Source organism: Sphingobium sp. (genome assembly GCA_023266575.1).
Classification (GTDB): Bacteria; Pseudomonadota; Alphaproteobacteria; order Sphingomonadales; family Sphingomonadaceae; genus Sphingobium.
The window spans coordinates 1-115,343 of the sequence record JAHFPV010000006.1 but is presented as its reverse complement, the minus strand read 5'-3'; the positions used below and the strand labels follow the sequence as shown (position 1 = coordinate 115,343).

95 protein-coding genes and 1 pseudogene (1 of these 96 running past the window's edge) are annotated in these 115,343 nt (G+C 61.5%); 58 read left to right on the top strand and 38 right to left on the bottom strand.

What is annotated here, in order from left to right; translation table 11 throughout:
• A protein-coding gene (locus tag Q0D44_RS08340) for a TonB-dependent receptor (protein ID WP_294135274.1) crosses the window boundary here: on the top strand, positions 1-459 show its end. It extends 1,917 nt beyond the left edge of the window; the window shows 459 of its 2,376 coding nt (coding positions 1,918-2,376); its start codon lies beyond the left edge, outside the window; the stop codon is at positions 457-459.
• A 36-nt stretch (positions 460-495) separates the two neighbouring features.
• Here the strand turns inward: Q0D44_RS08340 and Q0D44_RS08335 are convergent, their stop codons facing one another.
• From Q0D44_RS08335 to Q0D44_RS08315, 5 genes are all read right to left on the bottom strand, one after another.
• Positions 496-2,061: a tetratricopeptide repeat-containing sulfotransferase family protein gene (locus Q0D44_RS08335; protein ID WP_294135272.1), complete on the bottom strand. Its 1,566-nt coding sequence runs from the start codon at positions 2,059-2,061 to the stop codon at positions 496-498.
• A complete protein-coding gene (locus tag Q0D44_RS08330; protein ID WP_294135270.1) occupies positions 2,058-3,059 on the bottom strand; it encodes a HupE/UreJ family protein in 1,002 nt (333 codons plus the stop codon). Before Q0D44_RS08330 ends, Q0D44_RS08335 begins: the two co-directional genes overlap by 4 nt.
• Before the next feature lies 1 nt (position 3,060).
• A complete protein-coding gene (locus Q0D44_RS08325; RefSeq protein WP_294135268.1) occupies positions 3,061-3,864 on the bottom strand; it encodes a peptidylprolyl isomerase in 804 nt (267 codons plus the stop codon).
• A 453-nt stretch (positions 3,865-4,317) separates the two neighbouring features.
• The gene (locus Q0D44_RS08320; protein WP_294135267.1) at positions 4,318-6,501 is read right to left on the bottom strand and encodes a molybdopterin cofactor-binding domain-containing protein; all 2,184 of its coding nucleotides are present in this window, start codon (positions 6,499-6,501) and stop codon (positions 4,318-4,320) included.
• Entirely contained in the window at positions 6,498-6,950 is a 453-nt protein-coding gene (locus tag Q0D44_RS08315; RefSeq protein WP_294135265.1) for a (2Fe-2S)-binding protein, read from the bottom strand. Before Q0D44_RS08315 ends, Q0D44_RS08320 begins: the two co-directional genes overlap by 4 nt.
• Before the next feature lie 169 nt (positions 6,951-7,119).
• Between Q0D44_RS08315 and Q0D44_RS08310 the strand changes: the two genes are divergently transcribed.
• The 10 genes from Q0D44_RS08310 (at position 7,120) to Q0D44_RS08265 (ending at position 18,296) form a co-directional block, all read left to right on the top strand.
• Positions 7,120-8,619 (top strand): agmatinase family protein, encoded by a 1,500-nt coding sequence (locus tag Q0D44_RS08310; protein WP_294135263.1) that lies wholly within the window; start codon positions 7,120-7,122, stop codon positions 8,617-8,619.
• 139 nt (positions 8,620-8,758) lie between these two features.
• Positions 8,759-9,607 (top strand): urease accessory protein UreD, encoded by an 849-nt coding sequence (locus Q0D44_RS08305; RefSeq protein ID WP_294135260.1) that lies wholly within the window; start codon positions 8,759-8,761, stop codon positions 9,605-9,607.
• A gap of 4 nt (positions 9,608-9,611) precedes the next feature.
• Entirely contained in the window at positions 9,612-9,914 is a 303-nt protein-coding gene (locus tag Q0D44_RS08300; protein WP_294135257.1) for an urease subunit gamma, read from the top strand.
• Positions 9,915-9,956: 42 nt separating this feature from the next.
• Positions 9,957-10,262, top strand: a complete 306-nt coding sequence (locus Q0D44_RS08295) for an urease subunit beta (protein ID WP_294135254.1) — start codon at positions 9,957-9,959, stop codon at positions 10,260-10,262.
• A 127-nt stretch (positions 10,263-10,389) separates the two neighbouring features.
• On the top strand, positions 10,390-12,102 hold the full coding sequence (gene ureC, locus Q0D44_RS08290) for an urease subunit alpha (RefSeq protein ID WP_294135251.1): 1,713 nt from the start codon (positions 10,390-10,392) through the stop codon (positions 12,100-12,102).
• A gap of 139 nt (positions 12,103-12,241) precedes the next feature.
• Positions 12,242-12,712: an urease accessory protein UreE gene (gene ureE / locus Q0D44_RS08285; protein ID WP_294135248.1), complete on the top strand. Its 471-nt coding sequence runs from the start codon at positions 12,242-12,244 to the stop codon at positions 12,710-12,712.
• Positions 12,657-13,382, top strand: a complete 726-nt coding sequence (locus Q0D44_RS08280; protein ID WP_294135245.1) for an urease accessory protein UreF — start codon at positions 12,657-12,659, stop codon at positions 13,380-13,382. Before ureE ends, Q0D44_RS08280 begins: the two co-directional genes overlap by 56 nt.
• Positions 13,379-14,023, top strand: coding sequence for an urease accessory protein UreG (ureG, locus tag Q0D44_RS08275; RefSeq protein WP_294135240.1), 645 nt, complete (start codon positions 13,379-13,381; stop codon positions 14,021-14,023). Before Q0D44_RS08280 ends, ureG begins: the two co-directional genes overlap by 4 nt.
• Complete coding sequence (locus tag Q0D44_RS08270; protein WP_294135236.1) at positions 14,023-17,382, top strand: ATP-binding protein; 3,360 nt, start codon at positions 14,023-14,025, stop codon at positions 17,380-17,382. Before ureG ends, Q0D44_RS08270 begins: the two co-directional genes overlap by 1 nt.
• Positions 17,379-18,296 carry a DNA-binding response regulator gene (locus Q0D44_RS08265; protein WP_294135230.1) on the top strand — a complete coding sequence of 306 codons (918 nt, stop codon included), beginning with the start codon at positions 17,379-17,381 and terminating at the stop codon, positions 18,294-18,296. The genes Q0D44_RS08270 and Q0D44_RS08265 overlap by 4 nt, the downstream gene beginning before the upstream one ends.
• Before the next feature lie 7 nt (positions 18,297-18,303).
• Here Q0D44_RS08265 and Q0D44_RS08260 read toward each other — a convergent pair whose 3' ends face one another.
• The 6 genes from Q0D44_RS08260 to Q0D44_RS08235 form a co-directional block, all read right to left on the bottom strand.
• Positions 18,304-18,591, bottom strand: coding sequence for a hypothetical protein (locus Q0D44_RS08260; RefSeq protein WP_294135228.1), 288 nt, complete (start codon positions 18,589-18,591; stop codon positions 18,304-18,306).
• Positions 18,588-20,171 carry a PepSY-associated TM helix domain-containing protein gene (locus Q0D44_RS08255; protein ID WP_294135226.1) on the bottom strand — a complete coding sequence of 528 codons (1,584 nt, stop codon included), beginning with the start codon at positions 20,169-20,171 and terminating at the stop codon, positions 18,588-18,590. Before Q0D44_RS08255 ends, Q0D44_RS08260 begins: the two co-directional genes overlap by 4 nt.
• Entirely contained in the window at positions 20,168-20,473 is a 306-nt protein-coding gene (locus Q0D44_RS08250) for a hypothetical protein (RefSeq protein WP_294135223.1), read from the bottom strand. Before Q0D44_RS08250 ends, Q0D44_RS08255 begins: the two co-directional genes overlap by 4 nt.
• A 111-nt stretch (positions 20,474-20,584) precedes the next feature.
• A complete protein-coding gene (rsgA, locus tag Q0D44_RS08245; protein WP_294135220.1) occupies positions 20,585-21,619 on the bottom strand; it encodes a ribosome small subunit-dependent GTPase A in 1,035 nt (344 codons plus the stop codon).
• A 53-nt stretch (positions 21,620-21,672) separates the two neighbouring features.
• Positions 21,673-23,172 (bottom strand): altronate dehydratase family protein, encoded by a 1,500-nt coding sequence (locus tag Q0D44_RS08240; RefSeq protein WP_294135217.1) that lies wholly within the window; start codon positions 23,170-23,172, stop codon positions 21,673-21,675.
• A 70-nt stretch (positions 23,173-23,242) separates the two neighbouring features.
• Positions 23,243-24,022 carry an N-formylglutamate amidohydrolase gene (locus tag Q0D44_RS08235; protein ID WP_294135212.1) on the bottom strand — a complete coding sequence of 260 codons (780 nt, stop codon included), beginning with the start codon at positions 24,020-24,022 and terminating at the stop codon, positions 23,243-23,245.
• A 14-nt stretch (positions 24,023-24,036) separates the two neighbouring features.
• Here Q0D44_RS08235 and Q0D44_RS08230 point away from each other — a divergent pair, with 14 nt between their 5' ends.
• The 4 genes from Q0D44_RS08230 to Q0D44_RS08215 all read left to right on the top strand — a co-directional run bounded on the left by Q0D44_RS08230 (position 24,037) and on the right by Q0D44_RS08215 (position 27,013).
• A complete protein-coding gene (locus Q0D44_RS08230) occupies positions 24,037-24,159 on the top strand; it encodes a hypothetical protein (protein ID WP_294135209.1) in 123 nt (40 codons plus the stop codon).
• Between the two features lie 76 nt (positions 24,160-24,235).
• Entirely contained in the window at positions 24,236-25,063 is an 828-nt protein-coding gene (locus Q0D44_RS08225) for a transglutaminase family protein (RefSeq protein ID WP_294135206.1), read from the top strand.
• A gap of 112 nt (positions 25,064-25,175) precedes the next feature.
• Positions 25,176-25,628, top strand: a complete 453-nt coding sequence (locus Q0D44_RS08220) for a PA2169 family four-helix-bundle protein (protein WP_294135202.1) — start codon at positions 25,176-25,178, stop codon at positions 25,626-25,628.
• Positions 25,629-25,864: 236 nt separating this feature from the next.
• The gene (locus Q0D44_RS08215) at positions 25,865-27,013 is read left to right on the top strand and encodes a PHB depolymerase family esterase (protein WP_294135197.1); all 1,149 of its coding nucleotides are present in this window, start codon (positions 25,865-25,867) and stop codon (positions 27,011-27,013) included.
• Positions 27,014-27,115: 102 nt separating this feature from the next.
• Here the strand turns inward: Q0D44_RS08215 and Q0D44_RS08210 are convergent, their stop codons facing one another.
• Positions 27,116-27,412 carry a hypothetical protein gene (locus tag Q0D44_RS08210; protein ID WP_294135194.1) on the bottom strand — a complete coding sequence of 99 codons (297 nt, stop codon included), beginning with the start codon at positions 27,410-27,412 and terminating at the stop codon, positions 27,116-27,118.
• 181 nt (positions 27,413-27,593) lie between these two features.
• Here Q0D44_RS08210 and Q0D44_RS08205 point away from each other — a divergent pair, with 181 nt between their 5' ends.
• Positions 27,594-29,672 (top strand): TonB-dependent siderophore receptor, encoded by a 2,079-nt coding sequence (locus Q0D44_RS08205; protein WP_294135191.1) that lies wholly within the window; start codon positions 27,594-27,596, stop codon positions 29,670-29,672.
• Here the strand turns inward: Q0D44_RS08205 and Q0D44_RS08200 are convergent.
• Positions 29,660-30,724: a LacI family DNA-binding transcriptional regulator gene (locus tag Q0D44_RS08200; protein ID WP_294135186.1), complete on the bottom strand. Its 1,065-nt coding sequence runs from the start codon at positions 30,722-30,724 to the stop codon at positions 29,660-29,662. The genes Q0D44_RS08205 and Q0D44_RS08200 overlap by 13 nt on opposite strands.
• Positions 30,725-30,979: 255 nt before the next feature.
• On the opposite strand from Q0D44_RS08200, the gene Q0D44_RS08195 reads away from it, so the two are divergent.
• The 6 genes from Q0D44_RS08195 to Q0D44_RS08170 all read left to right on the top strand — a co-directional run bounded on the left by Q0D44_RS08195 (position 30,980) and on the right by Q0D44_RS08170 (position 40,909).
• The gene (locus Q0D44_RS08195) at positions 30,980-33,355 is read left to right on the top strand and encodes a TonB-dependent receptor (RefSeq protein WP_294135184.1); all 2,376 of its coding nucleotides are present in this window, start codon (positions 30,980-30,982) and stop codon (positions 33,353-33,355) included.
• Positions 33,356-33,491: 136 nt separating this feature from the next.
• The gene (locus Q0D44_RS08190; RefSeq protein ID WP_294135377.1) at positions 33,492-35,126 is read left to right on the top strand and encodes a glycoside hydrolase family 3 N-terminal domain-containing protein; all 1,635 of its coding nucleotides are present in this window, start codon (positions 33,492-33,494) and stop codon (positions 35,124-35,126) included.
• Positions 35,120-37,054, top strand: coding sequence for a glycoside hydrolase family 3 N-terminal domain-containing protein (locus Q0D44_RS08185; protein WP_294135179.1), 1,935 nt, complete (start codon positions 35,120-35,122; stop codon positions 37,052-37,054). Before Q0D44_RS08190 ends, Q0D44_RS08185 begins: the two co-directional genes overlap by 7 nt.
• Before the next feature lie 4 nt (positions 37,055-37,058).
• Complete coding sequence (locus Q0D44_RS08180; protein WP_294135375.1) at positions 37,059-37,991, top strand: formylglycine-generating enzyme family protein; 933 nt, start codon at positions 37,059-37,061, stop codon at positions 37,989-37,991.
• Complete coding sequence (locus Q0D44_RS08175; RefSeq protein WP_294135177.1) at positions 37,988-39,628, top strand: sulfatase; 1,641 nt, start codon at positions 37,988-37,990, stop codon at positions 39,626-39,628. The genes Q0D44_RS08180 and Q0D44_RS08175 overlap by 4 nt, the downstream gene beginning before the upstream one ends.
• A 24-nt stretch (positions 39,629-39,652) precedes the next feature.
• A complete protein-coding gene (locus Q0D44_RS08170) occupies positions 39,653-40,909 on the top strand; it encodes an MFS transporter (protein ID WP_294135174.1) in 1,257 nt (418 codons plus the stop codon).
• Positions 40,910-41,039: 130 nt separating this feature from the next.
• Here Q0D44_RS08170 and Q0D44_RS08165 read toward each other — a convergent pair whose 3' ends face one another.
• A complete protein-coding gene (locus Q0D44_RS08165; protein WP_294135171.1) occupies positions 41,040-42,041 on the bottom strand; it encodes a GlxA family transcriptional regulator in 1,002 nt (333 codons plus the stop codon).
• Between the two features lie 124 nt (positions 42,042-42,165).
• Between Q0D44_RS08165 and Q0D44_RS08160 the strand changes: the two genes are divergently transcribed.
• Positions 42,166-42,945 (top strand): SDR family oxidoreductase, encoded by a 780-nt coding sequence (locus tag Q0D44_RS08160; RefSeq protein ID WP_294135168.1) that lies wholly within the window; start codon positions 42,166-42,168, stop codon positions 42,943-42,945.
• A 99-nt stretch (positions 42,946-43,044) separates the two neighbouring features.
• Here the strand turns inward: Q0D44_RS08160 and Q0D44_RS08155 are convergent, their stop codons facing one another.
• The 3 genes from Q0D44_RS08155 to Q0D44_RS08145 are packed head-to-tail and all read right to left on the bottom strand — an operon-like array spanning position 43,045 to position 46,572.
• Positions 43,045-44,514: an NAD-dependent succinate-semialdehyde dehydrogenase gene (locus Q0D44_RS08155; RefSeq protein WP_294135165.1), complete on the bottom strand. Its 1,470-nt coding sequence runs from the start codon at positions 44,512-44,514 to the stop codon at positions 43,045-43,047.
• Between the two features lie 11 nt (positions 44,515-44,525).
• Positions 44,526-45,536, bottom strand: coding sequence for a dihydrodipicolinate synthase family protein (locus Q0D44_RS08150; protein WP_294135162.1), 1,011 nt, complete (start codon positions 45,534-45,536; stop codon positions 44,526-44,528).
• 28 nt (positions 45,537-45,564) lie between these two features.
• On the bottom strand, positions 45,565-46,572 hold the full coding sequence (locus Q0D44_RS08145) for an ornithine cyclodeaminase family protein (RefSeq protein ID WP_294135160.1): 1,008 nt from the start codon (positions 46,570-46,572) through the stop codon (positions 45,565-45,567).
• A gap of 142 nt (positions 46,573-46,714) precedes the next feature.
• On the opposite strand from Q0D44_RS08145, the gene Q0D44_RS08140 reads away from it, so the two are divergent.
• Positions 46,715-47,371: an FCD domain-containing protein gene (locus Q0D44_RS08140; protein WP_294135158.1), complete on the top strand. Its 657-nt coding sequence runs from the start codon at positions 46,715-46,717 to the stop codon at positions 47,369-47,371.
• Here the strand turns inward: Q0D44_RS08140 and Q0D44_RS08135 are convergent.
• From Q0D44_RS08135 to Q0D44_RS08090, 10 genes are all read right to left on the bottom strand, one after another.
• Entirely contained in the window at positions 47,354-47,494 is a 141-nt protein-coding gene (locus tag Q0D44_RS08135; RefSeq protein ID WP_294135154.1) for a hypothetical protein, read from the bottom strand. The genes Q0D44_RS08140 and Q0D44_RS08135 overlap by 18 nt on opposite strands.
• Complete coding sequence (locus tag Q0D44_RS08130) at positions 47,434-48,120, bottom strand: hypothetical protein (protein ID WP_294135152.1); 687 nt, start codon at positions 48,118-48,120, stop codon at positions 47,434-47,436. The genes Q0D44_RS08135 and Q0D44_RS08130 overlap by 61 nt, the downstream gene beginning before the upstream one ends.
• Positions 48,121-48,191: 71 nt before the next feature.
• Positions 48,192-50,666 carry a TonB-dependent receptor gene (locus Q0D44_RS08125; protein WP_294135149.1) on the bottom strand — a complete coding sequence of 825 codons (2,475 nt, stop codon included), beginning with the start codon at positions 50,664-50,666 and terminating at the stop codon, positions 48,192-48,194.
• Between the two features lie 352 nt (positions 50,667-51,018).
• Positions 51,019-51,771 carry a FadR/GntR family transcriptional regulator gene (locus tag Q0D44_RS08120; RefSeq protein ID WP_294135146.1) on the bottom strand — a complete coding sequence of 251 codons (753 nt, stop codon included), beginning with the start codon at positions 51,769-51,771 and terminating at the stop codon, positions 51,019-51,021.
• 64 nt (positions 51,772-51,835) lie between these two features.
• Positions 51,836-53,044 (bottom strand): D-mannonate dehydratase ManD, encoded by a 1,209-nt coding sequence (gene manD, locus Q0D44_RS08115; protein WP_294135143.1) that lies wholly within the window; start codon positions 53,042-53,044, stop codon positions 51,836-51,838.
• A gap of 96 nt (positions 53,045-53,140) precedes the next feature.
• Positions 53,141-54,406, bottom strand: coding sequence for an MFS transporter (locus Q0D44_RS08110; protein WP_294135140.1), 1,266 nt, complete (start codon positions 54,404-54,406; stop codon positions 53,141-53,143).
• The gene (locus tag Q0D44_RS08105; RefSeq protein ID WP_294135138.1) at positions 54,403-57,099 is read right to left on the bottom strand and encodes a glycoside hydrolase family 2 TIM barrel-domain containing protein; all 2,697 of its coding nucleotides are present in this window, start codon (positions 57,097-57,099) and stop codon (positions 54,403-54,405) included. The genes Q0D44_RS08110 and Q0D44_RS08105 overlap by 4 nt, the downstream gene beginning before the upstream one ends.
• Before the next feature lie 200 nt (positions 57,100-57,299).
• A complete protein-coding gene (locus Q0D44_RS08100; RefSeq protein WP_294135135.1) occupies positions 57,300-58,895 on the bottom strand; it encodes a carboxylesterase family protein in 1,596 nt (531 codons plus the stop codon).
• Positions 58,896-59,013: 118 nt separating this feature from the next.
• Positions 59,014-61,983, bottom strand: coding sequence for a TonB-dependent receptor (locus Q0D44_RS08095; protein WP_294135132.1), 2,970 nt, complete (start codon positions 61,981-61,983; stop codon positions 59,014-59,016).
• Positions 61,984-62,210: 227 nt separating this feature from the next.
• Entirely contained in the window at positions 62,211-63,116 is a 906-nt protein-coding gene (locus tag Q0D44_RS08090; protein ID WP_294135129.1) for a LysR family transcriptional regulator, read from the bottom strand.
• Between the two features lie 112 nt (positions 63,117-63,228).
• Between Q0D44_RS08090 and Q0D44_RS08085 the strand changes: the two genes are divergently transcribed.
• The 9 genes and pseudogenes from Q0D44_RS08085 to Q0D44_RS08050 all read left to right on the top strand — a co-directional run.
• Complete coding sequence (locus Q0D44_RS08085; protein WP_294135127.1) at positions 63,229-65,520, top strand: TonB-dependent receptor; 2,292 nt, start codon at positions 63,229-63,231, stop codon at positions 65,518-65,520.
• A complete protein-coding gene (locus Q0D44_RS08080) occupies positions 65,517-66,497 on the top strand; it encodes an MBL fold metallo-hydrolase (RefSeq protein WP_294135123.1) in 981 nt (326 codons plus the stop codon). The genes Q0D44_RS08085 and Q0D44_RS08080 overlap by 4 nt, the downstream gene beginning before the upstream one ends.
• 43 nt (positions 66,498-66,540) lie before the next feature.
• On the top strand, positions 66,541-67,656 hold the full coding sequence (locus Q0D44_RS08075; protein ID WP_294135120.1) for an FAD-dependent oxidoreductase: 1,116 nt from the start codon (positions 66,541-66,543) through the stop codon (positions 67,654-67,656).
• Between the two features lie 11 nt (positions 67,657-67,667).
• Complete coding sequence (locus Q0D44_RS08070) at positions 67,668-68,570, top strand: VOC family protein (protein WP_294135117.1); 903 nt, start codon at positions 67,668-67,670, stop codon at positions 68,568-68,570.
• A gap of 3 nt (positions 68,571-68,573) precedes the next feature.
• Positions 68,574-69,731: an alpha/beta fold hydrolase gene (locus Q0D44_RS08065; RefSeq protein ID WP_294135115.1), complete on the top strand. Its 1,158-nt coding sequence runs from the start codon at positions 68,574-68,576 to the stop codon at positions 69,729-69,731.
• 487 nt (positions 69,732-70,218) lie between these two features.
• Complete coding sequence (locus Q0D44_RS08060) at positions 70,219-70,788, top strand: cupin domain-containing protein (RefSeq protein WP_294135113.1); 570 nt, start codon at positions 70,219-70,221, stop codon at positions 70,786-70,788.
• Between the two features lie 64 nt (positions 70,789-70,852).
• The gene (locus Q0D44_RS17475) at positions 70,853-71,188 is read left to right on the top strand and encodes a hypothetical protein (protein WP_366009203.1); all 336 of its coding nucleotides are present in this window, start codon (positions 70,853-70,855) and stop codon (positions 71,186-71,188) included.
• Entirely contained in the window at positions 71,173-71,832 is a 660-nt protein-coding gene (locus tag Q0D44_RS08055; RefSeq protein ID WP_366009201.1) for a fumarylacetoacetate hydrolase family protein, read from the top strand. The genes Q0D44_RS17475 and Q0D44_RS08055 overlap by 16 nt, the downstream gene beginning before the upstream one ends.
• A 166-nt stretch (positions 71,833-71,998) precedes the next feature.
• A pseudogene (locus Q0D44_RS08050) lies at positions 71,999-72,140 on the top strand (IS5/IS1182 family transposase); the annotation flags it as partial.
• 70 nt (positions 72,141-72,210) lie between these two features.
• Here the strand turns inward: Q0D44_RS08050 and Q0D44_RS08045 are convergent.
• From Q0D44_RS08045 to Q0D44_RS08035, 3 genes are read right to left on the bottom strand one after another with little or no spacing between them, the layout of a single operon-like run.
• Positions 72,211-72,720, bottom strand: a complete 510-nt coding sequence (locus Q0D44_RS08045; protein WP_294135111.1) for a flavin reductase family protein — start codon at positions 72,718-72,720, stop codon at positions 72,211-72,213.
• A 46-nt stretch (positions 72,721-72,766) separates the two neighbouring features.
• Positions 72,767-73,480, bottom strand: coding sequence for a 3,4-dihydroxy-2-butanone-4-phosphate synthase (locus Q0D44_RS08040; RefSeq protein WP_294135107.1), 714 nt, complete (start codon positions 73,478-73,480; stop codon positions 72,767-72,769).
• Entirely contained in the window at positions 73,458-74,237 is a 780-nt protein-coding gene (locus tag Q0D44_RS08035; RefSeq protein WP_294135105.1) for a hypothetical protein, read from the bottom strand. Before Q0D44_RS08035 ends, Q0D44_RS08040 begins: the two co-directional genes overlap by 23 nt.
• Before the next feature lie 642 nt (positions 74,238-74,879).
• Here Q0D44_RS08035 and Q0D44_RS08030 point away from each other — a divergent pair.
• Genes Q0D44_RS08030 through Q0D44_RS08015 form a run of 4 tightly spaced genes read left to right on the top strand, consistent with a single transcriptional unit; the run spans position 74,880 to position 81,796 of the window.
• A complete protein-coding gene (locus Q0D44_RS08030; protein ID WP_294135103.1) occupies positions 74,880-77,399 on the top strand; it encodes a TonB-dependent receptor in 2,520 nt (839 codons plus the stop codon).
• 37 nt (positions 77,400-77,436) lie between these two features.
• Positions 77,437-78,663: a YdcF family protein gene (locus tag Q0D44_RS08025; protein ID WP_294135100.1), complete on the top strand. Its 1,227-nt coding sequence runs from the start codon at positions 77,437-77,439 to the stop codon at positions 78,661-78,663.
• Positions 78,664-78,683: 20 nt separating this feature from the next.
• A complete protein-coding gene (locus tag Q0D44_RS08020) occupies positions 78,684-80,594 on the top strand; it encodes a glycoside hydrolase domain-containing protein (protein ID WP_294135095.1) in 1,911 nt (636 codons plus the stop codon).
• A 53-nt stretch (positions 80,595-80,647) separates the two neighbouring features.
• The gene (locus Q0D44_RS08015; protein ID WP_294135093.1) at positions 80,648-81,796 is read left to right on the top strand and encodes a Ca2+-dependent phosphoinositide-specific phospholipase C; all 1,149 of its coding nucleotides are present in this window, start codon (positions 80,648-80,650) and stop codon (positions 81,794-81,796) included.
• Positions 81,797-81,954: 158 nt separating this feature from the next.
• On the opposite strand, the gene Q0D44_RS08010 is transcribed toward Q0D44_RS08015, so the two are convergent.
• Positions 81,955-83,016, bottom strand: a complete 1,062-nt coding sequence (locus tag Q0D44_RS08010; protein WP_294135090.1) for a tyrosine-protein phosphatase — start codon at positions 83,014-83,016, stop codon at positions 81,955-81,957.
• Positions 83,017-83,030: 14 nt separating this feature from the next.
• On the bottom strand, positions 83,031-85,595 hold the full coding sequence (locus Q0D44_RS08005) for a TonB-dependent receptor (protein WP_294135088.1): 2,565 nt from the start codon (positions 85,593-85,595) through the stop codon (positions 83,031-83,033).
• 167 nt (positions 85,596-85,762) lie between these two features.
• Here Q0D44_RS08005 and Q0D44_RS08000 point away from each other — a divergent pair, with 167 nt between their 5' ends.
• The 7 genes from Q0D44_RS08000 (at position 85,763) to Q0D44_RS07970 (ending at position 93,682) form a co-directional block, all read left to right on the top strand.
• The gene (locus tag Q0D44_RS08000; protein WP_294135085.1) at positions 85,763-86,953 is read left to right on the top strand and encodes a TetR/AcrR family transcriptional regulator; all 1,191 of its coding nucleotides are present in this window, start codon (positions 85,763-85,765) and stop codon (positions 86,951-86,953) included.
• An 82-nt stretch (positions 86,954-87,035) separates the two neighbouring features.
• Positions 87,036-88,349, top strand: a complete 1,314-nt coding sequence (locus Q0D44_RS07995; protein ID WP_294135082.1) for an MFS transporter — start codon at positions 87,036-87,038, stop codon at positions 88,347-88,349.
• Between the two features lie 363 nt (positions 88,350-88,712).
• Positions 88,713-88,844 carry a hypothetical protein gene (locus Q0D44_RS07990; protein ID WP_294135079.1) on the top strand — a complete coding sequence of 44 codons (132 nt, stop codon included), beginning with the start codon at positions 88,713-88,715 and terminating at the stop codon, positions 88,842-88,844.
• An 18-nt stretch (positions 88,845-88,862) separates the two neighbouring features.
• Complete coding sequence (locus Q0D44_RS07985) at positions 88,863-89,012, top strand: recombinase family protein (protein ID WP_294135076.1); 150 nt, start codon at positions 88,863-88,865, stop codon at positions 89,010-89,012.
• Between the two features lie 204 nt (positions 89,013-89,216).
• Positions 89,217-90,482 (top strand): recombinase family protein, encoded by a 1,266-nt coding sequence (locus Q0D44_RS07980; protein ID WP_294135073.1) that lies wholly within the window; start codon positions 89,217-89,219, stop codon positions 90,480-90,482.
• Between the two features lie 556 nt (positions 90,483-91,038).
• On the top strand, positions 91,039-92,427 hold the full coding sequence (locus Q0D44_RS07975) for an ISNCY family transposase (protein WP_294135071.1): 1,389 nt from the start codon (positions 91,039-91,041) through the stop codon (positions 92,425-92,427).
• 352 nt (positions 92,428-92,779) lie between these two features.
• On the top strand, positions 92,780-93,682 hold the full coding sequence (locus tag Q0D44_RS07970; protein WP_366009239.1) for a DUF3616 domain-containing protein: 903 nt from the start codon (positions 92,780-92,782) through the stop codon (positions 93,680-93,682).
• A 46-nt stretch (positions 93,683-93,728) separates the two neighbouring features.
• Here the strand turns inward: Q0D44_RS07970 and Q0D44_RS07965 are convergent, their stop codons facing one another.
• Positions 93,729-94,244 carry a DUF892 family protein gene (locus tag Q0D44_RS07965; RefSeq protein ID WP_294135069.1) on the bottom strand — a complete coding sequence of 172 codons (516 nt, stop codon included), beginning with the start codon at positions 94,242-94,244 and terminating at the stop codon, positions 93,729-93,731.
• Between the two features lie 97 nt (positions 94,245-94,341).
• Positions 94,342-94,881 carry a hypothetical protein gene (locus Q0D44_RS07960; RefSeq protein ID WP_294135065.1) on the bottom strand — a complete coding sequence of 180 codons (540 nt, stop codon included), beginning with the start codon at positions 94,879-94,881 and terminating at the stop codon, positions 94,342-94,344.
• 395 nt (positions 94,882-95,276) lie between these two features.
• Here Q0D44_RS07960 and Q0D44_RS07955 point away from each other — a divergent pair, with 395 nt between their 5' ends.
• Positions 95,277-96,089 (top strand): IS5 family transposase, encoded by an 813-nt coding sequence (locus Q0D44_RS07955; RefSeq protein ID WP_294135371.1) that lies wholly within the window; start codon positions 95,277-95,279, stop codon positions 96,087-96,089.
• Positions 96,090-96,673: 584 nt separating this feature from the next.
• The gene (locus Q0D44_RS07950) at positions 96,674-97,168 is read left to right on the top strand and encodes a nucleoside deaminase (RefSeq protein ID WP_294135063.1); all 495 of its coding nucleotides are present in this window, start codon (positions 96,674-96,676) and stop codon (positions 97,166-97,168) included.
• A gap of 208 nt (positions 97,169-97,376) precedes the next feature.
• Here Q0D44_RS07950 and Q0D44_RS07945 read toward each other — a convergent pair whose 3' ends face one another.
• Positions 97,377-97,568 carry a hypothetical protein gene (locus Q0D44_RS07945; protein WP_294135060.1) on the bottom strand — a complete coding sequence of 64 codons (192 nt, stop codon included), beginning with the start codon at positions 97,566-97,568 and terminating at the stop codon, positions 97,377-97,379.
• The gene (locus Q0D44_RS07940) at positions 97,565-98,311 is read right to left on the bottom strand and encodes a Crp/Fnr family transcriptional regulator (RefSeq protein WP_294135057.1); all 747 of its coding nucleotides are present in this window, start codon (positions 98,309-98,311) and stop codon (positions 97,565-97,567) included. The genes Q0D44_RS07945 and Q0D44_RS07940 overlap by 4 nt, the downstream gene beginning before the upstream one ends.
• A gap of 262 nt (positions 98,312-98,573) precedes the next feature.
• On the opposite strand from Q0D44_RS07940, the gene Q0D44_RS07935 reads away from it, so the two are divergent.
• The 8 genes from Q0D44_RS07935 (at position 98,574) to Q0D44_RS07900 (ending at position 107,171) form a co-directional block, all read left to right on the top strand.
• Entirely contained in the window at positions 98,574-100,751 is a 2,178-nt protein-coding gene (locus Q0D44_RS07935; RefSeq protein WP_294135055.1) for a catalase, read from the top strand.
• A 76-nt stretch (positions 100,752-100,827) separates the two neighbouring features.
• Entirely contained in the window at positions 100,828-101,982 is a 1,155-nt protein-coding gene (locus tag Q0D44_RS07930) for a glycosyltransferase family 4 protein (RefSeq protein ID WP_294135053.1), read from the top strand.
• Positions 101,975-102,910, top strand: coding sequence for a glycosyltransferase (locus Q0D44_RS07925; protein ID WP_294135051.1), 936 nt, complete (start codon positions 101,975-101,977; stop codon positions 102,908-102,910). Before Q0D44_RS07930 ends, Q0D44_RS07925 begins: the two co-directional genes overlap by 8 nt.
• Positions 102,907-103,950: a glycosyltransferase gene (locus Q0D44_RS07920; RefSeq protein WP_294135048.1), complete on the top strand. Its 1,044-nt coding sequence runs from the start codon at positions 102,907-102,909 to the stop codon at positions 103,948-103,950. The genes Q0D44_RS07925 and Q0D44_RS07920 overlap by 4 nt, the downstream gene beginning before the upstream one ends.
• Positions 103,947-105,062 (top strand): acyl-CoA dehydrogenase family protein, encoded by a 1,116-nt coding sequence (locus Q0D44_RS07915; RefSeq protein ID WP_294135046.1) that lies wholly within the window; start codon positions 103,947-103,949, stop codon positions 105,060-105,062. The genes Q0D44_RS07920 and Q0D44_RS07915 overlap by 4 nt, the downstream gene beginning before the upstream one ends.
• Before the next feature lie 44 nt (positions 105,063-105,106).
• Positions 105,107-105,736, top strand: a complete 630-nt coding sequence (locus Q0D44_RS07910; RefSeq protein ID WP_294135044.1) for a PIG-L family deacetylase — start codon at positions 105,107-105,109, stop codon at positions 105,734-105,736.
• On the top strand, positions 105,733-106,323 hold the full coding sequence (locus tag Q0D44_RS07905; protein WP_294135042.1) for an SAM-dependent methyltransferase: 591 nt from the start codon (positions 105,733-105,735) through the stop codon (positions 106,321-106,323). Before Q0D44_RS07910 ends, Q0D44_RS07905 begins: the two co-directional genes overlap by 4 nt.
• Positions 106,320-107,171 carry a glycosyltransferase gene (locus Q0D44_RS07900; RefSeq protein WP_294135039.1) on the top strand — a complete coding sequence of 284 codons (852 nt, stop codon included), beginning with the start codon at positions 106,320-106,322 and terminating at the stop codon, positions 107,169-107,171. The genes Q0D44_RS07905 and Q0D44_RS07900 overlap by 4 nt, the downstream gene beginning before the upstream one ends.
• Positions 107,172-107,369: 198 nt before the next feature.
• Here the strand turns inward: Q0D44_RS07900 and Q0D44_RS07895 are convergent, their stop codons facing one another.
• Positions 107,370-107,726 (bottom strand): sigma factor-like helix-turn-helix DNA-binding protein, encoded by a 357-nt coding sequence (locus tag Q0D44_RS07895; protein ID WP_294135036.1) that lies wholly within the window; start codon positions 107,724-107,726, stop codon positions 107,370-107,372.
• A gap of 550 nt (positions 107,727-108,276) precedes the next feature.
• On the opposite strand from Q0D44_RS07895, the gene Q0D44_RS07890 reads away from it, so the two are divergent.
• From Q0D44_RS07890 to Q0D44_RS07875, 4 genes are all read left to right on the top strand, one after another.
• Complete coding sequence (locus Q0D44_RS07890) at positions 108,277-108,843, top strand: RNA polymerase sigma factor (RefSeq protein WP_294135033.1); 567 nt, start codon at positions 108,277-108,279, stop codon at positions 108,841-108,843.
• The gene (locus tag Q0D44_RS07885) at positions 108,833-109,879 is read left to right on the top strand and encodes a FecR domain-containing protein (protein ID WP_294135031.1); all 1,047 of its coding nucleotides are present in this window, start codon (positions 108,833-108,835) and stop codon (positions 109,877-109,879) included. Before Q0D44_RS07890 ends, Q0D44_RS07885 begins: the two co-directional genes overlap by 11 nt.
• Before the next feature lie 87 nt (positions 109,880-109,966).
• Positions 109,967-112,540, top strand: coding sequence for a TonB-dependent receptor (locus Q0D44_RS07880; protein WP_294135027.1), 2,574 nt, complete (start codon positions 109,967-109,969; stop codon positions 112,538-112,540).
• A complete protein-coding gene (locus tag Q0D44_RS07875) occupies positions 112,540-114,609 on the top strand; it encodes an Atxe2 family lasso peptide isopeptidase (RefSeq protein WP_294135022.1) in 2,070 nt (689 codons plus the stop codon). Before Q0D44_RS07880 ends, Q0D44_RS07875 begins: the two co-directional genes overlap by 1 nt.
• A gap of 28 nt (positions 114,610-114,637) precedes the next feature.
• Here Q0D44_RS07875 and Q0D44_RS07870 read toward each other — a convergent pair whose 3' ends face one another.
• A complete protein-coding gene (locus Q0D44_RS07870; RefSeq protein ID WP_294135019.1) occupies positions 114,638-115,159 on the bottom strand; it encodes an asparagine synthase-related protein in 522 nt (173 codons plus the stop codon).
• Positions 115,160-115,343 lie beyond the last annotated feature (184 nt).

The following is a 115,343-nucleotide window of genomic DNA, read 5'->3' as shown; positions in this document are numbered from 1 at the left end:
TACAGCTATCTGGACGCCAAGCTGACCGAAGATGTGCCTGCGCTCCTTTCGGTCCAGGGCGGTGATCTGGTCGATGTGTTTGCCGGTGATCGCCTGCCCGGTTCGACCAAGAATAGCGGCGCAATTGGCGTGACCTATGAATTGCCGATGGGTGACAATGCGCTGGTTCTGGGGTGGACGACCACCTATTCGGGCGGCATCTACAGTCGTCCGGGTCTGCGCGGCGGCGGCGAGCGTATTCCCTCCTACACGATGAGCCGGGCGAACATCACGTACAAGACCGACGTTTATGAAATCGGCCTGTTCGCGAACAACATCTTCGACAAATATGCCATCACCGGGATCGGCAACGACCTGACCCGTTATGGCTTCGTCAATGACGGGGTGATCTATCGCGGCTATGCGCAATCTGTCGCGCAACCCCGCGTGGTTGGCATCGAAAGCCGGGTCAGGTTCTGATCGATCTAGGGGCGGCCTTCCGACGGCAGGTCGCCCCTATTCCACCTCTATCCCTTGGTTTCCCAGCCAGTCCCGCACCGGGGCCAGCGCCGCCTCATGCGCTTTCCAGCGGGCCACGGCATCGGCGTTGATCGGTCTGCGGACCTGCGCGGCACTTGGGGTTGCAACAGCCGCGCGGTTTTCGTGGAAGGACAGGCAGGCCGCGTCCCATGCCAGCCCGCAATGGGCGAGCAGGCGCCGCGTCTGCCCTTCCTGATCGGCGACCAGCGCTTCATAGGACAGTTGCAACACCCGGCCGGGAAACAGCCGCTCCCAAAGCGCCATAAGCCGGTCAAAGCGCAAATAGTAACGGGCGATATCCATAGGATCGTAGCTATAGGCGTAATAGGCTGACTGGCTGGCGAAGAGATTTTTATAATTGCTCCATAGCGTGTCCATCGGGTGGCGGCGCAGGCAGACGATCCGCGCCCGCGGCAAGGCGTGCAATATATGGCCGATATAGAGGAAATTGGCGGGCAGCTTGTCGATGAAGCGGGCTTTGCCCGGCGGACGATGATGGCTGGCGCGGGCCATATAGGCCTGGCCGATCGCCGCCGGATCGGCCGCAGCGCTCGCCGCGATCGTTTCCGGGTCGATCACCAGTCGCGACCTTGTGCCAGCCAGTTGCTTCACCGCCAAAGGCATCGCCTGCAATTCACCCGCTGACCCGAGGTCTGGATGGGATGACAATATCCGGTCCACCAATGTCGTGCCGGTGCGCGGCATCCCGACGATGAAGAGCGGCGCGTCCTCTGCCAGCCCCTCGCCCCAGCCGCGCGGTGGCCGATCGCCAAACAGCCGTTCGATCGCATCGAAAATCGCGGCGTCCTGCGCAAAATCATAGCCGATGGCGCGTTTATGCGCGGCATTGGCCTGGCTCAGATGGGCAAAGGCGGCGGGTGCATCGCCCAAATCCTCCGCCTCCTTGGCCAGCGCATAGCGGATACGCAGCGCATCGTCTGGGCGGGTCGCGGCCTTCAACGTTGCCTTCAGCCGGGGGACATGGTTGGCCGCTTTCGTCTGGCGCGACAGGATGGCGAGCGCATAATGGGCGCGGGCATGGCCGGGATCAGCGGACAGGATCGCCTCATATTGGTCCCGCGCTGCCTCTACACGCCCGGTAAAGCCGCAGGCAGCCGCCAGATTGTAGCGATAGTCGAGATTGTCTGGTTCGCCCGCGACTGCGGCCTCGAACGGCGGCACCGATGCCTCATGGTCGCCCAGCCGCGCCAGCACGCAGCCGATCGTGTCGGACGTCAGCGCATCCCCCCCGCCCAGCGCCAGCGCCTGCCGCGCCGCCTGCCCCGCTTCGCCATCGCGGCGCAGCAGGATCAGCAGCCTTGCATATTGGGCGAGATGTTCCGCCACCGGCCCCCGCGCCACGGCCTGCTCCAGCATCGGCAGCGCCTTGGCCACCTGCCCCGCTTCCGCTGCCGCCAGCCCCAGCAGGAAGAAACCGGCGGGTTGGTCGGGATGCGTCATGGCCAGTTGCTGCGCCGCCTGTGCCGCCTGCGCCAGATCGCCCCGCTCCAGCGCCGCGCGCGCCCGCGCCTCCAGGCTCATGCCGCCCCCATGGTGAAGCCCACCACCCGCTCGATCATCCAGAAACAGCCGACAATTCCGGCGCCATAGAGCGCCGCCTGCCGCACCATCTGCTGCCGGTCGAAAATTGCGGCAAGCTTCATGACGCCCAGCACGCAGCCGACGAAGAATAGCTGCCCCAGTTCCACCCCGCCATTGAAGAAGAGAAGCCCCGGCAGCCGCTCCTGCGGCGCTACGCCCAGTTCGCGCAAAACGGTCGCAAAGCCAAGGCCGTGAAGCAGGCCGAAACTCGCCACCACCGCCAGTTGGCGGCGTTGTTTACCGGGATCGGGAAGCGCATCGTCGCGGGTGCGGATCGCCTCGCGCGCCATGAAGGCGATGGAGAGCGCGATCACCGCCTCGACCGGCGGCACTGGCACCGTGACGACATCGAAAAAGGCCAGCGCCAGGCTGAGCGAATGGCCGATGGTGAAGGTGGTGACGAGCAAAAGCAGGAAGCGCCCGCACGCCAACAGGCAGAGGCACAGCACGAAGGCGAGATGGTCCCAGCCACCCAGAATGTGGACGATCCCCTCCCATGTATAATCGACCGCAATCTCTGGCAGCGCCCGTTCGCGCGCCGCGACCGCGCCGATTGGCAGCGACAGGCTGTCGCCGTCGGGCTGGAGCGCCTGCTGGACGCGGGTGCCGGTCGCGGTGGAGAGGAACGTGCCGCCATCGACTGCCCAAGGGGTGACAATGACGTCATCGGGGGCAATGGCGCGGTCGCAGGCGATGGTGATGGCATAGCGGGTGACGGTCGCCTCATTGAGCCGTTCGCGCGCCGTTTCCCGGCACCCGTCGGGCAGACCGAGCGGTGCATTGCTGGCCAGCACGGAGGGGATGGAGGCGCTGAGGTCAAAGCTGCCGGGGTCGATGCCCGGTTGGATGCTATAGTCGCCGACCCGGAATATATCCGCCTGTGCCGGGGCGGCCAGACCCAGCAGCGCAATGGCCAGCCAGAACGCGCGAACCAGCATATTATGGCTCCACCCGGATATGATAGCGATCCTCCAGCCGGGCGACTTCCTTGTCCACCCGCGTGCCGGTTTCCGCCGCCAGATAATCCTGCTTCACCTGATCGCGCACCGCCGGATAGGGGAGCATCGCTGCGGCGCCCCGGTCCCGCACCCGCGCGAAATGCCAGCCGCGGGTCGAGCGGAGCGGGCCGATCCATGCGCCGGTCGGCGCCTTGTTCACCGCGTCAAGGAAGGGCGCACCGAACATGCCGCGCAGCATTGAGACGCCATAATCGGGCAGGTCATGCCCCATCCAGAAATCATCGCCCTTGACCGTCCCGCCCGATTGCAGCCGTGCCAGCAGCGCCGGGGCATTGGCAGGCGCCTTCTCGAAAAACACATGGGTAAGCGACAGGCGCGGTTCGGCGCGATAGAGGTCGCGATGGGTGGCATAATAGCCGATCAGTTGATCTTCGCTCGGTTCGGGTGGCGCACCGGCGATGAGGAAGCGGACGCGGTCGATCAGCCGCTGCTTGGTGGTCTTGTCGGTCATGTGCATCCCACGATCCACCGCTTCACGGAACAGCAGTTCGTCGGCGATATAATCGTGAATAAGTTTGGCTTTGGCGGCCGCGTCGGGTGCCTTGCCCGCCATCATCGCATAATCGTCGGACAGGCTTTGCTGCACCGATCGCGGCACCTCTATCGTGTCGCGCCGGGCGGTGACCGCCCAGTAGAGCAGGAAGATCGCCCCCGCCACGGCCAGAAAGACGATGAACGGATCGCGGGCGGCGATCCCGCGCAACATGGCAACCAGTCGGCGCATCAGCGCAACACCCTTTCACATGCACCCGACAGGCAGGCGTCGATGCCGGTTATGACGAGGCGATGGATGCGTCCCTCTACGTCAAATGACGCATGGGTTGGGGGCAGAGCTATGCGGCGGCGGCACGACAGGTGAGTTACGGCTGGCGAGGCGGAGGATGGCTGGTCCATCCGATCAAGTAGAACAGAGGAAATCCTGCATTGGAAGGGTGATGATGGGAGGCAAGGTCGGAACTTATTCCCCTCCTGCTATCGGGACCGGGATCAAGGTTCGCTTCTGATCGCCATCCGCCAATTATCGACGCCGTCATCCTGACGGAAGTCAGGATCCATTGGCTCTACCTCTGCGCAAAATGCGCAAAGGTTGCGTGAATGGATCCCGGATCAAGTCCGAGATGACGGGAGTTAAAAACGCCACGCTATCTTCCATGCTTCCCGCTCAAAGGATGTCGCGTTACGCCAGCATCTCCGCCGTGACCGGGAGCGATCTTATGCGTTTGCCCGTCGCAGCGTGGATGGCGTTGACCAAAGCGGGGATGACCGGGGGCAGCGCGGGTTCGCCAAGGCCGGTGGGCGGGTAATCGGTCTTGACGAATTCGACGTGGATGGTGGGCGTGTCGGGGATGCGCTGGAGCGGGTGGGTGTCGAAATTGGCCTGCTCGATCGCGCCTGCGACCTGAGTGATGACCTGTCCAGCGAGCGCCTGTCCCAACCCTTCGATCACCGATCCCTGCACCTGATGCAGCGCATTGATCGGGTTGATGATATGGCTGCCGACATCGCCCGCGACCCAGACATTTTTGACCTTCGGCACGCCGTCGGCGACCGCCACCTCCAGCACCTCAGCGAAATAGCCGGCATGGCTGTAATAGAAGGCAAAGCCCTTGCCCTGCCCTTTTGGCAGCGCCTTGCGGTTCGCCCAGCCGCTCATGGCCAGCGCCTTTTCGATCACGCCCTTGGCGCGCGCGGTGACGAAGGGGGGGCGATTGGCACCCTGGCTGACCTGCGCAGTTTTGGACAGGAGTTCGAGCATGAGCGTTGGCAGATCCTTGCCCGCCGCCACCGCGACCTCATCCATGAAGGCCTGATAGACGAAGGCCAGCGCATTGGAGCCGGGCGCGCGCAGCCAGCCTGTGGGCATGTTGGTCGCCAGGAAGCTTTGTTCCAGCAGCACATTGTCCAGAAGGCCCGCGGGCAATTCGCCGGGCGACAATTCGGCCGACCGCACCGGCTTGCCATCCTTGCCGAAGGTGATGAAATGATCGTGGAAGGCAGTCAGCGCGCCGCTCTTGTCCAGCGCCGCGCGGAAGCCGTGCCACCCCGCCGGGCGATAGAAATCGCGGCGCATGTCGTCGGCGCGGGAGAAGAGCAGTTTGACCGGCACGCCCGGCACCTGCGCGGCGACAAGCGCCGCCTGCACCATATAATCGTTCATCAGCCGCCGCCCGAACCCGCCCCCGATGCGCGTGAAATTGATGCGGATTTTCTCCGGCGGCAGATTGAGCGCCTTGGCCACAAGCCCGCGCCCGCTTTCCGGGTTCTGGGTCGGCGCCCAAATCTCGATGGAACCATCCTTGAAAAGGGCGGTGCAATTTTGCGGTTCCAGCGTGGCGTGGGCGAGGAAGGGATAGCTGTAATCGGCAGTCACGACCTTGCCCGCCGACGCGAATACCGTATCGATATTGCCGGTACGCACAATGTCGCCATCCGATTTGCCCTTCGCGCGGGTGGCCGCCTGCGCGGCATAGTCCTGCGTCGAAAAACCGGTGACCGCGCTATCGTCCCATTCGACTTTCAGCGTCTCGCGCGCCTGATTGGCGGTCCACCAGCTCTTGGCGAGGATGGCGACCCCGTCAAAGCCCGATTCGGGCGTGCCATCGCCCTTGATCGTCAGCACATGGGCGATGCCGGGCAGCGCGCGGACCGAGTCCAGATTGGCCGATTTGAAGGTGCCGCCGAACGCCGGGCAGGTTTCCAGCACGGCATAGAGCATGTCCGGCAGCTTGAAATCGATGCCGAACAGCGGCTTGCCCGAGACGATGGCGGGAGTATCGACGCCGCCGATTGACTGGCCGATGATGCGGAAGCCGGCCGGGTCTTTCAGGGTGAGCGTCGCAGGATCGGGCGGGGTGAGCTTTGCGGCGGCGGTGGCGAGCGCGGCGTAGGGGATTGACTTGCCCGTCTTGGGATCGGTCACCTTGCCGCTGTCCGTCGTCAGCGTGTCTGCGGCAACGCCCCATTGCGCCGCTGCGGCGGCGACCAGCATCGCCCGCGCCGCTGCGCCCGCCTGCCGCGTGGGCAGCCATTCGCGCGGGGTCGTGCGGCTGCCGCCTGCGCTCTGGCCGCCGAAAATCTTGACGTCGGCATGGGTCTGTTCGATGCTGACCTGCGCCCAGTCGACGTCCAGTTCCTCGGCGATCAGCATCGGCAGCATCGTCTTGGCACCCTGGCCAATCTCGGCATTTTTCGCGCCGATGATGACGCGATTATCGGGCAGGATGCGGATGAAGGCGTTGAGGATGACCGGGCTGCCGTCCGCCGCCAGCGCCATCGGCACGGTGAGGTCGAACAGCAAACCGCCGCCAGCGATCAGCGAGGCGGAGATGAAGGCCCGGCGGGAGAGGGTCGCGGCGCTCATGCGACGGCTGCCTTGATCGCGGCGCGGATGCGGACATAGGTGGAGCAGCGGCACAGATTGCCGATCATCGCGGCGTCAATATCCTCGTCGGTCGGTCTGGGCGTCTGGCTGAGCAAAGCGGTGGCGCTCATGATCTGCCCAGCCTGGCAATAGCCGCATTGCGGCACGTCCTGCGCGATCCAGCTGGCAGCAATGCGCTTGCCGACATCGGTGGCGGCCGCGCCCTCGATCGTGGTGATCGCCGCGCCCTTCACATCGCCCAGCAGGGTCTGGCAGGATCGCACCGCCTGCCCGTCGACATGGACGGTGCAGGCCCCGCACAGGCCCGCGCCGCAGCCGAACTTGGTGCCGACCAGGTCGAGATCCTCGCGCAATACCCACAGCAACGGCTTGGCCGAATCGACCTCCACCTGCCGCTTGGCTCCATTTACCGTCAGACTGATCGCCATCTCGCCCACCTTAGACTGTATCACCCGCATTAGAGGCTGATCGGCAGGCATCTGTCCAGTCGGTTCAGTGCTACGGCGTCCCGCGCAAAGCTACGTCAATCGCCCCATTGGTCGCGCATGAATCGCGCTCTAGCCTTTGGCGCGACACAGGCATCGGGGGCAGGACTGTATGACGTTCAAACGCATGGCACTGGGCGCGCTGCTGGCTGCGACGGTGATTTCATCAGCGGCGGTGATCGCCCAATCGGACAAGCCCGCAATCCCCGCCGCGCTGGAAGCCAAGATCAAGGGACTGTCCAAGGCCAAGCGCGATTTCCTGATTTCCGACCCGGCCGAAATGTTTGCCGGTTCCTACGACAAATTGTTCGAGCGGCTGCAGACCAAGACTCCGCAGGAAATCGACGCCTATATCGAAGGGATGATGGCGGCGGTCGAGGCGTCCAAGTTCAACGCCAAGACCGATATGGCCGCGATCCCGCTCGACACCGACAATGAGGATTTCAACGGCTGGAAGCTGCGCCGCCCCGACGGGCTGGACCCCAAGCGCGAGGCCGGGCCATTTTCTCTAAGCTATTATGCCCACAGCATGGGCGGTGGCGGCGTCTATGGCGGCGGCATCGCGACCTTTGCCGGTGCGCCGGTCGCGATCTTCCCCGAAGATCTGGTTGCGGGCAAGGTGGACGTGGCGATCGTCGGCGCGCCGCTGGACATGGGATCGGGCTATCGCGGGGCGAAGGGCGGGCCGTCGGCGATGCGGACCCAATATGGCGCGGGCGGCATCGACATGTTCACCATGGTCGATCCGTCGAAGGAGCTGAAGATCGTCGATTATGGCGACATCGCGATCGACAATATGTCGACCGAACGCTCCGTCGCTCATGTCCGCGAGCGGGTGGCGGAAATTGCCCGCACCGGCGCGCTGCCTTTCATCGTCGGGGGCGACCATAGCCTGGAATATAGCGATGTGGCGGGGCTGGCCGACGTCCATGGCAAGGGCAGTTTTGGCGTGGTTCATTTTGATTCCCACTATGACGCAGGCAAGGGCGGGGTCCATTTCATCACCCATGGCGCCCCGGTCTATCGCGCGGTCAAGGAAGGCCATGTCCAGGGCAAAAACTATATCCAGGTCGGGCTGCGTGGGCCGTGGCCGGAAAAGGAAGGCTTTGAATGGATGCGCGACAATGGCGTACGTTATCACGCGATGCCGGAAATCGAGAAAGATGGCTGGGCCGCCACCATGGAGCGGGCGCTGAAGGAAGCGCGGGAAAGCGGCAAGAAAATCTTTATCTCGTTCGACGTCGATGTGCTGGACCCGGCCTTCATTCCCGGCACCGGCACGCCGGTTCCGGGCGGACTGACCATGCGCGAAGCGATCCCGATCGTGCGACGGCTGTGCGCGGAAAATGAGCTGGTGGGCTTCGAGATCGTCGAACTCGCCCCCGTGCTGGACCCGACCTATCGCAGCGCCTTGAACGCCAATTTCATCATGCACGCCTGCCTGACCGGGGTAGCGATGCGCAAGAAGGGGATCAAACAGGTGGGCTATCTGTCCGACCTGACGACCGAACATGGCCAGCCGGGCTATGGCGAGAAAGCCGCGAAGGAGGGCAAGACCGAGAAGGTCGATCCGGGTTACGGGCGGGGCGGGCGGCGGCGTCCAACGACCTGAGTCTTGGCGCAGCGTGTTCCCACGCAGACGGGAACACTTCGCTCAATGAGACCGGTTGATGGCGGGCCAGAGCCGCCCTTTCGTTCCATACGTCATATGCCCCATGTCGTGACCTGCCGCGCCTGATCAGATGGAGTCCATGACCCTGCAACGCGCCATCACCGTGCCGCCCAAGTCCCGGCACCAGCGCGTCGATGGCCGCGCCATGGTGGCGTTCGGGGCGCGCGGTATTCGCGACATGATGCAGGTCGCACCGGCCCGGCTGCTGTTTCCGCAAGGGCGGGAGGGTGATTTTCCGCTGGCCGTCACTGTGACTACCTGCGGCGGTCTGACCGGGGGGGACCGGCTGGCGCTCGACATCATCGTCGATCCGGGGGTGGGCGCGACGATCGTGCCGCAGGCGGCGGAGAAACTCTACCGCGCGCTGGACGAGGACGAACCCACCCGCATCGAAACCCGCATCAGTATCGGCGCGGGCGCGACCTGCGAATGGCTGGCGCAGGAAGCGATCCTGTTCGACCGCAGCAAGATGCGCCGCACACTGGAGGCCGACATGGCCCCCGACGCGCGCATGTTGGCAATGGAGATGCTGGTGCTGGGGCGCAGCGCCATGGGGGAAAGTTATCAAAGCGGGCTGATCCACGACAGCTGGCGCATCCGCCGGGGCGGGCGGCTGGTCTGGGCGGATGCACTGCATGTCGAGGGCGATTTTGCGTCACAAGGTCGCGCGCCCTTTGGGTTTGGCGATGCGACCGCGATTGCCACATTGGTCTATGCCGGGCCGGATGCCGCCGACTATCTCGATCTGGCCCGCACTTTGGTCGACGCACCGACCGGTGGCGCGACCAGCTTTGACGGCTTGCTGATCCTGCGGCTGACCCGCAACGACGCGCAAGCGCTGCGCAAGGATGTGATGCGTGCGGCAGGCGTGTTGCGCGCGGCGATATTCGGACTGTCGCCCTCCATGCCCACAATCTGCTATTGTTAAGCCCATGAACCTGACGCCGCGCGAAAAGGATAAATTGCTGGTCGCGATGGCCGCCATGGTTGCGCGGCAGAGGCTGGCGCGCGGGGTGAAGCTGAACCATCCCGAAGCGATCGCCCTGATCACCGACCATGTGGTGGAGGGCGCACGCGACGGCCAGTCGGTCGCGACGCTGATGGCCAGCGGCGGCCATGTCCTGACTCGCGATCAGGTGATGGAGGGTATCGCCGAGATGATCCACGACATTCAGGTGGAGGCGACCTTCCCGGATGGGACCAAGCTCGTCACCGTGCATCGGCCGATCCGGTGAGCGGCGTTCATAAACCTCCGTTCGGTTGTGGGCGTTGAACGCATGATCCCCGGCGAAATCATCCCCGCCGCTGGCGACATCGTCCTGAACGCAGGGCGGGTGCCGATCAGCCTGACCGTCGCCAATAGCGGCGACCGGCCGATCCAGGTCGGCAGCCATTATCATTTCGCCGAGACGAACCCTGCCCTCCTGTTCGATCGCGACGCAGCGCGCGGCTATCGGCTGGATATTGCGTCCGGCACCGCCGTCCGTTTCGAGCCGGGGCAGAGCCGGGACGTCCAACTCATCCCTTATGCGGGGGACAGGATCGTCATCGGTTTTCGCGGTGATGTGATGGGGGAATTGTGAGAACGTCTCTCTCTCCGTTCGCCTTGAGCGAAGTCGAAGGGGTCGGCAGCGCGAAGCGAAGCCACTTCGCTCCGCTCAGTAGAAGGCTTCGACTTCGCTCAGCCCGAACGGGGAAGAAGGAAGCATTATGCCCGTAATCATCCCTCGCCGCGCCTATGCCGGGATGTTCGGCCCGACCACCGGCGACCGGGTGCGGCTGGGCGACTCCTCCCTCCTCATCCGGGTCGAGGACGACCTGACTGTCTATGGCGAGGAGGTGAAGTTTGGGGGCGGCAAGGTGATCCGCGACGGCATGGGGCAAAGCCAGATGAGCCGCGCGGACGGCGCGCCCGACACAGTCATCACCAACGCGCTGATCCTCGACCATTGGGGGATTATCAAGGCGGACGTATCGATCCGCGATGGCCGCATCGCCGCGATCGGCAAGGCGGGCAACCCGGACGTCCAGCCCGGCGTCACCATTCCCATCGGTCCCGGTACGGAGATTGTCGCAGGCGAAGGCCGTATCCTGACCGCCGGTGGCATCGACGCGCATATCCATTTCATCTGCCCGCAACAGGTGGAGGAAGCGCTCAACGCAGGCATCACCACCATGCTGGGTGGCGGCACCGGCCCGGCGCATGGCACGCTGGCGACGACCTGCACGCCGGGCGGCTGGCATATCGGACGCATGTTGCAAGCGTTGGAAACCATGCCGATGAATTTCGGGCTGATGGGCAAGGGCAATGCCAGCCAGCCTGCCGCGCTGGTCGAAATGATCCACGCGGGGGCGTGTGGCCTGAAGCTGCACGAGGATTGGGGGACCACCCCTGCCGCGATCGACTGCTGCCTGTCGGTCGCGGACGAGTTTGATATTCAGGTCGCGATCCATACCGATACGCTGAACGAAGCCGGCTTCGTCGAAAGCACGATCGGCGCGTTCAAGGGGCGTACCATCCACGCCTTCCACACCGAGGGTGCGGGCGGCGGTCATGCGCCCGACATCATCAAGCTGGCGGGCCTGCCCAACGTCCTGCCCTCCTCCACCAACCCGACCCGGCCCTATACCGTCAACACGATCGAGGAACATCTCGACATGCTGATGGTCTGTCACCATCTCGACCCCCGCATCGCCGAGGACGTCGCCTTCGCCGACAGCCGCATCCGCAAGGAGACGATCGCGGCGGAGGATATTCTCCACGACCTTGGTGCCTTCTCGATGATGTCGTCGGACAGCCAGGCGATGGGGCGGGTGGGGGAGACGATCATCCGCTGCTGGCAGAGTGCCGACAAGATGAAGCAGCAGCGCGGGTCGTTGGGATCGGACGACGCCGACAGCGACAATTTCCGCGCCAAACGCTATATTGCCAAATATACGATTAACCCGGCCATCGCCCATGGCATCAGCCATATCGTCGGCTCGATCGCGGTGGGGAAGCTGGCCGATCTGGTGCTGTGGTCCCCTGCCTTTTTCGCGGTAAAGCCCGATCTGGTGATCAAGGGCGGCAGCATCGCGACCGCACCGATGGGCGATCCCAATGCCAGCATCCCGACGCCCCAGCCGGTCCATTACCGCCCGATGTTCGGCAGCATGGGCCGAGCGGGCGCAATGTCGGCGGTGCATTTCGTATCGGCGGCGGGGATAGCGGACGGGATCGGTGAACGGCTGCAACTGGCGCGGCCATTGGAGGCGGTACGCAACACGCGCGGGGGGATCGGCAAGGCGTCGATGGTTTTGAACGACGCGATGCCCGACATTCAGGTCGATCCCGAAACCTATGAGGTGCGGGCCGATGGCGAGTTACTGACATGCGAACCGGCGACTGTATTGCCGTTTGCTCAGAGATATTTCCTGTTTTGATGGCTCAGAACCTTCTCCTTACCATCGTCATTCCCGCGCAGGCGGGAACCCATCTCCCAACCTCTCATCTAGGGCAAGGGCCGGAGATGGATCCCCGCCTGCGCGGGGATGACGAGATTGGTTACGAAAGAAACGTAACATGCTGACCGCCCATGACGTCATCCCCCACGGCCACTGGTCCGGCCCTGCCGCCGACCATATCATGCTGGATCATGACGCGCGCCACCGCCGCCGCTGGGTCTACACCGCCGACCATGGTACGCTGTTCCTGCTCGACCTGGCTCGTGCGACGGTGCTGAATCATGGCGATGCGGTGCAACTGTCCGACGGGCGGCTGGTCGAAATCCTCGCCGCGCCCGAAGCGCTGGTCGAGGTCACCGCCGCAGACCCGTCCGCGATGATCCGCCTTGCCTGGCATATCGGCAACCGGCATCTGCCCGCCGAACTGCACCCCCATGCCATCCGTCTGCGCGACGACCATGTCATCAACGCCATGCTGGAGGGGCTGGGCGCGACCGTCACGAAAATCCACGCCCCCTTCACGCCGGAGGGCGGTGCTTATTCTGGCGGCGGCCATCATCATCACGCGCACGACCACCATGCTGGCTGACGCCGCGCTTCACCGCCTGCTGGCCTGGACCTCGCCCTCCTATCCGGTGGGCAGTTTCACCTACAGCCATGGACTGGAAACCGCAGTCGAGGATGGCCGCATCACTACCGCTGGCCATGTCACCGCCTATGTCGAGGCGGTGCTGGCGCGGGGCGGCGGCTGGATCGATGCCGTGCTGTTCGTTCACGCCCACCGCGCTGCGCAGGATGACGCTGCGTTCGATGCCTTGTCCGAACTCGCCGCCGCTTTTCGCGGCAGCAGCGAAACCGCGCTCGAAAGCCGCCAGCAGGGTGGCTCCTTCCTGTCGGTCACGCGGCGGGCATGGCCGCACCCCGCACTCGACTCTTTCGCGGCACGCAACGGCGATGACCCCATCGCCCATGCCACCGTCATGGCGCTGGCCTGCGCCGTACACAACATACCGCTGGAACCGGCGCTGCACGGCTGGCTGCACGCGACCGCCGCCAATCTCGTCTCGGCGGGCGTGCGGCTCGTGCCATTGGGCCAGACCGATGGCCAGTTGGCGCTCGCCGCGCTATCCCATGCCATTCCCGCCATTGTAGAGAAGGCGCTCCACACGCCGCTCGACGATCTCGGCACCGCCGCACCAGACCTTGAACTCGCCAGCCTTTCCCACGAAACACTTTATACAAGGTTGTTCCGATCATGAATCCGGTTTCTTCTGGTCATAACGGTCCCCTGCGCATCGGCATTGGCGGCCCGGTCGGCTCCGGCAAGACCGCGCTGACCGACCGGCTGTGCAAGGCGATGCGCGACCATTATAATATCGCGGCCATCACCAATGACATTTACACCCGCGAGGATGCGGAGTTTCTCACCCGATCCGGCGCGCTGGTGCCTGAACGGATCATGGGCGTGGAAACCGGCGGCTGCCCGCACACCGCGATCCGCGAGGATGCCAGCATCAATCTGGCCGCCGTCGATACGATGCACCGCAAATTTCCCGGCCTGGAACTCATCTTCATCGAAAGCGGCGGCGACAATCTGGCCGCGACATTCTCGCCCGAACTGGCCGACATCACCATCTATGTCATCGACGTGTCGGCGGGCGACAAGATTCCGCGCAAGGGCGGCCCCGGCATCACCCGGTCCGACCTGCTGCTGATCAACAAGATCGACCTGGCTCCGCTGGTCGGCGCGGATCTGGGCGTGATGGACCGTGACGCGAAGAAGATGCGCGGGGAGCGCCCCTTCCTGTTCACCAACCTCAAGGACAATATCGGGCTGCAAGCGGTCATCGACTTCATCGTGGCGACCGGCGGCCTGCGCCCCTTCCCTGCCGCGATCTGATGGATCGCGCCGCCTATGTCCTGCGCGAAAAGCGGCTCTACAATAAATGGGTCGCCAGCCAGACATTGGAGGATTATGCCCTGCGCTACACCGCCGACAGCGCCCGGCGCTGGTCGGCGGGGCAGGTCGCCAATACCGCTATCGGCGCGACTGCCTTTCTGGCCTGCGAAGCGATCGGCGCGTCGATTACGCTCACCTATGGCTTTGCCAACAGCGTCGCGGCCATCGCTGCCGCCGTCGCGCTTATGTTCATCATCGGCCTGCCAATCGCCTATCATGCTGCAAAGCATGGGCTGGACATCGACCTGCTGACACGCGGCGCGGGGTTCGGCTATCTTGGCTCCACCCTCACCTCCTTGATCTACGCCAGCTTCACCTTCCTGCTCTTCTCGGTCGAAGCGACGATCATGGCGGTCGCGCTGACCGCGATGACAGGCATGGCGATGAGCATCGCCTATCTGGTAAGCGCGCTGGTGGTGATCCCCATTGCCCTCTACGGCATGAGCGCCATCACACGGTTCCAGAACGCGACGCAGGGCATCTGGATCGCGCTGCAAATCGCGCCCATTGCCTATATCATCTGGTCCGGCCCGACGGCGCTTGCGGAATGGTCCCGCTTCACCGGCCAGTTGGGCGCGAAAGATGGCAGCGTCAGCCTGCTTTGTTTCGGCTTCGCGCTTTCCACCCTCCTCTCGCTTCTCCCCCAGATCGGCGAGCAGGCGGATTATCTGCGCTTCCTCCCCAGCGCCAAAAAGATCGGCAAGGGCAAATGGTGGGCGGCGATGCTGGCGGGCGGACCGGGCTGGACACTGATCGGCGGCATGAAGCTGCTGCTTGGCTCCTGGCTCGCCCATTATCTGATCGGCGGCGCGGCTTTGGCCAGTGACGCCTCCAACCCGACGGCCATGTTCCACGCGATCTTCACCGCCATGTCGGGCCATGCAGGACTGTCGCTCGTCATCACCGGGCTGTTCGTGATCGTCTGCCAATTGAAGATCAATGTCACCAACGCCTATGCCGGCTCGATCGCCTGGTCCAATTTCTTCGCTCGCCTGACCCACAGCCATCCCGGCCGCGTCGTATGGCTGATCTTCAACGTATTGCTCGCACTATTGCTGATGGAAGTCGGCATTTTCGACGCGATCGAGGCGATATTGATCCTCTACGCCACCGCTGCGGCAGGCTGGATCGGGGCGCTAGCCGCCGATCTCATGATCTCCAAGCCGCTCGGCCTTTCCCCCGCCGGAATCGAATTCAAGCGCGCACACCTCTATGACATCAATCCGGTTGGCATCGGCGCGATGCTCTTGTCGATCCTGATATCGGGCAGCGCGCATCTGGGCCTGCTGGGCGATGTGGCGCAGGCCTTCGCGCCCGTCGTTGGTATGGCGGTCGCCTTCATGGCGGCACCACTGATCGCTCTGCTCACCCATGGCCGCTATTATATCGCCCGCCGTGCCGAGGTGACGGAGGGGGACGACATCAAGACCTGCATCATCTGCGAAAACAGCTTCCAGCCGGTCGATATGGCGCATTGCCCCATGTTTGCCGCGCCGATCTGCTCGCTCTGCTGCACGCTGGAGGCGCGGTGCCACGACCGCTGCAAAAGCGACAGCCGCGCCACGCAGCAGGCCGCGCGCTGGCTCGAACGGCTGCTCCCGCAACGCATAGCCCGTTACGTCCATACGCCGGTCGGCCATTTCATCGCCGTCATGGCCGCGATCACCATTGCCAATGCCGCCCTGCTCGGCGGCATCAACTGGCAGATCGGCCGCCGGATGCCGGACATTGCGGCGGAAATGTCCGGCCTGATGCTGGGGCTGTTCCTGCTTTTTTCGCTGTTCGGCGGGGTCATCGCCTGGATGATCGTGCTGGCCCATCAAAGCCGCCGCTCCGCTATGCAGGAAAGCGAGCATCATGTGCAGAAGCTGATGGAAGAGGTGATCGCCCATGACGTGACTGGCACGCAGTTGCAAAAAGCGAAGGAAGCCGCCGAATCCGCCAATGCCGCCAAGAGCCGCTATCTCGTCAGCGTCAGCCATGAAATCCGATCGCCGCTCAACTCCATCTATGGCTATGCCCAGTTGATGGAACGCGGCCATGACATCGCCCCGGTCGAAGCCGCCAAGATCATCCGCCGCAGCGCCGAACATCTCACCAATCTGGTCGAAGGGCTGCTGGACATCAGCCAGGTCGAAAGCGGTGTGCTGCGCATCAGCAGCGAAACCGTGCGCCTGGCCCCCTTTGTCGACCAGATCGCCAACATGTTCCGACCGCAGGCGCAGTCGAAGGGCATCGAATTTCTCTTCGAGCGCCCCGACCAGCTGCCCGATTTCGTGCGCACCGACCAGAAACGCCTACGCCAAATCCTGATCAACCTGCTGTCCAACGCGATCAAGTTCACCCGCACCGGCTCCGTCACCTTCCGCGTCGCCTATCGCAGCCAGATGGCGACCTTCGACATTATCGACACCGGCATCGGTATCGCGCCCGATGATTTGAAGCGCGTGTTCGACCCGTTCGATCGCGGCAGCAACCCGGATGCGCAGCGTCAGAAAGGGATCGGCCTTGGCCTGTCGATCACCCAGGCGCTGGTGCAGATATTGGGCGGCGACCTGTCCGTCGTCAGTGAATCCGGTCGCGGAACGCAGTTCACAGTCCGCCTGATGCTGGGTCATGTCGCCAACCCGGTCGAGGATGCGCCGCCGGTGGACCGGATTTCGGGCTATGTCGGCGACCGGCGCAAGATATTGCTGATCGACGATGATCCGGCGCAGGTCGCGGTGCTGCGCGGGCTGCTCGAACCGCTCGACTTCACCGTCATGGAGGCGCTGAGCGGCCGCGCGGGGCTGGAGATTGCCGCCCGCGATGCGCCCGACATCATCCTGCTCGATATCTCCATGCCCGGCGAATCCGGCTGGGACATCAGCCGGGCGCTACGCGCGAAACTGGGTGGGACGGTGCGGATCATCATGGTGTCGGCCAATGCCCATGAATATCATCGCGGCGGGGACGGGCAGGCGGCGCATGACATGTTCCTGATGAAACCGGTCGATCTCGACGCGCTGCTGGACGCGATCGCCGATCAGTTGCACATCCGCTGGACCGGCGACGCCCCGCCGCCGCCTGCGCCAGCGCCCGACGAGTTTGACGTGCCTGTCTTGCCAGACGACGCGCTGCCCATCCTGGCCGATATCGAGCAGAAGGCGATCATCGGCCATGTGCGCGGTATCGAATCGAGCATCCGCGCGCTCGAAGCGGCCGTGCCGGAGGCCCAGCCGCTCGTCGCCCGGATGCTTGCCCATCTCGACCGTTTCGACCTTAAGGGGCTGATAAAAATCATAAGGGCCGTCAAATGACCACACCCCATGCCGACACCGTCCTCGTCGTCGACGATACGCCGGAATCGCTCCGTTTCCTGACCGACACGCTGGAGGCCGCGAATATCTCCGTCCTCATCGCCACCAGCGGCGAAGCGGCGCTCGAACTGCTGGCCCATGTAACGCCCGACCTGATCCTGATGGATGCGGTGATGCCCGGCCTTGACGGCTTTGAAACCACCCGCGCGATCAAGCAGATGCCGCGCGGCGCGCCGGTGCCCATCATCTTCATGACCGGCCTTACCGAAAGCGAGCATGTCGTCCATGCGCTGGAGGCGGGCGGCGTCGATTATGTGCGCAAGCCGATCGTGGTCGAGGAATTACTTGCCCGCGTCCGCGTCCATATGGCCAATGCGCGCCAGACGCAGGGTGGGCATTATGCGCTCGACGCGACCGGCCGCAACCTGATCGCGGTCGGCAGCGACGGCGCGCTGTCGTGGCGCACGCCCGGCGCGGACAAACTCATGGAAGCGCTCGAACCCGGCTGGTCGCGCACCGACGTCGCACTGCCCGCGATGCTGCGGACGCCGGTCGGACGCCTGCTGCCCGACGATCTGCCCGCAGGCACCACGGTCAAGACCGACAGTCCCGGTGGCGACACGGTGGAACTGATCATCGTCGGTCGCCCCCGTGCAGGCGAAACCCTCATCCGCCTCAATCATCTGGACCCTCAGGCCGACATTGCCCGGCTGCAAAGCCATTTCGCCCTGACCCAGCGCGAAGCCGAAGTGCTGCTATGGATCAGCTATGGCAAACCCAACCGCGTGATCAGCGAGATATTGGTGATCAGCCCGCGCACCGTGAACAAGCATCTGGAGCAGATTTTCGAGAAATTGGGCGTGGAGACACGGGCGGCGGCGGCAGCCTTCGCAGTCAGGATCATCGCGCAATAGGCACGCCTTATTGGCGGCTAGCCTCAATGCGTTTCGTCCATGCCGAAAAGGCGAGGGTGACGAGCCAGCCGACCACAGCATAGCCGCCGAGCCACAGCAGAAACGCCGCAGCATCGCCCATCAGGACAAAAACAGCCCCTGGCAACAGGCTGGCGGCCGTGAGCAGTCGGCGCGCCGTCGTCCCCTGCACCCCGCCGGGCAATTTGATGCTCCGCCGCCGCTTGGGATCGCCCAGGCACAGGAGCGCCAGAAGTCCCGCGGAAATGGCGATCGAGGCGATCAGCATGGCCATCATTCCGCGGCCTGCAAGACGCGATGCCCAGCGCCCTGGCGGCTCTGGCTGGTCCGAAGAACCGACCATAGCAACATGCCGCCGGTCAGCAGGAAAGCCAGATCCAGCGCTACGATGACCGGCTGCCCCGCTGCCATTGCGCTCGCCCAGCCGGGGCCACCGGTCAGCAGGCGCAGCGGCAGCAGGATCAGCATGATGGCCGCCATCGCCCCTTGCAGCACACGCGCGAAGGCGGTGCTGGTCGGCCACAGGAAACCGGCCAGGATGATAGCGGCAGAGGCGATCAGGAAACTCGCAGGCGTCCAGTAGGTCGCGCTACCCATCGGCATGGCGACAAGGAAGGCAGCGGTAGAGGCCAGCAACGCAACCGGCAAGCCAAGCCCGACGATCACCAGCGCGCGGTCGAGCCAGCCGAGCGATCGCGCGCCCTCCTCCCGCCGCACCAGCCACAGGCGGATGCCGGTATAGGTGACGTAGCACATGGCAAAACCCAGGCCGAACCAGATCGCCTTGGACAGCATCCCGGCGAAATTGCCGAAGTGCAGCGGCGACATGATCGCGGCCAGCGTGCCGCCCGCGGATGGCGCGGGGCCGATCAGCGGCTTGACCTGATTGAACTGCGCCGTTGCCCCGTCATAGAGCAGGGAAATGGGGGCAAGGCCGCCGCTTTTGGGCGGATGATAGGTCGTCACCTTGGCATCGGCCCGCCCGTAATTCTCGACCGCGACGAAGGTCGGAACAGCGCCCGCCCGCACGATCGCATCGCTCGTGATACGGTCGAAATTGCCGATAGCGGCAGGGCGCGGATCGGGCTTGCCGGGGGTGCCATAGACCGCTTCGGTCAGGGCCACGACGTCGCCACCAAAGGCCGCCATTGCGACGATCGGCACGCCGATCGTGCCGAAGAAGGAGAAGAAGCTGCCCGTAAAGGCCAGGATGAAGGCGAAGGGCAGGCTCCATGTGCCAGCCACGCTGTGCCGGTCGCGATTGACCAGCACCGGGTTCGCCTTGCGCCGCAGCGTGAAGATATCCTTGAGCAGGTGTCGGTGGATCAGCAGGCCGGATACCGCCGCGACCAGCATCGACAGGCCGACGATCCCGGTCAGCAACAGCCCCCAGGGATTGGGGACATGCAGTCGCACATGGGTATCGACCAGAAAGCTGCTCAGCGCATTGTCGTTGCGCGGGCCGTACACATCCTCGTCAGTCCCCTGCTGGCTGTGCGTGACACGGCCATCCTTGCCGACAACATAGAAGATGCCCCGGCTGATTAGTTCGCCCTTGTCCATCTCGTGCCGGTGGAAGAAAGCGCCCAGATCATGGTCACCCACCTCGAACAGGTCGACCGCCTCATGATATTGCTTGGGCGTGCGGTCGCCCAGCGCGCGCATCGTGTCCGCCATCGGCCGCTCGAACGCCGATTGCGACGTGATATGGCCCGCCGACCAAGTGCCGATCTCCTCGGCGAACACTGCCGCCGTGCCAGTCAGTACCACCGCATAGAGCAGCAAGCCGAGCAAGATGCCCGACCAGCCATGCACCGCGACCATCGCTTTGGTTTCATCCTTGGGCAGGTGGATCATCGATGGCTCTCCGTTGCGGCGGGTTGTGTTGCGCCAAATTTCTGCGCGATCAGCCCGCCATGGATCGCTAACAATACCCCGGCCACGATCGCGATCCGGCCGAGCCGCCGGTCAAGACAGGCGTGAAAGAACAGCCCGGCCCAGATCAGCGGCACCAATATCAGCGGGAGCACAAGATTATCGATCCCTGCCGCCCCGCCCGGCAGCCACAGCGCCATGCCCGCCATCATGACGAGCGCCACGATCACCGCCCCCGGTCCGGCGAGCGCTATGCGTATCCAGCGGCGTGATCGGGGCGACATGGCAAAACCTCAATGGAACATCGCCAATTCCATATCGCCGTTATTGCATATTGCAAGTCATTATCATCAGTAGCGACGGACAATATGTCGCTCAACGCAGCGGATCGCATCTCATTTCCGCTTGGCTGCCGCCGCCGCTGCGGTACGGTCCAATGCGCGGCGTTCAGCGGGGCTGGCGCTGTTATAGGTTTCTTCCGCCACCAGTGCGCGCCAGCGGTCCAGACGCGCGGGTGTCAGCGTGCCACTCGCGATCGCCGCCAGAACCGCGCACCCCGGCTCTCCCTTGTGGGCGCAGTCCGAAAAGCGGCACTGCTCCGCTGCCTCGACTATGTCGGCGAACACGACGGCAAGGCCCGACGCCACGTCGGTCAGTTGCAATTCGCGCATCCCCGGCGTGTCGAGCAACCAGCCGCCATGGTCCAGCCTGTGCATCTCCCGCACGGTCGTGGTATGCCGCCCCGTGCCGTCGGCCTTGCGGATATCCTGGGTCGCGATGCTGTCCGATCCGCGCAGGGTGTTGACCAGCGTGGATTTGCCAACGCCGGACGACCCGACCAGCGCGACGGTTTGCCCCTTGCCACACCAGTCGGAGAGGCGCGCCGCACTGGCGGGGTCTTTGCCATTGATGGTTTCCACCTGCAATCCCGGCTGCAAGTCACGCGCAGCAGCCGCGAAAGCCTCTGGCGTATCGGTCAGATCGGTCTTGGTCAGAACGATCACGGGATGTACGCCCACCTCGCGCGCCAGGATCAAATAGCGTTCCAGCCGGGGGATGCTGAAATCCTGGTTGCAGGACGCGACGATGAAGAGCGTGTCGACATTGGCGGCGATCAGCTGAGTTTTCTGGTCACCGCCGGGCGCACGCCGCTTGAACAGGTTGGCGCGCTTAAGAATCTGCGTGATCTGGAGCGTGACAGGATCGACCAGCACCCAGTCGCCAACGGTGGGATGATCCTCCGCTGCCAGGCCATCGCCAAAGCCGGGCTGGATATCGAGCGCCCCGCCCTCCCCTGCCACCGCGATCTTCCCGCGATGCACCGCCATCACACGATATGGCTTGGCCCCGCTCTCGTCAGCCTGCGGGACTTGTGCGCTGAAAAAGGCGCGCCAGCCAAGCTCGTCCAACGTCTGATGAGGTGATTCCATACATTCTGCCATGCCGCTCAAATGGCCGTTTGTATAGGGAGCGTTGCGCGCGCCTAAAGGGTAACACCGCGTTTCCAGATGCCGATGGAGCGTTCGTCATTGCGCTCATTACAGGCCTGCGCGCCACTGGCGACCGCGACGATGCGATCCAGCAAAGCGTCCGCGGCGGCATCCATGCCATCGGTCAGGACCATCCCGGCGTCAAAGTCGATCCAGCCCGGCTTGGCCGCTGCCAGCGCAGTGTTGGACGCGATCTTCATCGTCGGCACCGGACTGCCCAGCGGCGTGCCGCGACCCGTGGAAAACAATGTCAGCGTCACGCCCGCTGCCGCCAGCGCAGTCGTCGATACCGCGTCATTGCCCGGCGCCTCCAATATCGTCAGCCCGTGCCGGGTCGCGATATGACCATAATCGATGACATCCACGACGCGCGCCAGACCGCCCTTTTGCACCGCACCGAGCGATTTCTCCTCCAGCGTAGTGATGCCGCCTGCGATATTGCCGGGGCTGGGATTTTCCGACACCGGCTCACCATGGTCCAGAAAATAGCGTTTGAAGCGATTGACCACTTGCGTCAGCCGATCGAACACCGCCTGGCTCTCCGCCCGCGCCAGCAGCAATTGCTCCGCGCCGAACATTTCGGGGATTTCGGTCAGGACCGCCGTTCCGCCCGCCTGGGTAACCGCGTCCGCCATCCGGCCGATCAGCGGATTGGCGGTCAGGCCGCTCATCGCGTCGGAGCCACCGCATTTGACCCCCAGCCGCAGAGCCGACAGCGGCACAGACTGGCGCACATCCTGCGCCATCAGATCGGCCAGCGCTTCCAGCGCCGCCTTGCCCGCAGCAAATTCATCCTGCTCGCTCTGCGCCCGCACAGTGCGGACCCGTTCCAGTTTTTCTGGTGGGATCTGCGCCAATATCAGGTCAAGCTGGTTGGATTCGCAGCCCAGCCCGACAATCAGCACGCCGCCTGCATTGGGGTTTTGCGCCAGCGAAGCAAGGATCGCAGTCGTGCCTTCCAGATCATGGCCCAGTTGCGAGCAGCCAAAGGGATGGTTGAACGCATGGACGCCGTCGACATGGTCGCCGACCAGACCTTCGCCCCAGCGCGCCAGCCTTTCGCCAAGTCGGCCGACGCAGCCGACCGAGGGCAATATCCAGATTTCATTGCGGATACCGACGCTGCCGTCCTGCCGGACATAGCCCATGAAACCGGGACGGTCATCGCCCGGCACTTCGGCCGGTTCCACAGGCTTGGCCACATAGTCATAGGTCAGTTCACCACGCAGGGCTGTCTGCACATTATGACTATGCACATGCTCACCGACGCCGATCGACTGCGTCGCCGTGCCGATCGACGCGCGATAACGACGCACGGCACTACCGACAGATATGTCATGGACCGCGAATTTGTGGCCCGGCGCGATCGCATCGACAATGGTCACTTGGCGATCGCCGATGGCAACCACATGCCCCGGCACGAGCGGCATCAACGCAACGGCTACATCGTCGTCCCGCGCGACTTGCAGCGCCATGATTTCTGGGTCTGGCATGGCATTGGAATAGATCGTTGCCAGCGCTAGCACAAGCCATATCGGCCAGACACATGATGCGGATTCGCTATCAACTGATGCGTTGCAAAGCCTCTTCCGCGGCGTGCGCCAAATGATCGGCCCAGAGCATCTGTCCCTCGACACTGTCGATCAAGTCCTGCCGTACCTCTATCTCCGCATAGGCAATGTCGCGGGGGAAGGCATGGAAAGGCACGGTAAAGTCGGTCGCATCCATGGCATAAGGAACATTGTCGCCCACGGTGAGAGCCGCTGTGTCGCGCAACGCCGCCAACATGGCATGGGCAAAATCGGTGCGGCCGCGCCAGTGCAGGACACCCACCTCCCACGGCCGGGCAATCCCGCCCATAACCGGCGTAAAACTGTGGAGCGATAGCAGGATCGTATCACGCCCAGCGGCACTTCGCGCGTCGACCATGTCACTGATTGCCTGATGATAAGGCATGTGGATCGCCGCAACCCGTGAAGCGCGCGCAGCTTCGTCCAGCGCTTCATTCCCGCTGATCCGGCTGCTGTCGGACACCGCAGGAATCGCGTCATTCCGCGCAGGATCGCGGTTGCAATCAATAACCAGACGCGAATAAATCTGGTGCAGAAAGGGCGCATCAAGCCGCTTGGCCAGCGCATGGCCCAGACCATGGACACCAATGTCGATGGCGATGTGGCGGCCGCGGTCGGCTACGCTCAGGCCCAGATCACCCAGCGCCTCCGGTATCGCCGCCCCGGCATGATCGCCGATAAGCAGGAACGGGGACGCGCCTGCTGCGTTGAACAGCCCGAACGGTGCCGGATCGTTCAGACCCAATAGCTCATTTCCCACGCCTTTGGCCATCAGGATCCTCCCCCATGACCATGCTGACGATCCTTCCTGTCATCCGCACTCGCGATCGACATTGGGCTTTCCTGTGCGAACATGCCACCTTGATGCACTTGCCAGAGACATTTGGCCAGCACCCCGGTCTGCACTGATCCCAGGCCTGCGTCGTCCTGCCCTACCTAAAGCCAATAACGGCCGCCCTGTCGGCACTTCAGGAAAGTCCCCTCCATGCTGATCCGCTGCGGATATGAAATAAGATTTGAAACCCAGAACAAGACAGCGATGATGGCGATGCTCAGCCTGCATCCCTCCCGCCATCTCGACCTGCGCACGCCCCAGCGGCTGATGGCCAGCCCGGACGTGCCGCTCTATCATTTCGAGGATGACTTCGGGAATGTCGCAACGCGCCTCACCATTCCGGCGGGCGGCGTTACCCTGTCATGCGATTTCGTGATCGAGGATAGTGGGCAAGTGGACCTGCCCGCCCCGGATGGTCCGCACACGCCGGTCGAGGAATTGCCCGATGCGGTGATGCCCTTCCTGCTGGGCAGCCGCTATTGCGAGACAGACCGGTTGATGGCGTTCGCCTGGGGCAATTTCGCCCACTACTCGACAGCCAAGGCGCGGGTCGATGCCATAGTCGATTTCGCCCACAACCATATCGAATTTGGCTATCATCATGCCCGCTCGGACATGACCGCCTGGAACGCTTTTCAGGAAAAGCGCGGCGTGTGCCGCGATTTTGCGCATCTGGCCGTCACCCTGTGCCGCTGCATGAATATCCCGGCGCGCTATTGCACCGGCTATCTGGGCGACATTGGCGTGCCCCCGGTCGATGCGCCGATGGATTTCAGCGCCTGGTTCGACGTCTATATCGATGGCAACTGGTACACGCGCGACGCGCGCCATAACCGGCCCCGCATCGGCCGCGTCCTGATGGCGCGCGGTCGCGACGCGACCGATGTCGCGCTGACGACGGCATTTGGCCCGACAAATCTCGTCCGGTTCGACGTCCACACCGACGAGGTGCAGTCGATCGACGAAAAATCATACTGATGGAGGTTAAGCGGGGCGCAATCGATGCGACTTTCACGCTGGATCGTCGTTGATGGACCACGCAGTCGCCAACCGCCGCGGTGACTGCCACCCCCTATAAGAGGAAATTCCTATGTCCGATAACAGCCACGATATTTCGACCCTTAACGGCCTGATCGCCACGACCATCGACAGCGCCGACGGCTATACCGAAGCGGCCAAGGACAGCGAGAATAGCCGCTTTACCGCCCTGTTCACCAGCCGGGCCAGCGAGAGGCGCGCCATCGCCACCCGCTTGCAGCAGCAGGTGACTGCACTGGGCGGCAACCCGGAAGATGACGGCACGCTGCTCGCCGGGGCGCATCGCATGTTCCTCAACCTCAAGTCCGTTGTCACGGGCCATGATGACAAGGCGATCATCAACGAGGTCGAGGCTGGCGAAGATCATATCAAGGCCAAGTTTGAGGATGCGCTGGAGGACAACAAGTTAAGCCCGGCTGTGCGCGGGGTGATTGAAACCAGCTATGCATCAGTGAAGGCCGGGCATGACGAAATGCGCGACATCAAACATTCGATGCAGCATTGATACAGAAATGGCGGGGGTGACCCCGCCATTTTTCTTTCCGGGCAACCATATCGCGACAAAGCCGCGCGCCGCACCAGGCTGCGGCAACGCCCCGCCCTTACTCAGCGGCATTACCGATAAATTTTGAACTCTCACCTTGTCGCATCGGCGCGGATAGCCATATTGTGCAGTGCAGCATAATCCGCCGCCGATTATCATGGCCAATATGGCCGCTCTTCAAGGCCGGAGGTCATGTCATGAGAAAATTATCTGCCAATATTGCCGAGTTGATGGCCATGCGGACAGCCGCGGCTTCGCCCGTGGACCGGAACGAACCGGGCCGGTTGCAGGATTTCGGGCCGTTCGGCAGCAATCCGGGCGCGTTGAAGGCGAAATGTCACATACCTGCGCAGGTCGCCAGCAAGCCAGCTTTGGTCGTTGTCCTGCATGGCTGCACCCAGACCGCGGACGGCTATGATCGTGGTGCAGGCTGGTCGCAGCTGGCGGACGAGCATGGCTTCATCCTCCTGTTCCCCGAACAGCAGCGGGCCAATAATCCCAACCTCTGTTTCAACTGGTTCTTGCCCGCTGACAATGGACGTGATCGTGGCGAAGCCCTCTCGATCCGCCAGATGATCGAGACCATGATCGACACCCATAGCATAGACCGGTCGCGCATTTTCGTGACCGGCCTGTCCGCCGGGGGTGCCATGACATCGATATTGCTGGCCAGCTATCCTGAGCTGTTTGCTGGCGGCGCGATCATTGCCGGGTTGCCCTTTGGTGCTGCGTCCAATGTTCCGCAAGCGCTGGAGGCGATGCGCACGCCGGGTCCATCCAGTGGCGCTCAGCTTGGCGATCGCGTGCGGGGCGCGACTGACCATGCCGGTCCCTGGCCGCGTGTGTCTGTCTGGCACGGCGCGGCTGACCCCACCGTCAACAGCAGCAATGCCGATGCGATCCTCGCCCAATGGTTGTCGGTTCATGGGCTGGATGACATGCCGAGCGCGACGCAAAATGTCGCCGATCACCGCCACCGCATCTGGAAGGACGCCAAAGGCCGCGCCTTGGTAGAGGATTACCGCATTGCAAATATGGGCCATGGCACGCCGCTCGCCACCACCGGGGATGATGCGTGCGGAATGCCAATGCCCCATATGCTGGAGGCGGGCATTTCATCGACCCGCAGGATCGCCGCATCCTGGGATCTTCTGGGTGGCCGCAAAGCTAAACCGCAATCCCAAACCGCTGGCACGATGAAAGCTGAAACGCCCAATCTGCCGATGTTGAAAAGGGCGAAACTTGAACCGCTGTCGGCTATTCAGCCTCCGCCGACCGCGGCTGCCAAAAGCAGCGTCCAGAAGATTATCGAGGACGCCCTGCGCACCGCCGGGCTGATGCGATAAGCTGCGCCGACCAGGCGAACGCAGCCATCGCCGCACGACTGAACATGGGCGTAATACCGACCGACACGCAACGCGGCATGTCGGTCGGCATTGTGCCGGACATCAATTGCCGTTGATGACTTTCGCCCGCTCGGCAGGCGTCAGCGCGGCAGCATTGATGTCGGATTCATCGATCGCCTCTTCGCGGGCATCGCCCGCTTCGCGCGTTGCGTCCGCCTTGGCCTGCATCAGATCCTCAGCGGTGCCGCTCATATTATCGGCCATGGCGTCCATCTTGTCGGCCTTGTTTTCAGCCGCTTCCTGGGCCTGTTCGCCCAGCTTGTCGTCGCCCTTGCCGCCACATGCGGCCAGCGCCAAACTCAAACCGACGATCGCTGCCAGGGTGGATGTACGCGTCATAGTCTCTCTCCCAATGTGGAGCGGGTATAACGGCCAGGTGCGTGGTTGGGTCCACATACATCACATCGAGATCGTGTCCCGCGAGAAAGTCGCGGCCTCCCAATTATATATTGCGAATGAATACTAATAGCGTTAATCGCTTTCTCTGCTGAGAATCAATTGCAACAGGGAAACTCAATCCATGTCCGCCACCCGCTCCTTCGCGCTTTGCGGCGCCGCGCTTATCGCCCTTTGCGGCACAGCCGCTCATGCGGCAGAACAGGCTCCCGACGCTGCCCAACCCCCTTTTGATGATAGTGAAAGCCAGATCATCGTCACCGCCGCCAATGCCGGGACGAAAACCGAAACGCCGCTGATCCAGCTGCCCCAGCCGATCAAGGTCATTACGTCCGACCAATATCTGTCGCAGGGCGCGATCAGCATCAGCGACACGGTGAAATATGCCGCAGGCGTGCTGGCCAATCCCTATGGCCGCGACACCCGTGTCGATGGCTTCAATGTGCGCGGCCTTGATGCGCTGCAATTCCGCGACGGGATGCGCGACATATTCTCTTATTATGCCAGCATCACATCCGACCCCTATAATTTCGACCGCGTCGAAATCGTGCGCGGCCCGGCGTCGGTGCTGTTCGGCCAGGGATCGATCGGCGGGCTGGTCAATCTGGTGTCCAAGACGCCGGGGTTTGAGACGCGGGGCGAAGCCAGCCTGGTCTATGGCAGCTTCGACCGCAAGGAAGCGCTGGCCGACGTCAACCTTGCCCTGGCCGACAATTTCGCCATCCGCGCCGTCGGCCGCGTCCGCGATGCCGACACCTATGTCGATCATGTCCCCGACGATCGCGTGATGTTCGCGCCGTCGATCCGGTGGCAGCCGACGCCCGATACCGACATCGTGCTGACCGGCCTCTATCAGGAGGATGACACCGGATCGACATCCCAATTCCTGCCGATCGTCGGCACCTTCCTGCCGAACAATGCCTATCCGGCGGGCAAGCTCGATCAATATGCGTTCGTCGGCAAGCCGGGCTGGGACCGCTATAATGGCCGGTCGCTTCAGGGCGGCGGCGCCATCACCCATAATTTCTCCGACTATGTTCGGCTCAGTGTCAAGGCACGCTATATCGACAGTGACCTGGAATATAAGACCCACTACGCCAACAGCTACTCCAACCCCACCAATCCCTTCGCGGCCGACGGCCGCACCATCGGTCTCTACGCAGAAGCCAGCGACGCGCGGATGAATGTCTTTTCGACCGACAATAATATCCAGTTCAGCTTCAACACTAGCGCCAATATCGAACATAAGCTGCTGGTCGGTCTTGATTATAGCTGGAACAAGGTCGGCAAGCGCGGTGCCTTCGGGGTCGAGACGATCGACCTTTACGATATCGATCAGGACGCGCTCCAAACCTATGATCCGACTGGCCCCTTCACCTATGAATCGCAAAAGCAGCTGGGCGTCTATCTGCAGGACCAGATCCGCTTTTTCGATCGTGTCTCCGTCGTGCTGGGCGCGCGGCGGGACCGGGTGACAGGCTCGTCCGGTCAGAAGGACAATGCCACCACCTTCCGCGCCGGTATCATCGGCGAGATTGGCGCGGGCCTCTCACCCTTCTTCAGCTATACTGAAAGCTTCCTGCCGATCGCCGGCTCCCTTACCGGTCCGGGCGGTGTCATCGGCGATCCGTACAAGCCGCAGACCGGCACCCAGTTCGAGGCGGGCGTGAAGTGGCAGCCAGCCCCCAATAGTCTGGTCACTGTCACCGCCTTCCACATCAAGGAGCGCAACCGCGTCCTCTATCTGGCCAATGGTGCCACGACCCAGTCTGGCGAGCTGACCACCAAGGGCTTTGAGATTGAGGCCAGTCACACCCTGCCCGGCCAGTTCGAACTGCTCGCCAATTATGGCTACAGCAAGCTGCGTTCGGAAGTGAACAGCAGCCTCGACTATATGCCGCGCCATACCGCCTCGCTCTGGTCGACCAAGAGCTTTGGCGTCGCCGACGGCGCGCAACTGCGCCTGGGTGCGGGCGTGGTTTATAGCGGCAAGAGCATCTCCACCAATGCGCTCTGGTCGATCGTCACCCCGGCGCGCACCACGGTCGATGGTCTGGCGGAGATCAACTGGCAAAGCTGGCGCTTCGCACTCAACGCCACCAATCTGCTGAACAACCGCTATTATGCGTCCTGCCTTGCCCGTGGCGACTGTTTCATGGGAGCGCCCCGCAATATCATGGGGACGGTCGGCTATCGTTTCTGATCGGCTTGCCCTGGCATTGCGGTGGATTCGCGAACGACCAGACGGTGTTCGAGATATTGCTCCGTCGGCGCGGCTATGCCTTCCTGGTCTCCTCTGGCGAGCGAGACGGCGAGCATGGCCGCTTGCGCCGATATGTCCTTGCCCGGATGTTTGACCGTGGTCAGCGATGGCCAGATTTTGACCGCAATCGGCGTGTCATCGAAACCTGCCACCGACAGGTCACGCGGCACATCCAGCCCGCGCCTGTGGGCGAGCGAGATGATCGCAGCAGCCATGTCATCATTGCTGGCGAAGATGGCGGTAGGTCGATCCGGCAGGTCCAGCAGCTGCGCGCCGACCGCTAGACCCGATTCAAAGCTCATGTCGCCGGTCACGATCAGGTCCGGCCGGATCGGCAGCCCTGCGTCGCGCAGCGCCGCCTGATAGCCTTCGCACCGGGTCCGGTGGATCATGTGGCCGGCGCCGCCGCGAATGAATCCGATATCACGATGCCCCAGGCCGATGAGATAGGCGGTCATGTCCCGCGCAGCGCCGAAATCGTCGATCCGCACCATATGGTCGCCCGGCAATATGTCGCCCGGTGACATCGCCACGACCGGCACGGGGAAGTCGCGCGTCAGGCCATGGCGATTGGCGACCTCGCAATAGGGCGGGACGATCAAAATCGCGTGGGCGCCGCTTTCAACCAGCCCCTGCATCTGTTGGGCAATTTCTTTGGGATCGCCACTTTCCAGCGGCCGTAGCAGCAATTGCGCACCAAGCCGGCTGGTCGCATCCAGCGCTCCGACCAATATGGAACTGAGGAACGCATTTTCGATGTTGCGATAGAGCAAGCCGATCCGCGTCGCGCTGGCGCTGGCCAGCGCCCGCGCCGCCATGTTGGGAACATAGTTGAGTTCCCGCACCGCCGCCATCACCGTGTCCCGCGTCGCCTGACGCACGCGCGGGCTGTTGTTGAGGACGTTGGATACGGTCATGGCCGACACGCCGGCGCGTTCCGCAACGGTCTGGATGGTGATAGCCTGGCTGGTACGACGCCCCAAACGGGCCATGGCTGGAAACTCCCTGAACGGACGCGGACATGCCTTATATGCTGTTTAACGCTATATTCCTGACGGTTGCAAATGGATGACACGCGCGCTGTTGCAGGAAATCCGCAATTCGCAAAAAAGTGTAGCGCTAAAATAATCATATTGACTCTGGCTCTACAGAGGAAGATTTAGCGCTACAGCCGAGCGGATATCCGTTGGTCGGACTCATAGTTGCAAGACCGCGCGTCGATACAGGCGCCGGACAGGGGAGGATATATGCGTTTTTCCAAAGCCATGACCATGTGCCGCGCCGCGGTGTCGCTTTTCAGTCTGAGCATCGCGATGATGCCTGCCGCCGCGATGGCGCAGGATACAGCGCCCCAGGAGCCGCTGGATGGCACCGACATCGTCGTCACCGCGCAGAAGCGCGCCGAACGCCTGCAGGACGTGCCGCTGGCCGTGACTGCGGTCAGCGCCGACACGCTGGCCAATCGCCAAATCAATGACAGCAGTTCACTGGTTCAGGCTGTCCCCTCGCTAACCTTCCAGCAGGGCGCGACCCCCACCAACAGCAGCTTCCGCATCCGCGGGATCGGCACTGCGCTGTTCGGCCAGGGCGTTGAATCCTCGGTATCGACCGTGGTCGATGGCGTGGTCGCCGTGCGCCAGACCCAGGGCTTTACCGATCTGGCCGACATTGAGCGCGTCGAAGTGCTGCGCGGCCCACAGGGGACATTGTTCGGCAAGAATGCGACCGCCGGTGTCATCAGCGTCACGACCGCCCGCCCCTCGCGCGAATTTGAAGGGCGCGGTGAAGCGACCATCGCCGAACATGGCGAATATCGCGCCCGTGGCACCGTGTCCGGCCCGATCAGCGACACGCTGCGCGCCCGCCTCACCGGTTTTTACAATGACGTGCGCGGCGTTGCCCGCAACATCGCCACCGACAGCTGGGACAATGGCTCCAAAAGCTGGGGGGTGCGTGGCAAGCTGGAATGGGATGCGACCGAAAATCTGAACCTGCTGTTCACTGGCGAATATCGCAAGACCGAGGCGGATTGCTGCGCATCGACCTGGATCGCGATCACCAACCCCAATCTCCAGGCGCTGGTCGGCCCGATCACCGCTACCCGCAACAACCGCACGCTCAATGACGAGACGGTCACCTATTCCAACAGTGACCAGCAGACCTATTCGTTGCAGGCGGACTGGGATCTGGGTGCTGCGACGGTCACGTCCATCTCCGCCTATCAATCCTATAATCTGGACGTGAACCAGCCGATCGAACGGATCAACAGCAATGTGCCGCTTTTCGTCGGCGCTTCTGCCGCTTATGCCGACTGGAGCCAGAACCATGGGCAGTTGGACCTGAGCGCTTTCAGCCAGGAATTGCGCATCGCCAATAATGGTGGCGGCGATCTCAACTATGTCGCGGGCGTGTTCTACATGCATTCCGACATCAAGCGACCGTTCGATCGCCGCCGCGCACGTTGCACCGCCGGCACATTTGGCCAGCCCTGCGCGCCTGCCAACACCATCTATCAGTCGTCGGCCAGCAATGTCCGACTGAAGCAAGACAGCGTCGCCGTCTTTGGCCAGGTCGATTATCGTATCGTCGGCGGTCTGAAGGCGATTGGCGGGCTGCGCCTGCAATATGAAAAGGGCACCAATAGCGGCAGCCGCATTTCGCCGCTGGTGCCGGGTGACGCGGTGCTGCCGGGCAATGCGCCGGTCAGCGGATCGATCACGGCCAGCGATACGGCCGTGACAGGCAAGGCAGGCCTGCAATATGAGTTCAGCCGCAATGCGCAGGTCTATGCCAGCTATACGCGCGGTTATAAGGGGCTTGGCTATGACATGGAGATCGGCACGGACCTGGCCAACCAGACCGTGCTGGAGCCGGAACATGTCAACGCCTATGAAATCGGGTTCAAGGGTCGCACCGCCGACGGTGTCTTGAGCTTCAACACTGCGCTGTTCCTGGCCGACTATACCAACCTTCAGGTGCAGGCGAACCGGTCCGATCTCGCCGCGGGCGTGGTCCAGTTCGTGTCGACCAACGCAGGCAAGTCGCGCACCAAGGGTTTTGAAATCGAAGCGACCGTCCGTCCCGACGATCATTTCAGCCTGACCGGCGCAGTGACCTATTCGGATGCGCGGATTGACATTGATGGTCTCAACTGTCCACAGCAGCTCAACGCGGCGGCTCCGATACTGTCGGGCAAGCCGACGAACATCTGCTACCGCTCCGCCGCTGGCGTCACCCCTACGCAAAACCTGCGCGATGCGGCCCAGCCGGTCAGCCCGAAGTGGAAGATCACCGTCGCCCCGCGTTACGAGGCGGACATTCCCGGCACCGACTTTGCTGGTTTCGCTCAGGTCGGCGTCAACTTCCAGAGCGCAATGAATTTCTCGGTCGAGCAAGACCCGCTGCTCGAACAGCCCGCCTACACGCTCGTCGACGCCAGCATCGGCATCAAGCAGATTGACGGCCGCTACAGCCTGACCTTGTTCGTCAAAAATCTGTTCGACGAAAATTACCTGACGAGCATCGGCCACTCGTCCTTCCTGGGTGGCACCACCGATCTGGTCGGCACCTTCAACAAGGATGCGGATCGCTATTTCGGCGCGACGCTGGGCTTCAAATTCTGATCAAAGGGCGCGGCGGCCAAAACCGCCGCGCCCGCCACGACGACGCCTCCACTGATCAGAAATGAGTTCCGTCATTCCTACCGCCTATTCTTCGCTTTCGCCCAGCGCCGGTCCTCTTGCCCTCTCCCCGGAGGACATGGCCTGGGTGGAACGCACACGCGACGCAATGAGCGTCGAGGCACAGATTGCGCAACTGTTCGTCCTGTCCGCGCGCCATGACAGCGTAGAGGAAAATCGCGAGCTGCTCGCCCATGCGCCGGGTGGCCTCCATCGCTTCCCGACGCGTGATCTCGACGCTGCCTGGGCCGCGACACGCGATGCGCTGGAACGTTCGGAGATCCCCCTGATCCTGTCGGGCGATATTGAAGGGGGCACGATCAGCTATCCCTTTACCACCGCCATTCCCAACCAGATGGGCATCGCCGCTTGCGACGACCTCACCCTCTGCGCCGATCTGGCCGCGATCGTCGGGCGCGAAAGCCGGGCGCTGGGCTATAACTGGTCCTTCACGCCGGTGGTGGACATCAACCGCGCTTTCCGCAACGCCGTGGTCGGCACGCGGTCCTACGGGTCCGACCCTGACCGCATCCTGGCCCAGGCGCGCGCCTATGTCCGCGCGTTGCAGGCGCAGGGCGTCGCGGCTTGCGCCAAGCACTGGCCCGGAGACGGGCTGGACGATCGCGACCAGCATCTCGTCACCAGCGTCAATGACATGGACATGGCGGAGTGGCGGGCAACCTTTGGCCGCATCTTCGGCAGTTTGGTCGATGATGGCGTTATGACAATCATGTCCGCGCATATCGCGTTGCCCGCTTATATTCGCGAAAAACTGCCGCAGGCGGGCGCGCAGGCGTTCGAACCGGCCTCCGTCTCCCGCCTGCTGAACCAGCAGTTACTGCGCGAGGAACTGGGCTTTGCGGGTCTGATCATATCCGACGCCACTGTCATGGGCGGCCTGACCAGCTGGATGGCGCGCGCCGAGGCGGTGCCTGCGGTGATCGAAAATGGCTGCGATGTGTTCCTGTTCAGCCGCGATCCGGCGCAGGATATGTCCTTCATGCTGCAAGGGCTGCGCGAGGGCCGCTTGTCGGAACAGCGGCTGCACGAAGCCGTCACCCGGTTCCTGTCATTGAAGGCAAAGCTCGGCCTGCACCGCATGACACTGGACGAGCGGATCGGCCCGATGAGCCAAGTGCGCGATACGCTGCGCCGACCTGAACATCTGGACCAGGCAGTGCGCGCTTGTGCGACCAGCATCACGCTGGTCAAGGATCGCGACGCGCGGCTGCCCATCACCCCTGACCAGCACAAGCGCATCGTCATCATTGCTGATGAAGGCTCCAGCTTCTTTTCCGGCGCGCCGGACCGCGACTTTACGCCGCTGCGCGCAGCGCTGGAAAGCCGGGGTTTCACCCTCCGCGATTTCGACCCTCAAGCTATGCCGACGCCGGACGATGCCGACCTCATCCTCTATCTGATCGGCCAGGAAGCAACGCCATCGCTCAGCCACATCTTCCTCGATTTCGCCAGGCTGCACGCCAGTCCGCGCAACGGCATGATCCAGTTCAACCGCGAAATCCCGACCCTGCTGGTCTCGTTCGGCCAACCCTATTATCTATATGACGCGCCCAATTTCGCGACCTATATCAACGCCTATGCCTCGCTGCCCAATGTCCAGACGGCATTAGTGGAGCGGCTGGCGGGCGATGCGCCCTTCACCGGGGTCAGCCCCGTCGACGCCTTTTGCGGGAGGGAACAATTGATATGGTAAAGGTGCGCAGGATCGTCGCGACATCGCTTTTCCTGCTGGCGCTGAGCGGCGCGGCGTCGCCGCCCAAGGACTGGCGCGACCTCAATCATAATGGTCGGCTCGATCGTTACGAAGACAGTCGCGCGCCGATCGACGCGCGGATCGAAAATCTGCTGGGCCAGATGACGCTGGCGGAAAAGGCGGGGATGCTGCTGCACGGCACCCTACCGACGCCGGGTTCCTCAATCGGCTTTGCAGGCACGATCTATGATGCTGACGCGACCGCCAAACTGCTGAACGATCGCCATATCAGCAGCTTCATCACCCGCCTCGTTGTGTCGCCGTCGGAGCTTGCGGCACAGAATAATGCTGTGCAGAAACTGGCGGAGGTCGGACGGCTGGGCATCCCCGCCACGATCAGCACCGACCCACGCCATCATTTTCAGGCGACCCTGGGTGCCAGCACGACCGGCGGCGGCTTTTCGCTGTGGTCCGACACGCTGGGCTTCGCGGCGCTGGGGGATGCCGATACGGTCCGACGGTTTGGCGACATTGCGCGGCAGGAATATCGCGCGGTCGGCATCCATATGGCGCTGTCGCCGCAGGCCGACCTTGCAACCGAACCGCGCTGGCCGCGCTTTGCCGCCACCTTCGGGTCCGATCCGGCGGAGGTATCGCGACTCGCGGGCGCCTATGTCGAAGGGTTCCAGCATGGCCGCAGCGGCGTGAAGCCCGATGGCGTGGCCACGGTGGTCAAACATTGGGTCGGCTATGGCGCGCAGCCGGAGGGGTTTGACGGGCATAACTATTATGGCCGCAACGCGACGCTGAGCGACGCATCCTTTGCCCAGCATATCCGCGCCTTTGACGACAGCCTGGCCGCCCGCAGCGCCGGGGTGATGCCCACCTATGTCATTGTCCATGGGCCGAAAATTGCAGGCCAGCCGATTGAGCCGGTCGCGGCGGGCTTCAACAAGCAGATGCTGACCGGGCTGTTGCGGGGACAGAAGAAGTATCGCGGCCTGATCGTATCGGACTGGTCGATCACCCGCGATTGCCCGCAAGCCTGCATGGCCCCCGACGCCACCAACCCGCAGACGCCCGCGTCGATTGGCACGCCCTGGGGCATGGAGGCGGCCGACAAGACGACCCGCTTTGCCAAGGGGATAGAGGCGGGCATCGACCAATTTGGCGGTGCGGACGATCCCGCGCCCATTCTGGATGCCGTGGCTAAGGGACATGTCAGCGAAAAGCGGATCGACGAATCCGCGCGCCGCGTGCTGCGCCTGAAGTTCGAGCTGGGCTTGTTCGACAATCCCTATGTTGACGAGGCCACCGCCGCCCGGATTGTCGGGAGCCGCGAGGCGCAGGCTGAGGGCGACGCCGTCCAGCGCGCCAGTCAGGTGCTATTGCGCAACGACAAGGCGACCTTGCCGGTCGCGCCGGGCAAGCGGATATGGCTCTATGGCGTCGATGCAGCGGCGGCGCGGGCGGCAGGTTTCACAGTGGTGGACGATCCGGCGCAGGCGGACGTTGCGCTGGTGCGCACCGCGACCCCGTTCGAGACGCTGCATCCGCATCATTTCTTTGGCGCGCGCCAGCATGAAGGGCGGCTCGATTTCCGCGCGGCTGACAAGGATGTGCAGGCGATCGCCCGCGCCTCTGCCCATGTCCCCACGATCGTCGCTGTAGAGATGGACCGTCCCGCCATCCTGACCGCGATCGAGCCGATGGCCGGCGCCCTGATCGTCACCTTCGGCGCGAGCAACGCGGCGGTGCTGGACGTTGTGACAGGTCGCGCCGTGGCGAAGGGACGCCTGCCTTTCTCGCTGCCCCGCTCCATGGCCGATGTCGAGGCGCAAAACCCCGACCTGCCCGACGACGGCCCGCCGCCCGCCTATCCGCGCGGTGCGGGCATATTGCTGAAGGCTGCCGCCAGCCGTGACTGATGGTATGATCCACCTGCCCGGCGGCGCTTTCTTGATGGGATCGGATCGATTCTATCCCGAAGAAGCGCCAGTGCGCCGGGTGCAGGTGGATGGGTTCTGGATTGACGAAACCCCTGTCACGAACCGGGATTTTGTCCGCTTCGTTGAAGCCACTGGCCACATCACGCTGGCCGAAATCGCGCCCGATCCAAAGGACTATCCCGGCATGGACCCGGCGATGGCGCAGGCGGGATCGCTGCTGTTCCAGCGCACCAGCGGCCCGGTGCCGCTTGACGATGCCAGCCAGTGGTGGCGCTTTAGCATCGGTACAAATTGGCGGCACCCCCATGGACCCGACACTGACCTGGACATATTGGCGGATCATCCCGTCGTCCATATCGCCTATGCCGATGCGGAGGCCTATGCCGCATGGGCGAGCAAGGCGCTGCCGACCGAAGCGGAATGGGAATATGCCGCGCGGGGCGGGCTGGATGGTGCGGACTATGCCTGGGGTGACGAGCTGGCACCCGGCGGTGTTTGCCAGGCCAATTACTGGCAAGGCGCCTTCCCCTTCGCCAATATATTATCAGATGGTTATGAATTAACTTCGCCCGTCCGCACCTATCCCGCCAATGGCTATGGCCTGTTCGACATGATCGGCAATGTCTGGGAATGGACGAGCGACTGGTTCGCCCGGCCCCGGATCGAGCGCAAGGCCAAAGGAAGCTGCTGTGTCCCCGCCAATCCGCGCGGCGGCACGAAGCGCGAAAGTATGGACCCGGCGACGCCCGACATCGCCATTCCGCGCAAGGTGCTGAAAGGCGGATCGCATCTGTGCGCGCCTAATTATTGCCAGCGCTATCGCCCCGCCGCGCGCCATCCGCAAGCGGTGGATAGTTCGACCAGCCATATCGGTTTTCGCTGCATCATCCGGGACAAAAAGGGACCGCGCCCATGAACACTGCCCGCCGCGCGCTGAACGCCGCCATGATCGCCGCCTGCACTCTGCTGGGTCCGGGCGTGCTGGCCAAACCGGTGAACGCGCCGACAAAGCCGACCAACATGATCTTCGTGCTGGTGGATGATCTGCGCTATGACGCGATGGGATTCCTGACGCCGGGCCTTCAGACCCCCAATATCGACGCGCTGGCAAAAAATGGCGTCTATTTCCCCAATGCCGTCGTCACCTCGTCGCTCTGCTCGCCCAGCCGCGCCACCATCCTGACTGGCCAAACTGCGCGCAACCATGGCGTCGTGGACAATAATAATAGTTCGGAGGAAGGGCTGACCTTCTTCCCAAAATATCTTCAAGCGGCGGGTTACCAGACCGGTTTCTTCGGCAAATGGCATATGGGTTTTGATACCGATGCCCCGCGCGACGGCTTCGACAAATGGGTCAGCTTCAAGGGGCAAGGCACCTATTTCCCGACCGAACAGCTTTCGCCGGCGCGGATCGCGGCGGGTGATCGGCAGATGCTCAATGTCGATGGCACGCCCGTCAAACGCACCGGTTACATCACCGACGAGCTGACCGATTATGCGATGAACTGGCTGGAAAAGGGCCGCGATCCGTCCAAGCCTTTCTTTCTGTATCTCAGCCACAAGGCCGTCCATAGCGACCCGCTGCCGCCCGACCGATACAAGACGCAATATAGCAAGCTGGACATCAAGCTGCCCGCCAGCATGGCAAACACGCCCGAAAATAACGCGGGCAAGCCGCTATGGGTGCGCAACCAGCGCAACAGCTGGCATGGCGCGGACTTCCCCTATCATACCAATAACCCGATGACGGAACAGGTGCGGGACTATTATCGCACCCTCTCCCCCGTCGATGAGAGCCTGGGCCGGATCATGGCCTATCTGAAGAAGAACAAGCTCGACCGGAACACGATGGTTGTCTTTTATTCCGACAATGGTTTCCTGATCGGCGAACATGGGCTGATCGACAAGCGCAATGCCTATGAACCGTCGGTGCGCGTGCCGATGATCGTTTGGGCACCCGGCATGGTGCCCAAGGGGGTGACCAACCCGGCGGTGGTGCGCAATCTCGACTTGGCGCCCACTTTTCTGGACATCGCCCATGTCGCCAAGCCAGCGCAGATGGAGGGCAAGAGCTTCCTGCCCGTGGCGGAGGGCAAGATTGATGAAAAGACCTGGAATCCGGGCGATTTCGTCTATGAATATTATTGGGAATGGAGCTTCCCGCAGACCCCGACCACCTTCGCGATCGAGCGCGACCGGGTGAAATATATCCAATATCATGGCGTCTGGGATCTGGAGGAATTATACGACCTCAAGAGCGATCCCGACGAGATGCACAATCTGATCGACGATCCCAAATGGCTGGATAGCAAGATCACCCTGCGCAAGGCGCTGTTCGAGCAGCTTGGCAATAATAAGGGCCAACATGTTGTTCCCTATACGCGCAAGACCAGTTCGGGTCTGGTGAACCGCAATATCGACGGGCCGCACGCCGCCGACTTCCCGGCCGACTGGTATGTAAGGCCCAACCTGCCGACCAAGATGAACGACCTGTTCGCCGACAGCCCGGCCAAGGCGAAGGCCGATGCGGAAGGCAAAAGCTATCACCCCTGATCGCCCGTTTGAAAGGTCGCTTCGATGACCCCTTCGCCATCGCCGCAAGCTATCCGTCCGCCGGTGTCGCTTGGCTTCGTTGCCGTCTATGTGCTGGCGCAGTTCGGCATATGGGTGGCGCTGCTGACGCCGGTGGTGCTGACGCTGGCGCTGCGGGTCGGCGACATTGCGAGCGAGGCGGAAAAGGGGCGCTGGCTGGGCATCATATTGGCGATTGGCGGCTTCGTCGCGCTGGTCGCGACGCCGATTTGCGGCGCGCTGTCGGACCGGACGCGCAGCCGCTTCGGGCGGCGGCGGCCATGGCTGGTCGGCGGTCTGGTGGTTGCGGGTTCGGGCCTGCTGATCCTTGGCCTGGCGCCCAACCTGCTGTTGCTGGGGCTGGGCTGGGTCATTTGCCAGGCCGGGTTCAACGCGATGCAGGCGGGCTGTCTGCCGATCCTGCCCGATGTCATTCCCGTGCGCTGGCAGGGCCGGGTTGCCGGGATGCTGGGCATGACATCGACTATGGGGACGTTCGCTGGCAGCTGGATCACCCAATATACGCAGGGGTCGTCGCTGCTGATGTTCCTCGCGCCCTTCGCCATCACGGTGGCGGGTATCGGCGCGCTGTGCCTGATCCTGCCCGATCGCCCGGCGCAGGGTGGCGATCTTCGCCGGCTTGGCCCCTTCGCCATGCTGCGCGCGATTGGTGCGCCGTTCCGTGACTGGGACTTCAGTTGGGCGTTCGGCAGCCGTTTCCTGATCATGATGGCCTGGTCGTTCCTGCTGACTTATCAGCTCTTTTTCCTGACCGATCAGCTATCGTTGCCGCGTGGCGAAGCGACGCAGGTGATGGTGAAATCCATGGCGATCATCGCGACCGCGACCATCGCCATCTCGCTGGTGGGCGGTTTCATCACCGACTGGACCGGGCGTCGCAAGCCGCTGGTGTTCCTGGCTGCGACGCTGGAGGCCGCCGGTTTCCTGACCATCGCGCTGGCCCCGTCCGTCCCGCAATTTCTGGTCGGCGTAGCGATGGCGGGTATCGGCAAGGGGCTATATTTTGCGGTCGATCTCGCCCTGCTCGCCGCCATCCTGCCCCGCCCGGAGGACAGCGCCAAGGATATGGGCGTGTTCCAGATCGCCAACAGCCTGCCCCAGTCGCTCGCCCCCGCCATCGCGCCGATCATCCTGGCGATCGGCAGCGCGCAGGGCGACGATTACGCCATCCTCTATGTCGTCGGCTGCGGCTTTGCCCTGCTGGGGGCCATCACCATCTGTCCGGTACGCCGGTCACGGTGAACTGGCAAACCCCAACCTCCGTTCGTTTCGAGCGAAGTCGAGAAACATGCGCGCGACGTTTCTCGACTTCGCTCGAAACGAACGGGCCGGAGTACCGTCATCTCACCCCATCCGCTTGCAAGAACCAACCTCAGGCAGCGACGGGCAACTCCGCGCCGCTGGAAAAGCGGTTGCGATAGTCGCCCGGTGACAGGCCCATAATGCGGTGGAATATCCGGCGAAAGGCGGTCGCATCCTCATAGCCCACGGCCCAGGCGATCTGGTCGATCGATCGCTTGGTGAACTCCAGCAATTCGCGCGCCTTGCCCACACGCAGATTCTGGACATATTCGATTGGCTTCATGCCTGTCGCCCCCTTGAACCGGCGCAGGAAGGTGCGTTCCTCCAGCCCCGCTTTCCCCGCCATGTCGCCCACGCTCACAGCTCGCCCGGCCCTTTCCTGCAACCAGTGCTGAACTTTCAGCACGGCTTCGTCGCCATGGGTCAGGCGGGGCGCGAAGCTGCTATAATGGCGCTGTTCCCGGCCCGATGCGTCGATCAGAAGGAATTTGCCCGTTTCGATCATCACGGTCGGGCCAAGCAGGCGATCGACGATCCGCATCCCAAGATCCGTCCACGCCATCAGCCCGCCCGCGGTGATGATGTCCCCATCCTCGATCACCATCTTGTCGATATCGAGCCGCACATCGGGAAAGCGGTCGCGAAACTGGTCGGCAAACAGCCAGTGGGTCGTTGCTGGCCGTCCCGCGAGCAAGCCGGTCTCCGCCAGCAGGAATGCGCCGCCGCAGGTCGAAACCAGCACCACACCCTGCGCGTGGCGATCGAGCAACCAGCGCGCATAGGGGGCCGCTTCCTGCGCGTCGGGCGGGCCGGTCAGGCGGCCTGGGCTGATCAGCATGGCGGGCAAGGTCGCTGCATCCGGGTGCGTATCGAACGCGCGGGCGAAACATCCCTGATCGTCCATCGCCCAATGGCTGACCCGCAGCACCCCGCCGCCCCGATCGACTGAAAAATGCGAGGCTATGGCAAACAGGTCGGTGATGCCGTGGACCATCGCCAGCTGGCAACCGGGATAGAGGACCAGTCCCACTTCGGCGATCACACCGGCAGCCGTCCGCGCCGCATTTGCCATGCTGAACTCCCGTTTGTCAGTTTTGGCCTGCTTATTGTCGGAACTGCCGATCCTGCCGCTCCACAGATGATAGTATCTCCTGGATTACAGGGCGCAACCGCCCGATCAACGAAGGGATCACACCATGACCAAAGGCACTTTCCTCATCACCGGCGCGTCCGATGGCATTGGCGCGGTCTATGCAGACCGGCTGGCCCGGCGCGGCCATGACCTGATCCTGGTCGCCCGGCGGGCCGACAAGCTGGTGGCGCTTGCACAGAAGCTGGAGGCTGAGACCGGCGTTACGGTCGAGACACTGAGCGCCGATCTCTCGACGCCAGACGGGCTGGCGAGCGTCGAGGCGCGGTTGCGTAGCGATGAAGCGATCATCGGCCTGGTCAACAATGCCGGGATCGCGGGCGAGACAAGCCTAGTCGATGCAGACACTGCCTATCTGACCGGGATGATCAACCTTAACATATTGGCGGTGACGCGGTTGACGGCGGCCATCGCGCCGCGACTGACCGCACTGGGCGGCGGCACGATTATCAACATGACGTCGGTAACCGCGCTGATGCCCGACGGCTTCACCGCCGTCTATCCCGCCAGCAAGGCGTTCGTCCTGGCCTTTACCGAAGCGTTGCAGGTCGAGCTGGGCGCAAAGGGCGTGCGCGTGCAGGCGGTGCTGCCCGGCATCACCCGCACCGCCATCTGGGAAGCAGAGCAGCTGGCCAACATCCCGGCGGAGATGGTGATGGAGGTGAACGCCATGGTCGATGCCGCCTTTGCCGGGCTGGACCTGGGCGAGACGATCACTATCCCATCGCTGCCGGACATCGCCGACCTGGACGCCTATCTGGCCGCCCGCGCCGCGCTGCACCCGAACCTGTCGCGGGCCAGCCCCGCCGCCCGCTACGGTTCCTGATCGACAGACTCTATGCGGGATTTCTGCGCTATCGCCCGACGATCCAGAGGCTGTTTGCATGAATGATACCATGACAGGCGCGCTGGCACCGCTAGCCGTTCATATGCCGCCGAGCGCGACATATTTGGTCTCCAGATATTCCTCGATTCCGTAGGATGAACCTTCCCGGCCCAGACCGGATGCCTTCACGCCGCCGAAAGGCGCAACCTCAGTGGAGATCATGCCTTCATTCACACCGACCATGCCAAATTCCAGCCCCTCGACGACGCGGAATATGCGTCCGACATCGCGGGCGCAGACATAGGCGGCCAGGCCAAAGGGCGTATCATTGGCCAGGGCGATGGCTTCCTGCTCCGTGTCGAAGCGGAATAGCGGCGCGACGGGTCCGAATGTTTCTTCGCCAAAGATCGCCGCGGTGCGCGGGACATCGACCAGAACGGTCGGTTCAAAGAAATTGCCGCCCCGCGCATGACGTTTGCCACCACTGGCGATATGTGCCCCCTTGGCGACGGCATCGGCGACATGCTCTTCCACCTTCGCCACCGCGGCGGCATCTATGAGCGGGCCGATCGCCACATCGGGATCCAGACCATCGGATACCTTCAGCTTGGCCGTTTCCTCCGCCAGCCTTGCGGCAAAGGCGTCATGGATTCCGGCCTGCACCAGGAACCGGTTGGCACCGATGCAGGATTGTCCACTGTTACGATATTTGGCGACCAACGCCGCCTTGACCGCCGTTTCCAGATCAGCGTCGTCAAAAATGATGAACGGTGCATTGCCACCCAATTCCATGCTCGTCCGCTTGATCGTCGGGGCGCATTGCTCCAGCAGCAGCGCGCCGATTTCGGTGGAGCCGGTGAAGGACAGCTTGCGCACTACAGGGCTTTTCGTGAGTTCAGCGCCAATCGCACGCGCCGAACCTGTGACGATATTGCAAACGCCCGCAGGCAACCCCGCCCGCTCCGCCAACACGCCCAGCGCCAATGCAGTCAGCGGCGTCTGACTTGCGGGCTTGATGACGCCCGTGCAGCCAGCCGCCCATCCGGGACCGGCCTTGCGCGTGATCATGGCGGCGGGGAAATTCCACGGCGTGATGGCCGCGAACACGCCTACAGGCGCCTTTTGCACCAGGATGCGTCGACCCTGCACATTTTGCGGCACGATCTCCCCATTGATACGCTTGGCTTCTTCGGCAAACCATTCGATGAAGCTGGACGCATAGGCAATTTCCCCCCGTGCCTCTGCCAATGGCTTGCCCTGCTCAGCGGTGATGAGGAGCGCGAGATCATCACTATGCTGGACCATCAGATCAAAAAGGCGGCGTAACAGGACGGCCCGCTCCTTGGCGAGTGTGGCTCGCCAGCCCACCAACGCCCGCTCTGCGGCAGCGATCGCCCGGCGCGTCTCTGCTTCGCCTGCATCGGGCACGCGCGCGATCAGCGCGCCAGTGGCGGGATTGCGCACCGCGATAGTGCGGCCGCTATCGGCCTGAACCCATTGCCCGTCGATCAGCATCGCTTCTCGCAACAGGCCTTGATCTTTCAGCGCCAGAGTCTGGACATCGGTCATGACTGGGCCTTTCAGGCTGGGTTACGGCCAAGGAAGAACAGGTCGTCGGCGTCCTGTGTCGGGTTCAGCCCCGCAGCCTCCTGCCCGCGCCGCAGCGCCACCATATCGCGTTGATATACACGCGCTGTCGGGTGCCGCAGTGGCCCGCCATTATAGCCCTGAAGCCAGCCTTCATATTTCCACATCATCCGGTTGATCAGACCGTTGCCCGCCTGCGGGACGCTGGCGAACGCCTTGCGCGCGGGATCGATACGATGAAACGCCGCTGTCGCTTCGTCAAAGCGTCCGTGGCGGATCATTGTGAAGATCTGCGGCAGGACCGGTCCGAAAAAGGCGGAAAAATTGGTGCCGCAAAAGGGCACGTCGATCAGTTGGGCCAGCGGTATAAATTCATGTTCCATCGGAAAGGAGATGACGACCTCTTCATGGAAGGCGCGCTGCACCTCTATCGGACCCATGATATGCGGCATCCCGCCTTCCGCCTTGATCGCGACGACATTGGGGCAATCGTCGACCAGTCGGCGCAACAGATCGACCGGCATGTCGATGGGACTGAACCGGCCAAAACCCCAGGTCGGGATAGGGAATAGCATCACGGCGAGGTCGGTCGCGTCGCAAAATGCCCTAGTATAGGCATAAACTTCTTCCAGCGATTTGGGATAGAAATAGGGCGGATAACCAAGCAGCACCAGTTCCGCGCCAGCTTCGGAAGCCAGACGCGCAGCCGCGATATTGTCCTCCAGCGTGTTGAACACGGCGTGATGGACAACGAAGATGCGCCCCGCCGCCTGCTCCACCATCACCTCGATGAAGCGGCGATATTCCTCCATGGAGATCACGACTTCGGAACAGGCAAGCGCGCCGACAAAACCATGATTGATGGTCGTTTCGACGTCATGTCGCGCTGCAGCTTCGTTAAGCGCGGTAAAGTCCCCCGTCATGGTCGGGATCACCACATTGGCGACGCCGAGCATCTTTTCGCGTGCCCATGACCGGGCTTCGGATAGGGTATAACTGGGCATGTCGGACACTCCGAAGTGAGACTATGGATTATTTGCCCTTGTTCACGGGCAGGATGGGGGCAGCGATGACGGTGCCGATGTCGGCGGCGCGTGCGCGTTCGACACACAGATGCGCGACGGCAAGATCCTGCATGGCCGCACCTACCGACTTGTAGAGGATGATCTGTCCGGCATCGGTGCGCCCCGGATGCCGACCCGACACAATGTCGGTCAGGGAAACCAGCCGGTCCGCGAATATGACCCCGGCATCCTTTGCCGCGATCATGTCGCCCGTATCGTGCGCGACTTCCTCCACCATGTCCGCGACGATCAGGTCGGGGCGCGCAATCGCTTCGGGGTCCAGTTCGCGCTGTTCCGGCAATGTGGAGCCGATGGAAATGACGGTCATGCCGGGCCGGAGCCAGCGCCCCAGGATCGTCGGCGTTTCGTCGCGGGACCGGGCGGCGCAGATGATGAGATCGCTGACCTCAACCGCAGCCTGCGCGCTATCCGCCGCCGTCACGACGATGCCCTCGGCCGCCATCGCTTCGCAAAAGGCAGTCCTGCTCGTCTCACGAGGGCTGTAAACGCTGATCGCACCCAGCGGGCCGGAACGGGCCATCGCCTCCAGATGCGCGCGCGCTTCGAACCCCGAGCCAATCACGGCGACGTTGGGCGCATCGACGGAGGAAAGCTGACGTGCCGCCAGTGCGGATGTCGCAGCGGTGCGGAAGCCGGTGATGGCATTGCCGTCCAGCAGCGCAAGGAGCGCCATGGTTTGACCGTCGAACAGCGAGATCAGGTAGGACGCCGCCTGCGCCCTGGGCGATGCGGCGATCAGCTTGGCACCCAGAACGGCCTGTCCCGGCATGATGCCGGACAAAGCGCGAAGCCATAATCCATCGCCGCGCGCCATGGTGCGCGGCGGGAACTGGGCGTCAGACACATCCCCCGCATAGGCCAGTCGCAAGGCCTCCACGGCTGCCTGCCAGTCGAAGGCGGTGCGGACGTCGGCGTCGGAGAGAAGAATTGTCGTGGGAATCTGTGGATCGGGCAACGCTCATGCTCCTGTCGCGCCGACATGGAATCGGCCTGCGCCCATCTGATTAATATTCGTATTAATATGTGTCAATTATATTATTGATTAGTTTACCCGACACAAAATGCGATGATATAGGCTGGTGCGGCAGGAGGATGATTTGACGGATAGCGACCTTGGACGGCTTCGAGCGCTGCTGGACCACACGATCGAACGGGGCGAGGCGCGCCTGCCGCCCGAACCCCGGCTGAGCGAGACACTTGGCGTGTCGCGCGGGCGGTTGCGCACGCTCCTGAAAAAGCTGGAGGATGAGGGCGCGATCTGGCGGCATGTCGGGAAAGGCACGTTCGTCGGTCCCCGGCAAATGATCGAAACGCCGCAGCTTTCTGCGTCCTTCAGCGTCGACGATATTCTTCAGGCGCGCACCCTGTTGGAACCGCAACTCGCGGCGCAGGCGGCGATCCACGCCACACCGGAGGATCTGGCGCTGATGCAGGCGTGCCTGAAAGATATGGACCAATCGGAATCGTTGCTAAGCTGGAAAAGGCTGGATGAGCGGCTGCACCGCATCATCGCCCAGGCAAGCCATAATATGCTTCTGCTGCTGCTCTATGACACGTTGCGAGCGCAGATCAGGATGACGCTGGATCGGCGGATCGAACAGGTTTTCGGCGGTGAAGTCGGCCCGAAGGAGGACACGGATGAGCAGCACCGGGCCGTCGTCGACGCCATCGAGCGCCACGATCCGGTCGCTGCGGAAACCTGTATGCGCACGCATCTGGTTTCGTTGAGGGGAAAATTATTCGGCTTGAGATGACACAAAACGCATCAATTTGGAAATTGATGCGTTACCATCTGACGACCAGCACGCCTCTGGCGTCACGCTCTTGCCCTGCCAACCGTCATCGATCGTGACATAACGATAGCCAGCGTCGCGCAAGCCGCTGGATACCAGCGCATCCGCCATGGCGCGCACCGCCTTGTCATCACGGCCTCGCGAAACACATTCCAGCTGTTCCAGCCCATGGGAGGGGTCGGTGCCAGATTTTTGACGCCGACATGTTGCAATGGCGGCAAGGCCAGTTTGGTCATATTGTCAGGCCGTGGTGCAGTATGTTCGACAGCCGCCAGTTCCCTGGCCGTCACGCGCCTCGCCAGGAATGGCGCAACGCCGACGACGTCGTCGCCAATCCAGACGTCAAGATATCTGCCATCCTCAGACAGCTTTGCCCGCATTTTCGTAAAGGGCGGCTTGCCCTCCAGATCGAAGGCAAAGCCGTCGGGGCGGGCCACCATGTTGGTGATCGGATAGACCCAACCATTGAAACGGAACTCGCCCGTTACAGCCGAACCGTCCTTCGAAAGGATGAAGGAGCGAGGAATGCCACCAATGGCGATCGATTCCGGTGTGCGGCGCGGGACCACCAGCCAGTGTCCTGCAAGCCCTGCCATCGGCTTGGTCGCCTGACCTTCCTTCAGCCGGGCGTTGAGGGGCGACAGGGCCGATGGCAGGGCAAGGCAGGCCAGAGCGATGCCGATCGTTCCCCAGGCGGTGCGCAAAGCCATGGCTCTTACTCCTTTCAAAATAGGCTGCGCGTCCCGGCCAAGCTGACTGGGACGCGCAGCCTATATTATCGTCAGAACTGGAAGCTAACCGTTGCACTGATGTTGCGGCCAGGGAAGGCGCGCGCCGTATTGATCCCGTTTGCCGGGAGGGTGTCGGTCGACATGCCCAGCTCGGTGATCGCCAGAACGTTGAAGATGTTTTGCGCATTCACCGATACGCGCAGGTCCGGCGTGATCGAATAGGATGCAAAGGCACCGGTCAGCACATAGCCCGGTATCTTGAGTTGATTCGCATCCGAAGCATAGGATGAAGTGGTGCCGATGATGTTCGCGCCAAGGGAAAAGCGATCCAGCACGATGGACGGGCTGGCCTGGAAAATGAGCGCGGCCTGCCGATAAGGGGTATTGCCGTTGAGCGCGGGCGACACCTCACTCTCGGTGATCCGGGCATGGGTGTAGGTTGCCCCACCGGTCAGGTGGAATATGCCATAGTCAAAACCGGCTTCCAGTTCGACGCCATAAGAGCGATATTTGTTGTTGATCACCTGCTGCTGCGGGATGATGATCTCGTTTGCTTCGGCGGTCGTCGCGCGGAATGCCGTAACGTTGGCAAAGATACCGCCGGAACGGAACTTCACGCCTGCTTCCTGCTGGTTCACAAAATTGACCGCAATCTTGTCGGCAATGCTGCCATCGTCACGGACGCCACCGCCGAACAGAACACGGTCGGCATTGAAACGCGCACCACGGCTGACCCGTGCAAAGAGCGCAAGATCGTTCTGGATCTCGAAATTCGCGCCGACTGACCATGTGAAATAATTTTTGCGATAATTTACCGATTTGGCGGCGGGCAGATTGACCACCGGGACGGACAGCTCCGGCGTCTGGATCACACCATCCTGATTGACGTCGATCGTGCTGACGCCCGTATTTGTGGCGTAAGTGCCGTCGGCCTTGGAACTGTTGAAGCGCACACTGCCGTCGATGTTGAGACGGCCAGTCTTCCAGGTTGCGGCGATATAGGGGGCATCGATCGTGTAATCGACATCATATTTGCGCACGCAGCAATTGCCCCAGAGCGGCTCGCCATAGGCGACCAGGCCGTTCTGGGTGACCGGCTGGCCACCGGCATTATAGACATCGAGCAGGGCGGGCTTGTTGCCGCTGACTTCCTGGAGATAGCTGTTCCAGTGCCAATCCATCTCGACGGCCTGATAGGATTTGAAATAGCCAAGAGTCACCGACCCCGTGCCCAGACCGCCGCCGTCAAAATTGCGGGAAAGGGTCAGGATGTTGGTCGCGTTGGTGAAATCATCGAGCGTCACGTTGAACAGATGAACCGTGGTTGCCAGGCCATTGCCGTTGAGCGCGGCAGGATTTGCAATCACCTGCCCTGCATTTGGACCATTGGCGTAGCGCAACGTGCCGCCGACGCCGCCAAGCGACGTGACAAAGGAACCGGCCGGCGCGACATTGGCCGCATAAGGCGTGGTGAAGCCGCCGAAATTCTTGGCGACGTTGAACTTGTCCTCAACCTTCCAGCCGTCGCCCAGATCGAACGAGGCTTCGCCACCGATGCCGCGCACTTTGGTCCGGTATCCGTCCGCAACGTCGGTGCGGATGCGGTTGCCATCAGCCCCGATCGCCAGATCCGAACGAAGATAAGGGGACTGGATCGGATCCTTTTTGGGATCGAAATTCGGGAAGCCGCTGAATTTGGGATTGCTGTTGGTGCCGGTATTGCGGATCGGCACGGGAATATAGGCAGGCGCCCTGTCATCCAGATATTTGAAGTTGAGGCGCAGAAAGCCATTGGAGAAATTGCGGGTGATGTTCGCCTTGATCTGGCCGCCATTCTCGGCGTTGTAGCCGATCTTCTTCACGCCATCGCCGATGCGGTAGAAGCCGCCGATATGGAAACTCCAGTTTTCACCCAGCGGCGCGCCATAATCCGCGTCGATGCGGGTACGATCAAAATCGATACCTTTGGTCAGCGAAATGCTGCCGCCTTCGGTCTTGCCCGTCTTGCTGATGAAGTTGATGATCGCGCCTGGCGCATTGCTGGTGAAGGTGGATGCGGAACCGCCACGGACGACTTCGACCCGCTGCACATTATTGTCAGGCCGCACAAAAGCGTCAGCGGTCGCAAAGGCGATATCGCCGAAGTTCAGAACCGGAAGGCCATCTTCCTGAAACTGGACGAATTTCGCGCCACCACTCGCGACCGGCAAACCGCGCACAGCGATATTGGCATTGCCCTCACCACCCGACGATTCAGACCGAAGGCCCGGCACGTTGCGAACAAGGTCCGCACTGCCAAGCGGCGCAGCGCGCGAAATCTGGGTAGCGTCCAGCGCGCTGACCGAGATGCTGGTCGTCAGACGACGTTCGGGGCGCGAGGTCCCGGTGACGATGATGTCACTGCTGCTGTTGCCGGTCGGTGCGTCAGCAGCCGGCGCTTCCGCCGCGACGTCCTGGGCCGATGCCGAAACCGACGAAATCGCCACCAACGCAACGGTAGCCAGCAGATATGATGCTCTTTTCATACAACCCCTCCTGAAATGGTCGACCGTTTGCGGTGACCTATTACCAGAGGCTCTATGCGCCATTCCGCAAACGATTGCAACAATCGATTGCGGAATGGCGCAGACTTACAGATTCTCTTTTCAAAAGGTGCAAACACCCTCCGTTTCGAACACTCCCGCAGCAATGCCGGATCACATCGACAACAGTGGCGCCAATAATCGTCCATTCTCGCCGTCCACAGCACCATGTGAAATGATGCCTCCGGAGCAACGTGATCTGGTGGCTCAGAGGCTATGATAGTCTCTGGGCCACTAAGCAGGAGCAGATCATTATTGGCGAACGACTCTCAGTTTTAACGCGAGATATCACCAGCTATCGACCCAGCCTGCCGTTAGCCAAGCGCTGCCGCTTGCTACCAATCTCTTTCCTGGCGTTCTCGATCATCTCAAGCTCGGTGACAGCCAAAAGATCTTCGGACACCCGCGTCAAATGGTCCCGCATTGCTAATCGCGCCAAATCGCTGTCGCGCGCCACCAGCGCGTCGTAGATGCGGCTATGTTCATCGGGCCTGGGATTGATGCCGCCTTGCCTCGCCTGCTCAAACATATGGCGACAGAGCGGCGATGATTCGCGCAAATCCCATAGATGCTCGACGGCCTGCTCGATCAGGCTGTTCTTCGTGCCCTGCGCGATCATCAGATGGAAGGAACGGTCCAACGCCAGTTCGATCGCCGATGCCGGGTCCGCTGCTTCCATGCGGCTCAAAATGGCTTTGAGCTCAGCCAATTCGGCTTCGGTCATGACGGCAGCCGCCAATGCCGCCGCCTCCCCTTCAAACATCAGGCGTGCTTCGATCAGCTCGAAGGCGCCGACGTTCAGCTCTGCGGCAGCATGAACATTGGGCGGCGCGACGACGACATAGACACCAGAACCATGCCGCACTTCGACAAGCTGGCGGATTTCCAACGCGATGATCGCTTCCCGGATCGTCGGGCGGCTGACGCTGAACTGTTCGGCCAGATCGCGTTCGGGCGGCAGTCGGGATCCCGGCTGATGCACGCCCTCCCGAATGCCGCGCTCGATTTCAAGCGCGACGCGCTGATAGAGTTTCAAACGTTCTGCCATACCATCGGCATGTCACAAGGTAGGACCGTCCGCAAGTCATCTTACCAATCGACCGCGCCCGCCGTCACCAGTTCCACATCGTGCCGTCTTCCAGCCGGGCGACCGGCAGATAGGCGGGCTTGTAGGGATATTTGGCGGCCAGTGCCTCGTCGATATCCACGCCATGACCGGCCGCTTCGCCGCAGAACAGTTCACCCGCATCGAAGTGATAGTCGTGCGGGAATACGGCGTCGGTCTCTTCGGTATGGCGCATATATTCCTGGATGCCGAAATTGGGCACCCAGGTGTCGAAATGCAGCGCGGTTCCCATGGTGACCGGCGACAGGTCGGTCGCGCCATGGCTGCCGGTGCGAATCTGATAGAGGGCAGCCAGGTCGGCGATGCGACGCAGATGCGTGACCCCGCCCGCGCTGACGATAGTGCAGCGGATATAGTCGATCAGCTGATTCTGGATCAGATCCTTCGCGTCCCAGATCGTGTTGAAAATCTCGCCCACGGCCAGCGGCGTCACGCTATGCTGGCGAACCAACTTGAAGGCTTCCTGATTTTCCGCCGGGGTAACATCTTCCAGCCAAAAGAGCTGATAGGGTTCCAGCATCTTGGCCAGATTGGCGGCCTCCTGCGGGGTGTAGCGATGATGGCCGTCGTGCAGCAGATGCGGGCCAAAGCCATAGGTGTCGCGCAGCGTCTCGAACAGCTTGGGCACATAATTCAGCGCCTTGCGCGTATCCCATCCGGTGACCGACGGCAAAGCGGCGTCGGCGGGTTCGTAGAACAGCTTGCCCCGGCCCACGCCATAGGCGTCCTTAATGCCGGGCACGCCCGTTTGCGCGCGAATGGCCTTGTAACCCAGATCGATATATTGACCCACCGCGTCCACGGTTTCGGCAATATCGCTGCCATTGGCATGACCATAGACCATGATGCCGTCGCGGCTGCGACCGCCCAGCAACTGGTATAGCGGCATATTGGCCATCTTCGCCTTAATGTCCCAGAGCGCCACATCGACTGCCGCGATCGCACGCATTGTCACCGGGCCGCGACGCCAATAGGCGCCACGATAGAGATATTGCCAGATATCCTCGATCCGGCGCGGGTCCATGCCGATCAGACAGGGAACGACATGATCCTCCAGATAGGCGACGACCGCCTTTTCCCGGCCGTTCATGGTCGCATCGCCAATGCCATAAACGCCTTGGTCGGTCATGATCTTGAGCGTGACGAAATTACGCCCCGGACAGGTAACAATGACCTTGGCCGATATGATCTTCACTGACGATCTCCCCAAACTGATGCAGGCGTTGCGCCCGATCCCATCTTAATCCCACCATATTGGACTTACCTCTTTTTTACAAGAGATCAGATCACTCTAAGAAACGCCTGGGCGATTGCGCAACAATAGCCAAAGCGTCGCCATCCCGATGATATCCAGCGCGCCTAGCATCACGAACAGCGGGGAATAGCCAAACACGTCCGCGCTCTGGCCGATCAGCAGGGTGAAGAGCATCCCGCCGATCCATGCGATCGTGCCCGCCATGCCGCTCGCCGTGCCGACCATGCGGCTGTCGAACACATCGGAACATAAAGTAATGAGCGCGCCGTTCAGCATCTGGTGCGCGAACCCGCCGACGCAGAAAAGCGCGATGGCCAGTCCCGGCGAACCGGCAAGGCCTATGCAGGCCGGGCCGATCATGCACACCGCGCCGATCGACATGGTGATCTTGCGCGATGCCAGTACGCTCGCCCCGCGGCGCATGAGCCACGGCGGGAGCAATCCAGCCGCCAGCGAACCAAGATCGGCGGCTACGAACGGCATCCATGCCCAAAGTGCGATGCTTTTCAGGTCCAGGTTCCACACCGCGACCAAATAAAGCGGGATGAAGAAGTTGAAGGTCTGCCAAGCTGGTTCGGCGAAAAAACGCGGAATGGCGATGGCCCAGAAACCCCGTGACCGGATCACCTCCGAACGGGTGGATGGGCGCGTCGCATCACTCGCGTCGCTTTGCCCCGCCTTGATCAGCGCGCGCTCTTCCTGGCTCAGGCGGCGATGGCGATCGGGCGTTTCATAACCGAACCACCACAACACAGCCCAGACCAGACTAAGCGCGCCAGTGACGATGAAGGCGGACTCCCACCCCCAGGTCAGGATACAGAATATGACGATCGGCGGGGCCGCGATCGCGCCTACGCTGGTCCCCATCTGGAACGCGCTGGTCGCCAGCGGACGTTCGCGTGCGGGGAACCATTCCGACACCGATTTGGCCCCCGCGGGAATCGCCGCGGCTTCGGTCGCGCCGAGCATTCCGCGGAATATGGCAAGCCCCTGCCAAGTGGTCGCGAAACCATGCGCCATATTGGCGAGCGCCCAGCCAACCGCGAACAGGAAGAAACCGAGCCGGGTGCCGAGCAGGTCGAGCACTGCGCCCGCCACCGTTTGCATGATCGTATAGGCCAGCTGGAACGACAGAACCACATAGCTGTAGCTTTCGGTCGTCATCCCCATCTCTTGCTTGAGCGTGGGGGCGGCGACTGACAGGGTCGATCGGGCGAGATAGTTGAGAATCGTCCCGATCGTCACGAGGCTGATGATCCACCAGCGCAGATGGCGGATCGGCTTTCTGCCGGGCGCACTCATGGCCGGGCGGCGCTGACCGGAACGACTTCCAGCGCGGAGACGATCGCTTCTCCGACCTTGGGCTTGAAGCTGATCAGGATGCCGTCCCTGCCCGCCGTCGCAGGCAGGCTGCGCGTGATCGCCTTGAGCGTGCCGCCAGCCGCCGCCGCAATGTCGAAGCCGGGCAGCGCGACCTTGCCATTGATCGCCACGTCGAACAGGCGCTTACCCTGCTCCGCCGAAGGTTCGACGAAGTGGAGGCGCACGGTATAGCGGCCGGGCTTGGCCGGGATATGATAAGTGAAGTCGCCCGATCGATAGGTTGCTGCCTGATCCCGGTTCGCCGCTCCGCTGATCGCGGCGGCCTGGATGGGGGCGTAACGATTCTTGCGCGTGTCGGCGGTGCTGGACGCGCCGCCCTTGAAAAAGGCGTCGGAACCGAAGCGATGCCCGGGATCCGCCGCTGCCAGAATCGCGCCGCTGTCAATGCGGAACGCCGTCGCAGCATCGCTGCCTACCGTCCAGTCCACGCTGTCGTTCTGTATGCCATTGGCAAAAAGCGCGCGCGCCTCGATCCGGTTCTGTCCTTCGGCCAATCGCACGCCGGGCCAGACGCAGGTGGCAAAGGCGCAGGTCCGCATCGTCCCCATCGACTTGCCATTGACCAGCAATTCGGTTTCGGGCGCATTGCTGTAAATCTTGATATCGGTCACGCCATAAGCGCGGTCGACATAGCGTTTCCCTGCGATCTGCACTGCCGGCGCGGCCGACCAGTTGACGCGATAATACCACCAGGCGTCCTTGCGGATCGCACCGTCATAGGTGACCAGCCCCTTGGTATTGATGTCGACTGAATCCCCTTCCTTGCGCACCTTGGTCGCAAAGTCGAAGCTGTTCCACAGCCAGCTGCCCCACAGATAAGGCTTGGCCTTCACCTGCGGCCAGACGCGTTCGTGCAGCCACGCCTGATATTCTTCGGGCTGGTCGCGACCCGACGCATTGATCGGCCCGCCCTGCGGATCGTCGCCATGCTGCGACGTCGCGCCGCCCGCGCCATATTCGGTCAGCGCCAGCGGCTGCCCGGCATGTTTCTTGTGCAGGCCGTCGAGCACGGACGAGAAATCGTCCGCCTTGCCATAATACCAGCCCATATAGCGGTTGACGCCCAGCCCGTCGGTTATGCCGGACACATCGGGCACGCCCGGCATCCCGTTATTCTCGCAGCAATTGGCGAGCACGGTCGGGCGGATCGGGTCTTCGGCCTTGGCCAGCGCGTTGAGATCGGTCAGTAGCCCGCGCGGATCGGGAACCTCGCTCACCGCCTTGCCGATGAAGTCGGGCCGGTTGGGGCCGAAATCCACTTCGTTGGCGATCCCCCACACCGCTACGGACGGGTGATTGTAATTTTGCCGGATCATCTCGACCAGTTGCTGGCGGGCGTTATCGGCCACCGCCTTGGGCGCTTCCTTTTCGTCGGGTGACAATGTCCAGGCGGTTACCAGTGGAATCTCGTCCCACAGGATCAGGCCAAGCTTGTCCGCCAGGGCGTGGACCACCGATCCATGCTGATAATGGGTCAGGCGGATCGTGTTCGCGCCCATTTCGCGGATGGTGGACACCATCTTCTCAATGTCGCTCTCGCTCAGCGCCCACCCGTCCTGACCACTATCCTGATGCAGCCCCACGCCATAAAGAGGCGTGATTTTGCCATTCAGCAGGAAACCGCGATCGGGATCGAGCGCCATGGTCCGGATGCCGAAGGGCTGGCTGACGCTGTCAAGCAATGCGCCCTTGGCGTCGCGAAACTCCGCGACCATCGTGTAGAGATAGGGATCAACCGTGCCCTGCCACAGGCGGGCATTGTCGATCGTCAGGTCGATGCGGGCTTCGCCGTCAGCCCGCGCGGCCAACTGCACCTGGCTGGCCTGCCGGGCGACCTCTTGGCCGCTATGATCCACGAAGCGGACCACCAACTGCCCCCGCAGCGCGCGGCTGGCGTCGTTGCGGACGCGCGACAGGATGGAGATCGCCGCCTTGCCATTGTCGATGCTCCGCGTCTGCGCATAGACGCCGCTGCCGCCATGATCGAGCATCGCGAAATGCGCCGCCTGCGTCACGATCATCTTTACCGGGCGATAGAGACCGCCATGGACGAAGAAGTCGCCCGCCAGCGGCAAGGTCGGCTGTACGCCCGGCGTATCGGGCGCGCGATTGTCGACCTTCACCAGCAGGATATTCTCGCCGCTCTGGCGATAGGCCGATGTCGCGTCAAAGCGGAAGGCGGAAAAGCCGCCCGCATGGCTGCCCAGTCTTTGCCCGTTCAACCACACGTCCGCCGCCCGGCTCGCCGCTTGGAACTCCAGCCACAGCCGCTGCGAACCAGACAGGCGCGCATCGGGCAGGGTCAGCTTGTACCAGCCGATGCCCTGGGTCTGATCGATCGGCCGGTTGAGCGTCGCAGCCGCCGGGCTGCCCGGCAGATAGGAGCCGATGCGGTTCCAGCTATGGGGCACTTCTACCGGTTGCCATGGCGTGCCGCTGGCGGGCGGCGCGGCGGCATCACCCATTTGGAAGCCCCAGCCGGTGGTCAGCGCCACGCTCTGCCGGATTTCAGGTACAGCCGATATGGCCGCGGATTGTGCCAGTACGACAGTGGGCGTTGCGACCGCACAAAGCAGCACCGCCGACAACGCGCATAACCGATGGGGGATCAAGGCTCTCTCCTGAACGGGACTGGTCTATAAACTGGTATGACCACGCTGCATTGATTGGCTTTAGTTGTCAATCCAATTGGCCAGCCTATTTGCCCCCGCCGGACCAACGACTGGATGGAAACGCTGGTCCAGCACTGGACTGATACCGACGGCCGGACCAGTTTGATGCGAAGGTGCAGCTCCGCATCTAACCTTATCACCTAGTCGCGGACGGCGCCCCCGGTTACGGTGGGCGCCATCACGGCGCGAAAGAAATCCAGTTTGCGGGCGTCGGGCCACTGGCCGGAACCGGCCGCCTGGCCCAGTTCCAGCAATGTCCGGCTGGCCGGGTCATATTGCGGCCAGCGCAAATCGGCGCTGTTGGGATCGCCAGTACGGGCGAACGCGACGAGCGAACGCGTCATCGCCCGACTAAATGCCCGATCTGCGCTGGTCCAGGCGCGCGTGGGCCGAAACTGGTCGAAACTGTCCAGCGTGCCGAGCCAGAAGGGTACTTCTGATGTATGATAAGCCCCTGCCGTGGCGGGATCGAGATCGGTCAGTACGACACCGGGCGCAAAGCTGTGCGCGCGCGAAAATTCATAGCTGAAAATTCTGGACCGGCCATGCGCCGCCTGCGCCCGCGCCCAGCTATCCATCCCGACAGCCATCGTGCCGTCACGATCCGCCGCCCGTGCCTGCGCGCGCGCCTGCTCGTCATTCGACGCCGGATAGAAATCGAGGAAAGCCGATACCCGTTCGCCGAATTTGGCCTTCGCTTTGGCGCGATAGTCTTCCAGCCCGTTGACCGGGCCGAGGCCGCCGAAGGATTCATCATGGGTGAAGCCGAGCAAGAGCGGCACGTCATTCTGCGCGGATCGCGCGAAAATCTGCTCGACGCCCTGGGGCAAGAGATAGCCGTCCTGGACCGGGCCGATTTTTGGGCCATCTGCGATGCGCGGCACCACGATCTTGTCGGCGGGCAGCGCGCGCAACTCCGCCAGGCTTTTCACCCGGAGATAGGTTTGCAGCTTGACGCCCTCCTTCTCCGCATCCGGCAACGTCGCCATCGCGCTCGGACCATCGAGCAGCGCGCCGCTCATGCCGACGGCGCGGCGGAACAGCCCGCGCGCGAGGGGAGAGGCCTGTAACGCGGCCACTGACATGGAGCCGGCGGACTGGCCCACTATCGTCACATTGTCGGGATCGCCGCCAAACCGCGCGATATTGCGTCGGACCCATTGCAGCGCCGCAATCTGATCGAGGAAGGCGTAATTGCCCGATGTCTTGTGCGGCGATTCCGCCGACAGGTCGGGATGGGCGAGGAAACCCAGCGCGCCCAGCCGATAGTTGAAATTGACGAAGACCGCGCCTTCGCGGCTGACCGCTTCCCCGCCATAGAGCGCCATACTGGACGATCCGACATAGAAGCCGCCGCCGTGGATAAAGACGATGACCGGCGCTTTCTTGCGCGCGGCCGCCGTCCAGACGTTGAGGTAGAGACAGTCCTCGCTGGTGATTTCCGCGCCGGAATATTGATTGGTCATCACCCCGCGCTGCGGCTGCATACACTGCGGGGCATAATGGTCCGCATGATAGGTGCCGGACCAACGTGCGACCGGTTGCGGATCACGCCAGCGCAGGTCACGCACCGGCGGCGCGGCGTAGGGAATGCCGAGATAGGCCTGCCCGCCCGACGACAGCGCGACCCCTTCGACCGCACCCTGATCGAGGATGACGTGCGGGGTCTGCATGGCGGCAGGCGTAGCGCTGGCCGGCGCGAGCTGCGCCGCCAGGCTGAGGCCGATAGCTGTCAAAGAGGTCAGAATGCGGATGATTTCCTCCTGTCGCCATCGACCATGCGCAACGCTCGATCCGATGGATAGGGCGCCCGACGTCAGAACCGCAACGGCTCCGACGCCAGGCGCCATCGCGTTAGAATTTGAAGCGCACGCCGCCCTTGTAGGTCCGGCCCATCAGGTCATAATAGGCGCTGCCGTTCGCGGGCAATGGCGGGTCTTTGTCGAACACATTGTCGACATTGAAATAGACCGTGAACTGCTTGTCCGCGCCGAAACTGTAACGCACGCCCAGGTCGAGATAGGCGACCGCCGGGATATTATTGTTGCTGATGCTGGTCGTCAGCGCCGGATTATATTCCGGCTCGTCAGGCCCGAACAGACCGTTATTCTGGCTGGAGGGCGACACATAACGCACATTGGCGTTCAGGCCGAGCCGGTCGAGTTCATAATCGAGCGTCAGGTTGAACAACCATTTGGGCAGGCCCGCCGGGCCACCGAACTGCGCCCCGGTCTGACCGGCCCGATCGATGCCGTTGGGGAACAATGTCGACACGTCGATGGACGATTTGAACGACATGACATGCGTGGCGAGCAAGTTGGTCGTCAGCGTGCCCGCCAGGCCGATATCGTCCAGATTCTGGTTGTAGGTCGCCTGGAAATCAAGCCCGCGGGTCTTGAATTGCGCGACGTTGGCGGTGATGCCCCGCACGCCGGTCAACTGGCCCGCGACAGGATCGTTGTTGGCAAAACTGATCAACGAGCACCAGCTGTTGCCGGTATAGACGCCACCGACGAAGCAGTTGTTGACGACGCCCTGCGTACCCGTCGAGGTGATCGCATCCTTGATCTCGATATTATAATAGTCGACCGACAGGCGCAGCGCCCGCAGGAAGGATGGCTGCCAGGTCACGCCTACCGTCTGGGTGATCGACTTTTCCGGCGTCAGATTGGCATTGCCGCCGACGATGAATCCGGCGCTGTTGGTCGGGGGCGCGATGCCGGGGCGCGGATCGGCTGGCAAGGGCAGCGACTGGGTCTGGGGCGTGAACAGGTCGATCAGGTTAGGCGCGCGAATGTCGCGCGACCGCGTGGTGCGGAACATCAGGCCATCGATCACTTCCCAGGTCAGGCCAGCCTTCCAGGTGGTGACGCTGCCCGACGTGCTGTAGTCGGTCAGGCGTGCGGCGCCGTTAAATTCGATCTTGCGCGCGAAGGACATATCCTGCGCCAGCGGAACGATGGTTTCGACATAGACTTCTTTGACGTTCTGGCTGACCTGCGGCAGGGTCAACCCAGTGCCCGACAGCCAGCTGTTCGATCGCGACAACGCATCGGTGGTCAGCTCAACCGATTCCCTGCGATATTCTGCGCCGACGCCGACCGACACCGGTCCAGCCCAGGTGGAGAAAGGCTCGCCCTGGATGTTCGCGGCAAAATCATGCAACCGCGTCCGGCCCCTGCCGGTCGCGGTACCCATGATGTAGGATTTCGCGGCGTCCGAAACATTGGGCGTACCAAGAATGTTGATGGGCACGCAGCCCGCGGCGCGCGCGGCCGTGTTGCGACAAACGATCTGACCGTCCACAGATACGGCGTCTAGCGCGTTGCGGAAATTGACGTTGTTGAAATTATTGCTGATGCGGACATCGGACGTATTCTGACCGAACAGATAGGATGCGTCCCACTTCCACGAACCGCCCAGGTCGCCCTTGACGCCGCTCTGAACCCGGATCACTTCATTTTCGATCCGGCGCACATTGGGTCCGAACGCCTGCCCCGAATAGCCGATGGCCAGGCCAGTCGTAGGCACCTGCGCCAGCTGCGCCGGAGTCAGCGCCTGAGCGAGATAGGGATTGTCACGGGCGATGTTGAGAGCCGGGCCAGCGCCTGCCCCGTCGCGACGGACCAGGATGATGCCGGTGGTTGTGACGTGGGAATAAAGCGGTTCGACATAGACGGTCAGGCTGTCATTGACGTCGAACGACACCCGACCCATGGCATTGTAGCGCGTCTGTTCGGGCCGAAGCTGCTGGGTGTTGAGGTTGTTGATACCCGCAGCGATGTTGGCGGCAAGCGCTTCGGGCGTGAAGAAGTCCAGGCTGGCCGTCAGGTTGCTGAGGCCGCGATTGAACGTCGCCGTGGTCACCCCGCCATTCGCCGTGGGCACGAATGCCAGCCCGCGAAGCGCGCCTGCGGTCTGGATCACGCCGCCGCTGCTCGCCGCGCCATAATAATTGCCGTTCGGGCCAAGAACCGTGCTGGGCGTACCGGAAGGACGGTTGGCGATGACCGCGCTGTTCCAAGCCTGTCGGCCCCAGCCGCGCGCAGTGTTGTACGCGCTCGTCCCGCCATCATGATTATATTCGAAACCCGCGACGATATGGCCGCGCCCATCCGCGAAGCTGGTGCCGCCGGCCAGGGTGACGAACTTGTTCTTCGCGTCCTTGTAGCGGGTCTGGCTATATTGGAGGGACCCCTTGATGCCTTCGAACTTGTCGTCGATCTGGAAGTTGATGACGCCCGCCACCGCATCGGACCCGTAGGCCGCCGACGCACCGCCGGTCACGACGTCGGAATTGCGGATCAACACTGTCGGAATGACGTTCAGGTCGGTCGATCCCGCCGTGGTGGTGACGCCTGGCACGATCGTTTGCGGCAGGCGCCCCCGGTCCAGCAGCACCAGCGTACGGGTCGGCCCCAATCCGCGCAGATCTGCCAGGAACGCGCCGGTATTCCCTAGGCCGCCGGCATTGGGTGACACCGCCGCGCGGAAAGCGGGAACCCGGTTGATCGCGTCGCCAACATTGGTGATAGCGCGCGATTCCAGAAATTCCTGACCGATTACGGTCGTGGGCGTGGGGGCGGTATATCCGCTACGCGACAGGCGCGACGCCGTGACGACGATGTCCTGTCCTGCGGGATCGGCACTACCGTCCACCTCGCCTTGCGGCGCAGGCGCACTGCTTTCGGCGGCCTGCTGGGCCGACGCGGTGCCGACCATGAAAAGGAGGGAAGCGCCGCTCAGCAGCGCCGCGCGCAGCATGGCCGCGCGATTTCCTTCAGAATGATTATGCGATTGGGCGACATCTTCATGATAGCGCATTTGGTATCCCCTCTAGACGGCCGCTTCTGCAGACGGATTTGGCTTGTCCAATTTTCTAAAGCGGTCAGGCTAATCAATATAGTGATTTTTATCACTGCCGAATGATCAATATAATTTGTGATGCATTCGACGGCTGATTCTCCGGCGACCGATCTCGATCGGGATGAACGGGCGTCGGCATTGCATCGCGATGATGGCCCCACTTGATCAATCGCCTGATCGCCGCCTTAACTGATCCGATCGGCAGTGGCGTTGCGCAACTGTTCGCGGAACCATGTCAGTCCAGTGTCCGCTGCCCGTGCGTGATGATACTGCAGCATTTCGCGCATGACCGGCAGGTCGATCGGCGGGTTCATTACCCGCAGGGGCAATCGCGATGCCATGACCTTCGCCAGACGCTCATGCATCAGGGCCAGCCTGGTCGTTCCCGGCAACATCCAGGCGACCTGACTGAAGGCCGCGCATATGATCTCGATCCTGCGGCGGTCGCCATGTTCCCTCAGATGATTTTCGATGAACGTGCCGTCGCGCGACACACTGACGGCGACATGGCCGGCGCTGTAATAATAGTCTTCCGTCAGCGGTTCCTGCAGCATGGGGTTTTCTGACCACCCGACGACGACATGGCGTTCCTCAAACAGCAGTTCGCGCGGATGGGGTCCCTCCAAAAAGCGTTCGGGCGAGACGATGAAGTCCAGTTCGCCATCCTCCAGCCGTGCGTGAATGTCGCTGCGCGGCAGCGTGATTTCGATCCGCACCCCCGGCGCTGACTTTTGTATGCGTTCCAGCATGGGGCCAATCAGCACTGTCGTGACATAGTCGGACGCAACGATCCGGAAAATCCGCTGGCTATGGGCCGGGTCGAAGGACAGTCCGCGCGCGATGATGCCGCGCAGGTCTGCCACAACCGCCGAGATTTCGGGCGCAAGAGACAGCGCCGCGGCTGTCGGGATCATTTTCTTCCCATGCTGCACCAGTATCTCGTCGGAAAAGGCGTCACGCAATCGGCGCAAAGCCGCGCTCATCGCCGACTGCGTCAGATTGAGGCGCTTGGCCGCGCGGGTGACGTTCCGTTCCTCCACCAATATGTCGAACGCCACCAGAAGATTGAGATCAAACCGGTCCAGCCTCATTATCATGAATCCTATTGATCATATTCAACACATATCATCCATTTTACTGCTTTTTCAAAATATGTCACCCCTCCGCCATTCCCGCGAAGATCGGGGACAATGGGGAGGACGTATGAAAAACATTCTTTGGTGCGCCACGATGTTGGCCAGTGGAATCACACCGCAGGTCGCCATGGCGCAGAACGCGGATACGCAGGTGTCGGACGGTGGATTGGCAGAAATCGTCGTAACGGCGCAAAGGCGCGAAGAAAGCCTGCAGCGCGCGGCCATTGCCGTAACAGCCGTGACGGGCGACGACCTGACCCGATCCGGTATCACCGAAACATCCAACCTGGGCAAACTGGTGCCCGCCCTCGTCGTGCAGCCGACCGGTGGCACGACCAGCTTCTTCCTGCGCGGCGTCGGCACCAATTCGCAGAACAGCTTTTCCGAAAATGCGATCGCCTTCAATTTCAACGGCGTCTATGTCGGCCGCCCGACCGCACCCGCAGGCGTCTTCTATGATCTGGAGCGGGTCGAAGTGGTCAAGGGACCGCAGGGCACGCTCTATGGCCGCAACGCGACCGGCGGCGCGATCAACGTCCTGCCCAAAAAGCCGATCCTGGGCAAATTCGGCGTCGAAGGGCTGGCCGAATATGGTAATTATGACAGCAAGAAGGGCTTTCTTGCGGTCAATGTCCCCTTTGGTGAGATCGCCGCGCTGCGCGTTGCGGGCCAGGTGGTCGATCGCGACGGCTATATTTCCGATGGCTATGACGATGACAAGGGCGAAGCGGTGCGCGCCTCCTTTCTGCTCAAGCCTTCGGACATCTGGTCGATCAACATTGTCGGCGACTATTATCATCAGGGCGGCAAGGGGGGCGGCGCAGTGCTACTGCCCAGCAAAGCCTTCGCCGTGCCATCGCTCGACGATCGGGTCAGCGTCTCCGATTCGCGCGCGATCGCGGCAATCAACGGCTATGCATCCACCCTGTTCGCCCCGCCCTTCTGCGCAGGCGGCTTTATCGCCAGCGGCTGCATCGAAAATGCGCGCTCGGACGGCTATCTTAACAATCATTTTTATGGGCTGAGCGCCCAGGTCGACGGCGACATGGGCTTTGCCACGATGTCCGTCATTCCCGCCTGGCGCAAATCGAAGGCGGATTTTCGCACCTACCTCCCCGGCTTCCGGGGCGAGATACAGGATAATGCCGAACAGCTATCGCTGGAAATGCGGCTGACCTCCGCCGCCGACCAGCGGTTGCGCTATGTCCTGGGCGGCTTCTTCTTCAACGAGCAGCAGGACACGCTCAACTATTTCCGTCAGGGCCGACTGTCCACCACCCGCTTCACCCCCCGCCTCAAGACGCAGAGCCTGGCCGCTTTCGGTCAGCTGACCTTCGACGTCACCGATGCGCTGCGTCTGATCGCTGGCGGACGGTATACACAGGAAGACAAGTCGCAACTCACCGCGTCGGTGGGCGGCGGATTGCCCGGCCCTGTCGACCCGCCACTGGGCGCGCCTGTTACTGGCGACCTTAGCTTCAAAAAATTCACCTGGAAGGCCGGGGTTGAACTCGACGCCGGTCCCGCCTCCCTGGTCTATGCCAATGTCGCCACCGGGTTCAAATCCGGCGGCTTCTACGTCGCGGCCCCGCCGAGCAACAGCTTCCGCCCGGAAAGCCTGACCGCCTATACGATCGGTACCAAGAACCGCTTCTTCGGCAACAAGCTCCAACTCAATATCGAAGCCTTTTACTGGGACTATAAGGACCAGCAGGTGACGTTCGTGGGCGGAGTGCGGACCGGCACCGGCCTGTTCGCGCAGGGATCGCTCACCACCAATGCGGGCAAGTCGCGCATCTTCGGCACCGAATTCGAGGCCCGCTTCGCGCCGACCCGCGACGATCTGTTCAACCTCAACGTCCAATATCTGAACGGCAAATATAAGAGCCTCCAGACCGCCAACTTCTCCCCCACCGGCGCGCCAGTCACCACCGGCTGCACGACCATCGGATCGCGGCTCGCCAATCCGGGCGTCAACGGCGCGCGTTTCTACGACATCGACTGTTCGGGCCGACCCACGGTCAATTCACCCAAATGGGCGCTCAATATGGGCTATCAGCACAGCTTCCGTATCGGCGGCGGCATGGTGTTGGTGGCGGGCGCGCGGTCGAACATCGAATCCAGCCGCTTCATGAACTCCAACTTCCGTTCAGAAGAAAAGCAGGGTGGCTTCATGATGTCCGATGCGTTCCTGACGCTGGAAGGACCGCAGGAAAAATGGAGCGTCACAGCGTTCGTCAACAATATCGAGGATAAGGAAGTGCTGGCCCGCGCCGGCACGCGCCCGATCCTCGACTTCCCGGTCGGCACGCTACGTCCGCCGCGCACCTACGGCGTGCGTGTGGGCTTCAATCTGTGAAGTTCCTGTCCGCCCGGATCACCGGCGTGGCGCTGTCCAGTGTGATCGCCCTGCTGGGAACAGCAGCGGCGGTCGCCGGGCCGCCACGCGCCGCCTTCGTCACATTGGGGACGATGGGCGGTCCGGTGCCGGACGGACATCGGTCGCAACCGGCCAATGCCATCCTGCACGACGGCAAAACCTATCTGGTCGATACCGGGGACGGCACGGTGCAACAGATGGCACGGGCTGGCCTGCCCCTGCCGTCCGTCCGCGCCATCTTCCTTAGCCACCTGCATGTCGATCATATCGGCGGACTGGCGGCGATATTGGGCCTGCGCAATCAGACCGAAGCGCGTGACATACTGACCATCTATGGCCCGCCCGGCACGCGTGAACTGGTGGCAGGCCTTGTCGCCAGCCTCCAGCCATCGGCCAAGGCTGGCTATGGCATTCCCGGCAAGTCCTGGACCCCGCCTGAAAACACTGTGTCGGTGATCGAGTTGCGGGATGGCGAAAGCATTCGGGTGGACGACATGACAGTCCGCGTCGCGCAGAACACCCATTATGACTTCGCGCCCGGCAGCGTGGAGGATCGCCACTATAAATCCTTCGCCCTTCGCTTCGATCTGCCGGGCCGGTCCATTGCCTATACCGGCGATACCGGACCCAGTGCCGCGGTCGAACGGCTGGCGTCCGGCGCGGACCTGCTGGTCAGCGAAATGATCGACATAGACGCCACGCTGGACCGCGTCGCGCGCACCAGCCCGAATATGCCTGCCGCCGTAAAGGCGACGATGGTCCAGCATCTGACCACCCATCACCTGACGCCGCAAGAGGTCGGCGCGCTGGCCGCCCGCGCCAGAGTGAAGGCGGTGGCCGTCACCCACATCGCTGGTGGAACACCCGACGCCGCTCGCACCCGCGCCTATGCGGTCACCATCGCCAAAAGTTTCACCGGACCGGTCGCAATCGCCAACGATCTCGACCGCTTCTGATCCCATTCCCTCTCGCTCCCTTCTCACGAGGCACTAAACCGACATGGACATCAAGAACATCCTTATCATCGGCGGAGGCATAGGCGGCCTCACTTCCGCCATCGCCTTGCGCCAGAAGGGGTTCGACGTGACCGTCATCGAACGCGACCCCGAATGGAGCGTCTATGGTGTCGGCATCATCCAGCAGTCGAACGTCCTGCGCGCCATGGATCATTTGGGCCTGCTGGATGAATATGTCGCCGCCGGGGCTGGCTTCGATACGGTCGAAGTGTTCGCCCCCGACGGCACGAGGGTAGCCCGCGTCCCGTCGCCGCGCCTGGTCGAGGGCCATCCAGCCAATCTGGGCGTCGGCCGCCCTGCCCTGCACAAGGTATTGGGCGATCGCGCGATCGCCCTGGGGGCAAAGGTTCGACTGGGCGTCACAGCGACCGACATCGACGATAATGGCGATCAGGTGTCGGTTCGCTTTTCCGACGCCTCACAGGATAATTTCGATCTGGTCGTGGGCGCGGACGGCGTCTATTCGCAGACCCGTGCGCTGCTGTTCCCCGACGCGCCGTCACCGCATTATACGGGGCAAGCCGTGTGGCGCTATAACCTGCCCCGTACCGAGGGCATGGATTCTCTTCAGGCCTATAATGGTCCGACCGGCGTCGGCCTGGTGCCGATCTCGCAAGAGCTGATGTATATGTTCGTCACTACCGCCGAGCCGGATAACCCCCGTTATCCGCGCGAAGGTCTGGCCGCCGCCATGCGTGCCAAGATCGCCCGCTGCTCGCCCGCGATTCAGGCGCTGGGCAACCATATCACCGACGATGACGGCGTCGTCTATCGCCCGCTCGAAGCCTTCATGCTGGACGGCCCCTGGCATAAGGGGCGCGTCGTCCTGCTAGGCGATGCGGTGCACGCCACCACCCCCCATCTGGGCCAAGGCGCGGGCATGGCGATCGAGGACAGCATCGTCCTGGCGGAGGAACTGACGAACCATGACGATCTGGACAGCGCGCTGACCGCCTATCGCGAACGCCGTCACGACCGGTGCCGCTACATCGTCGAAAAATCGCTCGAAATCTGCATGGGCCAGCTTGGTAAGGGCGCGCCCGTCGACAATCATAAAGCCACCGCGGAAATGTTCGCGATGGTCTCCCAGCCGATCTGAAGGAAACCGCTATGAGCCGCGTTACAGAAATTCGATATGTGGGTTACGCCTTGCCAGACCTGGAGGCCGAGCGCGCTTTTTATGCCGATCAGTGGAAGCTGGTCGAGGCGGGCGAGAAGGACGGCATGGTCTATTTCGCCGCCGATGGCGGGCATGAACATCATGTCGTGCGCCTGCGTCAGGCCGAAGAACAGCGCATCGACGTGATCGCGCTGGCCGCCGACAGTCGCGCCGATGTCGACGCCCTGCATGACAAGGTCGTCGCCTCAGGCTGCCGCATCATCTTCGCGCCCAAGGATCTGGACTCGCTGGGCGGCGGTTATGGCTTCCGCTTCTTCTCGCCCGACGGCCTGACCTTTGAAGTGTCGAGCGATGTTGCGCGCCGCACCGCGCGAGACCTCGCCCGTTGGGAAGGCGTGCCGGAAAAGATCAGTCACATCGTTCTGCACTCGGCCGATCACAAGGCTATGGTGGAATGGTTCTGCGACGTGCTGGGCTTCAAGGTTTCCGACTGGCTGGGCGACTTCATGTGCTTTCTGCGTTGCAACAGCGCGCATCACCGCATCGCCTTCCTGCCCGGACCGCCCTGCCTCAACCATGTCGCCTATGACATGCTGACCGTCGATGACATGATGGTGGGCATCAATCGGCTGCGCTTGAAGGGGACCGATATTCGCTGGGGACCGGGCCGTCACACGGCGGGCAACAACACGTTCAGCTATTTCACCACGCCCGCGGGCTTTGCGGTCGAATATAGCTCCGAACTGGAGGATGTGGATTTCGAAACCCATCAATCGCAGGTCCACGCCCCCGCCCCCGGCATCATGGACCAGTGGGGTATCGGCGTCGGGGGTCCGCAGACCATGCCGCACGCTGCGCCCGACAAGGGCTTGTTCCAGGCTGTGGAGGTCTGACCGATGGCTTTGTTCGAATATTTCCCCAACTATATCTGGAACCTGTCGGTCGCGATCGCGATGGAGAGCGGCGGGCGCATCGGCGAGATCGTCGATATGTGCCAACCGATCAAGGACGCCGCCGCATCCGGCGCGGACGCAGGCACGCCCATGTTCATGGCGCAGTGGGTCGCGATGGCCGACAAGCTGATCGGGCTGGCGGCAGAGGATGAGGCGGAAGGCCGCGCCTTTTCCGCTTCCGACAAACTGGAGCGTGCGTCGCTCTATCTGTTCAACGCCGAACGGATGCAGGGCCACGGCCATCCTGGTCGCGAAGCCACCTATGCCAAGGCGCGCGATACGTTCGACCGTTCGACCGCTCTGGGCCGGATCAACCGGCAGCGTGTCGATATTCCGCTCAGCACCGGCACCATGCCCGCGCTCTACACCCGCGCGCCGGGCGATGGTCCCCATCCGGTCGTAGTCTATTGCAATGGCCTCGATAGCTGCAAGGAACTGCTCTATTGGTCGCGCCTGCCCGAAGCGCTGGCGCGGCGCGGTATCTCTACGCTCTGCGTCGATCAGCCGGGGTCGGGCGAAGCGCTGCGGCTTCAAAATCTCCCTGTCGATCCACATAGCGAAAACTGGGCGAGCAAGGCGGTAGACTGGCTGGAGCAGCAGGACGATGTCGATCCCAAGCGGATCGGCATGACCGGCATTTCGCTGGGCGGCCATTTTGCCCCCCGCGCCGTGGCCTATGAACCGCGTTTCGCATCCGGCGCGGTCTGGGGCGCGAACCATAATTGGGCGGAGGTGCAGCAGAAGCGCATGAAGCGCGAAGGCGAAAACCCCGTCCCCCATTATTGGGCGCATGTCATGTGGGCCTTCGGCGCGAGCGACATGGACGACTTCCTGGCCAAGGCGGAGAACATGAACCTCAACGGCCATATGGACGGGATCAAGGTGCCCTTCCTAGTCACTCATGGCGCGAAGGACCGGCAGATCAGCGTCGATTATGCCCATGACTGCTATGACCAGCTGGTCAACAGCCCGCGGCGCGCGCTCAAGCTGTTCACCGAGCGCGAAGGCGGCGTCGAGCATGTCGGCGCGGACAATATGTCCTATGGCCGCGACTATATCGCCGACTGGTTCGCCGATACGCTGGGCGGCAAGACCGCCTGATGGGCGTGGAAGGACAGATGGGCCGCATCACCCCCTATATCGCGCGGGAGACGATCGTCAGTGCCGCGATCAACGGGGTGATCGGCGCGCTGTTCTTCCTCGCCGTCTTCGGCACGGCCGGGCGTGTCGCGGTGGGGCATTGGGGCGGCTACGCCTTCGATTTCCTGCCGCAAAGCGCGGCGGTTGCGCTGATGGCCTGTTTCGTGCCGGGTGGGATCGCGCGGCGCGCGCAATCAGCGGGCCGGTTTGGCGGCCATCCCGTGACAGTTCGATGGCTGTTGCAGGCCGCCCTCGTCTCGGTCCTGTGCGGCCTTACGCTGGGCGCGGCGGTCTCGCTTTGCCTGGCTCGCCAGCAGTGTCGCCACGCTGGACTGGCGACCCGCCCTTGTCATCAAGATCATCTACGGCGCCGCGCTTGGCGCATGGGTCACTCGGCGCGTGCTGCGACGCATGGTCGGCGGCGCGTCCCTTATTTAGGAAAATGCTCATGGAATTTGAATCCGTTCGCCGCATCGTCACCGGGCACGACGCCGCCGGCCGCGCCATCATTCAGGAAGATGGCCCGGTCCAGCGTGTCCAACGCATCGGCGGCGACATTGGCCCGATGTTTCACGAAGTCTGGAACACGCAGGCCACCCCAGCCCCGCTGGACGCCGCCTCCGGCGAACCAGCGGAAACCGGCATCATCCTTGCGCCGCCCAAGAACGGCACCCGCATCCGCGTGCTGGACATCCCGCCTGAAGGCGACGGCATCCGCACCATGTCGCTCGAGGAAGCCCGCGCCCATTTCGCCGAAGTCGGCGCGCATGACGCGTCAGCCCATGATGGCGAAGGGTCGCGCCACGCCCTGATGCACCGCACCGAGACCATCGACTATGGCATCGTGGTGGAGGGCGAACTTGTCCTGATCATGGACGAAGGCGAGACCACGGTGCGCGCCGGCGACATCGTCATCCAGCGCGGCACCAACCATGGCTGGTCCAACCGGTCCGATCGCAATTGCCGGATCGTTTTCATCCTGATCGACGGCACGTTCGACGCCGAGTTGAAACGCTGAGCCTGCGTCCGGCGCGCGCCGTTAGCGCGCCTCCATTGTGAAAATATCGGAAAGGAAGCAACCCATGCGTTTCGCAACGCGCGCCAACGGCACAGCCGACGGGGAATTGTTGCTCTTGTCGCAGGATGGTGCGCGCTGTCTGCCGATGGGACCGCGCTGGCCCAACCTGCTGCACGCCATTGCCGATTGGGACGCGCTGCTGAATGACGCCGCAGCCCTCTCGACTACGCTGGCGGCAGGGGGCGGTGAGAATCTCGATCACACCACGCTCCTAGCGCCCCTGCCGCGCACCTGGCAGTGGCTGGACGGGTCGGCTTTCGCCAACCACGGCGTGCTGATGCAACGGGCGTTCAACCACCCCCCTATCAAACCGACCTGCCGCTCATGTATCAGGGCATGAGCCACTGCTTCCTGGCCCCGCATGACGATGTCGCCTTTCCCACCGAAGCCGACTTCATCGATTTCGAAGGGGAATTCGGCATCGTCACGGACGATGTGCCGATGGGCTGTTCGGCGGCGGATGCCATGGCGCATATCCGCCTCATCATCCTCATCAACGACTGGTCGCTGCGCGCCGTGGCACCAGCGGAAATGAAGACAGGTTTCGGCTGGATTCAGGCCAAGCCGGCCTGCAGCGCCGCGCCGATCGCGATCACGCCCGACGAGCTGGGCGACAATTGGCGCAATGGCCGGGTCTGCCTGCCATTGCGCGTGGAGGTTAATGGCCAATGGTTCGGCCATCCTTCAGGCGAAAGGATGGGCTATGGTTTCCATGAGCTCATCGCGCATGCCGCCCGTACAAGACATCTGTGCGCAGGCACTATCATCGGCTCCGGCACAGTGTCCGACGCTGATTTCAAGCAGGTGGGATCGACTTGCATTTCCGAGCGGCGCGCAATTGAAATAATCGAGCATGGCAACGCGATGACGCCCTTTTTGCGCTTTGGGGATAAGGTTTTCATGCAAGCAGGGGAAACCGAAAGCATATTTGGTGAACTGAATCAAAAAGTCGTGAGATGTAATTCGGGGTCTAAACCCAATTAGCCTCTTGAAAATCTACGCGCGCATTGATCCAGCTATTCTCCATTGTTGTAGGAGACTATTAGCGATATCGCGTTCATTGTTCTGGTTGTTGGGCGAAGCATGGGCTGCGACCGAGCCGCACTTGCCGAAGAACCAGCCTGGAGCGTGACGGGTCGATGACCGGCGAGTGATCCCCGGACGGCGCAGCCGCCAGCGTCTGATCCAGTATGACGAACGCCGCTACAATGACCGTTCGGGGGGGCGAGGCTATGTTCTGCCGCCTCAAGGACTTCCGACGCATCGCCACCCGTCACGACAAACGCGCCTGAAACTTCCTATCCGCCATAAGCCTCGCCGCTGCCGTGGCATTCTGGCTCGGACCGAGCCGAGATCCTAAGTTTACAAGCGTTCGTTTCCGGCGGTAATTGTTATAGCGCTGACCTGCCCATATGCCCCGCGATGAAAGATAAGAGGCGACACTGTTCGTTCAGCCGTCATGGCCTTGACCTCGCCCAATACGAAATCGTGATCGCCTGCGTCCTGGACCGCATAGAGATCGCAGTCGATCCATGCCAAGGCTCCATCCAAGACCGGAAGGCCGTTTTGCGAGGTTCGGTGAATGACCTCGGAAAATCGATCGGCTATCGGGCCGGAAAACCTGCGGCAGAGCAACTCCTGATCCTGTGCCAATATGTTGACGCAAAACCGGCCGGTTTCGGCGATCGGCGGCCAACTCTTCGACTTTTTGTCCGGAAAGAATCCGATCAACGGCGGATCGAGGGAGACCGACGTGAACGACCCCACGGTCATGCCGATCGGCGCACCTTCTGGCGTTACGCTCGTGACGACACACACGCCCGTAGGATAATGCCCCATGACCGTCCGAAATGTGGCGCTATCGATACTCATGCCTGACGTCCTTTCGATGTTCTGGATAATGACCGCCGCATCGTCGCTAGCGGGCGATATCGAAATGTTGGTTACGGACGATATGAAGACCATAGCCTTCAAGACCTACCGGGGCACGATGGTCCGAACTCGTCAACAGGATCAGATCATGGACGCCAAGGTCGGCGAGTATCTGCGCGCCAACCCCATAAGTGCGACCATCCATGTCGATGTCGGCACCCGCGACCGTCTGTAACGCCGACCCGGTGTCCGTGCGGGGGACAAGCAGCACGATGACACCATGGCCAACTTGCGCAATTTCCTCCATGGCAGCGGGTATCGCTCGGCTCCGGGAGCCATGTTCGCCCAACAGGTCGGACAGGAGTGACGCCGTGTGCATACGCACCAGCGTTTCCCTGTGCGGATCGATCTCGCCTTTCTGCAGGACCAGATTGTAGGTGCCGTCCACCTTGTTGCGATAGGTCAGCAGCCGCCATTCACCGCCATGATCGGAGACGAAGCACGTGGTGGAGATACATTCCACCAGATGATCGAAACGCCGTCGATAGGCAATGAGGTCGCGAATCGTGCCGATTTTGAGGCCGTGTTTTTGCGCAAACGGGCCAAGTTCGTGCAGCCGGGCCATCGATCCATCCGGGTTCATGATCTCGCAGATGACGGCGGACGCATTGAGCCCGGCAAGACGCGCGATGTCCACCGATGCCTCGGTATGGCCGGCGCGCACCAATACCCCGCCATCACGCGCGATCAGCGGAAACACATGCCCCGGCTTGATCACGCCGCGGACCATCTTCAAACACAGTCTGCATGCAGTCGTGCAGCGTCGCTATGGCCACGCGATCCATGTCGTGCAGGTCTGCCGGCAATCGCTTGGGAAGCGCGGGGACCGTTCCCGTGGCCGATGTCACGGCATGTGCGCGGAAATTGTGAAACGCTATCTTACGTCCGGTCGGCAGGCCGAGAAGCTCAATCTTCACGAACCGAAAGGCATAGCGCCTCGGCAGACGGAACGACGAAGGGACGACGTCGATCGTCACGATCTCTTCTGGCAGCCAGCTTTCAGACAGCCATCCCTTATAGGGCTGGAACGGTTCCGCCACGTCGGAAATGACTTCGCCAAATGTGAAGCGCAGCCGCACAGGCGCGCCGATCACAGCGCCTACACTCTCGATATCGAAGGACAGATGGCCGGCACGATGGCCGCCGAAATCGATGATGAGGGCGCCGCCCGTTTTCTGCAACAATCGGGACTCGATGGCGTCTGCATCTCCGACCTTATCGATCCGCCAGCCCAGCGGCTGCTCTGTGTCCCTGACCGGATTTACAAGGCCGAGGGGCTTCTGAACCGATACATTGAGCCGCGGCTTCAACTGCTCGGCCTTCTCCAGCAAAGATTGACCGACGGATGAGGGCGACAACGCAACAGACTGCGCTGACAGCGGCAAGGGCGCCAACGCCGCCGCTATCGCACCACGCGGTACTGCCGATAACAAATGTCGGCGCGTTACCTCTACCATCCCATTCCCAGCTTTCATCGGCCTTGATCAAACATGGTTCAGAAGGAGAGGCTATCACGGCTTATCCGTCCCAGACAGACTAGACGGATAGTGGACGGTTATCGTGCGGGCTGAAGCACAGCAACTCGGCGACAATCACATGAAATCCGACGGCTTTGCGTTGATCTCTGGCGGAGCAGCGCCGAACCTGGCGAACGCCTGCGTATCGTAAAACCCATGACGACCGAAAAACACTGTCGGAATCTAGCACGGACAGATGATCGAGGGAGTCACTCGCTCAACCGCTTCATTCAACTCGATTTGGCGTGGTCGTTGCAAACAAACAAGCGACTGAATCGATAGTCTCAGCGACATGGACAAGATCGTAAACACCGCCAACATGCACAGCGGGCCTGCGGCGCACACCTGATCCGAACGCCGTTCACTGCGCAATATCAAAGGCCCGGCATGTTGCTGCCGAGCAATCGGGCGTGGCGCAGTCCTCGGTGATCAGTGTGCCCCCGAACTTGGCGACTTTGCCAAGGCGAACCGCTCTGGCGATACGCAAAATATGCAACCATTCCCGCATTGACAGGTCAGACTGTCATGGCTCTGTCGCGAAGTGCCCTTAACCGCCCGGCATCCAAGCGGGGGAGTCGCACAATGCAACCTATAGTCAAGAAATCCAAAGCCGCCATTTTGCTCACGTCGCTCAGCGCACTGGCGCTGTCGGTGTCGGTGTCGGGCATTGCTGCCGCGCAAGAAACCGCGCCAGCCGCCGCACCGGATGTGGAAGAAGAGCCGCAATCGGACATCGTCGTAACGGGCAGCGCGCGCGCCCAACGCCGCTTTGACGTATCCTATGCGGTCAACTCGCTTGGCGAGGCCGAAGTCCAGAAGATCGCGCCCAAGAACTTCGCCGATCTGCTCGGCACGGTTCCGGGCATCCAGGTGGAAGCGACTGGCGGTGAAGTGCAGAACATCACCCGCGTGCGCGGTATTCCGACGGATCGCGGCTATCTGCTCTTCCAGCAGGACGGGCTGCCGCTCTATCATGAAATCGACGGCGTGTTCTTCAACTCCGGCGACGGCATGAACCGCTACGATCTGATGACCGAGCGCGTCGAAATCGTCCGCGGTGGCCCTGCGCCAATTTACGCAAGCAGCGCCGCCGCCATTGCCAATAATATCACTGCGACCGGCGGCCCCGAATCGCGTGGCAAGGCGCAGATCACGTTGGGCGATACCGGTCTGTACCGGCTGGACGCCATGCAGTCAGGCCCAGTTGGCGAAAACACCTATTATGCGATTGGCGGCTTCCTGCGCCAGCATGATGGCTATCGCGACGCCGGATTTCCCAACGACAAAGGTGGTCAGATCCGCGCCAATCTGAAGCACGATCTGGACAATGGCTTCGTCAAGGTGGCGATGCAATATACGAACGATCACAACCTGTTCTATCTGCCGATCCCGATCGCCGATCCGCGCAATCCGTCAGTCTCGCTGGATCCCTATATCGACTATCACACCGGCACGATGAACTCGCCGTCGCTGCGCAACGTGAACATCAAATATCGTGATGGCGCGGGCGTGACGCAGGGCTTGACCCGCGATCTGGCCGATGGCCGCCATATCCGCTTCTTCAATGCCGGCATCCAGTATGAAGGCGATTTCGACGGCTGGCTCGTCTCTGCCAAGGGCGGGTTTACCAAGGGCAAAAGCAGCTTCGACGCTTTCTATTCGACCACCAATCCGGTCGATGGCAATGCCTTTATCGCCAGCAATCTGGCGGCCGCGCGCACGGCTTTTGGCGCGGACGTCGCGCGCCTGGGTTACGCGATCGCAGGCACGAACGGCGCGACGGCCTATGATCCCTATGCCGCTTCCGGGCTGGTCATGTCCGGCCAGTACCGCGTTTCGGAATCGAAATTCTATTCGGGACAGGCCGATCTGAGCGTGACCCGCAAATTCGAAACCGGCTTTGGCACGCATGACGTGCGGGTTGGCACCTATGGATCATTTTACGGCAATACGCTGTTCCAGGTCTATCAGGACATGCTGATCGAGGTTCAGAGTCGGCCGCGCACGCTCGACCTCGTCGCTTATTCGGCCACGGGCGCCGTGCTGGGTTCGGTCACGCAAAATGGCGTCTTGCGCTACACGACCACGCTCAATCAGGGCAAGGCCGATGCGAAGATGATCGCCATCTACGCGAACGACACTTGGGACGTGACCGACGGATTGAAGATCGACGGTGGCATCCGCAAGGAATGGTACGACTATGAAGGCTATTCGTTACTGTCGGCCAGCGCCAATCTGGGCGACGCCACCACGATAGCCGATAATAATACCCGCGCCTTCACCGGCGCGATCGTTTCCCAGACGCTCAAGCCTTCGGCGACTAACTGGACACTCGGCGCCAATTACGATTTCAATGGCAATTTGGGTGCCTATGGCCGTGTCTCCAATCTGGAAGTACCCCCGCAGATGGGCGTGGTATCCAACCCAGCGCCCACCATTATCAAGACCAAAGCGCGTCAGTATGAATTGGGCGTCAAGGCAAGCTATGGCCCTGCCTATGTCTATGTGACGGGATTTTACACCAAGTTTAACCCGTTCAACGCCTCGTTCATAGCTTTCAACCCGTTGACCGGCCGCAACGACCAGTCCGTGCCTTTCATCGGCGAAGCTGTTGTGAAGGGTGTAGAAATCGATGGCAAGATCACGCCCGTCCGCTGGTTTGAATTGGCCGGCTCCGTCACCTATTCCGATGCGCAGTATCGCAACCTGCAAAACTCGTCAGGTGCCGATCCCAGCGCCGTGAACGGCAACCAGATCATCCGTGAACCCAAATTTTTCGGCAATGTGCGCCCATCGTTCACTTTCCCGGTGGGCGAGGGCGAACTGCAGATCGCGGGACGTTATGAATGGGTCGGTCGTCGCTACGTCGATCTTTTCAATCTTACCGCGCTGCCGGCCTATCAGACGTTCGGCGCCAGTGCGGCGATGACCTATGGCAAATGGCGCTTCCAGGTGGTCGGCGACAATCTCACCAATGCGAAGGGATTGACCGAAGGCAACCCGCGCACTGACCAGCTTGCCGGACAGGGCGCAAGCGATGCGATCTATGGTCGTCCGGTGTTCGGCCGCAATTTCCGCTTTATCCTCAGCCGGAGCTGGTAATTTGCACCTGATGCGTGCGTCTGCCTTCGGGGCTTGCGTGGCAGTTGCCTTGTCGCTGGCGTCGGCAACGACGGCAGCGCAGGAGCCAGCGGGGTACACATCACCCTTTGCCGATACGCTGCCGACGCGTGTCTTTCCGCTGTTCGCCATGATGCGGACAGCGGATGGCTGGGGGCAGGCATTGCGGGATGACAGCGTGCTTCAAACGCTGACAGCCGATCGCGCGGCGCGCATTCCAACAGGTCCATGCACGCCTTCGCCGCAATGCCTGGCCGATGCGTGGATATGGACCGATGCGGACATCGCTCTGGTCCAGGCGCGCTTGCGGTACCTGGTGGAAAATCCGAAACTGGGCAAGGCGCTGGTCGCACGGCAGATGCGCCCATCGGGACGTTTTGCACGATATGCGGCGTTGTCCGATGCCGATCTGGTGGCGGCGGCCTGGGCGGAAACGGCGGCTGCAATTAACCGCGTGATCGCTGTCTATGCCATGGGTGTGGCGCCGCGCTATCCTGTCATAGATGCGACCATCTTCAATATGGCTCTGCCACAGATGGCCGACATTTTGAGCGCGCATGGCGTCGCCACCGCCGCGCAGGCGAAGGGCAGCGACCTGTTTTTCGACCCCGCTCAGCGTTATGCGGCGGGCCTGCTGCAAATGAACGAACGCATCGACGCCGGAAATTTCCGGCCTTTGCTCGGCGGAGACAATGCCGAAACCAACCGCGCCATTAACAGGATGAACTGGCGTGAAAAGCCCTACACGGCACTATTGGTATTTGGTCACGGACCGGAGGATGCGCAATCGCACACAGGCGTGATGGGGCACATCCGCTTGTCGATCGCCGCCGATATGTTCGCACGGGGCGTCGCGCCCTTCATCATCGTGTCGGGCGGCAATGTGCATCCCAACCGCACACCGTTCAACGAAGCGGTGGAGATGAAGCGACTGCTCATCACGCAATATGGCGTGCCTGCCGACCGTATCTTGATCGAACCCCATGCGCGCCACACCACCACCAATTTGCGCAATTGCGCGCGACTGTTGCTGGCCGCAAAATTCCCCACCGATCGGCCCGCCTTGGTAGTGGCGGATCATCGCACGATCCAATATATCAGCAGCGATGTGCTGGCCCAGCGCAATCTTGCCGAAATGGGCGTGCAGCCCGGTCGCCTGACACCAGGACCCGACCAGTTCACGCTGGTCTTTGCGCCAGATCCGATCTCTTTCCATGTCGAAGCCATAGACCCGCTCGATCCATGATGAGGCACGCCGTTATCCTGGTGGCAGTCTTGGCATATGGCGCGGTTGGGGAGGCTGCGGCAGCGCGTGAGCTAGGGCGGCTGGTCGATCCGTTCGTGGGTACGCTTGCCGACTATGGGCAACTCAGCCCCGCGGCGGTTGCGCCTTTTGGCATGGTCCAGCTTGGTCCCGACACAACGCCCGCCAACCATGCCGGCTATGACCATGCCGCCACCCAACTCACCGGATTTTCGCACACGCGCGGCGTCGGAGTCGGCTGCGGCGGGGCTGGCGGCGACGTCAAGGTCATGCTCGCCTATGATGATGCGACACGTCCCGCGCCGATCGACAAGCGCCGCGAACGCGCCTATGCTGGCTATTACAGCGTCAGTTACGGTCCCGGCATCATCGCGGACATGACTGCCACACGCGGCGCGGGCAGCCTGCGTTTCACCGTGCCGAAGTCCGGACAGGTCAACGTCATCGTCACCTTCGATCGTGGCTATTCCAAGCGCATCGCCGCCCATTGGCAGGCGCAACCGGACGGCGATCTGCGCGCCAGTTTTTCGGCAGGCACCGTCTGTGACGCAGGCATCTATCATCTCCATTCCGCGACACGCCTGACCCATAATGGCAAGCCAGTGACAGCGCTCTGGCACGGCGACGCGGCTCGAGAGGCGCGATTGGCGCTGCGCGTGCGCAGCGGCGATAGTGTCGAACTACGCACCGGCCTTTCCTCGGTCGATCTCGCTGCTGCGGCGGCAGTACGGGACACCGAACTGGGCAACCGTCCTTTCCGGACCGTTGCCGCGCAAACATTGGCCGACTGGAACAGGCAACTCTCCCGTGTCCATATCGGCGGCGCGCGCAAGGAGCAGGCGCTCTTCTATACCTCGCTGTTCCGCGTGATGCAGTCCCCCGTCGCCATCGCCGATCCGGACGGGCGCTTTCGCGGCAGCGATGGGATCGTCCAACAGCTTTCGCCCGGCGATCAGCATTATACCAGCTGGGCGCTGTGGGACAATTACCGGACGCAAATGCCCCTCCTGGCGCTGATCGACCCGCAGCGCGCCGGACAGATCGCACGCTCCCTTGTAAGGCTTTACCAGAGCGGCAAGGCGCGCTGGGCAACGCCAAGCGAGCCATTTCTGACCGTGCGCACCGAACATGGGGGGATTGCCCTGCTCGACTTCCGACGCAGGGGCATTACTGATTTCGACGCGAAGGCGGCACTGGCCGGGATGGTGGCCGAAAGCGCCACGCTTGCCCGCGAGACGCCGGACGAACAGATCGAGGCCGCCTATGACGATTGGGCGATTGCCGAACTGGCGTCGGATCTGGGCGAAGCCGCCACCGCGGAGGCGTTTCGGGCGAAGGCGCTCAGCTATCGTCCAATGTGGCTGGCCACTTTCCGCGACCTTGGCGAGGATGCCGATATCGTGAAGGCGCGGGGGCTGTATCAGGGGACATTGGCGCAGTATCGCTGGGCGCCGGTGTTCGATCTCCCCTGGCTGGCGCAGACGCTTGGCCCGAGGTTCCGACCGGAGCTGGATCGCTTCTTCGCCGACAATCTGTTCAACATGACGAACCAGCCCGACATTCATACGCCCTATCTCTTTGCATGGGCGGGCGACAAGGCTGCCACCGAACAGGTGGTACGCCGCTACATCACCCAATCCGTACCGCATCGCTATGTCAATTCGGGCGTCCGGCCACAGCCATGGGTAGGGCGCAGCTTCGCCTTGTCGCCGCAGGGATTTGCCGACGGCATGGATGACGACGCAGGGACCATGTCGGCCTGGTACATATGGGCCATGCTCGGCCTCTATCCCATAACGCCGGGCGATCCGCGCTATGTCGTCACGACGCCGATGGCCCGGAACATTCGGATCAACGGCAGGCGATTGATGGACATGCCGGTTCGATCGGTACAGCAGGAGACAGGTCTGTGACACGGTTTGTTATGGGGCCCTGCCTTGCTGCTGCCCTGTGTGGAGCGATGGCTATGGCACAGCCTGTGTCGAACCCCGACGCCTTGCCAATCAATGCAATACAAGTAGTCGGCACGCACAACAGCTACGCAATCCCCGCCGATCCGCGTGTCATGGCGCTGATGGCGCCACGTTTGTCCGCACTCATGGCAAAGGCGAGCGAAACGATGCTCCCCGCCCAGCGCGCGCAGATGCTGGATGAGCATCCTGGTCGCCTCACTGACATCGCCGCGAGCCTCGACTATGTGCAAATGCCGTTGCAAGCACAGTTGCGCAGCGGCGTTCGCAGCATTGAAATCGATCTGCAACCCGATCCCAAGGGCGGCACCTATGCCGATCCCCTTGCCTATCGCCAGTTGCGCGAGCAGGGGGTGAGCGATCTTGCGCCCATCTATCGCGACGAACTGACCAAGCCGGGGATGAAGGTGCTGCATGTTGCTGACCTGGATTTTCGCAGCCAATGCCCGACTTTCCGATACTGCCTGACACTGATGAAGCAATGGTCGGATACGACGCCGAACCACAGCCCTATATTCGTGCTACTGGAGCCCAAGCTTTCAGGTCTGGATAAGGCGATCCCCGACGCGACTGCGATCCCGCCGTTCGACAAGGCGGCGTTCGACGAAGTGGATGACAGCATTCGCAGCGTCCTTGGCCGCGACAAGCTGTTCACACCCGACGATCTTCGGGGAGACTTGCCGACACTGGAAGCTGCCGCACGGGCAAAACGCTGGCCAACGCTGGGGCAGGCCCGCGGAAAATTCCTGTTCCTGTTCCTCGTACCAGGAATGAATCTCAAAACCTTCTCGCCCTATCTGGACGGACGCCCATCACTCCAGGGGCGTGTCGCGTTCGTGCAAGGTCAGGCGGGCATGGCGCACACCGCCTTCATGCTGTTCGACAATGCGCTGACGCGCGGCGCGGAAATAGGCGAGGCCGTCCGCCAAGGGTATCTGGTGCGGACACGGGCCGACATTGACACCGTTGATGCGCGCGATGGTTCGGGCAAGCGCCGCGACGCAGCGCTTGCCAGTGGCGCACAAATCATATCGACCGATTATTTAAGCGCCCCCAATATCTACGGCAACGACTACCACCTTGCCCCCTTTGGACAGGGATGGCGTTGCAACAAAGTGGTGTACCGTTGCAGCGGCGCTCGATAGTTGTTGGCTAGCTCCCCCCATGGCGAAGTGTTCCGCAATGTCGTTTTAGCAGAACGACGGTTATGCCCTCGAATTTCCAGTGGGCAAACGAAATGCCTGCTTCCGAGAATTCAAAATCTTAATGCCTCGGATTCTGATCGAATGCTCCGGTTGGCGAGCTACCGCAACATAGTCGCACGCAGCTTTTCGACATCGGCGTCGGTCAACTGCAGGGCCTTTTTCATGAAGCCTTCCGAACCACCATATTGTGAGTCAATGTAGGTGAAAAACTGCGTCAGGTGCGATGCGCCACTGCGCGTGTAGAGCGGCTCGGCGATCGTGCGCTGCGTCTCATCCTTCGAAAAATAATATTTCAGGATGGGATTGTTGGAATGGTCGGCGGGATCGACCTTAGGCATTTCCCATTGCGGGCGGCGCAGCGCAGTCGACATATGATAGTCCTTCAGGATCGTCTCGCGATCAACCCCCAGCATGTCATAGAGCAAGGCGGTCGCCATGCCAGTACGGTCCTGCCCCGCCGAACAATGGTAGATGACCGCGCCTTGATCGGCGTTGATCCGTTGATAGACGGCGCGCAACTGCGGGATCAGCAGTTTTTCCATGCCCTGATAGACATTCTCGCCATTACCCTTGCCGAAATTGGCCATCAGGGGCTTGAGCGAATAATCGTTGGAAATGAACAACGCGCCCGTGCGGTCGTCCACCAGATCGGGGGCGACCTCCCGTTCCTCCAGCGACCGCAGATCGACCACCGATCCCACGCCAAGCTGATCGATCAGTCTGTAATCCGCCTCGCTCAGCAGCGGCATCGCACCGGAGCGGAAGGCCTTGCCCCAGCGCACGGTGCGGCCGTCCTTGGTGACATAGCCGCCGATGTCGCGAAAGTTGCTGCCCTGCTCCAGCGGGAGAACCCGCTCGGCAACTACGGTCACGTCACCCTGGCCGTCCTGAAGCAGGACATAGCGGCGCTGGTCGGCCGATATGGAAAGTGCGATCTTGCCATCCCTGGCCGCAGCACGGATAGTGTCGGCGCCAACGCGTTGGTCGCTCGCATCGATGGTGCTGTCCTGGCTGATCCAGATCGCCACGGGATTGATGTCGCCCCGATCCAGCAGCACGGTGACCGTGTCGGAACGCATGAGCGTCGCCGCTTCGCGTCCATGGGCAGGGCTGGCGACCCAGGCTGCCAGCAGCAGCGCGGTGACAAGGGTGATGCGCATCGGTTGTGTCTCCGTCAAAAGCTGAAGCGAACGCCGAACAGGTAGCGCGATCCGATTTGCTCAACTTCGGTCGGCGTCGCGGTCGTACCCTGATAGGCGATGTATTTTTCATCGGTCAGGTTCGCGAGATCCGCGAACAGCGTCAGATTGTCATTGAGGGCATAGCGCAGCGACACGTCGAGATTTTCATAGCCCTTGCGATATTCGCCGCTGCCAAAGCCGCCCAATGTATCGAGCCAGTTGGACCGCCACTGATAGCTGACCCGCGCCGAGATGCCGTATTTCTCGTAGAAGAGCGATGCATTGGCGATGCGTTTGGACATGCCCTGGAAAGCGATATTCTGCTGTGTGGGCGTGTCGAAGCTGCCATTGAGCAAGGTGACGTTGCCTTGGAAGCCGAAGCCGTCGAGCGCGCCCGGCAGGAAGTCGAACTGCTTGAGCAGATTGAATTCAACGCCATAAAGCTTGCCCTTGTCGCCATTATAGGTGCCGCTCAGCAGATAGGCCGACCGGTCCACGCCGCCAAAGTCATAGAAGTCGCTGCCAACCGGTGCCTGATTTTGGTACAGGACATCTTCCACCCAGCGATGGAAGGCGGCGACGGACACCATGCCGTTGCCGGGTAGATAATATTCGATACTGGCATCCGCTCCCCAGGTATATTCGGGCCGCAATGCAGGGTTGCCGCCGCCGATTGTGCCGGGGCTGTTGGTGTCGTTGATGGACGCGCCCACACGTATGGCCCCATAGGCCGGGCGAGAGACGCCGCGTTGTCCAGCCAGCCGCAAGACCAGATTGTCGGTTGCGGCATATCGGATGTTGAGACTAGGAAAAAAGTCGGTCTTGCTGGATGTGAAGGTAAGCGGCGTTCCGATGCCGCCGGCAACCACCGTACCGCGATTGTCCATCAGATAGCGCTCCATCCGGACGCCGCCGACGGCGGTCAGCGCGCCGCTTTCGACCTTGCCCATAATATAGGCTGCGAGGGTGCGTTCGCGCTGCGCATAACGGTCGCTCGCGGGAACATCGAGCGCGGGATTGTAGCGGCCCGCCGCCTCCAGCCTGTCGAGCAGGCTCAAGGCATCGTCGCGCATCGCACCATTGTCGACATAGTTGAGCGTCACGCCCAGCGGAAAACTAGTCTCCCAGGGCCTGTTCGTGACATAGTCGTTGATGTTGAACGGTTGCCCGACCGATGCGCCCAAGGCACCGATGGCTGCGACATTGGCGGTAGAAAAGTTATTGCCCGTAATATCGCGATCGGCATAGAGCCCGCCTGCCGACAGCGTAAGATCGCCGATCTCTTTGGAAAGATCGAACTTTGCAGTATAGCTGTCCGATATCGTCTTCTGCCGCGCAGCGATCAATATCGTGCCGGTTGCGGATAGGCTGGCCTGATTGAACGGCCCGTTGACAGTCACGATCGGGAAATTGGGATCGTTATTATCATAGCTGAGCGACAGATTGTTCGCGCCGCTGGTCGATGATTGGATCAGGGGCAGGAACGTCGAATTTTCCGTGCGGGTATAGTTGAATTTGAACGACGCGCTCAGCCCGTCATCTGTCTTATAGTCGCCGCCGACCGTGCCGATATAATTCCGGTTGCGATATTCGCCAAAGTTGAATGTGCCCCGCAACGGCACACCCGTCAGGGTGCCGCTGTCCTGGGTGCGGGTGCCGCCAGTCGCGCGATCCAGGCGGAACTCATATTGGTTGCGCTGCTCATTATCGTTGAATTCGGAGAAGATCGCCTTGGCATAGAGGCGCTGACCTTCTTCAGGACTATATTCGACGCCGCCGAATAGACCGTTATTCCAGCGTTCGATCTCATATTGCCGTACGTCGAACTCGGTCGGCCCCTTGGCATCATAGGCACCGACCTCGCGATTGTCGGTCAGCTGTTTGCGGCGATAATGCGACCCGCCGACTACAACCCCGAACACGTCGTTCGACCAGGACAGACGCATCGACGCCTGCCGCTGTTCGCCCTTGCCCAAGTCCATAAAGCCATAACCCGCGTCGCCGGTTACGTGCAGCCCCTTGCGATCCATTGGCGAATAGGTGCGCAGATCGATGGTGGCGACGACCGCGTCAGCCTGCAGGTCGCTGGTCAGCGATTTGTTGATGACCATTTGCGACAACAGCACTGCGGGGATGGCATCGAAACGGAAGGCGCGGGTGTCGCCGCCCTCGTCCACGCCCACCATCGGGATGCCGTCAATGCTCACCGAGGTCCAGCGATTGGGCGCGCCGCGTACCTGGATATAGCGTTCCTGGCCCTGGTCGCGCTGGACGGCGACGGCGGGCAGGCGCGACAGGGCGGCAGCTGCGTTCTGATCGGGGAAACGCCCAACGGCATCCGACGCGGCCACATCGGACAGGTTCACGGCGGCGCGCTTGAGCGCGATCGAGTCCTGCTGAGCCGACAGGATTGACCCGGTAACGATAATCTCGCCACCTTCTTCGCCCAGCATTTCGGCCGACGGTGGCGCATCCTGCGCCGCGAGAGCGGACGGGATGAAAGCGATTAGGGCGCAATAAGCGGTCGAGCGTAATAGCAGGCTGCAAGGCAATTTCATGGTCGGTCCCCCAGATGGTGCGCCGACCCGCTAGAACGGTTGTATGTATTTATTGTGACGTTCGTTCGTGATATGAAAATGCGTAGATAGACCACCGCCAGGGTCGCCGACAGCGCAAGCTCTTGCTATCCTTACCTTTCCATCGCCAAGCGACTGACCGGGTAACTATGTCTGAAAATGTTAAAAAAACATCTGATTACAGACTTATAGATGCAGCAATAGAGCAATGGGAGCGATACGGCTATGAAGGCGTTTCAACCCGTCAGCTATCGGCCATCGCCTCTGTTCCCTCCTCGTCAATCTATCATCATTTTGGATCTCTGGAACAGTTGTTGGGGCTGGCACAGGTGTATGTTCAGGGGCTTGCGCAGCAATGGTGTGACGATCGAATCGCACAGTTGGCGGGTATGCCACGCGACCCGCGCGCTTTCCCCGCCTTCTTTGCTGCGTGCGTGGACGATTGGGTACGCAACGAGCGACGTCTGGCATTTGCGTGGCGCGAAGGGCAATTGCTGCGCGCCAACAGCCAGTCGGGTAGCGCGCTCCAGCAACAGTGGCAAAGGCTCTGGATCGATTTCTGGCAGGAAGCGACGGCGCGCTTCGGCTTGGAGAGAGGTGCGGGGGTTGTCTACCGCCTGTTCGAAAATGAATCCTCCCTCCACATGATCGATTGGCGTCGGTCCGTCGACCGTGCCGGGCTCGACGAATTTGCACGCGGGGTTGGGGCGTGGCTGATGGGCGATCCCGTACCACCGGCGCCTTGGCGCGATTTTGCCCGTGCTGCTGCGCTCGAAGCCTTGCCAGCCGAGCCGCATCACGACAGCATCATGGCACAAATAGTAGAGGCGGCAGCGGCCCTTGTAGAAGAAGTCGGCCCCGGCGGATTGACCCATCGGGCTGTGGCCGCCAGTTCTGGCCTGACGCTTGGTACGGTGTCGCATAAGGTTCGGACCAAGGCCGAGCTTGTCCAGGTAGGCTATGGCGGTCTCTATATCAAAGCCGTTTCGCGCCTGCGCGCGCAGACCTCGGTTTTGCCGTCGGGTCGCGACACGGTGGGCAGTATCGCCCATTTCTTGGCCGAAAATTCGGGCAGTCGTGGCATTGACGCGCTGCATCTTGCGGTTGCTCGCGATCCCGCGCTGCGCCAGTTTGGGCTTCAACTTCGCTATCTACGTGGCAGCACGTCCCGGTCGCTACTTCAAATGCTCCTTCCGGATCGACTTACGCCGGGCCATTTGGAACCAGCCTTGTTATCGAGCTTCCTCTCTTCGCTATCGCGCCATTATGGCGACTGGACGGCGGACGAAGCGCGTGCGCCGATCCGTGCCGAGCTGGAAGATCTGGTGGCCTTGCTCTGATCTTGCGCGGCACATGTCGCTTCACGAAGCTGTCATGGATGCGCTGTAGCGGCCAAGCATGCGCGGAGGCCGTCCTTCGGGGATGGACCCGCCGATCCGTCCGACTGGCATGCAAATCAGCCGCGTCCGGCTCGCTGCCTTCTCTCTGCCGGTGTTGCTCTTTCAAGCCATCGAAATGGCATGGCGTGCTTATCTGCCGCGGTTTCTGACCCTGGACATCGGGATCGCATTGGGCGCTGTCGGCGCAATCCTCCTAGGAGCGAGGCTTCTGGACGCGATCGCAGACCCGATCATAGGCTGGATGAGCGATACGGTGCGCACGCCCATGGGCAGGCGTAAACCCTGGATGGCGCTGGGGGCCGCGCTGGTCCCGGTGGGCGCACTAATGCTGTTCCTGGCTCCGCCTGGCGCTGGACTGACGCAAATTATAGCGGCCAGCCTGCTGCTGCATCTGGGTTATTCCTTCATCATCACGCCTCATGGCGGCTGGGGATTGGAACTGTCGGCAGACAAGCATCAGCGCACCCGCATCATGGGGGCCAAAGTGTGGTTCGGATTGTTGGGGTCACTCGGCCTACTGGGGATCATGGCGCTGATGGAGCGCGGTTTTGCCATTCCTCGCGACAGCCAGATGGCAATGCTGGGCTGGGCCATCGCCTTGCTGGCACCCATCACCGTCGTGGCGGTGATCCTTCTGTTCAAGGAACCCGCCGACCTCACCACGCCGCCGAAGGTCGGCAACCCAGTGCTGCTGTTTCTGTCGATCCTTCGCAATCGGTCGATGCGTACGATTCTGGCGTTATATGTGCTGACCGGCATCATGGATGCAGCGGCGGCCAGCAGCTTCCTGTTTCTGGCCGAGGACGTATTGGGATTGAGCCGTTGGGGTGCCGCGTTGCTGCTGGTCCAGCCCGTGCTTGCACTGGCGACGTTGCCGATGTGGAGCCGGGTCAGCGCCCGGATCGGCAGAAAGCGGACTTTGATGATCGCCTATGGCTGGCAGGGACTGACGGCGCCGCTGCTCTTTTGTATCCCGGAAGGTCAGCCTGTTATATTTGCCGCCTTCCTTGCCGTCCGCGCACTGGGATGGGGAGTCGACTATATGCTGTTGCGCGCGATGGTCGCTGATCTTGCCGACGAACAGTTGCAGGATATGGGGCGGCTGGGCGGCGTCTATTACGGTATGAGTAGTGTAACGCTTAAAATTGCCATGGGGTTGGGCGGCGGCGGCGCACTGTGGCTGATGAAAATCATGGCGGGCCCATCAGGCATAGCATCCGCGGACGCGGTCCGCTTCGCCTATGCTTTGCCTGCCACGATCCTCGGCCCAATCGCGCTTTTACTTCTCTTCATGCATACCGCACGGAGAAACAGATTGTCGGCAGCTAGGAACTGAAAATCAGAGGCTGAGTGTCCGTGAAGGGTCGTGATTGCCCTTTTCCGATACCATCGCCCGCTGGATTATCCGGGCAATGTCGGTGCGAGCAACATTTTGCAAAACTGAAACCGTTGCGGAACCACGCATTCCACAGCATGATCGGAAGCGTGGCGGGCAGGCCGAGTGATTATCTATTCATTGACCGCCGGGCCTCCGCGGAATCTATCCCGAAACGAAAGCATTCCGTTTCGCCTGGCAGCTTTAGCGGTCCGGCGGGACGAACTGCATCTAAAGCACCTAGCAATCTGCTGTAATCGGATTCACCTTGGGGCTTGGTAGCCGTCAGCAGCGAAAGAAGTTCCCTCGGCCTGATGAGAGCCGGTGCTCAACCTTGCATCTTCTGGCAGCGGCCCCGATCCGCGTCTGGTCAGGCTGGTTCGCCTGCTTGCCTGCCGTGCCGCGCGGAGGGCCTATCTGGAGATGCTGGAGGAGCGCCGCACGACCCGCTCCTGAGACGAGGAGTTCCGTTCCGTGAAGGTTGCCTTGTACACCCGCTATTCATCCGACAATCAGCGCGACGCTTCCATTGCCGACCAGTTACGCATCTGCCGCCTCCACGCTGAGAAGCAGGGCTGGCAGATTGTCGAACAATATACCGATCATGCCATTTCCGGTGCTTGATCGCTGCGGCCGGGCATTCAGGCACTGATCGCAGACGCCAGTCGGGGCCGCTTCAACTTCGTGTTGGCTGAGGCCATGGATAGCCTGTAGCGCGATCAGGAGGATATTGCCGGGCTGTTCAATCGCATGGCCTATAGTGACGTGAAGATGGTCACCCTGTCAGAAGGCGAGATCACCCATCTGCATATCGGCCTCTAGGGTACGATGAACGCCCTGTTTCTGAAAGATCTCGCCGACAAGACACGGCGTGGACAGCGTGGCCGAGTCGAGCAAGGTAAGTCGGGCGGTGGTAACAGCTATGGCTATGACGTCGTCAAACGGCTCGATGCCAACGGCGAACTGATCCGGGGCGACCGCTCCATCAATGACGCACAGGCAAGCGTCATCCAGCGCATCTTCCGCGACTATGTCGCTGGCAAATCGGCCAAACGCATCGCGACCGAACTGAACAAGGAGGGTATCGAGGCACCAACCGGCGGCACCTGGGGCTTCAGCACCATCAATGGCAATCCCAAGCGCGGCACCGGCATCCTCAACAATGAGCTTTATGTCGGCAAGCTGGTCTGGAATCGGCAACGCTTCATCAAGGATCCCGATACCGGCAAACGGCAAGCCCGGCCCAACCCGGAATCCGAATGGATCATTCAGGACGTGCCCGAACTGCGCATCATCGATGATGCTCTTTGGCAGCATGCCAAGGACCGGCAAAAATCCTGCCAGGTGGATCAATTAAATCCAGCAGTGGGCTCCGCAAACTTCCGCGATCGCCGCCGCCAGAAATATCTCCTGTCCGGCCTGTTGCAATGCGGTTGCTGCGGCGGCGGATATTCGATGATTTCAGCGATGATGCTGGGCTGCTCGGCAGCCCGGAACAAGGGTACCTGTTACAACCGCCTCAATATCCGACGCGATCGTCTGGAAGGGAGCGTGCTTCACGCCCTTCGCCATCATCTGATGGATCCTGCCCTGTTTGCCGAGTTTTGCGACGAGTTCACGCGCGAAACCAATAGGCTAAGGGGCGATGCAGGCGCAGCCATAGGCAGCGCACAGGCTGAGATCAAAAAGATCGACCGTGATCTCGACATGCTTGTGAACCTGATCCTGCGGGGCGGCGCCGCAGACAAGATCAACGCCAAAATGGTAGGGCTCGAAACGCGTAAGAAGGAACTGGAGCGCGACCTCGCCCAAGCCCAGGAGCCCCCTCCCCTGCTCCATCCCAACATGGCCCACCATTATCGGGCTCAACTCGACAATCTCTATCGAGCGCTGGAGCATGACGACGAGAACAAGCGCTTCGAGGCGGCTGAGGTCATTCGTTCGCTCATCCAGGCGATCACATTGGTGCCTGAAGGCGGCGAACTGAAGATCGATGTGCGCGGCGATCTCGTGGGCATCCTGTCGATCGCCGTACAACGCAAAAACCCGCCTCTAGGGCGGGCTCCAAGCGGTCTGCTACCTCTGGTGATCTGATCTCGCGACAATCGCAATTTCAGTTGGTTGCGGGAGGGCGATACAACCGAAGCCAACATCCAATATCGTCATGGATATAATGGAAGTTCTCATTTTATCATTCAAACGTCATATTGCTATAGGTATACTGTCTCCATGACGCTCGGTAGTCCGCCAATGTCCCCATGGTCGCATGATGTTTCTGCTAATGACTGCCAATTGGGCGAGCAAGATTTGCCAGTTAAAATTATCAAGCGTTCCAATATAGTCGGTGCTTATCCATAAACGCCATTCACCACAGCGAATTTCGCGCAAACGAAGTGGATATATTTACATATATATCCGCCAATATGACGTCGTCACAATTCTCAGCACTTCCCGATCCAGCGTCGTTCCTGTCCAAATCTGTCTATAAATTTTGGGTACGAATGACTTAACATATCTATTATTATCGAACTTTCAACGTGTAAGCGCTAAATAGAAATGTCACCCCTCCGCTAGTTAGAGATGTCACTCTCGACGTCGCAGTGCGGGTCATCGGTGGCATGGTCATCTCCTGATACAGGAGGTGGCGCTTATGACGGTGATTGGCATGAGCCATGGCGAGCTTTCCCGTTACGATACGCTGCTGCGGGTCGAGCGTGGCGAATTGCGTGTTGAGGATGCGTCGGCGCTATTGGGCCTTTGTCGAAGGCAGATATTCCGGCTGCTGTCACGATTGCATGCGGCCGGTCCCGAAGGCTTGATTTCGGGTAAGCGTGGCCGACCAAGCAACCGGCGTTACGATGACGATTTCCGCGAGCGCGTCGTCGCGATCGTGCGCGAGCATTATCATGATTTCGGACCAACCCTGGCCCGCGAGTATCTTGCCGAGCGGCACGATATTCATCTGGCCTGCGAGACGCTGCGCCAGTTGATGATCCAGGCTGGTTTGTGGAAAGATCGCGATGCCCGTCGCCCTCGCCCATATCAGCCACGCCATCGCCGGGACTGCCGGGGTGAACTGATCCAGATCGACGGCTCGAAGCACTGGTGGTTTGAGGATCGCGGGCCGCAATGCACGCTTCTCGTCTATATTGACGACGCGACCAGCGAGCTGATGCACCTCCAGATGGTCGAGAGCGAGAGCACCTTTGCCTATATGGAGGCGACCCGCGCATATATCGAACGGCACGGCAAGCCGGTGGCCTTTTATTCCGACAAGCACAGCGTTTTCCGGAACGCGCGGGCCAGCGCCGCTCGTGGCGACGGCATGACGCATTTTGGCCGCGCGCTGGATGCTCTGAACATAGAGATCATCTGCGCCAACTCTCCGCAGGCCAAGGGCCGCGTCGAGAGGGCCAATGCCACTTTACAGGACCGCCTGGTGAAAGCGATGCGATTGGAGGGTATCTCGTCGATCGAGAACGCCAACGCCTTTCTCGACAGCTATAGGACCAGGCACAATGCGCGGTTCGCCCGCCCCCTCGCCCCGCATGACGATCTGCGCGCGATCATGGTCTGGCGTGAGCAGCGGACCGTGACGGCGGCGCTGACACTGCATTACAACAAGGCGATGTTCATTCTGGAGCCGAACGATGTCAGCCTGAATCTGGCGCGCAAGCGGGTGACGGTTTGTGAATATCCCGACGGTCGATTGGAGATCGAGCATGAAGGCCATGTCCTGCTCTATCGTCAGTTCGACAAGATGCGGCAGGTGAACCAGCCTGCCATTGTCGAGAACAAGCATCTGGATGCGGCGCTGTTGCTGGCCAGGCAGATGCAGGCGATCGTGCCGCATCACCGCAAGCGCAACAACGATGCCCCTGCCCGTCGTGATCAGCTTACGCATCTCTTCCCCGAGCCGGAACCACCACCAAAGATCGACCGCCGCAAACTGGGCGGCTCAAAGCTCAAGCGCGGTCCCAGGCTCAGTGATGAGGCGTTGCGCGAACGCGGCACGCTCAGGTTCGTGCAGAGGACATGACCGGGCCCACTGCAGGGCAGCGGGTCCATGGGTCGGCTACCCCAAGGTCAGCGCATCAGCAGGGTCTGCGCTGCGCTGTATCGATGGCTCCACGCAGCCCCTGCTGTTCCCCAACCTGTGACATTTCTATATGGCACAGAATGTGACTTCTCTAATTAGCAGGGCGGTTTCGATTTGAAGCGCGACACCCGAGGTGATGCGTAGCATTTCATCCGGGGTGGGGCGAGCCCCACCCCGGATGGCAAAATTTATCCGGCCTTGAGCTGTGAATCGGCTTCGAAACGGGACCCCCGTTCGGCCGGAAGTAAGCGTCTGTAATAGTAACAGTTTTTGGCGTTTGTAGAGGGTTCCGATCGGCGCCGATCGGGACCCCCTCCCTTTTCAATTATGGCGTGCACACAGTCGCTTAGCCGAGATCGGGCGGGGTCCTGCTTCGGCGCTGATCCACAGGCTGAGCGAGGACGGCGGATGGCTATGGGTATTGGGAAGCCATGCAAGAACCCGACCCAAAGCTGAAAAGGCCGAGGGCGAACGCATCGACCTGAACGTGCTTGCTGACCTCAAGGACACCCGATCGCGCTGCCTGCTTGCCCGTTTGCCGCTCGTAAACCATTCCGGCGTTTATGACCCCGTCAGGATGGATGGGCAAAGGCGCGCAGGGATGCTCCCTCAGGACCATCAGGGCAATGCGCTCGCCGCCGCCCTTGCCCAGGATTCGCTTCTTGCACCCTTCACAAGGATTCCAGCCAAGGAAGGGGGAATCGATATCGAGGGTATCGCTGTGTCTGGGTCACGCGTCGCTCTGGGCATGCGGGGACCGGTAATTGGTGGACATGGCCTGATAGTAGAAATCGAAATTGAAATTACAGATCAGGGTGACCTATCTCTGGCAGGCGAACCCATACGCAGGCTAATTGCGCTTGAGGGCCTGGGTGTCCGGGATCTCAAGCGCCATGGCGACGACCTACTGATCCTGGCCGGCCCCACCACGGCGCTCAGCGGTCCGTGCGCGCTCTATCGTTGGAAGAACTGGGTGACCGATCTGCCGATTGACCCAGCGACCGTCAGTCTGCACCGCCCGGGGCGTTTACTGGAAATACCATTCGGGCGGGGATCGGACCACCCGGAGGGCCTGGCGCTGTGGGCGCTCGAGGACGAAACAACGGGTCTGATGGTGATCTACGACAGCCCCGCGGACCACCGGATAGATGTGGATGCCAAAACCGTGATCGCCGACATATTCCGGCTGCCATAGCGACCGCGTGAAAGCGGCCCGTCGCATCCGCGACGGGCCGTACCTGTTACTTGGCTTCGACTTCCGCTTCGGCCTTGAGGTTGACGCTCGTTTCCGCGAGCTTGGTCATATATTCGTCGCCGCCGTAAATTTCCTTGGTGGCTTCGCGCAGCTTTTTGTTGTCGTCCTTGAGGCCGAGTGCCTTGGCAAAGGCTGCCGCCGTGCCGAACCCGGCGATGCCGTAATGAGTCATGCGCTGGTACTGGGCGATGATCTGAACGTCGAGGAGAGGACCTTTTTTCGGCCCCTCTTCCAGCACATGCTTGGTCGCTTCCTCGACCAGGCCTTCCATGCCCTTGCAATGCTCTTTGGACACTTTCTCACCCTGAGCAGCGATCAGTTCCTTCACGACATCAGTGTGCTTTGCGATGCCTTCCTGCGACTTTGTCAGCATCTCCTTGAGCGTGGCATCGCTCGCCTTGGGCGTGATCTTCTTGAGCGCGCGCGCCATCTGGTCATTGGCGGACCAAAGATCCTTTAGTTCGTCGGTATACAGGTCTTCGAGGCTTTCGGGCGTGGACATAATCGATCCTTCAAAAAGGAGGCAAATCTTCGGTATTTTCGGGTGCTCATCTTCTTTGCCTAGTCACCCGGGCAAAGCACTAACGGCGCTGATAAGTTCAGCGGAACGCCGCAGCGGATTTCTCGCGCGTCGAACTATGACCGCCGTGACGGGCTAATATGTCGCGGACGCGCTCGGTATCGAAGCCGCCATCTTGCGCATCGACTGATACGAATACGGCGCCGCTTTTCATCCGATCGTTATAATAGCCGGCATCTTCTTTGCTCACGCCGTGCTTTGTCAATGTCTCGTTCAAAGTGCCGACAGCGGCACCAGCCAATGCCCCGATCGCAACTGCTTCAGGCACCGCAGCAGCGGCGATCGCGCCAGCTGCTACCAGCGGACCGACCCCTGGAATGGCAAGTGCTGCGACGCCCAGGCCCGCGCCCAGCGCGCCGCCTCCCAAGATCCCACGCAAGATGTTGCGGTGACTTTCATCGGTGATTTCGCCATCGCCGCTCGTTGTCGTGGTCGTGCCGTCGTGATGGGCTATGACCGAGAGGTTAGCGTCATTGATGCCTACGGTCCGCAGCTCGGTAATCGCGCTTTGTGCTTCCAATTGGGTGTCGAATAGCGCCGATATAATCGTGTCGGTCATTTTTCTCTCCTAAACTTTTGTTTGGCCAGAACCGACTGCTCAGCCACGAGCGTCCTGGCACCTTTGGCCGCCCAATATTGTAACAGTGAGTTGGCACGAGACGATAACTGAACTGGCGCTTTTTGGTTCAACACAGCGGATCGATATAAAATTGACAGTAGGGGTAATCCAACGGGTTTCAGCCAATCCTAGCCGATGGACTGATATAGATTATGATGATTAAGGCGACATGCCTGATTATCTCTCCCAAGTTTTTGGGGTGCTCAAATTCTGAAGAACGAAATATGTCCGGTACACCTTATTCTAAGAGGGTGTGTCAGAACGCATACGTAATGGTGGACGATCGAGTTTCGATATGATTCCGAGGGGTTGCGACACCAACCTTGGAAATCATCATGTGGAACCCGACCGCCCGTGCGCATCATAGCCGTGCGCAGCTACGTTATGGAAGTGATCTTACCGACACGGAATGGCGTTTGATTGAGCCATATCTGCCTGTGCCTTGCCATTGCGGTCGTCGACGCCGCTGGCCGATGCGGGAGATCATGGAAGCCATATTCTACCTGCTACGAGCAGGCTGCCCCTGGCGACTTTTGCCCGACAGCTTTCCCCCGTGGCGCACGGTTTATCGATGGTTCTGCACCATGCGTGACGATGGCGTGTTCGAAAGCCTGAACCATCACCTTGTCCAGATCGATCGCATTCGGACAGGGCGAGAACCGATGCCATCGGCGGCGGTCATCGACAGCCAGAGCGTGAAGACCACCGAAGCAGGTGGGCCGCGAGGCTATGACGCGGGCAAAAAAATCATGGGACGAAAGCGTCACGCCATGGTCGATACCGATGGGCGTGCACTCGAACTGCTGGTCCATAGCGCCGACATTCAAGACCGTGACGGCGCGGTGCCCTTGCTTAAGCAGTCACGCCAGCGGCATCCATTCGTCGAGCGTACCTATGCCGACAGCGCCTACAATAGCGATCGCGTCCGTGACGCCACCTCCATCACGATCGAAATTGTCCGCAAATTCGCCGATCAAACCAGGTTCGTCGTTCATCCCAGACGATGGGTGGTCGAACGGACTTTTGCATGGCTCAACCGAAATCGCCGCTTGGCCAAGGACTTCGAGCGAACCATCAAATCCGCAACTGCTCTTCTCTATGCTGCCGCAGCCAGCGTTCTCATCAGGCGCATCGCTCGTTACGCATGAGATTCAAGACAGGCTCTAAGACGTCAGGATTGCCGGCGGCTAAACCGACCGCCGTCAATCTAGTCACGGCATAGCTGATGCGTCGTGCCCCGGCGGCGCTTATGCCATCGGGGTTTTAACTTGGAATGAGTGAGCGCTCCGCTTGTTCGAGGGGCTGCGGCGGCGGAAGGATGCACGTGCGCTCCCGACTGTTGCTGCTTCGCATTGAAGCCATCGACGGCTTGCCGGCATACGGCAGCATCGATTGCAGATGCAATTCAGATAAAATCACGCATTTGACTTCGATTGCCCTGACTGCTGCCGCTCTGAGCGCCCCACACTCGAGTGCTGACGGTTTGACTGACCACTGTCGGCGGGTACTGCCAACCGGAATATAGATTGGGAACGGCAAAAATGTCCCAATTCCTGTCTACCGATGTCGACCCATTACAGCCATTTACGGTAGAAATTCGCTTTCAAGATAGCCGACAGTCGCTTTTTTTCATTGTGAATGACAAAGTCCGTCACCGCCAACCGTTTCTTTATGGAACGGTCGCCATTCAAGATCGTCAATGTCGATAAGCAGACGATGGACCGCAAATATTATGACTCATGAGACGGACAAGGCATGGATGGAGCAGGCTATCAAGCTGGCAATGAGCAAAGGCAAATCTCCCCAGGATACGCCGATTGCAGCCATTATTGTGCTGGATGGAAAAATTCTCGCACGGGCAATCAACCAAACAGAAGAGCTGTGTGACGCTACTGCTCACGCGGAGATGATGGCGTTCAGGAAAGCCGGCAAAGTGCACGGAGACATGGATCTGCGGGGGGCCACTCTCTATTCTACCCTACAACCGTGTGGGATGTGCACGATGGCATCTGTCTGGGCAAAGGTCGGGCGCATTGTCTACGGCGCGGGGCGGGACGATGTACACCGTATGTATTTCGAAGATCGTCACCTCGATACGATGGATTTCATCAAGGATGCTTGGCGCGAGGATTTGGTGTTAGATGGAGGCTGCCTAAAGAAACAATGCGCGGCTCTATACTTCAAACCGGACGATGACGTGCCGATCGAGATGCAAGGTAACATATAGGCAGCAGCAACTTGAGATGATTGCATGCAAACGTATAATTTGGGGTAGAGCGGCACATGCTAGAACGACTTGTATTGGCGATTTTGCACCTTAGCAGCGGGAGGTTTGCCATTTCGAAAAACCAAACGCTGCCAGGTATATTATAGAGAATTATTTTCGAAATTTGGCTTAACACATGTAATACTAAAATTATGGTGCGTAAATCTGTTTACAATTTTTCATTATCCGATTTTTCTTCAATCAGTCGAGCCGCTTCGAGTAGACTTTTGCCGGTCTCCGACGCGGCATAAGCTGTCATGGTGACGGCTATGCCATCCGGCCCGTCCAGCAGGACTAGCCCTTCCTCCACGCTCGCCTTGCCTGGCAACGATTGAACACCGGAATCTTCTGGCGGTATCATGATGTTGGCCTTTCGATGTCCGGGCGACCGGATTTACTTTCGATGTAGAGATAGGCAGGATTGAACTGGCCCCTGCGGGCCAGACCCTCGACGTCGAGAATTTCCACGAGCGAGGAGCGAAAGATGCACAACCGATCTTCCCGTAATTGCCGCAGCACGCGATTGGCGTGGACACTCGTTATACCGCAGATTTCCGAAATATCCGCCTGCGTTATTCCCAGGGCAAAACGCGTTCCATCGCTCAGGCCTGCTGAAACCAGCCGGACATTGGTTTCGGACAGAAAATGCGCCACGCGCCCGACCGCATCCAGCCGCCCCAGGCGGAATAGCCACGCTCGGTGCATCGCCGCATCGAGGAGCGTAGAGAACCACAGCTTGCGTGTGAGTTCGGGCATTGCCGCATTAATCTCGTCCAGCGCCTTGTGCGGAATGACCGCAATTGTGGCTGCGGTTAGGCTGGCGACATCATGATCCAATATTTTGAGCGGGTAGGCGTGCAAGTCCAGAAAATCCCCTGGCACTTGCACGGCGACGAGTTGGCGCATCCCTTCCCGATCGTCCAGATAGCGGCACATGAAGCCTTCCAGCAGCAACATGCTCACGGACAATGTTTCGCCAGCCTGTACGACAGTCTTGCGCGCATCTATCGTTCGTATCTCGAAAATGGCTTTTTCCAGGACAGCGCGTTCCTGAACATCCAGTTCGACGCCGCGACGATCCCTAAGAAATTTGTCCGTAAACAATATCAGCCCTTCATAGTGAAAAGACTTGGCTTTGAACTATAGCAACGGTCCGTGGCGACGCCGTATCCAGCCGCCAGAAATAAATCGCTATAATGCACATTAGTTTTGGGCCGGTCCGCGAAACTTGCTGAAGAGCGGCGGGTTATCTCCTCACAAATGCCGCGGGTTCCCAGTGATGATCGGGAATTCGCATTTTTTTCGATCATCACTCCCAATGTGCTGGACCTGCGTCCGGCACGTCTCTCGTGCATGAGGATGCCCCATGGCCAAGTCTCCCTCCACCGTCGATAAAGTCTCCGGCGAGACAGCCAAAAAGGCTCCCCCAACTGCGCCCGCCGAAACTATTTCGAACAGCTTTGCGGAACCGCAGGCAGAAGGTGGCGATACGCATCAGGTTGCAGGAGGGGATGTCGCAATCTTGACGACGGCACATGGCATCCCGGTCGCTGATGATCAAAACAGCCTGAAGCAGGGCGCGCGTGGCCCCACCTTGCTGGAGGATGCCCACTTCCGCGAAAAAATGTTCCATTTCGACCATGAACGCATCCCTGAGCGCGTCGTCCATGCCCGCGGCTACGGTGCGCACGGCTATTTCGAACTGACGGAATCCCTGAGCGACGTCACGCGTGCGGATGTCCTCCAGCGGGTCGGTGAGCGCGTGCCTGCCTTCGTGCGCTTCTCGACAGTTGCCGGGTCCAAGGGGTCAGCCGATCTCGCCCGTGACGTGCGTGGCTTTGCCGTGAAGCTTTATACGCAGGAGGGCAATTGGGATATCGTTGGCAACAACATCCCGGTATTCTTCATTCAGGACGCGATCAAATTCCCCGACCTGATCCACGCCGCCAAGCCCGAGCCTGACCGTGACTTCCCGCAGGCGCAGACCGCACATGATAATTTTTGGGATTTTATCAGCCTGACGCCCGAAAGCTTCCATATGGTCATGTGGACGATGTCGGACCGCGCAATCCCGCGCTCGCTGCGCACGATGGAAGGCTTTGGCGTTCATACATTCCGCCTCGTCAATGCGGACGGCAAATCGACCTTCGTCAAATTCCACTGGAAGCCCAAGCAGGGCCTGCAGTCGGTCATGTGGAACGAAGCGGTCAAGATCAACGGCGCCGATCCCGACTTCCATCGTCGCGACCTGTGGGACGCCATCAACGCCGGGGACTTCCCGGAATGGGAGCTGGGGGTCCAGCTGTTCGACGATGCGTTTGCCGACAGTTTCGACTTTGACGTGCTGGACGCGACCAAGCTGATCCCGGAGGAGCTGGTCCCTGTTAAAATCGTCGGGCGTCTGGTGCTGGACCGGGTCGTTGACAATTTCTTTGCCGAGACAGAACAGGTCGCCTTCATGACCCAGAATGTCCCGCCGGGCATCGACTTCAGCAATGATCCGCTGCTCCAGGGCCGCAATTTTTCCTATCTCGATACCCAGATCAAGCGCTTGGGCAGCACCAACTTCACCCATTTGCCGATTAATGCACCCAAATGTCCGATGGCCCATTTCCAGCAGGACGGGCATATGGCGATGCGCAATCCCAAGGGTCGCGCCAATTATGAACCCAATAGCTGGGGTGCTGAACAAGGTGGCCCGCGCGAAGACCCAGTGCGCGGTTTCACCAGTTACGCGCAGGAGGCTGACGGTCCCAAGCAACGGGTTCGCTCGGAAAGTTTCGCCGATCATTACAGCCAGGCGCGGCAATTCTTCAACAGCCAGACGGCGACCGAGCAGAAGCATATCGGCGATGCCATCGTCTTTGAACTGAGCAAGGTCGAACGCCCCGATATCCGTTCGCGGACGGTCTCTCACTTGCTCAACATCGACGCTACGCTGGCGCAGACTGTAGCCGAAGGACTTGGCCTTGCCTTGCCTGATCCGGCGCAGGCAGCGCGCCCGACGATGATGGACCTGCCGCCGTCCGATGCGCTCAGCATCCTCAAAAACGGACCGGACAGTTTCAAGGGGCGCAAACTTGGCATCCTGCTGACCGACGGTGCCGACGCCGCGATCTTCAACGCGCTGGTTAAAGCGGTCGACAAGGAAGGCGCGGTTTACGAGGTCGTCGCTCCCAAGATTGGCGGAGTGACCCTGTCGGATGGCACGGCCGTAGCCGCCAAACAGAAGATTGACGGCGGTCCCTCTGTCCTGTTCGACGCCGTCGCCGTGGTGGCGTCTAAGGAGGGCGCTGCTTTGCTGGCAATCGACGCGGCCGCCAAGGATTTCGTCACCGATGCCTTTGCGCATTGCAAATATATCGGCCTGACCGCCGAAGCCCAGGCGCTGTTTGAAAGAGCGGGGATAGCCGATGATTTGGACGAGGCCTGCCTGCCGCTGGCCACAGCCAAGGATGCAGGCGCTTTCCTGACTGCCTGCCGGGCATTGCGCCACTGGCCGCGCGAATTGGCGGTCGATCTGGATGCCCAGCCCGCCGCCTGATCGCGGCCTTTCAATGTCAATCTAAGGGGATGGTCTCGCGCCATCCCCAGTCATGCGCACGACAGGATCATACTCAATGCGGATCGGCATCATCGCCCATCTCAAACATCCGATTGCCGAACCCTTTGCCGGCGGGCTGGAAATGCACACGCATTTGCTGGCGCGATCGCTGCGGGATCGTGGCCATGCGGTCACGTTGTTCGCCTCGTCCCGATCGGAACCGGGGATCGGCCTGGAAGCGATCTGTACAGAAACCGCGATCCAGACGGTGGGTACGACGGAAGCGAACGACGTGCCCTTCTTTCGTGAGCATCACGCCTATCTCAGTCTGATGAACGACCTGCGCCATCGCGATTTCGACATCATCCACAATAATTCGCTGCATTATCTGCCCGTCGCGATGGCCGACAGTCTGCCCATGCCGATGGTCACGACGCTGCACACGCCGCCCTTCTGCTGGCTGGAAAGCGGTATCCGCCTTTGTGCTGCGCGCAACCACAGTTTCGCGGCCGTGTCCCGCTCGGTTGCAGCTCTGTGGAACCATGTCACCCATAGCGACGCGGTGATATGGAACGGCATCGACCTGCAAAAATTTGCGTTCCACCCCCAGCCCGCCGCCGATCCCTATCTGGTCTGGTACGGCCGCATCGTCCCGGAAAAGGGCTTGCATCTGGCGATCGCGGCTGCCCGGCTGGTCGGCCTTCCGCTCAGGATTGCGGGGCCAATCCTTGACGATGATTATTACCGGACACAGATCGCGCCCGCGCTGGGCCAGGATATTATCCATGTCGGGCATCTCGCGCACCAACAACTCGCCCGGCTTGTGGGCGGCGCGCGGGCCTTCCTCTGCACCCCTATGTGGGATGAACCCTACGGCCTTGTCGTTGCAGAAGCGCTTGCCTGTGGCGTGCCAGTCGCGGCCTTTGCGCGAGGGGCGATCCCTGAAATATTGGATGCGACATGCGGGGTGCTTGCGACCCCGGACGATGTTGCCTCGCTCGCCAGCGCCGCGCGGTCGGCCCTGACGCTAGACCGCAGCGCCTGCCGCACCAGGGCGGAACAGATGTGCGATGCCGAACGCATGGTCGACAATTATGAGGCGCTTTATCTGCGGCAGATCGACAGTACGGCGGCACCTTGCCGAGCCGACCGTACAGCGTCGATCCACCTGATGCCCTCGACGCTCCCGTCCCATGCGGCGCTAGACCAGAGATCGGTTTCCCATGGCTGACGCCAGAGCGATGACCCTGTGCGTCTGCGTCCCGGCGCGGAACGAGGCAGCGCGATTGCCGATATTGCTGAATGCGCTGGCGATGCAGGACTGGCCCGGTCCGATCCCGGTTGCGATAGCCATCAACAACAGCACCGACGATAGCCGAGCCGTTGCCGACGCTGCACGCCATCGTCATGCCGGACGGCTCGACATCCGCATAGTCGAACGCACTTTCGCGCCGGAACTGGCGCACGCCGGATCAGCCCGACGGATGGCAATGGACACAGGCCTTGGCCTTCTGCCCGCGCTGGACAACGCTGCCCTTATCAGTACGGACGCAGACAGCCGCCCTCCGACAGACTGGCTGCGTAATATCGCCGCTGCCTTTTCGCGTGGTGCCGACATGGTGGGCGGCCGGATCGACATCGATAGCGATGAACCACTGCCACCGCCCGTGCATCGCCTGCGCACGGCATGGGACGAATATTGGGCCGCCGTCCGCGCCATTGAGGATGCGATCGATCCTCTGCCCTGGGATCCGGCACCACGCCACGGCGATCATACCGGCGCATCGCTCGCCATCCGGGCAGAGCTTTATCTGGCCTGCGGCGGCGTTCCGGCCATAACAAGCGGAGAGGATCGCGCGCTCGTATTGGCGGCGCTTGCCCGCGGCGCGCGCCTTGTTCACCCCGTTACGGTTTACACCCGCGTCTCCCCGCGTCTGGAGGGACGCGCGGAAGGCGGCATGGCAGTCGCGATGCGGACGCTGTTCGAAAAGGCCGAAAATAGCATCTCACCCATGGCGCCTGCCTTCGCCCATTGGCGTGAGCGTGCGCACTGGCGCAAGCAATTGCGCGCGCAGCCCGATGGCGCTGCTTTGATCGCCCGTCAGGAACCGCTGTTGCCGCCGATGCCGCACGACATGATGCTGGAAATCCAGCCATGACCCGCCGCCCGATCGGCTATTATGTCCATCATCATGGCGCTGGTCATCGCGCGCGGGCGGAGGCGATTGCCGCCGCCATCGACTGGCCGATCGTCCTGCTGGGTACAGGGCTGGGCGCAGCAGGAATTGACCTTGCCGATGATCGCCCCGTTTCCGGCCGCTTCGACGGGATGGACGACACGGCCTCACGCCCCGCCGCCCTGCACTATGCGCCCGTTGACCATGAAGGCGTGCGGTCGCGCGTGGCGCGCATCAGCCGGTGGATCGCGACGGAGCGCCCTGCGCTGATGGTCGTTGATGTTTCGGTCGAAGTTGCGATGCTGGCGCGCCTGGCATCAGTCCGCACCGTCTATGTGCGGCTCAACGGCGACCGTAGCGACGCGGCGCATGTCGATGCGTTTCGTGGCGCTACAGCACTGCTCGCGCCGTTTCACCACGAGCTGGAGATGCCATCGACGCCCGCGTGGATCAGGGACAAGACCCGCAATCTGTCCGGTATCACTGCCGCTGCTCAGCATCATCCCCGGCAGGACGACCATATCCTGATAGTGATCGGCCGGGGCGGCCCGCCCGGCGATGGCGCAGCGATCGCACAGGCCGCACGCGCCTGCCCGGATATGTACTGGCGCGTCATCGGCCCCGTAACTGCGCCGTCCGATCAACCCGCCAATCTCGATCTGGCCGGATGGGTTGACGATCCGGCGCAGGAAATCGCCCGCGCCGCGCTGATCGTCGGCGCTGCCGGAGACGGGTTGGTCAACGCAGTCCTCGCCGCCGACCGCCCGTTCCTCTGCATCCCTGAGGACCGCCCCTTTGCCGAGCAGTTGGCGACCGCACGCGCCCTACATGCGCTGGGCGCTGCGATCATGCTCGAAACATGGCCGTCTCCCGACCAATGGCCTTCTTTGATCAGCCAGGCAAAGGCATTGCCGCCTCACGCCCGTAAACGCCTGCACGATCGCAATGGTGTGGACACAGCATCAACCTGGCTCGCGACAATGGCCGCCGCTGCGGTCGATGAACTGGAACCTGTAGCATGACCCTGTCCCGCCATCCCCTTTCCAGCATCGACCCCCCGATCATGCGCGCCGGGGCGATCACGCCCACCCTTGCCGCGCTCGGCAGCCGTTATGACGCCGCGCCGGTCTTTCCGGTGGAAAGCATGAAAGCGCTCGTCGCTGCCGATCTCCATCGCACCTTCGCCCCGCTCGAAAGCGGCGGCGAGGCCTTTGACGATGCCGTCGCCCGGAACCAGTGCCTGATGACCGTCCTGCGGATCATTGGTCGCGCGGATCTGAGCGTCGGGCGGCTCTATGAAGGCCATGTCAACGCGCTCGCGCTGCTCGACTGGTTCGGCTCTCCCGCGCAAAAGGCAGATTTGGGCCAGAAACTCGCTCAGGGCGCCTTTTACGGCGTATGGGCCACCGAACCGCAACCGGGCGTACAGCTAGGCCAATCCGCACTGGATGGCCGCAAGTCTTTCGCGACCGGCGCTGGCGGTCTTGCCTATGCCGTCATCACCGCGCAGCCCGAAGAGGGCGAACGGCGACTGGTCGTCGTCCGGGCCGATGATCCCGCCCGGACCGACCTGTCGCAATGGCGGGTCAGGGGTATGCGGGCGACGGGCAGCGGCTTCTATGACCTGACGGGCATGGCGGTCGATCCATCGCATCTGCTCGGCCAGCCCGGCGACTATGATCGCGAACCGCGCTTCACCACGGGCGCCTGGCGCTTCACTGCCGTGCAACTGGGTGGGATCGAGGCGCTGTTGACCGAAATCCGGCTTGCCATGTCTGATGCGGCGCGCGCCGATCCGCTGCAACGCGCGAAATTCGCCGATGCGGTTGCCGCAACCCGCACCGCCTATCTATGGGTCCGCGAATGTGCGCTCCGGGCTGCGCACGACGATCCCGATGGTCCCGCCTTCGCCCGCATGACGCGCGGCATAGTCGAGCGTACGGGCCTAGACGTAATGGAATTGGCGGCCCGCATCACCGGCACGCGCAGTGCGATGGACGGGCAACGGATCGACAAGATCATCCGCGACCTCAGCCTCTATCTGCGGCAGGGCGGACCCGACTATGCCCGCGATCAGGCGGCGCTCGCCTGGCTCGACCATGACGCCTGGGGCGCGGAGGACGCCTTGTGGTAGGCCTTTCTTTGTCGGCAAAACCCTGGCGAACGCGGCGGTGGCTGGTGCTTGCGCCGCATCCCGATGACGAGACGCTGGGCGCTGGCGCGCTAATAGCGCAGACGGCGAAGGCCGGGCGACTGGCGGGCCTTGTCTATCTCACCGACGGGTCGGGCTCGCATGAGACCGCGCAAGGCCGGTCGGGGAAACTGGTGGGCAGTCGCAAGCGTGAAGCCGCCGCCGCCTTGCACCGCCTGACCGGTAGTCGCCGCCAATCGCCGTTGCATCTTGACTGGAAGGATGCTGCTCCTGCCCAGCCGGGGCATCCGGCTTTCGACCGGGCTACCCGACGGCTGACCGCCCTTTGCCGTCGCTGGCAGGTCGATGCCCTTGCCGTTACCGCCAGTCACGAACCCCATTGCGACCATCAGGCCGCCGCGCAGCTGGCCTATGCAGTGGGGCAACGGGCCAGGGGCAGGTTGGTCGTCGCAGAATATGTCGTCTGGTCGCAAGCCCCTGATTCCCGCACCCACCGGAAGCTGCGCACCGCGTCCATGTTGTGCGGACAACGCTATCACGCCCTGGCCGCGCACCGCAGCCAGCTTACCGCGTCCCACGGTCCCGGCTTCCGGCTGCCTGCCTACCGTCGTGCCATGCCTGCCAGCGATATCCTCTACCTGCGGAGAGCCTCATGACGCGGCACAAGGCCAGCCTGGGTCACGATTATTTCGAGACGATGTTTCGCGCGACCGACGATCCCTGGGAACTGGAAAGCAGCGCCTATGAGCAGGATAAATATGCTCATAGCATCCGCGCCCTGGCCGGACGGACCTATGGATTGGGTTTCGAGATTGGATGCGCAAAAGGTGTCCTGACACAGTCGCTGGCAACCCAATGCCACGCATTGCTGGCGATCGACGTCAGCGAAACTGCGTTAAAAGCAGCGCGCGAGCGCTGTGCCGCATTGGACCATGTTTCCTTCGGCCGGATGATTTTTCCCGGACGAGCACCCATAGGCAGCGCCTTCGACCTTATCATCCTGTCCGAAGTCGCCTATTATTGGGATGACCACGATATCAGCCGCGCCGCCCAGTGGATCGCGACCCATATAGCGCCCGGCGGCGATATCTTGCTCGTCCATTGGACCGGCGAAACCGACTATCCCCAGAGCGGCGATGATGCGGTAATAAAATTGCAGGCCGCTCTCGCCCTTGCATTCACTGTCATCACCACAGAGCGCATGCCCCACTATCGCCTCGATCTGTGGCGTGCGCACGCATGACTCTGAGTGTCCTCACCATCGTCAAGGATCGGTCGACCCATCTGGCACAATTGATCGAAGGTCTGCGACGCAGCACGCATTGGCCCGACGAGCTCATCATCGTCGACATGGCCAGCACACCGCCGATCAATGCCGAACAAGCGCCATTTCCGATTCAGATCCTGCGTCTCGATGGTCCCGGACTGCCACTCGCGGCAGCCCGGAACTCAGCCGCACGCGCGGCCAGCGGGGACATGTTGTTGTTCCTCGACGTCGACTGCATCCCGATGCGCGCACTGACCGGGGCAACCGCGCAATGCCTCACCGACCATGATGCGCTGATCTGTGCCGACATACGCTATCTTGGCCCTGAGGATGCCCGAGGTAAATGGGAGGAAGCCGATCTCCTGTCGCGCGCGCAAGGGCATCCGGTTCGAGAATTTCCTACAAACGGCGTGCGACGAGAGGATAATGCCGGTCTGTTCTGGTCGTTGGCTTTTGGTCTACATCGCCAGAGATTTTTTGATCTGGGCGGGTTTGACGAAGCTTTTACCGGCTATGGCGGTGAAGATACCGACTTCGGCTTCCGCGCGCGGGCGGCTGGCTTGCCCCTGTTATTCATGGGCGGCGCTGGTGCCTTTCATCAATATCACGACGTTTTCGACCCTCCGCTCCAGTATCTGAACGACATCGTCCGCAATGCCAGCCTCTTTCGAGCACGATGGAATATATGGCCGATGGAAGGATGGCTCAACGCTTTCGAGAAGGCGGGTTTGATTGGACGGTGCGGGGACATGATCCATGTGCTTCGCCAACCAAGCGACCTCGAAATCAAGCATGCGCGAATGTCGCCGCCGGGTTCGCCCTGAAATAGAGCGGCGCCGCGCCCGTGTATCTCGCGCGACGAAATGATAAAGCGACCCGGATTTGTGCGCGTGAGTGTCAGCTTACCGCGATTTGTGATTCCGAAGCTGACAGTCGCAAATGTCCCAGTTCTTGCCGCAAAGCGGCCCGGCGGTATGAGGCCAGTCCTGGCCGTTTATCTGCTCAGCAGGCGGGCCGACGATTTACGTCACACCGTTCGCGTCGCATCGCGCCGCCACCTCGCCGACGGCCGCCCGGTAATGTCGACACACCCGCTCCTCGCGCATCCCAAAACGCCGTGATACTTCCGCCACGCTCATTTTTCGCCCGACGACAAGAATGAGGATGGCACGCGTCAACGGCTGCATTTTAGCGACGACTTGCCTGATTCGCGCAGCTTCCTCGCCGCCGCCCGCGCCGATCGGTTCAGCCATCATCTGCAGGTCAACAGTATCGAGATAGCGGTCGATCCGGGCGCAGCAACGGTCATCATCCGCCAAGTTTTGAACGCACAAAATCAATTTCGCCAATGCCTGGCGCAGGACAGTTAGCAAGGTCACAGCAGGACACTCCGCATATCGGGTTCAGTCCCCAACCCGTTCCCCCTTCCCTCCCAAGGACCCGCGAAATTACTGTTTCTCGTGCGCGAGGGATCAGCGCGTTCTACCTACCCCTCTTCACCTCGGTACTTCCCCGCTTCACACCTCGCCCTCTCCGCTGCGACAGCGATCACCGCCCGTAGGGCCGGGATTTGCGCAGCCGAGCCCGGTCGGCGCGGCGGCACGCCGCGCCGACACGAGCGCGATGCCCGCGCAGCGGGCAGTCGCCCATCCCTTCCTTCGGCGGCTAATCCTCTTCGTAAAAACGTCATAATGGGTTTCTTAGGGGGTTGCGCTGCCCCGCCAATCCGTCAAGGTAGCCCCGCTTCTGCTGAAAGCGCAGAAGTGGGGCTTAGTAACCTCCTCTATGCACGCTCGGTCACAGTTCCACTGGGGCCGGGTGGCATGCGCGCATGTCCAGCCGGCAACGGTAAAGGCGCATGCGCCTGTGCATAGCAGGTTACTAACATCCGGCTTTGGCCGTCGCCCCGAGAGGACATAGGTGCGACGAATGAGCCAGGGCAGAAGCGAGGATCGGCTGTGCGATCCGGTCATGACCAGAGATCCCGGAAGCAATCGATTTAGCTTCCCGGAATTCTACGCAAGGGAGAAGCCCCGCCTCATGCGGTTCTTCACGCGCCAGCTTGGCAATCAGGCCGATGCCGACGAACTCGCCCAGGAAAGCTTCACCCGTTTCGTGCGCGCAGCGCCCGCACAAGCGCTTGCCAGCCCACAGGCTTACCTCACGCGCATCGCGACGAACCTGCTGCGCGATTTCGTCGAGCGCGGATCCACCCTGTTGTCGAAACGCACCAAGCCGCTCGACGATGGCCTGCATGCAATTGCCCCATCCGACACCTATCGCGAGTTGCAGGCAAAGCAAGATCTGGCGCACTGGACGCTGATCCTCAACCAACTTCCGCCACAAACGCTAGATATCTTCCTGCGCAATCGCATCGAAGGTCAGACCTATGTCGCGATTGCAGCAGAGCTCGATCTTCCGCTCTGGGTCGTGCAGAAACAGATGCTCAAAGCCATTCGCCATGTTACCGCCTATCGCGAGGCGAATGATGACTGACCTGCCTCCCGATCATGAGCCCCACGAAGGATCGCGCGATGCCCATGAATGGGCCATGCTCATCATGGCCGACGTGGACGCCGTGCCAGATCCCAGGAATCTCGACAGGCTAGGTCCACATCAGCGTGCCTTCGACGTCTGGATCGCCGAAAACCCTTCCCGTAAGCTCGCCTATCTGCGCGTGGTAGACACTGTGCAGCAGGCAAGCCAAGCCGCCGTACAAACGCATTCGCGCCGGTCTCTCCTGCACCAGACGCGAAAAGTGGAAAGCCGTCCACCACGGCTTCTCCTCGCCGCGTCAGTGGCGCTTTGCCTCCTTGCGGCAACGGGTCTGCTTTGGCGTTCAACCGATGCACCGCCCTCGCTGATCGGGCAGAGCGAGGCGCGCACGCCTCTGGAGACACGGGTCGGCGAGGTGCGCACGGAGCGCCTTGAAGATGGCAGCTCTATCTTATTGGATACCGACACGTTGGTTCTGATCGGATATACTGCCGAGCGCCGCGCGATCGTACTCAAGCGTGGACGTGCCCGCTTCACCGTTGCCAGCCAGACGGCAAGGCCCTTTATGGTACATGGGCGCGGCATTGAGGTGACGGCAGGCGTCGGCCAGTTCGACATGACGATCCGTAAGGGCGCGCGCGTTCATGCCATCGAGGGCGAGGTCAATGTCACACTACCCCGCACTGACCCGCGCCAGCTGCCCAAAGCCCTTACATTGCATTCCGGCCAGCTATTGACGCTCAAGGCTGGACAAATCCCGGATTTTTCCGTCAATCCTGCTAAACGGTCTGAGCAGCAATGGGTGAGCGGCGTGAAGAGCTATGATTATGTCCCGGTCAGCGACGTCATCGCCGAAGCAAACAGCTATAGCGAGATCAAGATCGTTCTGGCACAGCCGACCCTGGGCGCGCGCGAGATTTTAGCTGACATCGAAATCCGCAATATTGAGCGCGTTGCCCAAGCCTTGAGCGGCTTTCTCAACCTCAAGATCGAACGAACCCAGAAAAACATATTGCTGCTCACCGCCGAAAATTAATGACGCGTTGCAGCTTTAGATAGGCACGCGCCCGTCTTCCGTTCTGAGCCTCAATAAGAGGCCCTGCGGAACAAGGGGGCAAGTTTCATGCGTATCGGTAAAATTGGTCTACTAAGCAGCGTTGCACTGTCCATGTGCATTCTGGTTCCCCAGATCCATGCCCAGGAAGCACCCAAAAGTTACGATCTGCCTGAGCAGGATCTTGGCGATGCGCTGCGCGCCATAGCCAGGATGAGCGATTATCAACTCGTTGCCGATGGCCGGTCGCTCAAGGGGCGTCGCGCCCCGTCTCTCGCCGGGGCCTACACGGTCGAAGACGCCGTGGCCGCCCTCCTCGCGCCTTCGGGCCTCACCGCCGACATCAAGGAGCGCACGATCACCCTGCGGGGGCGAGAAGCGCCGTCGCGCGAGGCGGTAACCAGCGCGACGGACATCGAGCTTTCGGTCACAGGTTCCCGCATTCGTGGCGCGAAGCCAACATCTCCGGTAATATCGGCGAGCCGCGAAAAAATCGTCGAGCTCGGCCATAGCGACCTTGGATCATTCGCACGCAGCATCCCGCAAAATTATAATGGCGGCCAGAACCCAGGCGTGGTGTCCGCTCGGCAGAATGGTTCGGAAAATGTTACGTCGTCGTCCGCTCTCAACCTCAGGGGATTGGGCGCAGACGCTACGCTCACTTTGCTCAACGGACATCGGCTTGCCTATGACGCGGTGAGCCAGGGCATCGACATATCGGCTATACCGCTGGCGGCGGTCGAGCGGGTCGAAATTATCGCTGACGGCGCATCGGCGCTTTATGGTTCCGATGCTGTCGGCGGCGTAGCCAACATCATCCTCCGCCGCGATTTCGACGGCCTGGAAACCAGCGCGAGAATTGGCGGCGCGACCGATGGCGGGGCGTTCCAGCAGCAATATAGCGGGGTGACGGGTCGTCGATGGAATAGCGGCGGCATCATGATCGCCGGCGATTTCGCCAAGGCGACCGACGTCTCTGCCGGCCAGCGTTCCTACACACATGGCGCTGTGAACCCTGAAATGACCATATTTCCGTCAAACAAGCAATTGAGCGCTGTTGTAGCAGGCCATCAATCCTTGGGCGAAGTCATGGAGTTCGGGCTCGATGCCCACTATATCCGCCGTAAATCCCGTTTCTCACTGCCCAATGGCAGCGGCATGAATATTCAGTCCGGCGCCACCGCCTCCCCGGACGTCGAGAGTTGGTCGATCAGCCCGTCCCTCACCTTCCACCTGCCTGCCGACTGGGAAATGACCGCCCGCTTCACGCGCGCTATCAGCGATAGCGGGGTCAAGGCGGAAGTCTTCTCAGGCAGCAGCCGGTTGTTCGTCAACGATGTGCGCTACAAGAATGACCTTTGGTCAGCAGAGTTCAGCAGTGAAGGCCCGCTCTTTGCCTTACCGGGTGGCGACGCGCGTGTCGCGCTGGGGGCCGGACTGCGTGCCAATGGCCTGGATGGCTCGATCTTCAGAACGACATCAACTGCAACCTTTGCCATCCAAAATTATACAGACTCGCAGACCGCTCTATTCGCATATGGCGAAATGTTTCTACCGCTGATCGCTGGCGCAAATGCGTTACCGCTCATTCACGCGCTGCAGATCACCGGCGCGCTGCGATATGAACGCTATGACCAGATGGGCAGCCTTGCAACACCCAAGCTTGGCATTGCCTATCAGCCGATCGCCGATCTGACGCTCAAGGCCGCGTGGGGGAAATCTTTCAAGGCGCCGACGCTCAGCCAACTGAATATTGCTCCGCAGGCGACGCTTTACGCTTCAAGTCGCTACCTGCCAGCGCCTCCAACCAACGAAAATGTTCTGCAGATCGACGGAAGTCGAAAGGCGCTGGAGCCTGAAAAGGCCAGGACCCTTACATTCACCGTCCAGTTGGAGCCTTCATCGATAGCGGGTCTGAAACTCGAGGCTAGTTTCTTCGACGTCCGCTACAAAAACCGCGTAACCTATCCCATAGCGTCCAGTTCGCAGGCATTCAGGGACGAATATGCCGACCTCATCATTCTCAATCCGACCCTCGATCAGGTATTGGCGGCAACTGCCAGCCTGCCGCTCGGCGTTCAAAATCTAAGTGGCACCGCTTATGATCCTGCAAACCTTGCTGCGATCGTCTACACCGGATATCAGAATGTCGCGCGTCAACATATACAGGGGGTGGATAGTTCGATCGCCTATGCCTTCTTTACCGGCAGCAGCGATTTCAAGCTTGAAGCCAATGCCAGCTACCTCAAAAGCGATCAGCAGCTAAGCGCGGGACAACCCGTCTTCGAACAGGCCGGCACCATATTCCGACCACCGCACTGGCGCGGTAGCGCGAGCGCCAGCTGGAAGCGCGGCAAGGTAAACATGGCGATCGCCTATAATTATCTTGGCGGCACCAAAGATAGCCGAACCAGCACGACCTACCGGGTCAAAGCCTTTCATTCCGCTGACGCCACCCTCGGTTGGAAGCCTCAAGGTAGCGGCGTCTGGGATGGTTGGTCATTCCTGCTTGCGAGCCAGAACATCCTGAATCGGAAGCCGTCGCTTATTCGCACGACAAGCGTCGCCCTGCCCAATTATGATGCGACAAATTATCCCGCGATCGGGCGCACCATCAGTCTTACCCTTTCCAAGGCCTGGTAATGCTCATCTCCCTCGCGATGAGCCTTGCTGGCGCAGCTACGGCCGCCCTGCCGGTTGTAGCTGCGGATCTGGATTGCGCGAAGATGTTAGAGGTTCGCCGGCCGGCGGGAGCCACTCGCCCCATAGAGGCCAGCGATCTCATCGAGACTCTGGATATCGGCTCCAATGGCGGGATGGAAAGCGATCCTGTTTTTACCCTCTCGCCCGATCGATCACGCCTCGCTGTTGCCGTGCGAAGGGCTGACGGGAAGTCGAACAGCTATTGCTCCGGCATCTATATCGTCACCCAGGATGGTCAAGCATCGCTGATCGACGAGGGACCCGGCGTCGCCTTCTGGCGTTATGATAATTTCTTTGGCACGCGAGGATTTCCCACTGGCGTCACCAAGGTCATCACGCCTCGTTGGTCTTCAAACGGAGACAATCTGGCTTTCTTGAAGCTCGTCAAGGATCGGTTGCAATTGTGGCGTTGGGATGTGGGGGGCCATAGCCGCCCCGTCGCAGCACCAGAAGATGACATCGTCGATTTTCGCTTCGGAGCCGACGGCAAAAGCCTTGTGTACAAGCAGCGCGCGGATGGTCCGTCGACAGAAGAGCTGAACCAGGAAGCGCTGCGGGGCTACCGGCTCGATGAGCGCTTCTTTCCATTTGCGTCGCGCGCGCCCTTTCCGCGCGGTGGTGCCTCCTATCGTTTTTATAGAGTGGATCTGGACGGCAGCGCTCGCGGGCCAGCAACTGAGGCGGAGATCACCGCCTTCACCAACGATTGGTCGGCGGTTCTGCGCAACGACGCTAGAATGGTCGATGTCAAGACGGATGCCGAGGGCATGAGCCGGATCCATATGGTGGTCGGGACGGCGGATCAGTTTTGCCGCAGCGCCAACTGCACCGACATCGAAGGTAAGCCATGGGTCACGCAGGCCGGACATATCCGGTTCGTACGGCGAGAAGGATGGGGCCGAAGCCTCGCTGCCATTTACGAATGGAATGGCGGCGACACAGATCCTGCCCGACTTTTCCAGACGAGCGACCTGCTCAGTGGATGCGTACCCATCGACGTTGATGTCCTGTGCGTGCGCGAAAACTCGATCCGGCCCCGATATATAGACAGGATCAGTCTGCAGGACGGCAAGAGCAGGCCCATCTTCGAGCCCAATCCAGATCATGCAAAGATCGTCCACGGTAGAGTTGAGCGGCTGCAATGGACCAATGCGATGGGAATCCCCAGCTTTGGCGACCTCGTCTATCCATCGACATTCCAGCCGAGCCGCCGCTATCCGCTGATCATCACCCAATATGAAAGTCGGAGTTTTCTGCGCGGCGGCACGGGCGATGAATTTCCGATCCAGCTTTTCGCAAAGGCAGGCTATCTGGTCCTCAACATCGAGCGCCCCCAGTCGCCGGTCTCCGCCAAGCAACTTACGCCACTTGAAAGACAGAGGCGCGAAAATGCCGACTTTCTCGCACGGCGCAATATCCTGTCGACCATAGAGACCAAAGTCTTGGAGCTGATCGACGCAGGCTTGGTCGATCCGGACAGGATCGGGATCACCGGGCTCAGTGACGGCTCGACAACGACGCAATTTGCGGCGCTGCACAGCCAAATGTTCAAGGCTGCATCGATCAGCGGCTGCTGCTGGGAGCCCTCCCAGACCTGGCTTCTGGGCACCGCCATCCAGCAACATTATCAAAGCATAGGCTGGCCCGCTTTGCCAGAAACCGGTTCAGCCATCTGGTCACAAATGTCGCTTTCCCGCAATGCCAGCCGCGTTGCTTTCCCCATTCTCATGCAAGTGGCTGATGGTGAGCTTTACCCCACGCTGGAAGCCGTACGCGCGCTGCGCGCTGTCAATAGTCCGGTTGATGTCTATATCTTCCCGGACGAACTCCATATCAAGCGCCAGCCAACCCACCGCCTGAACGTCTACCGCCGCAATCTACGATGGTTCGATTTTTGGCTGATGGACAAGACGCCCGCCGATGGCATCGAGCGTGAGGAAGCGTCGCGCTGGGCGCAGATGAGGAGAGATTGGAAACAAGACTCAATACATTTGCCGACATCGGATTAGATGCTCAGCGCGCTACATAGCCGCTACATCATCCGCGCCAATGTTCGATCCAGGCTTCCATGTCGAGCAGAGCTGATAGGCGCATATAGCTCAGCTCTAAGCCGGAATCGGATACCAATGCTGCGGCTAGAGTGTCGGCATCAACCATGCCCCGCGCGACCAGCTCGCCGTCCATCAGGCGGTCGCGGACTTCCTTCCTTTTGCTGCGGAGAAGAGCGATTGCAAAACTGCTTGGGCTGCCCTTGCGCCGCCGGTCCCGAATGATCGGCGGCAATGCATCATGATAGGCCTTGCGTGCGACGGCGCGGTCACGGCCGCCCTCGACCATGTGCCAGCCTGGTATTGCAAGCGCCAGTTCAACAATGGGCTGGGAGATGAGCGGATTTATGAGCGGCATGTCGAAGGCGCGCAGATAGCCCTCGATGTGATTCTGGATGCGCAGCAGAAAAGCGACATGCCCTACCTTGCCTGCGCGCGCGCCATCCTGCTCTTCAAGCCACGGATGGGATAGGGGCCGGGACATTATGTCTTGCCGGGCCTCGCGCGTCATGAATTGAAGATTATACTGCCAGGCATAGGGGCGTTTTAGCTGTCGATATTGACGCACGGCCTGCCACAAAACATGGGATAATCGCGGCGCGATTCGTCCCGGGCATCAGCTTTTTGATATAGCTGACAGGGGTGGTTGCCCCCCGATATGATGGAAAAACGGGCTCACGATTGGCACCGGTCCC

Bases quoted from the DNA above. Each gene is read 5' to 3' on its own strand.
- Q0D44_RS08335 (WP_294135272.1), bottom strand. From the start codon at position 2,061: ATGAGCCTGGAGGCGCGGGCGCGCGCGGCGCTGGAGCGGGGCGATCTG.
- Q0D44_RS08330 (WP_294135270.1), bottom strand. From the start codon at position 3,059: ATGCTGGTTCGCGCGTTCTGGCTGGCCATTGCGCTGCTGGGTCTGGCC.
- Q0D44_RS08325 (WP_294135268.1), bottom strand. From the start codon at position 3,864: ATGCGCCGACTGGTTGCCATGTTGCGCGGGATCGCCGCCCGCGATCCG.
- Q0D44_RS08320 (WP_294135267.1), bottom strand. From the start codon at position 6,501: ATGAGCGCCGCGACCCTCTCCCGCCGGGCCTTCATCTCCGCCTCGCTG.
- Q0D44_RS08315 (WP_294135265.1), bottom strand. From the start codon at position 6,950: ATGGCGATCAGTCTGACGGTAAATGGAGCCAAGCGGCAGGTGGAGGTC.
- Q0D44_RS08310 (WP_294135263.1), top strand. From the start codon at position 7,120: ATGACGTTCAAACGCATGGCACTGGGCGCGCTGCTGGCTGCGACGGTG.
- Q0D44_RS08305 (WP_294135260.1), top strand. From the start codon at position 8,759: ATGACCCTGCAACGCGCCATCACCGTGCCGCCCAAGTCCCGGCACCAG.
- Q0D44_RS08300 (WP_294135257.1), top strand. From the start codon at position 9,612: ATGAACCTGACGCCGCGCGAAAAGGATAAATTGCTGGTCGCGATGGCC.
- Q0D44_RS08295 (WP_294135254.1), top strand. From the start codon at position 9,957: ATGATCCCCGGCGAAATCATCCCCGCCGCTGGCGACATCGTCCTGAAC.
- ureC (WP_294135251.1), top strand. From the start codon at position 10,390: ATGCCCGTAATCATCCCTCGCCGCGCCTATGCCGGGATGTTCGGCCCG.
- ureE (WP_294135248.1), top strand. From the start codon at position 12,242: ATGCTGACCGCCCATGACGTCATCCCCCACGGCCACTGGTCCGGCCCT.
- ureG (WP_294135240.1), top strand. From the start codon at position 13,379: ATGAATCCGGTTTCTTCTGGTCATAACGGTCCCCTGCGCATCGGCATT.
- Q0D44_RS08270 (WP_294135236.1), top strand. From the start codon at position 14,023: ATGGATCGCGCCGCCTATGTCCTGCGCGAAAAGCGGCTCTACAATAAA.
- Q0D44_RS08265 (WP_294135230.1), top strand. From the start codon at position 17,379: ATGACCACACCCCATGCCGACACCGTCCTCGTCGTCGACGATACGCCG.
- Q0D44_RS08260 (WP_294135228.1), bottom strand. From the start codon at position 18,591: ATGATGGCCATGCTGATCGCCTCGATCGCCATTTCCGCGGGACTTCTG.
- Q0D44_RS08255 (WP_294135226.1), bottom strand. From the start codon at position 20,171: ATGATCCACCTGCCCAAGGATGAAACCAAAGCGATGGTCGCGGTGCAT.
- Q0D44_RS08250 (WP_294135223.1), bottom strand. From the start codon at position 20,473: ATGTCGCCCCGATCACGCCGCTGGATACGCATAGCGCTCGCCGGACCG.
- rsgA (WP_294135220.1), bottom strand. From the start codon at position 21,619: ATGGAATCACCTCATCAGACGTTGGACGAGCTTGGCTGGCGCGCCTTT.
- Q0D44_RS08240 (WP_294135217.1), bottom strand. From the start codon at position 23,172: ATGCCAGACCCAGAAATCATGGCGCTGCAAGTCGCGCGGGACGACGAT.
- Q0D44_RS08235 (WP_294135212.1), bottom strand. From the start codon at position 24,022: ATGGCCAAAGGCGTGGGAAATGAGCTATTGGGTCTGAACGATCCGGCA.
- Q0D44_RS08230 (WP_294135209.1), top strand. From the start codon at position 24,037: ATGACCATGCTGACGATCCTTCCTGTCATCCGCACTCGCGATCGACAT.
- Q0D44_RS08225 (WP_294135206.1), top strand. From the start codon at position 24,236: ATGCTGATCCGCTGCGGATATGAAATAAGATTTGAAACCCAGAACAAG.
- Q0D44_RS08220 (WP_294135202.1), top strand. From the start codon at position 25,176: ATGTCCGATAACAGCCACGATATTTCGACCCTTAACGGCCTGATCGCC.
- Q0D44_RS08215 (WP_294135197.1), top strand. From the start codon at position 25,865: ATGAGAAAATTATCTGCCAATATTGCCGAGTTGATGGCCATGCGGACA.
- Q0D44_RS08210 (WP_294135194.1), bottom strand. From the start codon at position 27,412: ATGACGCGTACATCCACCCTGGCAGCGATCGTCGGTTTGAGTTTGGCG.
- Q0D44_RS08205 (WP_294135191.1), top strand. From the start codon at position 27,594: ATGTCCGCCACCCGCTCCTTCGCGCTTTGCGGCGCCGCGCTTATCGCC.
- Q0D44_RS08200 (WP_294135186.1), bottom strand. From the start codon at position 30,724: ATGGCCCGTTTGGGGCGTCGTACCAGCCAGGCTATCACCATCCAGACC.
- Q0D44_RS08195 (WP_294135184.1), top strand. From the start codon at position 30,980: ATGCGTTTTTCCAAAGCCATGACCATGTGCCGCGCCGCGGTGTCGCTT.
- Q0D44_RS08190 (WP_294135377.1), top strand. From the start codon at position 33,492: ATGGCCTGGGTGGAACGCACACGCGACGCAATGAGCGTCGAGGCACAG.
- Q0D44_RS08185 (WP_294135179.1), top strand. From the start codon at position 35,120: ATGGTAAAGGTGCGCAGGATCGTCGCGACATCGCTTTTCCTGCTGGCG.
- Q0D44_RS08180 (WP_294135375.1), top strand. From the start codon at position 37,059: ATGATCCACCTGCCCGGCGGCGCTTTCTTGATGGGATCGGATCGATTC.
- Q0D44_RS08175 (WP_294135177.1), top strand. From the start codon at position 37,988: ATGAACACTGCCCGCCGCGCGCTGAACGCCGCCATGATCGCCGCCTGC.
- Q0D44_RS08170 (WP_294135174.1), top strand. From the start codon at position 39,653: ATGACCCCTTCGCCATCGCCGCAAGCTATCCGTCCGCCGGTGTCGCTT.
- Q0D44_RS08165 (WP_294135171.1), bottom strand. From the start codon at position 42,041: ATGGCAAATGCGGCGCGGACGGCTGCCGGTGTGATCGCCGAAGTGGGA.
- Q0D44_RS08160 (WP_294135168.1), top strand. From the start codon at position 42,166: ATGACCAAAGGCACTTTCCTCATCACCGGCGCGTCCGATGGCATTGGC.
- Q0D44_RS08155 (WP_294135165.1), bottom strand. From the start codon at position 44,514: ATGACCGATGTCCAGACTCTGGCGCTGAAAGATCAAGGCCTGTTGCGA.
- Q0D44_RS08150 (WP_294135162.1), bottom strand. From the start codon at position 45,536: ATGCCCAGTTATACCCTATCCGAAGCCCGGTCATGGGCACGCGAAAAG.
- Q0D44_RS08130 (WP_294135152.1), bottom strand. From the start codon at position 48,120: ATGGCTTTGCGCACCGCCTGGGGAACGATCGGCATCGCTCTGGCCTGC.
- Q0D44_RS08125 (WP_294135149.1), bottom strand. From the start codon at position 50,666: ATGAAAAGAGCATCATATCTGCTGGCTACCGTTGCGTTGGTGGCGATT.
- Q0D44_RS08120 (WP_294135146.1), bottom strand. From the start codon at position 51,771: ATGGCAGAACGTTTGAAACTCTATCAGCGCGTCGCGCTTGAAATCGAG.
- Q0D44_RS08110 (WP_294135140.1), bottom strand. From the start codon at position 54,406: ATGAGTGCGCCCGGCAGAAAGCCGATCCGCCATCTGCGCTGGTGGATC.
- Q0D44_RS08095 (WP_294135132.1), bottom strand. From the start codon at position 61,983: ATGCGCTATCATGAAGATGTCGCCCAATCGCATAATCATTCTGAAGGA.
- Q0D44_RS08090 (WP_294135129.1), bottom strand. From the start codon at position 63,116: ATGAGGCTGGACCGGTTTGATCTCAATCTTCTGGTGGCGTTCGACATA.
- Q0D44_RS08085 (WP_294135127.1), top strand. From the start codon at position 63,229: ATGAAAAACATTCTTTGGTGCGCCACGATGTTGGCCAGTGGAATCACA.
- Q0D44_RS08075 (WP_294135120.1), top strand. From the start codon at position 66,541: ATGGACATCAAGAACATCCTTATCATCGGCGGAGGCATAGGCGGCCTC.
- Q0D44_RS08070 (WP_294135117.1), top strand. From the start codon at position 67,668: ATGAGCCGCGTTACAGAAATTCGATATGTGGGTTACGCCTTGCCAGAC.
- Q0D44_RS08065 (WP_294135115.1), top strand. From the start codon at position 68,574: ATGGCTTTGTTCGAATATTTCCCCAACTATATCTGGAACCTGTCGGTC.
- Q0D44_RS08060 (WP_294135113.1), top strand. From the start codon at position 70,219: ATGGAATTTGAATCCGTTCGCCGCATCGTCACCGGGCACGACGCCGCC.
- Q0D44_RS17475 (WP_366009203.1), top strand. From the start codon at position 70,853: ATGCGTTTCGCAACGCGCGCCAACGGCACAGCCGACGGGGAATTGTTG.
- Q0D44_RS08055 (WP_366009201.1), top strand. From the start codon at position 71,173: ATGTATCAGGGCATGAGCCACTGCTTCCTGGCCCCGCATGACGATGTC.
- Q0D44_RS08045 (WP_294135111.1), bottom strand. From the start codon at position 72,720: ATGAGTATCGATAGCGCCACATTTCGGACGGTCATGGGGCATTATCCT.
- Q0D44_RS08035 (WP_294135105.1), bottom strand. From the start codon at position 74,237: ATGGTAGAGGTAACGCGCCGACATTTGTTATCGGCAGTACCGCGTGGT.
- Q0D44_RS08030 (WP_294135103.1), top strand. From the start codon at position 74,880: ATGCAACCTATAGTCAAGAAATCCAAAGCCGCCATTTTGCTCACGTCG.
- Q0D44_RS08015 (WP_294135093.1), top strand. From the start codon at position 80,648: ATGGCACAGCCTGTGTCGAACCCCGACGCCTTGCCAATCAATGCAATA.
- Q0D44_RS08010 (WP_294135090.1), bottom strand. From the start codon at position 83,016: ATGCGCATCACCCTTGTCACCGCGCTGCTGCTGGCAGCCTGGGTCGCC.
- Q0D44_RS08005 (WP_294135088.1), bottom strand. From the start codon at position 85,595: ATGAAATTGCCTTGCAGCCTGCTATTACGCTCGACCGCTTATTGCGCC.
- Q0D44_RS08000 (WP_294135085.1), top strand. From the start codon at position 85,763: ATGTCTGAAAATGTTAAAAAAACATCTGATTACAGACTTATAGATGCA.
- Q0D44_RS07995 (WP_294135082.1), top strand. From the start codon at position 87,036: ATGGACCCGCCGATCCGTCCGACTGGCATGCAAATCAGCCGCGTCCGG.
- Q0D44_RS07980 (WP_294135073.1), top strand. From the start codon at position 89,217: ATGAACGCCCTGTTTCTGAAAGATCTCGCCGACAAGACACGGCGTGGA.
- Q0D44_RS07975 (WP_294135071.1), top strand. From the start codon at position 91,039: ATGACGGTGATTGGCATGAGCCATGGCGAGCTTTCCCGTTACGATACG.
- Q0D44_RS07965 (WP_294135069.1), bottom strand. From the start codon at position 94,244: ATGTCCACGCCCGAAAGCCTCGAAGACCTGTATACCGACGAACTAAAG.
- Q0D44_RS07960 (WP_294135065.1), bottom strand. From the start codon at position 94,881: ATGACCGACACGATTATATCGGCGCTATTCGACACCCAATTGGAAGCA.
- Q0D44_RS07955 (WP_294135371.1), top strand. From the start codon at position 95,277: ATGTGGAACCCGACCGCCCGTGCGCATCATAGCCGTGCGCAGCTACGT.
- Q0D44_RS07950 (WP_294135063.1), top strand. From the start codon at position 96,674: ATGACTCATGAGACGGACAAGGCATGGATGGAGCAGGCTATCAAGCTG.
- Q0D44_RS07945 (WP_294135060.1), bottom strand. From the start codon at position 97,568: ATGATACCGCCAGAAGATTCCGGTGTTCAATCGTTGCCAGGCAAGGCG.
- Q0D44_RS07935 (WP_294135055.1), top strand. From the start codon at position 98,574: ATGGCCAAGTCTCCCTCCACCGTCGATAAAGTCTCCGGCGAGACAGCC.
- Q0D44_RS07930 (WP_294135053.1), top strand. From the start codon at position 100,828: ATGCGGATCGGCATCATCGCCCATCTCAAACATCCGATTGCCGAACCC.
- Q0D44_RS07925 (WP_294135051.1), top strand. From the start codon at position 101,975: ATGGCTGACGCCAGAGCGATGACCCTGTGCGTCTGCGTCCCGGCGCGG.
- Q0D44_RS07920 (WP_294135048.1), top strand. From the start codon at position 102,907: ATGACCCGCCGCCCGATCGGCTATTATGTCCATCATCATGGCGCTGGT.
- Q0D44_RS07915 (WP_294135046.1), top strand. From the start codon at position 103,947: ATGACCCTGTCCCGCCATCCCCTTTCCAGCATCGACCCCCCGATCATG.
- Q0D44_RS07905 (WP_294135042.1), top strand. From the start codon at position 105,733: ATGACGCGGCACAAGGCCAGCCTGGGTCACGATTATTTCGAGACGATG.
- Q0D44_RS07900 (WP_294135039.1), top strand. From the start codon at position 106,320: ATGACTCTGAGTGTCCTCACCATCGTCAAGGATCGGTCGACCCATCTG.
- Q0D44_RS07890 (WP_294135033.1), top strand. From the start codon at position 108,277: ATGAGCCAGGGCAGAAGCGAGGATCGGCTGTGCGATCCGGTCATGACC.
- Q0D44_RS07885 (WP_294135031.1), top strand. From the start codon at position 108,833: ATGATGACTGACCTGCCTCCCGATCATGAGCCCCACGAAGGATCGCGC.
- Q0D44_RS07880 (WP_294135027.1), top strand. From the start codon at position 109,967: ATGCGTATCGGTAAAATTGGTCTACTAAGCAGCGTTGCACTGTCCATG.
- Q0D44_RS07875 (WP_294135022.1), top strand. From the start codon at position 112,540: ATGCTCATCTCCCTCGCGATGAGCCTTGCTGGCGCAGCTACGGCCGCC.
- Q0D44_RS07870 (WP_294135019.1), bottom strand. From the start codon at position 115,159: ATGACGCGCGAGGCCCGGCAAGACATAATGTCCCGGCCCCTATCCCAT.